The organism is Hylemonella sp. GW821-FHT10B10 (genome assembly GCF_059415585.1).
In genome coordinates, this window is sequence record NZ_JBWKNN010000002.1 from 556,664 (window position 1) to 669,471 (window position 112,808).

Annotated in this window: 114 protein-coding genes, 2 tRNA genes and 1 pseudogene (2 of these 117 running past the window's edge); 40 read left to right on the top strand and 77 right to left on the bottom strand. The window is 63.6% G+C overall.

The window, feature by feature from the left end; translation table 11 throughout:
- The 10 genes from AC07NT_RS12830 to AC07NT_RS12875 form a co-directional block, all read right to left on the bottom strand.
- On the bottom strand, nt 1-260 hold the 5' end (the start) of the coding sequence (locus tag AC07NT_RS12830; RefSeq protein WP_498598655.1) for a glycosyltransferase family 2 protein. 655 nt of this gene lie to the left of the window's left edge; 260 of the gene's 915 nt are visible here — the first part of the coding sequence; its start codon is at nt 258-260; the stop codon falls past the left edge of the window.
- Between the two features lie 71 nt (nt 261-331).
- Entirely contained in the window at nt 332-1,120 is a 789-nt protein-coding gene (epsE, locus tag AC07NT_RS12835) for a polysaccharide export protein EpsE (RefSeq protein WP_498599160.1), read from the bottom strand.
- 88 nt (nt 1,121-1,208) lie between these two features.
- The gene (locus AC07NT_RS12840) at nt 1,209-2,285 is read right to left on the bottom strand and encodes an outer membrane beta-barrel protein (RefSeq protein WP_498598654.1); all 1,077 of its coding nucleotides are present in this window, start codon (nt 2,283-2,285) and stop codon (nt 1,209-1,211) included.
- Between the two features lie 92 nt (nt 2,286-2,377).
- Nucleotides 2,378-3,817, bottom strand: coding sequence for an undecaprenyl-phosphate glucose phosphotransferase (locus AC07NT_RS12845; RefSeq protein WP_498598653.1), 1,440 nt, complete (start codon nt 3,815-3,817; stop codon nt 2,378-2,380).
- Nucleotides 3,795-4,676, bottom strand: a complete 882-nt coding sequence (epsA, locus tag AC07NT_RS12850; RefSeq protein ID WP_498598652.1) for an XrtB/PEP-CTERM-associated transcriptional regulator EpsA — start codon at nt 4,674-4,676, stop codon at nt 3,795-3,797. Before epsA ends, AC07NT_RS12845 begins: the two co-directional genes overlap by 23 nt.
- Before the next feature lie 165 nt (nt 4,677-4,841).
- Nucleotides 4,842-5,144 carry a hypothetical protein gene (locus tag AC07NT_RS12855; RefSeq protein WP_498598651.1) on the bottom strand — a complete coding sequence of 101 codons (303 nt, stop codon included), beginning with the start codon at nt 5,142-5,144 and terminating at the stop codon, nt 4,842-4,844.
- Between the two features lie 291 nt (nt 5,145-5,435).
- Nucleotides 5,436-6,776 (bottom strand): O-antigen ligase family protein, encoded by a 1,341-nt coding sequence (locus AC07NT_RS12860; RefSeq protein WP_498598650.1) that lies wholly within the window; start codon nt 6,774-6,776, stop codon nt 5,436-5,438.
- Complete coding sequence (locus AC07NT_RS12865; protein ID WP_498598649.1) at nt 6,773-8,047, bottom strand: lipopolysaccharide biosynthesis protein; 1,275 nt, start codon at nt 8,045-8,047, stop codon at nt 6,773-6,775. The genes AC07NT_RS12860 and AC07NT_RS12865 overlap by 4 nt, the downstream gene beginning before the upstream one ends.
- Nucleotides 8,048-8,060: 13 nt before the next feature.
- Nucleotides 8,061-9,242, bottom strand: a complete 1,182-nt coding sequence (locus tag AC07NT_RS12870; RefSeq protein ID WP_498598648.1) for a glycosyltransferase family 2 protein — start codon at nt 9,240-9,242, stop codon at nt 8,061-8,063.
- A gap of 94 nt (nt 9,243-9,336) precedes the next feature.
- Entirely contained in the window at nt 9,337-10,383 is a 1,047-nt protein-coding gene (locus AC07NT_RS12875; RefSeq protein ID WP_498598647.1) for a WecB/TagA/CpsF family glycosyltransferase, read from the bottom strand.
- Nucleotides 10,384-10,686: 303 nt separating this feature from the next.
- Between AC07NT_RS12875 and AC07NT_RS12880 the strand changes: the two genes are divergently transcribed.
- The 8 genes from AC07NT_RS12880 (at nt 10,687) to pgi (ending at nt 21,611) form a co-directional block, all read left to right on the top strand.
- Nucleotides 10,687-11,730: an endonuclease/exonuclease/phosphatase family protein gene (locus tag AC07NT_RS12880; protein ID WP_498598646.1), complete on the top strand. Its 1,044-nt coding sequence runs from the start codon at nt 10,687-10,689 to the stop codon at nt 11,728-11,730.
- Nucleotides 11,731-11,859: 129 nt separating this feature from the next.
- Nucleotides 11,860-13,326: a GumC family protein gene (locus AC07NT_RS12885; RefSeq protein ID WP_498598645.1), complete on the top strand. Its 1,467-nt coding sequence runs from the start codon at nt 11,860-11,862 to the stop codon at nt 13,324-13,326.
- A gap of 8 nt (nt 13,327-13,334) precedes the next feature.
- Entirely contained in the window at nt 13,335-14,144 is an 810-nt protein-coding gene (locus AC07NT_RS12890; RefSeq protein ID WP_498598644.1) for a CpsD/CapB family tyrosine-protein kinase, read from the top strand.
- Nucleotides 14,145-14,272: 128 nt separating this feature from the next.
- Entirely contained in the window at nt 14,273-16,198 is a 1,926-nt protein-coding gene (locus tag AC07NT_RS12895) for a glycoside hydrolase family 9 protein (RefSeq protein WP_498598643.1), read from the top strand.
- Nucleotides 16,195-17,346, top strand: coding sequence for an acyltransferase family protein (locus AC07NT_RS12900; RefSeq protein ID WP_498598642.1), 1,152 nt, complete (start codon nt 16,195-16,197; stop codon nt 17,344-17,346). Before AC07NT_RS12895 ends, AC07NT_RS12900 begins: the two co-directional genes overlap by 4 nt.
- Before the next feature lie 25 nt (nt 17,347-17,371).
- Nucleotides 17,372-19,033, top strand: coding sequence for an FAD-dependent oxidoreductase (locus AC07NT_RS12905; RefSeq protein WP_498598641.1), 1,662 nt, complete (start codon nt 17,372-17,374; stop codon nt 19,031-19,033).
- Nucleotides 19,030-19,998 carry an NAD-dependent epimerase/dehydratase family protein gene (locus AC07NT_RS12910; RefSeq protein WP_498598640.1) on the top strand — a complete coding sequence of 323 codons (969 nt, stop codon included), beginning with the start codon at nt 19,030-19,032 and terminating at the stop codon, nt 19,996-19,998. The genes AC07NT_RS12905 and AC07NT_RS12910 overlap by 4 nt, the downstream gene beginning before the upstream one ends.
- A complete protein-coding gene (pgi, locus tag AC07NT_RS12915; RefSeq protein ID WP_498598639.1) occupies nt 19,995-21,611 on the top strand; it encodes a glucose-6-phosphate isomerase in 1,617 nt (538 codons plus the stop codon). Before AC07NT_RS12910 ends, pgi begins: the two co-directional genes overlap by 4 nt.
- Nucleotides 21,612-21,650: 39 nt before the next feature.
- On the opposite strand, the gene AC07NT_RS12920 is transcribed toward pgi, so the two are convergent.
- From AC07NT_RS12920 to AC07NT_RS12960, 9 genes are all read right to left on the bottom strand, one after another.
- Nucleotides 21,651-22,211, bottom strand: coding sequence for a dihydrofolate reductase family protein (locus AC07NT_RS12920; RefSeq protein WP_498598638.1), 561 nt, complete (start codon nt 22,209-22,211; stop codon nt 21,651-21,653).
- Between the two features lie 12 nt (nt 22,212-22,223).
- Entirely contained in the window at nt 22,224-22,559 is a 336-nt protein-coding gene (locus AC07NT_RS12925) for a hypothetical protein (RefSeq protein WP_498598637.1), read from the bottom strand.
- A 14-nt stretch (nt 22,560-22,573) separates the two neighbouring features.
- The gene (locus tag AC07NT_RS12930; RefSeq protein ID WP_498599159.1) at nt 22,574-23,575 is read right to left on the bottom strand and encodes a response regulator; all 1,002 of its coding nucleotides are present in this window, start codon (nt 23,573-23,575) and stop codon (nt 22,574-22,576) included.
- Between the two features lie 5 nt (nt 23,576-23,580).
- Entirely contained in the window at nt 23,581-27,084 is a 3,504-nt protein-coding gene (locus AC07NT_RS12935) for a hybrid sensor histidine kinase/response regulator (RefSeq protein WP_498598636.1), read from the bottom strand.
- Nucleotides 27,085-27,156: 72 nt separating this feature from the next.
- A complete protein-coding gene (locus AC07NT_RS12940) occupies nt 27,157-27,564 on the bottom strand; it encodes a globin family protein (protein ID WP_498598635.1) in 408 nt (135 codons plus the stop codon).
- 168 nt (nt 27,565-27,732) lie between these two features.
- The gene (locus tag AC07NT_RS12945; protein ID WP_498598634.1) at nt 27,733-28,098 is read right to left on the bottom strand and encodes a DUF4406 domain-containing protein; all 366 of its coding nucleotides are present in this window, start codon (nt 28,096-28,098) and stop codon (nt 27,733-27,735) included.
- 28 nt (nt 28,099-28,126) lie between these two features.
- Nucleotides 28,127-28,735, bottom strand: coding sequence for a DUF2306 domain-containing protein (locus AC07NT_RS12950; protein WP_498598633.1), 609 nt, complete (start codon nt 28,733-28,735; stop codon nt 28,127-28,129).
- 126 nt (nt 28,736-28,861) lie between these two features.
- Nucleotides 28,862-29,776 carry a response regulator gene (locus tag AC07NT_RS12955; RefSeq protein ID WP_498598632.1) on the bottom strand — a complete coding sequence of 305 codons (915 nt, stop codon included), beginning with the start codon at nt 29,774-29,776 and terminating at the stop codon, nt 28,862-28,864.
- A complete protein-coding gene (locus tag AC07NT_RS12960) occupies nt 29,763-33,134 on the bottom strand; it encodes a hybrid sensor histidine kinase/response regulator (protein WP_498598631.1) in 3,372 nt (1,123 codons plus the stop codon). Before AC07NT_RS12960 ends, AC07NT_RS12955 begins: the two co-directional genes overlap by 14 nt.
- A gap of 193 nt (nt 33,135-33,327) precedes the next feature.
- Here AC07NT_RS12960 and urtA point away from each other — a divergent pair, with 193 nt between their 5' ends.
- The 7 genes from urtA to AC07NT_RS12995 all read left to right on the top strand — a co-directional run bounded on the left by urtA (nt 33,328) and on the right by AC07NT_RS12995 (nt 39,955).
- Nucleotides 33,328-34,596 carry an urea ABC transporter substrate-binding protein gene (urtA, locus tag AC07NT_RS12965; protein ID WP_498598630.1) on the top strand — a complete coding sequence of 423 codons (1,269 nt, stop codon included), beginning with the start codon at nt 33,328-33,330 and terminating at the stop codon, nt 34,594-34,596.
- Between the two features lie 100 nt (nt 34,597-34,696).
- A complete protein-coding gene (urtB, locus tag AC07NT_RS12970; RefSeq protein ID WP_498598629.1) occupies nt 34,697-35,611 on the top strand; it encodes an urea ABC transporter permease subunit UrtB in 915 nt (304 codons plus the stop codon).
- A 28-nt stretch (nt 35,612-35,639) separates the two neighbouring features.
- Nucleotides 35,640-36,842 (top strand): urea ABC transporter permease subunit UrtC, encoded by a 1,203-nt coding sequence (gene urtC / locus AC07NT_RS12975; protein WP_498598628.1) that lies wholly within the window; start codon nt 35,640-35,642, stop codon nt 36,840-36,842.
- A gap of 22 nt (nt 36,843-36,864) precedes the next feature.
- Nucleotides 36,865-37,608, top strand: coding sequence for an urea ABC transporter ATP-binding protein UrtD (gene urtD, locus AC07NT_RS12980; protein WP_498598627.1), 744 nt, complete (start codon nt 36,865-36,867; stop codon nt 37,606-37,608).
- Nucleotides 37,609-37,624: 16 nt separating this feature from the next.
- Nucleotides 37,625-38,314, top strand: a complete 690-nt coding sequence (gene urtE, locus AC07NT_RS12985; protein ID WP_498598626.1) for an urea ABC transporter ATP-binding subunit UrtE — start codon at nt 37,625-37,627, stop codon at nt 38,312-38,314.
- 44 nt (nt 38,315-38,358) lie between these two features.
- Nucleotides 38,359-39,591 (top strand): formamidase, encoded by a 1,233-nt coding sequence (gene fmdA, locus AC07NT_RS12990; RefSeq protein ID WP_498598625.1) that lies wholly within the window; start codon nt 38,359-38,361, stop codon nt 39,589-39,591.
- A gap of 13 nt (nt 39,592-39,604) precedes the next feature.
- Entirely contained in the window at nt 39,605-39,955 is a 351-nt protein-coding gene (locus tag AC07NT_RS12995) for an FmdB family zinc ribbon protein (RefSeq protein ID WP_498598624.1), read from the top strand.
- Nucleotides 39,956-39,961: 6 nt separating this feature from the next.
- Here the strand turns inward: AC07NT_RS12995 and AC07NT_RS13000 are convergent, their stop codons facing one another.
- Nucleotides 39,962-40,483, bottom strand: coding sequence for a hypothetical protein (locus AC07NT_RS13000; protein ID WP_498598623.1), 522 nt, complete (start codon nt 40,481-40,483; stop codon nt 39,962-39,964).
- Nucleotides 40,484-40,619: 136 nt separating this feature from the next.
- On the opposite strand from AC07NT_RS13000, the gene AC07NT_RS13005 reads away from it, so the two are divergent.
- From AC07NT_RS13005 to AC07NT_RS13060, 12 genes are all read left to right on the top strand, one after another.
- Complete coding sequence (locus tag AC07NT_RS13005; protein ID WP_498598622.1) at nt 40,620-41,657, top strand: aliphatic amidase; 1,038 nt, start codon at nt 40,620-40,622, stop codon at nt 41,655-41,657.
- Between the two features lie 27 nt (nt 41,658-41,684).
- Complete coding sequence (locus tag AC07NT_RS13010) at nt 41,685-42,509, top strand: CbbQ/NirQ/NorQ/GpvN family protein (protein WP_498598621.1); 825 nt, start codon at nt 41,685-41,687, stop codon at nt 42,507-42,509.
- Nucleotides 42,493-44,097 (top strand): nitric oxide reductase activation protein NorD, encoded by a 1,605-nt coding sequence (locus AC07NT_RS13015; RefSeq protein WP_498598620.1) that lies wholly within the window; start codon nt 42,493-42,495, stop codon nt 44,095-44,097. Before AC07NT_RS13010 ends, AC07NT_RS13015 begins: the two co-directional genes overlap by 17 nt.
- 153 nt (nt 44,098-44,250) lie before the next feature.
- Nucleotides 44,251-44,553, top strand: coding sequence for an urease subunit gamma (locus AC07NT_RS13020; RefSeq protein ID WP_498598619.1), 303 nt, complete (start codon nt 44,251-44,253; stop codon nt 44,551-44,553).
- A gap of 13 nt (nt 44,554-44,566) precedes the next feature.
- The gene (locus tag AC07NT_RS13025; RefSeq protein WP_498598618.1) at nt 44,567-44,725 is read left to right on the top strand and encodes a hypothetical protein; all 159 of its coding nucleotides are present in this window, start codon (nt 44,567-44,569) and stop codon (nt 44,723-44,725) included.
- Nucleotides 44,726-44,768: 43 nt separating this feature from the next.
- The gene (locus tag AC07NT_RS13030; protein WP_498598617.1) at nt 44,769-45,368 is read left to right on the top strand and encodes a HupE/UreJ family protein; all 600 of its coding nucleotides are present in this window, start codon (nt 44,769-44,771) and stop codon (nt 45,366-45,368) included.
- A 17-nt stretch (nt 45,369-45,385) separates the two neighbouring features.
- Nucleotides 45,386-45,697: an urease subunit beta gene (locus tag AC07NT_RS13035; RefSeq protein ID WP_498598616.1), complete on the top strand. Its 312-nt coding sequence runs from the start codon at nt 45,386-45,388 to the stop codon at nt 45,695-45,697.
- Complete coding sequence (gene ureC, locus AC07NT_RS13040; RefSeq protein WP_498598615.1) at nt 45,697-47,415, top strand: urease subunit alpha; 1,719 nt, start codon at nt 45,697-45,699, stop codon at nt 47,413-47,415. Before AC07NT_RS13035 ends, ureC begins: the two co-directional genes overlap by 1 nt.
- A gap of 21 nt (nt 47,416-47,436) precedes the next feature.
- On the top strand, nt 47,437-48,051 hold the full coding sequence (gene ureE, locus AC07NT_RS13045) for an urease accessory protein UreE (RefSeq protein ID WP_498598614.1): 615 nt from the start codon (nt 47,437-47,439) through the stop codon (nt 48,049-48,051).
- Nucleotides 48,023-48,733 carry an urease accessory protein UreF gene (locus AC07NT_RS13050; protein ID WP_498598613.1) on the top strand — a complete coding sequence of 237 codons (711 nt, stop codon included), beginning with the start codon at nt 48,023-48,025 and terminating at the stop codon, nt 48,731-48,733. Before ureE ends, AC07NT_RS13050 begins: the two co-directional genes overlap by 29 nt.
- 5 nt (nt 48,734-48,738) lie before the next feature.
- Nucleotides 48,739-49,401, top strand: a complete 663-nt coding sequence (gene ureG, locus AC07NT_RS13055; RefSeq protein ID WP_498598612.1) for an urease accessory protein UreG — start codon at nt 48,739-48,741, stop codon at nt 49,399-49,401.
- Between the two features lie 157 nt (nt 49,402-49,558).
- Nucleotides 49,559-49,936 (top strand): homoserine dehydrogenase, encoded by a 378-nt coding sequence (locus AC07NT_RS13060; RefSeq protein WP_498598611.1) that lies wholly within the window; start codon nt 49,559-49,561, stop codon nt 49,934-49,936.
- 21 nt (nt 49,937-49,957) lie between these two features.
- On the opposite strand, the gene AC07NT_RS13065 is transcribed toward AC07NT_RS13060, so the two are convergent.
- The gene (locus tag AC07NT_RS13065; protein WP_498598610.1) at nt 49,958-50,434 is read right to left on the bottom strand and encodes an FKBP-type peptidyl-prolyl cis-trans isomerase; all 477 of its coding nucleotides are present in this window, start codon (nt 50,432-50,434) and stop codon (nt 49,958-49,960) included.
- A gap of 73 nt (nt 50,435-50,507) precedes the next feature.
- Between AC07NT_RS13065 and grxD the strand changes: the two genes are divergently transcribed.
- Nucleotides 50,508-50,831 carry a Grx4 family monothiol glutaredoxin gene (gene grxD, locus AC07NT_RS13070; protein WP_498598609.1) on the top strand — a complete coding sequence of 108 codons (324 nt, stop codon included), beginning with the start codon at nt 50,508-50,510 and terminating at the stop codon, nt 50,829-50,831.
- Nucleotides 50,832-50,966: 135 nt separating this feature from the next.
- Nucleotides 50,967-52,289, top strand: coding sequence for a polyamine export protein PaeA (gene paeA, locus AC07NT_RS13075; protein WP_498598608.1), 1,323 nt, complete (start codon nt 50,967-50,969; stop codon nt 52,287-52,289).
- Here the strand turns inward: paeA and AC07NT_RS13080 are convergent.
- Together AC07NT_RS13080 and AC07NT_RS13085 are read right to left on the bottom strand one after the other, a co-directional pair.
- Nucleotides 52,267-52,920: a lytic transglycosylase domain-containing protein gene (locus tag AC07NT_RS13080; protein ID WP_498598607.1), complete on the bottom strand. Its 654-nt coding sequence runs from the start codon at nt 52,918-52,920 to the stop codon at nt 52,267-52,269. The genes paeA and AC07NT_RS13080 overlap by 23 nt on opposite strands.
- Before the next feature lie 2 nt (nt 52,921-52,922).
- Nucleotides 52,923-54,668 (bottom strand): proline--tRNA ligase, encoded by a 1,746-nt coding sequence (locus AC07NT_RS13085; protein WP_498598606.1) that lies wholly within the window; start codon nt 54,666-54,668, stop codon nt 52,923-52,925.
- Nucleotides 54,669-54,759: 91 nt separating this feature from the next.
- On the opposite strand from AC07NT_RS13085, the gene AC07NT_RS13090 reads away from it, so the two are divergent.
- The gene (locus tag AC07NT_RS13090) at nt 54,760-55,407 is read left to right on the top strand and encodes an RNA pyrophosphohydrolase (RefSeq protein WP_498598605.1); all 648 of its coding nucleotides are present in this window, start codon (nt 54,760-54,762) and stop codon (nt 55,405-55,407) included.
- Between the two features lie 23 nt (nt 55,408-55,430).
- Here the strand turns inward: AC07NT_RS13090 and proB are convergent, their stop codons facing one another.
- The 4 genes from proB to rplU form a co-directional block, all read right to left on the bottom strand.
- Nucleotides 55,431-56,567: a glutamate 5-kinase gene (gene proB / locus AC07NT_RS13095; protein WP_498598604.1), complete on the bottom strand. Its 1,137-nt coding sequence runs from the start codon at nt 56,565-56,567 to the stop codon at nt 55,431-55,433.
- Nucleotides 56,568-56,705: 138 nt separating this feature from the next.
- A complete protein-coding gene (gene cgtA / locus AC07NT_RS13100; protein WP_498598603.1) occupies nt 56,706-57,782 on the bottom strand; it encodes an Obg family GTPase CgtA in 1,077 nt (358 codons plus the stop codon).
- A gap of 74 nt (nt 57,783-57,856) precedes the next feature.
- Nucleotides 57,857-58,114, bottom strand: a complete 258-nt coding sequence (gene rpmA, locus AC07NT_RS13105; RefSeq protein ID WP_498598602.1) for a 50S ribosomal protein L27 — start codon at nt 58,112-58,114, stop codon at nt 57,857-57,859.
- A 12-nt stretch (nt 58,115-58,126) separates the two neighbouring features.
- A complete protein-coding gene (rplU, locus tag AC07NT_RS13110; protein ID WP_082605348.1) occupies nt 58,127-58,438 on the bottom strand; it encodes a 50S ribosomal protein L21 in 312 nt (103 codons plus the stop codon).
- A gap of 210 nt (nt 58,439-58,648) precedes the next feature.
- Here rplU and AC07NT_RS13115 point away from each other — a divergent pair, with 210 nt between their 5' ends.
- From AC07NT_RS13115 to AC07NT_RS13150, 8 genes are all read left to right on the top strand, one after another.
- The gene (locus tag AC07NT_RS13115; RefSeq protein WP_498599158.1) at nt 58,649-59,578 is read left to right on the top strand and encodes a polyprenyl synthetase family protein; all 930 of its coding nucleotides are present in this window, start codon (nt 58,649-58,651) and stop codon (nt 59,576-59,578) included.
- Nucleotides 59,579-59,602: 24 nt separating this feature from the next.
- Nucleotides 59,603-59,679, top strand: a tRNA-Pro gene (locus AC07NT_RS13120).
- A gap of 190 nt (nt 59,680-59,869) precedes the next feature.
- Complete coding sequence (pilB, locus tag AC07NT_RS13125; RefSeq protein WP_498598601.1) at nt 59,870-61,606, top strand: type IV-A pilus assembly ATPase PilB; 1,737 nt, start codon at nt 59,870-59,872, stop codon at nt 61,604-61,606.
- A 24-nt stretch (nt 61,607-61,630) separates the two neighbouring features.
- Nucleotides 61,631-62,848: a type II secretion system F family protein gene (locus AC07NT_RS13130; RefSeq protein WP_498598600.1), complete on the top strand. Its 1,218-nt coding sequence runs from the start codon at nt 61,631-61,633 to the stop codon at nt 62,846-62,848.
- Nucleotides 62,848-63,690 (top strand): prepilin peptidase, encoded by an 843-nt coding sequence (locus AC07NT_RS13135; protein WP_498598599.1) that lies wholly within the window; start codon nt 62,848-62,850, stop codon nt 63,688-63,690. Before AC07NT_RS13130 ends, AC07NT_RS13135 begins: the two co-directional genes overlap by 1 nt.
- A 3-nt stretch (nt 63,691-63,693) precedes the next feature.
- Nucleotides 63,694-64,302: a dephospho-CoA kinase gene (gene coaE / locus AC07NT_RS13140; protein ID WP_498598598.1), complete on the top strand. Its 609-nt coding sequence runs from the start codon at nt 63,694-63,696 to the stop codon at nt 64,300-64,302.
- A 22-nt stretch (nt 64,303-64,324) separates the two neighbouring features.
- Nucleotides 64,325-65,080, top strand: a complete 756-nt coding sequence (zapD, locus tag AC07NT_RS13145; protein ID WP_498598597.1) for a cell division protein ZapD — start codon at nt 64,325-64,327, stop codon at nt 65,078-65,080.
- A gap of 28 nt (nt 65,081-65,108) precedes the next feature.
- Complete coding sequence (locus AC07NT_RS13150) at nt 65,109-65,330, top strand: DNA gyrase inhibitor YacG (RefSeq protein WP_498598596.1); 222 nt, start codon at nt 65,109-65,111, stop codon at nt 65,328-65,330.
- Between the two features lie 21 nt (nt 65,331-65,351).
- Here the strand turns inward: AC07NT_RS13150 and AC07NT_RS13155 are convergent, their stop codons facing one another.
- The 5 genes and pseudogenes from AC07NT_RS13155 to AC07NT_RS13175 all read right to left on the bottom strand — a co-directional run.
- Nucleotides 65,352-65,834: an NUDIX domain-containing protein gene (locus AC07NT_RS13155; protein ID WP_498598595.1), complete on the bottom strand. Its 483-nt coding sequence runs from the start codon at nt 65,832-65,834 to the stop codon at nt 65,352-65,354.
- Nucleotides 65,831-66,706: an ATP-binding protein gene (locus AC07NT_RS13160; RefSeq protein ID WP_498598594.1), complete on the bottom strand. Its 876-nt coding sequence runs from the start codon at nt 66,704-66,706 to the stop codon at nt 65,831-65,833. Before AC07NT_RS13160 ends, AC07NT_RS13155 begins: the two co-directional genes overlap by 4 nt.
- 33 nt (nt 66,707-66,739) lie before the next feature.
- Nucleotides 66,740-67,969, bottom strand: a complete 1,230-nt coding sequence (gene argJ, locus AC07NT_RS13165; RefSeq protein WP_498598593.1) for a bifunctional glutamate N-acetyltransferase/amino-acid acetyltransferase ArgJ — start codon at nt 67,967-67,969, stop codon at nt 66,740-66,742.
- 34 nt (nt 67,970-68,003) lie between these two features.
- Entirely contained in the window at nt 68,004-70,748 is a 2,745-nt protein-coding gene (gene secA, locus AC07NT_RS13170; protein ID WP_498598592.1) for a preprotein translocase subunit SecA, read from the bottom strand.
- A gap of 382 nt (nt 70,749-71,130) precedes the next feature.
- Nucleotides 71,131-72,081, bottom strand: a pseudogene (locus AC07NT_RS13175) (peptidoglycan DD-metalloendopeptidase family protein); the annotation flags it as partial.
- Here AC07NT_RS13175 and AC07NT_RS13180 point away from each other — a divergent pair.
- A complete protein-coding gene (locus AC07NT_RS13180; RefSeq protein ID WP_498598591.1) occupies nt 72,076-72,426 on the top strand; it encodes a hypothetical protein in 351 nt (116 codons plus the stop codon). The pseudogene AC07NT_RS13175 and the gene AC07NT_RS13180 sit on opposite strands and share 6 nt — an antisense overlap.
- 34 nt (nt 72,427-72,460) lie before the next feature.
- Here the strand turns inward: AC07NT_RS13180 and AC07NT_RS13185 are convergent.
- The 9 genes from AC07NT_RS13185 to AC07NT_RS13225 form a co-directional block, all read right to left on the bottom strand.
- Nucleotides 72,461-72,536 (bottom strand) — tRNA-Thr (locus tag AC07NT_RS13185).
- Between the two features lie 73 nt (nt 72,537-72,609).
- A complete protein-coding gene (locus tag AC07NT_RS13190) occupies nt 72,610-73,125 on the bottom strand; it encodes a ClpXP protease specificity-enhancing factor (RefSeq protein ID WP_498598590.1) in 516 nt (171 codons plus the stop codon).
- A gap of 11 nt (nt 73,126-73,136) precedes the next feature.
- Nucleotides 73,137-73,748, bottom strand: a complete 612-nt coding sequence (locus AC07NT_RS13195; RefSeq protein ID WP_174253188.1) for a glutathione S-transferase N-terminal domain-containing protein — start codon at nt 73,746-73,748, stop codon at nt 73,137-73,139.
- Nucleotides 73,749-73,904: 156 nt separating this feature from the next.
- Nucleotides 73,905-74,660: a cytochrome c1 gene (locus AC07NT_RS13200; protein WP_498598589.1), complete on the bottom strand. Its 756-nt coding sequence runs from the start codon at nt 74,658-74,660 to the stop codon at nt 73,905-73,907.
- A gap of 16 nt (nt 74,661-74,676) precedes the next feature.
- Nucleotides 74,677-76,089: a cytochrome b gene (locus tag AC07NT_RS13205; protein ID WP_498598588.1), complete on the bottom strand. Its 1,413-nt coding sequence runs from the start codon at nt 76,087-76,089 to the stop codon at nt 74,677-74,679.
- 10 nt (nt 76,090-76,099) lie between these two features.
- Nucleotides 76,100-76,714, bottom strand: coding sequence for a ubiquinol-cytochrome c reductase iron-sulfur subunit (gene petA, locus AC07NT_RS13210; protein WP_498598587.1), 615 nt, complete (start codon nt 76,712-76,714; stop codon nt 76,100-76,102).
- A gap of 64 nt (nt 76,715-76,778) precedes the next feature.
- Nucleotides 76,779-77,855 (bottom strand): 4-hydroxythreonine-4-phosphate dehydrogenase PdxA, encoded by a 1,077-nt coding sequence (gene pdxA / locus AC07NT_RS13215; protein WP_498598586.1) that lies wholly within the window; start codon nt 77,853-77,855, stop codon nt 76,779-76,781.
- Nucleotides 77,852-78,610 carry a Nif3-like dinuclear metal center hexameric protein gene (locus AC07NT_RS13220; RefSeq protein ID WP_498598585.1) on the bottom strand — a complete coding sequence of 253 codons (759 nt, stop codon included), beginning with the start codon at nt 78,608-78,610 and terminating at the stop codon, nt 77,852-77,854. Before AC07NT_RS13220 ends, pdxA begins: the two co-directional genes overlap by 4 nt.
- Nucleotides 78,607-78,987 (bottom strand): hypothetical protein, encoded by a 381-nt coding sequence (locus tag AC07NT_RS13225; RefSeq protein WP_498598584.1) that lies wholly within the window; start codon nt 78,985-78,987, stop codon nt 78,607-78,609. The genes AC07NT_RS13220 and AC07NT_RS13225 overlap by 4 nt, the downstream gene beginning before the upstream one ends.
- A 27-nt stretch (nt 78,988-79,014) precedes the next feature.
- Here AC07NT_RS13225 and AC07NT_RS13230 point away from each other — a divergent pair, with 27 nt between their 5' ends.
- On the top strand, nt 79,015-80,157 hold the full coding sequence (locus AC07NT_RS13230; protein ID WP_498598583.1) for a S1C family serine protease: 1,143 nt from the start codon (nt 79,015-79,017) through the stop codon (nt 80,155-80,157).
- 5 nt (nt 80,158-80,162) lie between these two features.
- Here the strand turns inward: AC07NT_RS13230 and tatC are convergent, their stop codons facing one another.
- The 36 genes from tatC to AC07NT_RS13410 all read right to left on the bottom strand — a co-directional run.
- On the bottom strand, nt 80,163-80,948 hold the full coding sequence (gene tatC / locus AC07NT_RS13235) for a twin-arginine translocase subunit TatC (protein ID WP_498598582.1): 786 nt from the start codon (nt 80,946-80,948) through the stop codon (nt 80,163-80,165).
- 67 nt (nt 80,949-81,015) lie between these two features.
- Complete coding sequence (gene tatB, locus AC07NT_RS13240; RefSeq protein ID WP_498598581.1) at nt 81,016-81,483, bottom strand: Sec-independent protein translocase protein TatB; 468 nt, start codon at nt 81,481-81,483, stop codon at nt 81,016-81,018.
- 22 nt (nt 81,484-81,505) lie between these two features.
- Nucleotides 81,506-81,757 (bottom strand): Sec-independent protein translocase subunit TatA, encoded by a 252-nt coding sequence (tatA, locus tag AC07NT_RS13245; protein WP_498598580.1) that lies wholly within the window; start codon nt 81,755-81,757, stop codon nt 81,506-81,508.
- 65 nt (nt 81,758-81,822) lie between these two features.
- Nucleotides 81,823-82,194: a histidine triad nucleotide-binding protein gene (locus AC07NT_RS13250; protein WP_498598579.1), complete on the bottom strand. Its 372-nt coding sequence runs from the start codon at nt 82,192-82,194 to the stop codon at nt 81,823-81,825.
- A 65-nt stretch (nt 82,195-82,259) separates the two neighbouring features.
- The gene (locus AC07NT_RS13255; protein WP_498598578.1) at nt 82,260-82,640 is read right to left on the bottom strand and encodes a phosphoribosyl-ATP diphosphatase; all 381 of its coding nucleotides are present in this window, start codon (nt 82,638-82,640) and stop codon (nt 82,260-82,262) included.
- A 5-nt stretch (nt 82,641-82,645) separates the two neighbouring features.
- Nucleotides 82,646-83,071 carry a phosphoribosyl-AMP cyclohydrolase gene (gene hisI, locus AC07NT_RS13260; RefSeq protein ID WP_498598577.1) on the bottom strand — a complete coding sequence of 142 codons (426 nt, stop codon included), beginning with the start codon at nt 83,069-83,071 and terminating at the stop codon, nt 82,646-82,648.
- Nucleotides 83,055-83,846, bottom strand: a complete 792-nt coding sequence (gene hisF, locus AC07NT_RS13265) for an imidazole glycerol phosphate synthase subunit HisF (RefSeq protein WP_498598576.1) — start codon at nt 83,844-83,846, stop codon at nt 83,055-83,057. Before hisF ends, hisI begins: the two co-directional genes overlap by 17 nt.
- Nucleotides 83,847-83,862: 16 nt before the next feature.
- Nucleotides 83,863-84,702, bottom strand: a complete 840-nt coding sequence (locus tag AC07NT_RS13270; RefSeq protein WP_498598575.1) for a D-hexose-6-phosphate mutarotase — start codon at nt 84,700-84,702, stop codon at nt 83,863-83,865.
- Nucleotides 84,695-85,435 carry a 1-(5-phosphoribosyl)-5-[(5-phosphoribosylamino)methylideneamino]imidazole-4-carboxamide isomerase gene (gene hisA, locus AC07NT_RS13275; RefSeq protein WP_498598574.1) on the bottom strand — a complete coding sequence of 247 codons (741 nt, stop codon included), beginning with the start codon at nt 85,433-85,435 and terminating at the stop codon, nt 84,695-84,697. Before hisA ends, AC07NT_RS13270 begins: the two co-directional genes overlap by 8 nt.
- 55 nt (nt 85,436-85,490) lie before the next feature.
- Nucleotides 85,491-86,165: an imidazole glycerol phosphate synthase subunit HisH gene (gene hisH, locus AC07NT_RS13280; protein ID WP_498598573.1), complete on the bottom strand. Its 675-nt coding sequence runs from the start codon at nt 86,163-86,165 to the stop codon at nt 85,491-85,493.
- 7 nt (nt 86,166-86,172) lie between these two features.
- The gene (hisB, locus tag AC07NT_RS13285; RefSeq protein WP_498598572.1) at nt 86,173-86,769 is read right to left on the bottom strand and encodes an imidazoleglycerol-phosphate dehydratase HisB; all 597 of its coding nucleotides are present in this window, start codon (nt 86,767-86,769) and stop codon (nt 86,173-86,175) included.
- Nucleotides 86,766-87,863, bottom strand: a complete 1,098-nt coding sequence (gene hisC, locus AC07NT_RS13290) for a histidinol-phosphate transaminase (RefSeq protein WP_498598571.1) — start codon at nt 87,861-87,863, stop codon at nt 86,766-86,768. Before hisC ends, hisB begins: the two co-directional genes overlap by 4 nt.
- Entirely contained in the window at nt 87,860-89,188 is a 1,329-nt protein-coding gene (gene hisD / locus AC07NT_RS13295) for a histidinol dehydrogenase (RefSeq protein WP_498598570.1), read from the bottom strand. The genes hisC and hisD overlap by 4 nt, the downstream gene beginning before the upstream one ends.
- 58 nt (nt 89,189-89,246) lie before the next feature.
- The gene (hisG, locus tag AC07NT_RS13300; RefSeq protein WP_498598569.1) at nt 89,247-89,912 is read right to left on the bottom strand and encodes an ATP phosphoribosyltransferase; all 666 of its coding nucleotides are present in this window, start codon (nt 89,910-89,912) and stop codon (nt 89,247-89,249) included.
- Nucleotides 89,913-89,939: 27 nt separating this feature from the next.
- Complete coding sequence (murA, locus tag AC07NT_RS13305; protein ID WP_498598568.1) at nt 89,940-91,205, bottom strand: UDP-N-acetylglucosamine 1-carboxyvinyltransferase; 1,266 nt, start codon at nt 91,203-91,205, stop codon at nt 89,940-89,942.
- A 6-nt stretch (nt 91,206-91,211) separates the two neighbouring features.
- The gene (locus tag AC07NT_RS13310) at nt 91,212-91,454 is read right to left on the bottom strand and encodes a BolA family protein (protein ID WP_498598567.1); all 243 of its coding nucleotides are present in this window, start codon (nt 91,452-91,454) and stop codon (nt 91,212-91,214) included.
- Between the two features lie 13 nt (nt 91,455-91,467).
- The gene (locus tag AC07NT_RS13315; RefSeq protein WP_498598566.1) at nt 91,468-92,223 is read right to left on the bottom strand and encodes an ABC transporter permease; all 756 of its coding nucleotides are present in this window, start codon (nt 92,221-92,223) and stop codon (nt 91,468-91,470) included.
- Nucleotides 92,220-93,158, bottom strand: a complete 939-nt coding sequence (locus AC07NT_RS13320; RefSeq protein WP_498598565.1) for an ABC transporter ATP-binding protein — start codon at nt 93,156-93,158, stop codon at nt 92,220-92,222. Before AC07NT_RS13320 ends, AC07NT_RS13315 begins: the two co-directional genes overlap by 4 nt.
- Before the next feature lie 40 nt (nt 93,159-93,198).
- Entirely contained in the window at nt 93,199-93,471 is a 273-nt protein-coding gene (locus tag AC07NT_RS13325; protein ID WP_498598564.1) for an STAS domain-containing protein, read from the bottom strand.
- A 2-nt stretch (nt 93,472-93,473) separates the two neighbouring features.
- Nucleotides 93,474-94,130, bottom strand: a complete 657-nt coding sequence (locus tag AC07NT_RS13330; protein WP_498598563.1) for an MlaC/ttg2D family ABC transporter substrate-binding protein — start codon at nt 94,128-94,130, stop codon at nt 93,474-93,476.
- Between the two features lie 91 nt (nt 94,131-94,221).
- Entirely contained in the window at nt 94,222-94,995 is a 774-nt protein-coding gene (locus tag AC07NT_RS13335; protein WP_498598562.1) for an MlaA family lipoprotein, read from the bottom strand.
- Nucleotides 94,996-94,997: 2 nt separating this feature from the next.
- Nucleotides 94,998-95,480, bottom strand: a complete 483-nt coding sequence (gene mlaD, locus AC07NT_RS13340; protein WP_498598561.1) for an outer membrane lipid asymmetry maintenance protein MlaD — start codon at nt 95,478-95,480, stop codon at nt 94,998-95,000.
- Nucleotides 95,481-95,490: 10 nt separating this feature from the next.
- Nucleotides 95,491-96,273: a lipid asymmetry maintenance ABC transporter permease subunit MlaE gene (mlaE, locus tag AC07NT_RS13345; protein ID WP_498598560.1), complete on the bottom strand. Its 783-nt coding sequence runs from the start codon at nt 96,271-96,273 to the stop codon at nt 95,491-95,493.
- Nucleotides 96,270-97,085, bottom strand: coding sequence for an ABC transporter ATP-binding protein (locus AC07NT_RS13350; protein WP_498598559.1), 816 nt, complete (start codon nt 97,083-97,085; stop codon nt 96,270-96,272). The genes mlaE and AC07NT_RS13350 overlap by 4 nt, the downstream gene beginning before the upstream one ends.
- Nucleotides 97,086-97,158: 73 nt before the next feature.
- The gene (locus AC07NT_RS13355) at nt 97,159-98,625 is read right to left on the bottom strand and encodes a glutamate synthase subunit beta (RefSeq protein ID WP_498598558.1); all 1,467 of its coding nucleotides are present in this window, start codon (nt 98,623-98,625) and stop codon (nt 97,159-97,161) included.
- A 23-nt stretch (nt 98,626-98,648) separates the two neighbouring features.
- Complete coding sequence (locus tag AC07NT_RS13360; RefSeq protein WP_498598557.1) at nt 98,649-103,418, bottom strand: glutamate synthase-related protein; 4,770 nt, start codon at nt 103,416-103,418, stop codon at nt 98,649-98,651.
- Nucleotides 103,419-103,590: 172 nt separating this feature from the next.
- A complete protein-coding gene (locus AC07NT_RS13365) occupies nt 103,591-104,292 on the bottom strand; it encodes an REP-associated tyrosine transposase (protein ID WP_498598556.1) in 702 nt (233 codons plus the stop codon).
- Between the two features lie 50 nt (nt 104,293-104,342).
- Entirely contained in the window at nt 104,343-104,801 is a 459-nt protein-coding gene (locus AC07NT_RS13370; RefSeq protein ID WP_498598555.1) for an outer membrane lipoprotein, read from the bottom strand.
- 50 nt (nt 104,802-104,851) lie between these two features.
- On the bottom strand, nt 104,852-105,781 hold the full coding sequence (locus AC07NT_RS13375; protein ID WP_498598554.1) for a class I SAM-dependent methyltransferase: 930 nt from the start codon (nt 105,779-105,781) through the stop codon (nt 104,852-104,854).
- Nucleotides 105,778-106,398 (bottom strand): DUF1415 domain-containing protein, encoded by a 621-nt coding sequence (locus tag AC07NT_RS13380; RefSeq protein ID WP_498598553.1) that lies wholly within the window; start codon nt 106,396-106,398, stop codon nt 105,778-105,780. Before AC07NT_RS13380 ends, AC07NT_RS13375 begins: the two co-directional genes overlap by 4 nt.
- Nucleotides 106,395-107,609 (bottom strand): MFS transporter, encoded by a 1,215-nt coding sequence (locus AC07NT_RS13385; RefSeq protein ID WP_498598552.1) that lies wholly within the window; start codon nt 107,607-107,609, stop codon nt 106,395-106,397. Before AC07NT_RS13385 ends, AC07NT_RS13380 begins: the two co-directional genes overlap by 4 nt.
- On the bottom strand, nt 107,606-108,778 hold the full coding sequence (locus AC07NT_RS13390) for a deoxyguanosinetriphosphate triphosphohydrolase (protein WP_498598551.1): 1,173 nt from the start codon (nt 108,776-108,778) through the stop codon (nt 107,606-107,608). Before AC07NT_RS13390 ends, AC07NT_RS13385 begins: the two co-directional genes overlap by 4 nt.
- A complete protein-coding gene (gene aroB, locus AC07NT_RS13395) occupies nt 108,756-109,886 on the bottom strand; it encodes a 3-dehydroquinate synthase (protein WP_498598550.1) in 1,131 nt (376 codons plus the stop codon). Before aroB ends, AC07NT_RS13390 begins: the two co-directional genes overlap by 23 nt.
- A 54-nt stretch (nt 109,887-109,940) precedes the next feature.
- A complete protein-coding gene (locus AC07NT_RS13400) occupies nt 109,941-110,462 on the bottom strand; it encodes a shikimate kinase (protein WP_498598549.1) in 522 nt (173 codons plus the stop codon).
- 21 nt (nt 110,463-110,483) lie between these two features.
- On the bottom strand, nt 110,484-112,571 hold the full coding sequence (locus AC07NT_RS13405; RefSeq protein WP_498599157.1) for a type IV pilus secretin PilQ: 2,088 nt from the start codon (nt 112,569-112,571) through the stop codon (nt 110,484-110,486).
- Nucleotides 112,572-112,618: 47 nt separating this feature from the next.
- On the bottom strand, nt 112,619-112,808 hold the 3' end of the coding sequence (locus tag AC07NT_RS13410) for a pilus assembly protein PilP (RefSeq protein WP_498599156.1). The gene runs 326 nt beyond the window's last position; only the last 190 of its 516 coding nucleotides appear in the window; the start codon falls outside the window, past its right edge; it ends in the stop codon at nt 112,619-112,621.

The following is a 112,808-nucleotide window of genomic DNA, read 5'->3' on the forward strand; positions in this document are numbered from 1 at the left end:
CACTGACCGCTGGAGCGGTGCACGGTCACGTTGCGTGTGATCGAAATACCGCGCTCGGGCTGGATCGCATAGATCAGGCGGAAAGGCGCCACCCCAGCCTCAAAGGCCTCGACCACGGGTCTGGCACTGCCTGACGCATCGTTGTCGGCGATCACCACCTCATCCGGCATCAGCGTCTGCCGGGCCAGGTCTTCCAGCAAGGCACGCAGCTGGTCCGCACGGCGATACGTTGCAATGCAGACACTGAGATTTATTGACATGCAGTCCACTCCCTACCGGCTCTCTTCACAAGTCAGCTCCCCACCACCCAGCGAGGCCCCTACCCGTCTGGTCAGAACAGGCTTTCGCGCACGAAAACCACGTCGTCGGGCAGCAGCAGGTCGGTCAGTGCCGGCGCGACTTCCTCGTAAGTCCCATTGGCCTTGCGCCGCTGGACCCGGACCCGGTTTTCGGTCCCGCGTTTGGAAAGCCCACCGGCGGTGACCAGCGCCTGCTGCAACGTCATCTGGTTCTCCAGGCGGTAGGACCCCGGCTTTTGCACCTCGCCATAGGCGTAGAACACCTGGGCGCGCGGCACGTAGACCACGTCGCCCCCGGTGATGAGCACGTCATCGTCGTTCTCACCCTTGCCGTAGGCCTGGGAAATATTGATTTCCCGCCGGAAATTGGCGCCGTTGCGCTGGCCCGTCACGATGACGTTGTCGGAGCCCGTAGTCGTCACACCGCCGGCCAGTGCCAGCACATCCGACAGGCGGGTGTTGACGAATTCCAGCGACACCAAACCGGGCTTGGCAACGTTGCCGAGCACGACCGCCTGCTGGCGACGCGCCGAAACGAGGTTGATGGCCACCTGGGGGGCCTGCATGTAGCCTCCGGACACGAGGGCGGCACCGATCTGCTTCTCGGCCTCCGGCAGCGTCTTTCCGACCAGCCGCTGGGCGCCGATCAGGGGAAAGGAGATCTGACCGCTTTCCTGGATCCGGTATTCGGCGCTGAGGTCCGGGTTCTTGTAGACCACCACCTTGATCACATCGCCTGGCCCCAGCTTGTCGCTGACGATCTTTTCCTCCGCTTGGGCACCCGCCAGCACGGCGGCGAAAAGCACGACGGCCGCAAGCACGCGGCTCAAAATATTCTTAACAACCATCTGCGTCACCTGTTGCCTTTTCAAAAATCGGGATCACCCCAGAGGCAGCGCTGCCTCCGGCTCAAAACGTATAGGTTCCCTGGAGCGTCACATTGTTCGCGATGAAGTCCGCATTGGCGACGTTCGACGTACGCGCCGTACGCCCGACACTGAGCGATACCAATGCATTTTCCCGAAGCGCCCAGTACAGCCCGAGGGACTGTGTCTGGACATTGTCGACACGGCCCGAGGCGCCCGCGCCGGGATCGCCGTAGTCACGGGTCACGCCACTGCGGAGCAGCCCCCGCCATATCAGCTTGGGCGACATCTCCCACGCGGGCGTGAGTGCAATGAAATCCGTCACCGAATAGACCGAATTGAGGCCCGGGTTCGCGTAGAACTGTCGTTGCACCGACACCGCCAGGGAGGTCTTCGCGGTGATGGGCCAGTTGGCCTGCGCGCCACCTCCGACGACGGAGAAGTCGTATTCCGGGCGCAGCGCATAGGTCTGGTTCCAGTGCTGGATCTGCCACGAGAAGGTGACACCGTCCGGTTGCTCCGCCGTTGTAAATTTCAGCTCGCTGGAATGGATGACAAAGTCGTAGAGGTTGTTACCCTTCGCGTCCTGGACCGTCAGCGTCATGGAATTGCCGCTGCGGAAGGTGTAGGTGGCTCCAACGTACACGCCGTTGTACTGGAAGCTCGTCTGGCCCAACACAGCACCCTCGTTCTTGGAGCTGGAATACACCAGGCCGGAATTGAGATCCCAGCCGCCGTCCAGTTCGTAGCCCAGCGACAGCTGGCTGACATCGGTCGTATTCAGGTTGCGCTGCGTGGAACCGGCATTGGCAGCGGCGGGGTTCTGGGACACCACATGGCTGGCGCTGGCCCCGCCGTGGAAACCGGTCCCCGAGGCCCACTGCCAGCCCCCGGAAAGATTGGCCCCGATGTAGTTCCAGTCCGAGTGAGCCAGGTACTGGTTATCGCTGAACGCCGCGTCCAGAGCCAGGCGCTGCCGGCTGTGAGCCGCCTTCAAAGAAAACCCGATCGTGCTGGTGACGATGACGTCGGAAACCGCATCGGAAGAAGATGCAAAGAGGTTGTCCACCGCCTGCACGCCGGCGCCGACCATGAGCTTGGGGCCGACTTCGTCGACCACGGGAACGGGCTCCTCCTGAGCGAGCGCCAGCCCGGGAAGGGCCGTCAGAAGCAGGGCAGACTGGATGGGGATGTAACGTAAGCAGCGCATGTTCAGTAGGCCTTGTCGTCCTTGAGGACCAGCCGCACAGTCCTGTAGACGATGTAGAGATCCAGCGCGATGGACCAGTTCCGCAGGTAGTCAAGGTCATAGCGTATCCGGCCCTCCATCTTGTCCAGCGAATCGGTCTCGCCGCGGAAGCCGTTGACCTGCGCCCACCCGGTGATACCCGGCCGTACCTTGTGCCGCACCATATAACCCTTGATGAGCTTGCGATACTGTTCGTTGTGCGCCACCGCGTGGGGGCGCGGCCCGACGATGCTCATGCGCCCCTGCAGCACGTTGACAAACTGGGGCAGTTCGTCGATGGATGTCTTGCGCATGAACGCGCCCAGGGGCGTGATGCGGTTGTCGTTCTTGCGGGCCTGCTGCACCTGGGCGCCATCTTCCGTCACTGTCATCGAGCGGAACTTGTAGACCAGGATCTGCTTGCCATCGAGGCCGTAACGGCGCTGCTTGAAGATGATGGGGCCCGGCGAAGTCCATTTCACTGCGACCGCGAACATCAGCATGATCGGCGCGATCAGGATCAGGATGCAGATCGCCAGCACGATGTCCAGCAGGCGCTTGGCGACGGCGGCGATGCCGGCGAACGGCGTCTCGCACACCGAAATGACGGGCACACCACAGACCACGCCGGAGCGACCCTGAATGAGGTCCGTAACGAACATGTCCGGGACAAAGAAGATCGATGCCGTGGTGTCCTTCAGATCATCGAGGATCTGGAGGATGCGCGGCTGCGATGCCATCGGAATGGACAGGTAGATGAGATGGACCTGCTGGGTCCGGACGTATTCGGTCAGTTCGCTGATGGGCCCGATCAGCCGGTAGTCGCCCGATGCTTCCAGACGGTCGAGATCACGGTCATCAAAGAATCCGGCGAGCTCGATGCGCGAGTAGGGGGACTGCGTGATACGGCTCGCCAGGAACACGCCTTGCTCGTTCATGCCGACTATCACCGCGCGCAGCGGCGGTCCTTGCAGGCGAACCAGCGCCGGCGCGACCAGGCGCAGGGCCATGTGGACCAGCACCGAGATGGCAGGGATGACAACCAGCCAGGCCAGCACGACGGCAGACGGAAACACCGTCAGATAGGCCGCCGCATAACACCCGGCCCAAAGAATGAGAACCGTCCAGTACCAATTGACGAGGACTTCGCTGACCATGCTTCCCAGGCGCTTGGCGAGCCGGTGCTTACCCGGAAAAGTCAGGGCAAAGATCACGATGGAGATCGTCAGGTCCAGCAGCGTCAGGCGTCCGCGCAGATAGACCCCGGTCCACCAGACCGACAACACGAGGATGACCGGGTCTATCGCCGCCTCAAGCAGGCTGAGCAGGCTGTCTCGCCCTAGCGAGGGCGGGGCCTCGGCACCAAGCAACTGATAGGAAATGTCGGGCCCGGGCCCCTTGTTACCTTTGGGGATTTGAGCCATGACGGGACTTGAAGACCGAAACCGCCTGCGCCCGGTTGAACACATCCAGTTTCTTGAAAATGCGCTGCATGTGGTTCTTGATCGTGAACGAACTCAGGTTGAGGATGCTTCCGATCTCGACGTTGGTCTTGCCCATGGCAACCCACTTCATGATCTCGGCCTCACGCTCGCTCAACCGAGAGTCATCCTTGACGACCTTGACGGCGGCGCCTGCAACGCCAGCCGCACCTGCTTGACGCGACGGCGCCTGCACCTGCCTCAGGGCGACATCGATGTACGGCACGAGCAACTTGAGCGCGTCGGTGTCGTCACGGTCGGGAACCTGGATGGTGTTGAAGAAGGCATACAGGCAGTCGGCGTGCCCCCGCTGGTCCAGGATGCCGTGGAGGACGACCGAGCGCATACCCGCCATCGTCGGAACGGCGCCAGGAACGACCCCGCCCCGTCCCCAGGCATCGGAAAATTCCGAGACATCCATGCGCAGGGGCTGACGGCCATTGGCCACCCAGCCTGCGAACAGCTGGCTCAGTATCGGCGCAATGCCTCCCGCCGCGACGTTGTGACCTTCGATGCCCGGGTCTGTCGCGAGCAGATCGTAGTGAAGGGCACCGAGCCGGAAGTCCCCCCATGCCGCGATCAGGACGTCATGGCGTATGGCAAATTGCAGGTCCCCGCGTGCGACGGCCGCGAAGTCCTCCGCGCTGCGCACGGCGAGGATGCGATGAGCCACATCACTGAAGCTGGGCCAATTGACGGGAAGCCGGCGCCGCTCGACCCGCGGCATCGCAACCGGAACCCGTCCACGCTCATCGCGTGGAGCCTTTAGCTCGATGCCGACGACCGGCATGTTGGAACGCATAGAAACCGCCACGGCCACTCCCTGGTTACCACCCCATCAGGGGACTTGCTGGAAGCCCATCTTAGTTTCGGTAACAGGTGTTACAACAATTGCAACCGCGGCATTTTCGATACAAGTGCCAAAAATGACCGTTTTTGCCAACCGACCCCTAGGCTTCCCAGCCAGTCACTGCGCGGAACCGCTCCGGCGCAGTGCAATGGAACCCATGGCCAGCAGGGCTAGCAGCACGAGTCGCGGGGTGTTATCGTTTTCGGAGGTTTCGCCGGACTGCAGGGCGAGCGCCCCGGAACCGGGCTGCTGCGTGTTGGCGGCAGGTGCCGCAGATGCGGCGGATGCGCTATCGGTAACAGCTTGGCTGGAGACCCAGCCTGACGTGGCGACATCCGTGTCGGGCTGCGTGGGAGCCGCTTCGGCAAATGTCGTTGCCATACCGATCAAAAGACTTATTACCGTAGCCTGGATTTTCATGACAGCCCCTGAATTGAAAGTATTTGTAAAAAATGTTTCTTTTCAGGGAGTCTAGCGGTCTGTCGCCACTCCTCAATAGGCCATTCGGACTAACAGCAACGCAGGAGTCCGAAAACGTTGATCAAGGTCAACCCGTTCAGAGCTCCGGCCACGGGAACGGACCGAAAAGCGCAACACAAGCGCAAGCCGGGTGCGCAGAATCCATGTTCTGTTTCCCGTACAAGCCCTGGATTGGGGCCCTGTCACCGTCGCGTCACACAAGCAAGGGGCAGAGACGTTCGAGGCCTCTCCCTAAGTGGTGCGCCCAGCCTGTGCTGCCTTGGCCGCACGCTGTGCTTCATGCAAGCTTCGGGCCAGAGAGAACGTCGCCATGGCAAGGATGACGAACTGCACCTCCTTGACGTTGAACCAGCTGGACTCCGAAAGATTTCCGATGGCCTGTTGCATGAAGAAGGCAACGTACAGGGCCGACTGCGCCCGGTCGAACCGGTAGAGCAGCAGGGCATCCCGTCCATAACGCAGGATGAAACCGACCAGCAAGACGAAGCCAATGGCACCGAGGTCATTGATGATGTCCAGGTAGCCGTTGTGCGCCGACGATGGGTAGAAGCCATTGAGCGCGAACTTGATGAAGTAGGACTCCGTCCCCGGAATGGGGCCGTTCCAGAATGCCCCGTAACCGGACCCCATCAGAGGGCGGATCTGGATGTGCGTAACGACCGCGCTCCATATCTCGCTGCGGCCGGAGAAGGTCAGGTCCTTGCCCGTGATCGCAGGGATCGGCTTCAGCAGGATGTCCAGGCCCGGCACCACCTTGAGCATCGCCAGCGCGTACAGAGTGATGGTCAGGATGATGAGCAAGATCGCGTAAGGCATGCTTCGGCGCATGGAGCCAGGTGCCCTCAGCATCAGAGCCATGACGCTGCAGGCAAAGATCGTCGCAATGATCGATGTCGAACTGCGGGACAGGATCAGACAGGCCACAGAGATGGTCCCACCGGCCAGCACTGCAAGTATCGATGCAGTTCGGCTCATCCAGGCGTGCAACCAGAAGATCACACCGAAGGAAGCCAGCGCGCCAAAGACATTTTTCTGGGTAGCCAGTCCATGCCAGGCGTTGAAGAGTTCCGGCGAAGTTTCCTGATGGATCGCCAGGTCTGGGCGCACCAATCCGAAGATGATCGATCCGATGAGCAGCGCCGTGATGGCGGGGCGCACCACGTTCTGGAATCGCAGGCGCTCCCAGGCGGCGACGGCCAGAATCATGGCCGCGCTGCACTCGACGAGCATCCGATACAAACGGCGTGCAGTCATCCCGGGGTCGATCGACCAGACCACACTGAACGCAGCCATGCCGACGAGCAGCCAGAAGAAGGGATTGACTGACTGCACGAGGCGCCACGTTGCCATGGACTTTCCAAGTACCACGAGCAATCCAGCCATCAATATGGCTGTCAGCAGCGCCCGCGTCCAGGGGTTGCCGCCATCGTCCAGTCCAGCCCCGGCATAGTCGAAGTCCGATGGCACGACCATCAGATAGAACATGACCCAAACGGCCACAACAGCCAGCCAGGAGAAACGCCGATCCTTGCGTGGCGCTGGCGTGTACAGGGGCGAATCGGAATGGATCATGACGCCACACGGTCTTTCGGACTGCCCCGTCTGACCTCTTGGTACGACAGCGCCAGCATGCCCAGCAGATTCAGGGTCTCACCGGCCAGAATGCCGGCCACTGCGCCCTCGGCACCCCAGCGCGGAACCGCGAACCAGATGGCCAGCAAGGCGAACACCGAACAGACCACAGTGAACTGGCTCATGGAGCGCAGCCTCGACCGGACCACCAGGAAGCAGCAGATCTGGTCCCGCACCAGCATCACGATGAAGACCGCACTCCAGAGCAGCAGCAAGGCATCGCGGTCAAGAATGGCCTTCTTCAGGACGTCCTCAAAAAACCAGCCCTGCAGCAACCAGACCCCTACGGCATAAAGCAAACCCAGGCCCAGCAACACGACGGTGATCCAGAGCAGGCGACGCAGGACCACGCCCAGACCGACCTCCTCATGCCAACGTGAAACAAGCGGGTAGACAGACTGAGTGACACCAGAGGACAGCAGATTGATCGGTGTGAGCAGAAGCCGTGTCGCGGCGATTGCGGCCACCGCCCGGACATCGAGCAGTGCAGCCACCAGGTAGGTATACCCCTGACTGAAGGACCAGTGCACCGCGGCACCCAGCACTGCCCAGCCACCCTGGGTGGATATCTGTTGCTTGACGGCATCCACTGAGCCGGCGCGGTCCCAGGCCTCGAAGCGCCAGAGCGCACGGCCCAGCAGCTGCCCGCTGACCAACGCCGCCAGGCCCATGCCGGCCACAGCCCACACCGTGGGCCGCGGCAGGAGGGTCGCAACGACCGAGAGCCCGACAAGAAGCACCGCATAAACCAGGTCTCCACGCAGCACGTCACCCGCACGGTGATGGACCAGCAACACCCCCTTGCAGAACTCCCGATGCAGAACCGCCACCGTCGTTACCCCCGCCACCAGCACGAGCAGGGCACGCTCCTCGGCAATCAGGCCGCCAGCCCAGGCCAGAACATCGAGCCCTAGCACGACGGCGGCCAGCCCATAGACCAGGCGCGTGCGTGCTCTCATAACACCACCCACCAGCGATGGCCGCTGCGCCGGGCTGGCGCGAGCCATCATCAGCACAAGGGGCGTCTGAAAGAAAGCGCCCTGCAGACTGGCGAACAGGATGACCGTGACGCTGACCAGCACGTAATAGCCATAGGTCTCCGGCCCGAGTTGACGCAGCAGCAGAAAAGCCACCAGAAAACTCCCAGCCGAAAGAAAGGCCTGAGACAGAACCGTGCTGCCCATCAGACGGGCCGCCGCACCACGCCTCATGACATCTTCCCCGTCATGACACCTCGCGCTCGGTACGCACCCACTCCGAGGTCTTGCGCCCCATCATGATGACCACCTTCCAGACCAGATAGGCAGGTACGTAGAACAGCGCCGTGAGGCCGTGGATGCCCGTGCCGCTGAGCTGCCAGCCCCGCAGCACATGCACGAGCAGGGCAACCATGCAAGCCAGCCCGATCCAGGCGGTGCCGATAAACCCAGGCATCCACCAGGAGAGCGCCACCCCGCACGCGAGCAGGGCCAGCACGTTGATCACCACGTAAGACAGGGGGAGCACCATGAGGTCCAGCGCCAGGTCCAGTTGCACACGATCCCTCGCCCGGACCGCCCGCCCCAGGGTATCGAGCGCGAAGCGGCGGACCAGATCCATGCGCCCGGCCTCCCAGCGCTGTCGCTGCTTGCGCGCGATCACGGCGGAGGTGACCATGTCCGCGTTGGCGTGGGCCTCATCGGCGTAGGCCACGCGGAACCCGCTGCGGCCGAGGATGATGCCGTACTCGAGGTCCTCGGTCAGCGAGAACGATTGATATGGAACCTTGCGCAGGAGGTCGGCCGTGACGCACCATCCGTTGCCCCGGATGCCGCAGGACACACGCAAACGCTCGCGGGCACGCGAACGGACGATGTGGAAGGCGCCCTTGGCAACGGAGATGAGCCGGGTGCGCCAGGACTCCATGGGGTTCAGGATGCCGTAGTGGGCCTGCACCGCCCACTCGCCCTGCTCGATCCGCGCTGCGTAGGCCTCCAGCAGATTGCTCGACACCACAGCGTCCGCATCGATGACGACCAAGGCCTCGGCCCAACCTTCGGCCAGACAGGCATCGAAAGCATGCGCGAGTGCATAGCCCTTGCCACGCAGGTCGGCGTTATTCCGCACCAGAACCTGCGCGCCGGCAGCGGACGCGCGCTCGGCGGTCTGATCGGTGCAGTTGTCGGCCACGACATAGATGCGCATGCGGTCGGCGTCCCAGTCGAGCGTGCGCAGACTGCGTACCGTGCGTTCGATACCCGATTCTTCGTTATGCGCAGGGACGATGACGGCGAAACGCAAACGGCGCGAGGACCGCGCCGGCACCGGCAAGCGGGCTGAGAGCAGGGTCAGGACCAGCAGATAGGCGCAGGACAGCACCGCGGGAACGGCGAGCAGAGCCAATGCGACGATAAGGAGGGATTCCATTCGGTAAAACGGCCATGCGCCCTGTGGGTAACGGTCAAAGTGTACGGCCTAAAACTCGGGACAAGGCGGCAGCGAAACCGATTCCCGGTACAAATCAACGGAAGGCGGGAACGATGGCCAGCAGCCCTCGCACGGCAGCATCCAGATAGGCCGCGCCTCGCGCGTCCACCGTCACACGCTCGCCCCGGGCCGCACAGGCCTGCAGCTGAGCGCGCAGCTCCCCGATATTTTCCCGGGTCCACACACCGTGCAGCCCGATCCGACAGGCGCCCTGGACAGGTGCGCATTCCAGCTGCCCCGACGCAGGACCACGCCGACCAAGCAGACGGTGACCCCACTGTGACGCCATGACCGGCAGGATCCGTGTCACCAGCATCCCGAGCAGGGCGAGCCCATCGGACGCGTAACGCCGCCAGAGCTGCGGTTCTTCCTTGATACGCCAGATCCATTCCAGGCCGATGGAACGCATCCACCGGGGAGCCCTGGCGATTGAGCCAGCGGCCATGTTGACCACGGCACCGAGATGCGAAATCACCGGGGCTTCCAGCCGGCCGCGGTTGTGCTGGATCCACGCCTGCCCCTTGCGGGCGCCCAGCGCCACGACGACGAAATCGGCACCGCTTTCGTTGATCCGCCGGATCACATCGGGATGGCTCATGTCCTCGATCGAGCCGAACCCGGGTGACTCGTACCCGACGCAGACCACACCCGGCGTCTGCTGCCGCTGGCGGCGCTCGTCGGCCATGTGATTGACACGTTCCGCGGCCTGTCTTGCGGCGCCCTCAGGTCCGCCGAAGAAATAGACCTTCACCGTCTGCCGATTCTGGGCGCAAAGCGCCTCGAACAAGTCCGAGCCGGCGACACGGCCGGGGATGGGAACCCCGAGCAGGCGGGCCAGCCAGATGATGGGCATCCCGTCAGCAAGGCACATGTCACTCTGGTACACCGAATCCCTGAAGTCCCGGTCCTGCTGGGAAGCAACCAGGAAGTTGAGGTTGGGCGTGGAGATGAACAGGGGCGTGCGACTGTCCACGGTGCGGACGATGGCGCCCACAGCCGCGTCCATGTCTATCGCGTCAAACGGCAGCCCCGCAATGTCGTAGACAGGCCGCTGGAAATCTGGGCTCGGACGTTGGGCCATCGGACTAGGGTCTGTTCATACTGTGAATCTGCAAGTGTGAACGGGTACTGGCCGTGTGGCCAGACCCTGGCGGCTCAAAACCGGCAAAAACGCCAAATAGTTCCGCAACGCCAGTTCCGCGCCGGGACCAAGTCGTTTAAAGTATACCGACGGTACCGGGTTGCCTATACATATATAAGCACTCCAGACGAGGGAGGCGTCCGGCAGCGTGCCATGACCCGCGACGCAATGTGTCCGTGGACCTCCACGACACTGCCACGGTCGTGGACCCATGGCCACCACTCAACGCAGGACCTCTGTTCCATGAACCGAAAACTCCGCATGACTGCTGCACTGTTGCTGGTAGTCCCCGGATACATCGCTGCAATGCTGCAGGTCCTGCCCGGCGTGCCACTCGCAGTCGCCGAGCTGGCCCGTTTCATCCCCTACTTCTGGCTGCTGGCGCTCGCTGCGCTGGCGGTCCTGCTGCTCTGGCGCCTACCGCTGTGGCTGGTCGCCGTGGTCCTGCTCAACCCGATCCTGGTGCTCACCTTCCACATGGGTCTGCGCTGGAACCCGGCTTCACCGCCCCAGGCACCAGGCCAGGGCCTGCGCGTGATGACCTTCAACACCAAATCCTACAAGCTCAAGCGTGACAGCGCCGGCATGGCGGCACTGGCCGCCGAGATACGCTCGCACAACGCGGACGTGGTGGCGCTCCAGGATGCGGACGTGTTCGCTGAAGATGGCCCTGGTTCAACGCTACGCCGGATGCCACCCATGTTCGGCTACCCCGAGGTGATGGCGCTGGGGCAATATGTCATCGCCAGCCGTTTCCCCATCGAGCAATGCAGCGCGGGCGACCTGAGTCGCAGCGAACGGTCGCGCAATTTCCTGCGCTGCACCCTGTCGGTACGAGGCACACCGCTCACCGTCGTCACAGCACACTTTGTGTCCCCGCGTTATTCACTCATGGCGGTCCGCGGCGCCCCGAGGGCGGGAAGCCTGGGCTGGTCGGCCAACCTTGAAGAACGCATGTTCCAGGCCGACATCCTGGCGCAGGCGCTGGTCTCCATGCCCAGGCCGCTGGTGGTCATGGGGGACTTCAACGCGCCGGAAGACTCGCCCGTGCTGACCAAGCTGCTGGACCTGGAGCTGAATGACGCCTTTTCCGAGGCGGGCAATGGCTGGGGCTACACCTATGGGCACGCCGTGCACCGACAGATCGATTTCCTGCGCATCGACCACATCCTGGTCTCACCGGACCTGGACACCCTCAGCGCGCGGGTGGGCACCAGCCGAACCTCGGACCACCATGCCGTCATTGCCGACCTGCGACTGCGCCAGGCTGGCACGACGCCGCGCTAGGCGGCAGGAAACACCCATGAAATCCGGACTAAACGCACATGCTGGTCGCAGACAGACAGACTACCAGCGTACAGTTCAGGCAACGTCATCAACCGCAAGAGGTGGCCGAGTTCCTCGGTCCAATTGAAGATGGAAAACAGACAAGCAATCGCCAACTACGTTGCGCCGCAACCCGTACACGACAACCGTGAGGTCTGGTCCGCTCCAGCCCCGGCCGAAGAAGACCGCCCGCCGTTTTCGGTCCAGCAGCTCCTGATCATCATGAAGGCGCACTGGAAGGTCGCGGCCCTGGTCTTCGTCCTGGTCGTCATCGCGGCCGCGGCGGTGTCGGTGTTCACCACCAAGACCTACAAGGCGACCGCAACGCTGATGGTGCACTTCAACACCCTGGACCCGCTTGCGGCGAAAGAGTTTGCCGAATCTGCCCAGAACAGCTACCTGCCGACGCAGATAGAACTGATGCAGGGCGACTCTGTGCTCGATGCGGTCATCGAAAGGCTGTCCCTGACTTCGGTTGACGAGTTCACCTCCGGCAGTCCGGCGGATGATGCAACACGCCTGGGCTGGGTCGAGGCCAAGCTGCGCAAGAGCTTGGATATCGAGCAGGGCCGTGCCGGCAGCCAGCTCATCTATGTCCACGCCTCTGCATCGACCGCCGCCATGGCTGCGGACATCGCCAATGCCGTCATCGACGCCTACCTCGAAATCCATTCCTCGGACACGGCGGGCCCGTCGGCGGGACGTGTGATCCGTTACGGCGAGGGTCTCGCTGCGCTCAAGCGCAAGGTCGAGGTCGCGCAGAAGGTCCTCTCCGATCTGCGCGACCGTGCCGGTCCGATCGACTTCGACTCCAAGGGCGACGTCGAGCTCGCACTGCTCGATGCGCTCGAGCACCGTCTCCTGGACGCACGCAACGGGCTGCGCACCAACCAGGCCAAGAGCGCCGGCAAGCGCGAGCTCACGACGTCCATCCTCACCTCGACGGCCATGGCCAATCTGCGGGATGAAGGCAACAAGCTCGCAGCCAAGATGGCCCAGTTGCGTACGGAATACGGGCCCAACCACCCGGACGTACAGGCCCTGCAGTCGCAGATCGACGAGAACAAGGCCTCGCAGGCCGCGACACAGACCGCCTACGCATCCGCAACCACCTCGGACATCGTCGTCGCCAACAGCGAAGTCGAGTCGCTTGAAAAGGCCGTGACCGCGCAGCGCGCCAAGGTCCGGCAGGTCAAGCAGTACCGGGACCTGGCATCGAAGTACCAGCTCGAACTTGAATCCGCCCAGCAGGTGTATCGCAAGGCGCTCGACGGTTACGACCAGGAGAAGTTTGCCGCGCGCGGGAACACGCAGCACCTCAGCATGGCCTCGCGTGCGCGGCCTCCGGTGAAACCCGACAAGCCCAACCGCGTCAAGTACATGCTCGCGGGCATCCTGGCTGGCCTGGTGCTGGCCATGCTGGCGCCCTTCGTGGTCGAATTGCCGCGACGCAAGATCCGTTGCCGCGATGACATAGAGCGCGACATGCGCATCCCGATCCTCCTTGAACTACCGAACCTTCCTGGCGCTTCACTGCAGGCCGTTGGCAGAGCTTGAATATGAACATGAACGACAATTTTTCCGAGCCCGGAGCGCCCGGCCCCGACGATGAGAGGGTCGACCCGCAACACGATGCGGACGGCAACGGCCGCGACCCAGGGGCACGTCGTGAACCCGGGCATACCCAGGACGACGATGACGTCGAAGATGCCGCGTTCTCGATGTCCCTGGTCAAGAACGTCACCTACGATCCGGACCAGCCGCCCCTGCGCTCCCTGCCCAGTGTCCATGGCGAACTGATCCGCAAGCTGCGTACCGAGCTGCTGCTGCGCCACGGTTACGACAACTCCGCCGCACTCGCCTTCGCGGTCGTCAGCACTTCGGCAGGCGACGGACGTTCCCTGCTGGCGGCGGAGCTCGCCATCTCGTTCGCCCAGCTGGGACGCTCCACCCTGCTGATCGACGCCGATCTGCGTTCCTCGCGCGAGCACCGCCTCTTTGGCACGGAAGTCAAGGAAGGCCTCGCGCAGACACTCGCCACCGGCGAGCCCCCCCGACTCAGCAACGTTGAAGGCTTCCCGCCCCTCTCGGTCCTGGCTGCGGGCGAGGACACCGGTCACAACCCGACGGAGCTGTTCTCGAGCATGCGCTTCCAGCGGACCATCGACACGATGCGCAGCATCTTCGACTTCATCATCATCGATACGCCGCCTTTCAACGACTACTCCGACACGCAGATCATCTCGGCCGTCACCGGCCGCGCGCTGACCTTGCACCGCGCCAAGTCCAACAGTTTCCGGGACACCCGGACCATGCTGGACAGCCTCGCAAGGTCCAGGACTGAAATCTTCGGAGGCGTGCTGAACCAGTTCTGATCCCGCACAGCGGTGGACCGAAGGTCGGGATCGGCCTTCAGTCCACCGGCCTCGAAGTCGGATCCACGACAGGCCCCCATCGGTTCTGAACGCCGCCACCCCCACCATCCTCCCCAGGAAAACGCCCCATGGCCCGTCACATTCCCGCTGGCTTCACGAGGATGGCACTCGGTGCTGTAGCGCTGCTGGCGCTCGCGGCGGCGACGTTCCTGGTTTTGCGGGTTGTCCCCGCCGCGCGCGCGCAGGCTTCTCCCCCTGCCAGCATCCCACCGGGTCTGAGCCACATCCTTGTAGACCAGTTCGGCTACCGCCCGGAAGACCCCAAGGTCGCCGTCATACGCAGCCCCGTCGAGGGCTTTGACGCCGCCGACGTCTTCAACCCAGGGTCGCGTTATCTGGTTCGCAGGCTGGACACCGGGGAGGTGGTGCATACCGGCGCACCCGAGCCCTGGGAAAGGGGCAAGGTCCAGCCATCGTCGGGTGACAAGGGCTGGTGGTTCGACTTTTCCGGGGTCCGCGCACCCGGCCGCTATGAAGTGGTCGACACGGAGCGCGATGCCAGGTCTGCACCTTTCGAGATTGCGCCCGACGTCTACCGCAAGGCGCTGCGGGACGCCACCCGCATGTACTTCTACCAGCGCAGCGGTTTTGCGAAACGCGAGCCCTACGCCCAGGCCTGCTGGGCGGACGATGCGGCCTATCTGGGCCCTGGCCAGGAGTCACAGGCACACGACGTGACGGATCGCGACAACCCCGCCAAGGTCCGGGACATGCGCGGGGGTTGGTTCGACGCCGGCGACACGAACAAGTACGTGACCTTTGCCGCACCCGCGGTGCACCAGCTGCTCCTGGCCTTCGAAAATTCGCCCGCTGTGTTCACCGACGACTTCGGCCTGCCGGAGTCGGGCAACGGCATCCCCGACCTGCTGGACGAAGTCCGCTGGGAAACGGACTGGGTCAAGCGCATGCAGTTCGAGCACGGCGGCCTGGCGCTCAAGGTCGGCGCCATCAAGTACCCGGGTGTTGGCGCTCCGAGCAAGGACTCGGGCGCACGTTTCTACGTGCCGGAATGCACCTCGTCCACGATCGCCGGAGCCGGCATGATGGCGCACGCCGCCCATGTGTTCCGCAAACATCCCGGCCTGCAGGCCGAGGCCTCGGATCTCCAGGCGCGGGCCCGCTCTGCCTGGGCCCGCTTTATCTCCGCTCCCCGCCTTCAGACCGACTGCGACCTGCGCGTGGTGAAGTCGGGGGATGCCGACCGGACCGAGGCGGAACAGCGGGGCCTCGCTGCCCAGGCGGCCATCTATCTCTTTGCCATCACAGGCGAGGAGAGCTATCGGAACTACGTCCGCGACCACTACCGGGACCTGCAACCTTACCGTGACATAGGCTGGGGTCGTTACAACGAAGAACAGGGCGAGGCCCTGCTGTTCTTCACGCGCCTGGACGGCATCCCGTCCGAGTTTCGCCAGCGCATCCTCTCGGACCTCCGGCGTGCGATCGCAGGAGGCAATGGCGTCTTCCGGTTCGAGCCTCGCCACGATCTGTACCGTTCCTTCCTGCACGATCCCCAGTACCACTGGGGCAGTCTGCAGCCACGCGCGAACTACGGCAATGTGAATCTTCAGGCGGCCAGGCACAGCATGCCCGACGCGGAGGACGAACGGTCACTGCGTCAGCGGGCGCTGGAGACCTTGCACTACTTCCACGGCGTCAACCCCCAGGGCCTCGTGATGCTCAGCAATATGCGCCAGGCCGGGGCCACACGCTCGCTCGACCAGCTGCTTCATGTCTGGTTCGCCGCGGGCACGAAGTGGGATTCCGTCACCGGGTCCGCCTGCGGACCGGCCCCTGGGTATGTGACGGGGGGTGCGAACGCCAGGGTCGCTGAAGACGGCGTACCCGCATCGGCGCGCCCGCCGCGTGGCCAGCCGCCCCAGAAGGCGTTCCTGGTTTCCAACGACACCCGTATCGCGGCCTGGACCTTCAATGAGACAGGCATCTATTACCAGTCGGCCTACGTCAAGCTGCTGTCGGAGTTCGTCCGATGAGCCGCCAGGAGACCCTGCAACCCGAAGGCGTCAACGTCTCTGCCGAAAAAACATCCTCCTCCGCTGAAACCAGGCAGGGTCGGACGGGAGCACCCTCGCTGCACATCCCCTCCCTGGACGGTATCCGCGCGCTGAGCTTTCTGCTGGTCTTTGTCGCGCACAGCGGCCTGGAAAATCTGGTCCCGGGCGGGCTGGGCGTCACCGCCTTCTTCTTCCTCAGCGGCTACCTGATCACCACCCTGATGAGGATGGAGCACGAGCGCAACGGCCGCGTGAGCCTCAAGCACTTCTGGCTGCGGCGTTCACTGAGGATCCTGCCGCCCTTCTACCTGGTGCTCGCCTTCGCCTACGCCCTGCCGGCGCTGTCCGGCTCCTTCAGTTCAGCCAATATGCAGGCCCTGCTGGCCCAGACCCTGCATGTCACCAACTTCTACATCATCGACCGGGGCTACACAGGCTTCCCCGAGTACACAGGTACGGGCGTCTACTGGTCGCTGGCGATCGAAGAACATTTCTATCTGGTGTTCCCCTTCCTCTACATCTACCTGCAGAAGCGGGGCCTCTCTCCCGCGAGACAGGCAACGGTGCTCGCCCTGCTGTGCACCGCAGCCCTGGTCTGGCGACTGGTCCTGGTATTGGGAATGGGCGCGCCATCCGATCGGACTTACATGGGCAGCGACACCCGCATGGACTCGATCCTCTTCGGGGCGCTGCTGGCCATCGTCGCCAACCCCATGCTCGACGCACCGCGCGGCAGCCCGAAGGTCTGGGCCTGGCTGCTCGTCCCCCTCGGGCTCGCCACCCTGCTGGCCAGCCTGCTGATCCGCAACGAGGCTTTCCGCGAGACGGCGCGCTACACCCTTCAGGGTCTGGCTTTCCTGCTCCTGTTCACTGCGGCCATCCGCTTCCCGCAGTGGCCCCTCTTCAGATGGCTCAATTCGAAACCGCTGGTCTTCCTCGGCGCGCTCTCCTATTCGCTCTACCTCGTCCACCTTGGTGTCCTTTTCATGGTGCGCGACCTGCTGCACGTGGAGTCGATCCTCGCGCGCGGCCTGCTCTCCCTGGCCATCTCGGTCGCCATCTCCTGGTTGATCTACAAGCTCGTCGAAAAACCCTGTGCCGCCCTGCGGCGACGTCTCGTCGATTGACGCCCCCACACCCAAAGCTACGAAGATGATCCTCAGCGCCAACGACCCCAGCATCCCTGCCGATCTGCAGGCCGATCTGTGCATCGTCGGCGCTGGCGCGGCCGGCATCACGCTGGCCCTGGAGCTTGCCGACTCGGGGCTGGACGTCGTACTGCTGGAGTCCGGCGGTCTGGAGGAAGACCTCCGTACGCAGAACCTCTACCAGGGCTCGGTTGCCAACGAGGCGCTGCACAGCCCGCCGGCCCGTTATCGCCAGCGCCGCTTCGGCGGATCCACCACCATCTGGGGCGGTCGCTGCATGCCCTTCGACCCGATCGACTTCGAGTCGCGCGACTACCTCGCAAACAGCGGCTGGCCCTTCGGTCGCGAAGAGCTCGATCCCTACTATGCCCGCGCGAATGCGCTGTGCGAGGCCGGGCCTTTTGTCTACAGCGCGCAGCAGGCCTTCCGGCAACCCTTGCGCCCCGTCATCGACGGCTTCACCAGCGAACGTTTTTCAACCGACGGGCTGGAGCGCTTCAGCTGCCCGACAGACTTCGGCACCCGCTACCGGCACCGCCTCGAAAAGGCGCCCAAACTAAGGTTGCTGCTGGACGCCAATGTGACCGATATCCAGCTTGATGTCGGCGGAACACGTGTGACGCATCTCGACCTGCGCACATTGGCCGGCCGCAAGCTCCAGGTCCGGGCAGCACGCTTTGTGCTCGCCACCGGCGGCCTGGAAGTCACCCGGCTGCTGCTGGCCAGCCGCGGGCAGGACCCGCGCGGCATCGGCAACGCACACGACCAAGTCGGCCGGTACTATATGTGCCACCTGGCCGGGACCATAGGCACGCTGCGGATTCGCGGTACGCCGGACCGGGTGCACCATGGCTACGACGTTTCCGACGAAGGGGTCTACTGCCGACGCCGGCTCACACTCGAGCCCGCCGTCCAGCGCCAGCTGGGCCTGGGCAACTTCATCGCCCGCCTGCACCACCCGCGCATCACAGACCCGGACCACCGCAGCGCCGTGCTCTCGCTGCTGGCCCTGGCCAAGCCGCTGATCCCCTACGAGTACGCCAAGCGCCTGCACGGTGACGAACAGGCCACGTGGCTGACCTGGTTCAAGCACGTCCGCAACGTGGCCCTCCGCCCCTTCGACGCCTTCGCCTTCGCCTGGCACATGCTGCGCGACCGCAAGCTCGCGGCGCGCAAGTTCCCGTCCATCATCATCAAGTCGCGCGGCAATCTGTACAGCATCGATTTCCATGCCGAGCAGGTCCCCAACCCGGACAGCCGCGTCACACTGCACCCCGACGCGCGCGACGAACTGGGCATGCCCCAACTCCACATCGACTGGCGCTATACCCCCAAGGATGTTCAAACGGTGCGTCGTGCCCTGGCCCTGCTGGCCGAGGACATCGCAGCCAGCGGGGTCGGCACCCTCGACTACCAACCCGATGAGGTCGAACTGGAGATGACCCGCTACGGCGCGTACGGCGGCCACCATATCGGCACGACCCGCATGGGCACCGATCCACGCACCAGCGTGGTCAACCAGGACTGCCGCGTCCATGCGGTGGACAACCTCTACATTGCCAGCTCGGCCGTCTTCCCGACATCGAGCCAGGCCAACCCGACGCTGACCATCGTGGCCCTGGCGCTGCGCCTCGGTGCCCACCTGAAGACGGGGGGGCGCACATGAAAGTGCTGGTCACCGGTGCGGACGATTTCATCGCGAGCGCCATCCTTGCCCAGCTTGCAGATTGCGGCTGGGCCCGGCCCAGCGCCGACGACCGTCCGCTGCCCGTGAACTTGCGCGGCCAGGTCCCGTCACTGCGCGTCGATGCAAGCCGGGAGGATGACCTGGCCCGCGTGCTGCCGGACTTCGACGCCGTCGTCCATTGCAGCGGCCCCTCACCCCATGTCATCGAGGCTTCGGCAAGAGCACTCTATGGGGCGCTGGCCAGGCTGCCCCGCGCCCCCCGTGTTGTGCACCTGAGTTCCATGACCGTCTATGGCAACGTGGAAGGCAACATCACCGAAGCCGCCGCGCTGAGCCCCGAACTCGGCGCCTATGCCGCGGCCCGCGTGTTGGCCGAACAGTTGGCCAGCGGCTACAGCAACGCAGTCATCCTGCGCCCAGGTGTCGAATACGGCCCGGGTGGCCAGGTCTGGACCGGGCGGGTGGCCCGCTGGTTGCGCGCCCGCCGGCTGGGTGACCTCGGCGTGGCCGGCGACGGCACCTGCAACCTCGTTCATGTGGACGACGTGGCCGATGCGGCCCTGCTGGCCTTGCGTGCCCCGCAGGCTGCTGGGCAGGCCTTCAACCTGGTGATGGACAGCCCGCCCAGCTGGAACGAGTATTTCATCGCCTACGGCATTGCACTGGGCGCCGTCCCTGTGCCCCGGATCTCGTCGCGCTGGCTCAGGCTGGAGACCCGCCTGCTGGCGCCGCCGCTCAAGGTCCTGGAGCTGCTCTGCGCACGCGCAAGCGGTGGCAGGGTGCTGCCCCCGCCCGCCATCCCCCCTTCTCTGCTGCGCCTGATGCGCCAGGATATCCGGCTCAGCAATAGCCGGGCAAAATCTCTGCTGGCCTGGCAACCACGCGGCCTGGCCGAAGGACTGGCCAGCGTCACAGGCAAGGACCTGGTTAGGAAATCAAGATGACCAAGATGACACACCCTTTCATCCCGCCGCAAGACCGCCCCGCCTGGAAGACACTGCAAAGCCTGGCGGCCCGGCCCACCCTGCATCTGCGTCATCTGCTGCAGGATGCGTCGCGCTCGGACCGTTACCACGCAGACGGGGCAGGGCTGCGCATCGACTACAGCCGGCAACGGGTGGACGACGCCGTGCTCGCCGCCCTGCTGGAGCTGGCGGAGACCTCCGGGGTCCGGGCCCAGGCCCAGGCCCTGTTCCGTGGTGAACCTGTCAACGCCACCGAAGGACGCGCAGCACTGCATGTGGCCTTGCGTGGCAGCCATGTGCCGCGCCCGCCCTGGGGCAGCGCCATCTCCAAGCAGGTCGCCGAAGAGCTGCAGCGGGTCTGCGTGTTTGCCGAGCGCGTGCGCGAGGGCAAGCTGCTGGGCTGGCGCAACGAGTCGATCACCGATGTGGTCAACCTCGGCATCGGGGGCTCCGACCTGGGGCCGCGCATGACCACAGAGGCGCTGAGCCACCTCACGCGTGAGAGCTTTGCCGACAAGGTGCGTGTGCATTACGTCTCCAACGTGGACGCCTGGAGCCTGTACACCGTGCTGGCCACGCTGGACCCCGCACGAACGGCCTTTGTCGTGCAGAGCAAGACCTTCACGACCCAGGAGACGCTGACGCTGGCGCACTCGGCACGCCGCTGGCTGCTCGACGGTGGTTGCCCCGAAGACCAGTTGGCACGGCACCTGATCGCCGTGACGGCACACCCCGAACTGGCCATGCAGCAGGGCTACGCGCCCGAACACATCTTCCGGCTCTGGGACTGGGTGGGCGGACGTTACTCCGTCTGGTCGGCCATCGGCCTGCCCCTGGCCATGGCCATCGGCGCCTTCGCTTTCCAGGACATGCTGCTCGGCGCGCGCGCAATGGACGAGCATTTCCTCAACGCACCGCCGGCAGAGAACCTGCCCCTGCTGATGGCGCTGTTCGGCATCTGGAACGGCAACTTCCTCGGCGCGCATTCGCTCAATATCGCGCCCTATGCCTCGCCGCTGGGCAAGCTCGCCCCCTTCCTGCAGCAGCTGGAGATGGAGTCCAACGGCAAGAGCACCCATGTCGACGGTTCACCCGTGCAGGTGCAGACCGCTCCCGTGCTCTGGGGCGGCCTGGGCATTGACGGCCAGCACGCCTACTTCCAGCTGATCCACCAGGGCCGGCACCTCGTGCCCATCGACTTCATCGGCCTGCGCACCGAGCGCAGCCCGCTGCCGCTGGCGGCCGAGCACCACCGCGTGGTGCTGCTCAATATGCAGGCTCAGGCCGAAGCGCTCGCGCTGGGACGTACCCTGGAGGAAACCGAAGTTGCGCTGCGCGCCCAGGGACTGGCCGAAGCCGAGGTGCACCGCCTGGCCCCGCACCGCAGCTACCCTGGCAATGTGCCGAGCACAACGCTGTGGATCGACGCGCTCACGCCGCGCAGCATGGGCGCACTGATCGCCCTGTACGAGCACAAGGTGTTCTGTCAGGCGGCCATCTGGGGCGTGCACCCCTATGACCAGTGGGGCGTCGAACTCGGCAAGACCCTGGCGCAGGAGATCGAAGCGGCCCAGCACGCAACCGGCGGCTGAAGCGACGCGCAGGCATTGAAGGCCGAGGACCGGCGGACATCAAACCGCGGGCTTGGGCACCTTGTAACGCAACTCGGCAAAGCCCGTACCGACCTGGCGCACAGATTCCAGCCGCAGCGGCGGGCTCGTGAGCCGGCGCGGGAACAGGGGCTTGCCTTGACCCAACGTCACCGAACCGATCTGCACGATCATTTCGTCCAGCAGGCCCGCGTCGTAAAACTGCCCCGCCAGGTCACCCCCGCCCACCACCCAGAGGTTCGTCTCACCCGCCGCCTTCAGCATGGCCGCGTGTACGGGCCGCACGTCGCCCTGCACGAAATGCAGATTGGCACCGGGAATGGCCGGCAACTTGCGGCTGGAGAAGATCCAGGTGGGCTGCGCATAGGGCCAGGGTGAGCCGGTCTCGGCCGTGACGGTCTGCGCGTGGCGCAGCATCCACTCGTAAGTGGACGAGCCCATGGCCAGGGCGCCGACTTCGTTGATGAAAGTCGGGTAACTCGTGTCGTTCACATTGCCCAGGGGGAACAGCCACTCCAGGGAGTTGTCTTCGGTGGCGATGAAACCGTCGAGGCTAGTGGCGGTGTAGTACTGGGTGGCCATAGATGAGACGGTTTACCTGCCCATGGCTCGACGCAAGGCATAGAGGATGGGAATACCGGTAATGACCAGCATCAGCGAAACCACCAGTGCCTCAATCGTCAACTGCCTCATGATCAGTTCGATCGCAGCAGGTGACTTCTCGTACTCTAGAAAATAACCGCTCAACTGCAGCGACTTCCAAAGCTCCACCAGCGCCTGGATGACACGATGCAGGCCCAGCAACATCAGAAAGGAAAACACCCCAAACTTAACCGGCGACGCAAGCACACGACGCCACATCCATGGGGTGATGATAGAGATTAGGAATGCAACGAGAAACGGCAGTGCCATCGAAATAAGAAATGACATGACCGCATCTTATTTCAACCCTCAAACTGCGGATGCAACTGCCGTATGCGCCCCAGCGCCAGCGCCGCCGCCGCCGTGCGCGTCTCCACACCCAGCTTGGCATAGACCCGCTCCAGGTGCTTCTTCACCGTCATGGGGCTGCTGCCCAGGATGTCGCCGATGTCGCGGTTGATCTTGCCCTTGATCACCCAGTAAAGCACTTCGGCCTCCTTGGCCGTGAGTCGGAAGCTCAGGGAGATGGCTTCGATGACGCTTTCGTCTGAGGCCTCCTGCATGATGAGCAGCCAGTCGCCGCCTGTGTCGGGGGCGCCGGCATCGTCGTTGCGCTGGTGCAGGCGGAAGGTCAGGCGCTTGGGGCCATGCTCCAGCGACAGGCGCGGCGGCTCGGCCAGGGTCTCGCCACGGGCCTGCACCTCGTTCAGGTGGGCCACGCTGCGGCGCAGCCAGGACAGCACGGGTTCGGGCACGTTCGGGCCGCTGACGCCGTAATACCGCTGCATCAGCTCACGCGCCAGCGGGGTCTGCCACATGAGGCGGCCGTCGCCCAGGCGCACGGTGATGCTGGCGTAACCGAAGGCGTCGAGCGCATTGCGCGCCTGGCGCCGTTCGCGCGCGCCCTGCAGGTGCACCTGCATGCGCGCAAGCACTTCCTTCGGCCGGATGGGTTTGGTCACGTAGTCGGTGCCACCGGCCTCCAGCGCGGCCACCAGGTGCTCGGTCTCGGTCAGGCCCGTCATGAAGATGATGGGGATGTGGGCGGTGGCGGGGTCGGCCTTGAGGCGGCGCGCGACTTCGAAGCCGTCCATGCCGGGCATCATGGCGTCGAGCAGCACGATGTCGGGCCGCGCCTGCACCGCGCGCTGCAGGGCTGAGGCACCGTCCAGCGCCACCAGCACGGTGCAACCCGACTCGTCCAGCGCGTCGTGCAGCAGCGAAAGGTTGTCGGGCACGTCGTCCACGATCAGCACCACGTCGCTGTGCGCGCGGTTGAGGGCCTGGTCCAGCGTCTCGTTCATGGCGTTCATGGGGTCTCCGCCGCAGACTCTAGCAGGGGAAGGATTGCGTCGAAGCGGTACTCGCGTGTGAGCACCCGCACCTGCTCCACCCAGCTGTGGTGCGCCGGGTTCTGCGCCTCGATATCGTCCAGCAGGCGCACGATGCCGCGGTAATAGCCCAGCACCACCAGCTCGCGCAACTCGGCCAGGCGTTCGTTGCCCGGCGGTAGCAAGGGTGCGGACGGTGGCGCTGGCACCGCCACGGGCTCGGGTCGCACGGTCCACTGCAGGTGCAGGCGGCGCTCCAGCCAGTCGAGCAGCTCGCTGTGGCGTATGGGTTTGGTGATGAAGTCGGTGGGGGTGATGCCGGCGTCGTTCTCCAGACCCTGGTCGAAGGCGTTGGCCGAGACCACGGCCACGGGCAGTTTGGCCAGGCCGTTCAAGCGGCGCAGGCGGCGTATGGTTTCCCAGCCGTCGATGCCGGGCATGGCCAGGTCCATGAAGACCACATCGGGGCGGTAACCCGCGGCCAGCAGGTCCAGTGCGTCGTGCCCGCTGGCTGCGGTACGCAGCACGAAGCCCAGAGGCACGAGCAGCTGGGTGAGCATCTCGCGGTCAGGCTCCTCGTTGTCCACCACCAGCACATGGCGGCGCGCGCCCGCGTAACCGCGGCGTGGCGGTTTGGTCACCACGGGTTTGGCCGAAGGCAGCGCGGCATGCACTTCGGGCAGGAAGAGCTTGACGTGGAAGACCGAGCCCAGGCCCTGGGTGCTCTGCACGGTGAGTTCGCCGCCCATCAGGTCGGTCAGCATCTTGGCAATGGTCAGGCCCAGGCCGGCGCCTGGGGTGCCCTGCGAGGAAGCGGCGCGCGTGAAAGGTTCGAACAGGCGCTCGGTTTCCTGCAGCGTCATGCCGGGGCCGGTGTCGCGGATGTCGATGTAGGCCATCTCGCGTGCGTAGCGCACGCTGAAGGTCACCTCGCCCTGCGCCGTGAACTTGATGGCATTGCCCAGCAGGTTGATGAGGATCTGGCGCACGCGCTTCTCGTCGGCGCGCACCCGCTCGGGCAGCACGGACAGCGGCGTGAAGTTGAAGGCCAGGCCCTTGGCCGCAGCCTGCAGCTCGAACATGGCGGCCAGTTCGTGGACGCAGGCGGCGAAGTCCATGGGCTTGAGGTCCAGCGTGAGCTTGCCCGATTCGATGCGCGCCAGGTCCAGCGTGCCTTCGATCAGCGTGAGCAAATGCTCGCCCCCGCGGCGGATCACCTGCACCGCGTGCTTGCGGTGCGCGGGCACCTGCGGGTCTTCGCCCATCAGCTGCGCGTAACCCAGGATGCTGTTGAGCGGCGTGCGCAGCTCGTGGCTGATGGCGCTGATGTAGCGGCTCTTGGCCTGGTTGGCCTGCTCGGCCTGGTGCTGGGCGCGCTCGGCGGCGCGGCGTGCGTCCTGCAGGGCCGCGTCGGTCTGCTGGTGCAGTTCGATTTCGCGCATGAGCAGGGCCGTCTGGCGGTTGGATTCTTCCTGCGCCACCTGCCGGCTCTTGTGCGCCAGCACCACCCACCAGGCCGCCATGCCCGCGATGAGCAGCAGCGCCATGTAGGTCTTGAGAAAACCGCTGCGCAAGGCGGTCTGCATGAAAGCGGGCAACTCGCTGTCGGCATAGACCTGCCCCAGGGCCTGCAGCTCCTGCTGGTAGAACAGACCGAACACGCCCGCCAGCAGCGGCACGGTGACCAGCATGAGCAGCAGGAAGTGCGCAAGCCCCGAGTCCAGATAGGGCCAGAGGCTGCGCGGCAGCAGGCGCTGCAACATGCCTATCCACTGGGCCGAGAGACTGGCCTGGGGTTTGCACATGTCGCCGCAACGCGCATCCAGCGTGCAGCAAAGCGAGCAGATGGGTCCCTGGTAGGCTGGGCAATGCGCCATGTCCGGGCCTTCGTATTCACCTTCGCAGATCACACAGCGGCGCACGCCGTAGCGGGCATAGGGGCCTTCGTTGGTTGCGGCTTCAACCAGCGGTTCGCTCTGCCGTGCAATGTAGTAGCGCCCGCGCGTGGCCCAGGCGATCAGCGGCGCGGCCACAAAGGCCGTGCCCAGCGCGATCAGCGCCGAGAAGGCCTGGGCCAGCGGACCGAACAGGCCCAGGTAGGCTGTGACCGAGAGGATGGACGCCAGCGTCATGGCACCGACACCCACGGGGTTGATGTCGTAGAGGTGCGCGCGCTTGAACTCGATGCCCTTGGGCGACAGGCCCAGGGGCTTGTTGATCACCAGGTCGGCCACCACGGCCATCATCCAGGCGATGGCGATGTTGCTGTACAGGCCCAGGACATCGCCCAGGGCCTGGAAGACGTTCATCTCCATCAGCATGAAGGCGATCAGCGTGTTGAACACCACCCAGACCACCCGCCCCGGATGGCTGTGCGTGAGGCGCGAGAAGAAGTTGCTCCAGGCGAGAGACCCCGCGTAGGCGTTAGTGACGTTGATCTTGAGCTGCGAGATCACCACGAACAGGGCCGTGGCTGCCACGGCCCAGCCGTAGTTGGGAAAGACGTACTCATAGGCGGCCAGGTACATCTGGTTGGGGTCCACGGCGCGGTCCGTCGGCACCGAGTGCGTGATGGCCAGGTAGGCCAGCAGCGCCCCGCCCAGCATCTTGACCACGCCCAGGATCACCCAGCCCGGCCCACCCGCCATGACACCAAACCACCAGCGCTTGCGATTGGCCTGCGTGCGGGCCGGCATGAAGCGCAGGTAGTCAGCCTGCTCGCCCATCTGGGTGATGAGGGCGATGCCCACCGTCAAAGCGGCACCAAAGAGGGGCAATATGAAGTCAGAACTCTGACCTTTCTCACCTTTGTAGTGCACGACGCCCGAAAACGCGTTCGGGTCCAGGGCCAGCACATAGGCAAAAGGCACGACCAGCATGAGCAGCCACAGCGGCTGGGTCCAGACCTGCAGGCGGCTGATGGCCGAGACCCCGTGTGTGACCAGGGGGATGACCACCAGGGCGCAGATCAGGTAACCCCAGCTGGGCGGGATGCCCAGGGCCAGCTCCAGCGCATAGGCCATGACGGCCGCCTCCAGCGCGAAAAAGATGAAAGTGAAGCTCGCGTAGATCAGCGAGGTGATGGTGGAGCCGATGTAGCCAAAACCCGCACCACGCGTGAGCAGGTCCATGTCCACGCCATAACGCGCGGCATAGACGCTGATGGGCCAGCCGGCGAGGAAGATGATGAGCCCCGTGGCCAGGATGGCCCAGAAGGCATTGGCCCAGCCGTACTGCACCAGCAGCGTGGCACCCACCGCCTCCAGGATCAGAAAAGACGCCGCGCCAAAAGCCGTGTTGGCCACCCGCCATTCGCTCCACTTGCGGAAGCGCTGCGGCGTGTAACGCAGCGCATAGTCCTCCATGGTCTCGCGGCCCACCCAGCTGTTGTAGTCACGCCGGATCTTGACGATGGACTGCACGGCCGCCGGCGCATGCGGCAGCGCAGCAGAGTCAATGGGCGTATGTACCGGGGTGTCCATGCCCCTGGACAGTGCAGAAAACGTGCCACACCGCCCCAGCTCAGGGCGGGGGGCGGTCTGGCTTGGTGGTCTTCAGCCCTTGGCGGGCGCCGTCATCACGCTGGTCATCACCCCGTAGACCTGGGCCCAGGCCTGCTTGACGTCCGGCGTGAAGGCCGCGCCCAGCCCCTGCTCCAGGGTCTTGAGCAGGGCGGCGCCGACGGTGTCGTAGTGGGCCGTCTGCACCCCGTAACCCGTGTGGCGCTGGCCCAGCTGCTGGAGGATGGGCACCAGCGTGTCCAGATCGTGGAGCTTGCCCACGGCGGCGGTGATCATCTGCATCAGCTTGGCCGCCTGCTGCTCCACATCTCCCTTGAACAACTTCTTCAGGCTGGGATCGGCCTCGAAAAGGTTTTTGTAGAAGAGGTTGCCTGCCACGCCCGCGATGGGCACAACCTTGCTCCAGGATTCCTGAACCAGTGTGATGGTTTTCTTTTCCATAGCGCTTCCTTTCTGGGAGAAGACGCAGGGGAAGAAGCAGAAAGTGTGCCGCGAGCTGAGACCGGCGAACCGCCAACGCAGGGCCAGATGGAGAGATGACAGGCGTTACGGCACTTTCTGCCATCAGCCCTCTTTGCGCTCGCCTCGGCCACGCCTGAATGTCACCAACTAAACAGCAGGCGGGATTTCTTCCAGAGAAAAGTAAACGGCCTTGCCACACTGCCGGGCCAGCGCCACCATTTCGTCCGCCCCGACCGATGCCCCACCGATCCGCAGGCAACCATCGCACCTGGCGACCAGGCGCCGCGAGATGGGATGGAAGATTTCATTGAACACGGGGTCGCCTATGCCGGTGGAGCCAGCGTGTTCGATGAGCGGCAAGGCGAACCACTCGCCCATGACGGGAAGATGGCCCGCGCGGAACAACTGCAGGGACGCTTGCGTCATGGCGGCAACGTTCTCAGCGACGCGCACTGGATCATCGTTGGTGCCAGAGCGATACGGACCGGCCACCAGAATCATCTGTGGATGCACGATGGTCTCCTTGTGCGAATGCTCGGCTTCAGGCCTGCGCGGCCACTGCCGGCCTGGTCAGCCACTCCGCGACAAGCAGGTTGGGCAACCAACAAGCCCAGGCGATGACGGCATAAGCCGACTCGAAGGGAAGCTGGAAGATGAAAACAGGCGGCAGGTACAGGCGCAGGGTGACGGCCGCAAAGCTGAGGGCAAAGTTGCGGATCATCCAGCGACGGTGGGCGGTGAAGTCGCGTGCCCTGGCTGCGGCGTAGGCCCTCGCCCCGGTATAGAGCCAGGCCAGGGCCAGGGCGGCAAAACCAAGTTTGCCTGGCAGGCCACCGAAGGCGTAGTAGCTCATGTACAGGCCCGCTGTTCCGCCAACGGCCACGGCGATGCCCAGGTAGATGCGCCCCATCCAACGGTGCAGCCTGGGCCGCCGGGCACGCAGGCCCTGGGAGAACTGGAAGGGCCCCAGCAGCAGGGCCAAAGCCGACGCGAAGATATGGGTGCCGATGCCGATGGGATGGATCTGGAACACGGCCTTCATGTCCGGGTGCAGGTTCTCCGCCCCCGGGCCGAAGCCGTACATGCCTACAGCGTAGGCGGCCACGCCGAAGCAGAGGAAAAACACGAAGGCGAGGCTAAAGCGGCGCATAGGGGGCCTCGGACCGCAAGGGTGCGGTATCCCATGGGCGTATGTTCATGCGCGTGCCTCCCAGTGCATTGAAGTGCCTGTTTTATAGCAGGCTTCGCCAGGTTCGCCCAAAGCTTGTGGTCCGGCCTATCCCTCCTGCAACAAGCTGCTCGCAATCGCCGCCGCCGCCGTGCGCGTCTCCACACCCAGCTTCTCGAAGATGTGTTCCAGGTGCTTGTTCACCGTGCGCGGGCTCATGCCCAGGATGTCGCCGATATCGCGGTTGGTCTTGCCCTTGGCCAGCCAGGACAGCACCTCGGTCTCGCGCGGGGTGAGCGCGGCCACGGAGAGGCGGCGTTGCGTGGGGTCGGCCGCAGGGGCCACACGGCGCAACAGCACCATGATTTCACCCGGGCCGCCCTGGCCCAGGTGGCGGGCCTGCAGCTGGCCGCCGTCGGGCAGCGGGGCCAGGGTCTCGCCCTGATGCACGACCTGCTGCAGCCACTGGCGCTGGGCCGCGTCGTCCTGCTCGGGGCCCAGGGCCTGGCCGAGCCAGCGCATGGCCTGCGGTGAGCGCCAGGCGATGCGCCCCTGCGTGTCCAGCAGCATGACGCCCAGGCCTGCCACGTCCACCGCCTCGCGCGCGAGGCGGCTCACGTGCGCATTGCGTAGGTGGGTGGCCAGGCGGGCCAGCACCTCGGGGATCTTCAGCGGCTTGACGACGTAGTCCACCCCGCCGCTGGCAAAACCTTCGACGATCTGCTCGGTCTCGGCCAGGCCGGTCATGAAGATCACGGGCACGTGGGCCCAGGAGGGCACGCCCTTGAGGCGGCGACAGAGTGTGAAGCCGTCGTCGCCAGGCATGATGGCGTCGAGCAGCACGGCGTCGGGCACAGCCATCTCGAAACGCTGCAGCGCCTCGATGGCATCACGCGCCACCAGCACGGTATAGCCCTCGATGGCCAGCGCGTCGCAGAGCATGCGCAGGGTGTCGGGCGCGTCGTCCACCACCAGCACCACGCTGGAGACAGTGGACGGAGGAACAAGCTCAGGCGGATTCATCTTCGGTCTCTTTCAGGCGGGCAATCAGGGCGGTGAAGTCAAAACGGTCCACATGCACCACCAGGGCCTGCAGCACGTCGGCAATGGCCGGCGCCTCCTGCGCGCTGTTGCGCAGCAGGCTGCGCAGGCCGCTGGCATTGCCCAGGCGTGCGAGCGCGATCAAACTCTGTCGCAGCTCAGCCGGCAGGGGCAGGGACGTGGCGCCATCGGGTGTGGCCGCGGCCAGGCGCTGGGTTTCGTGTACCCATTCCAGCTGCAGCACACGGGCCAGCAGGTCCAGCAGCTCGGACTCGATCACGGGCTTGCTCACGAAGCCCTGCGCGCCCACGGCGGCCAGCAGTTCGGGGCGGTTCTCGAAGGGGTCGGCCGAGACGAAGATGATGGGCAGCTGCGCCGGGCTGCTTGTGCGTATGAGCTGCGCGGTCTGCCAGCCGTTGAGGTCGTCCATGTTGATGTCGAGCAGCGCGGCGTCGGGGTGGTGCTGCTGCAGGATCTCCAGCGCCTCGCGGCCACTGGCAGCCTCGCGCACGATGAAACCCAGGGGCAGCAGCAAGCTGGCCAGCAGCTGGCGCTGGATAGGCTGGTCGTCCACCACCAGCAGGGTGCGGCGTGGCGCGAGGTAACCCACGATGGGCCGCAGGTGGCGCACCGTGGACACGGCCGGGGGCTCGATCTCGCGCAGGTAGAGGCGCACGCTGAAGGTGCTGCCCTGGCCCACGACGCTGCGCAGGCTGAGTTCGCCACCCATGAGCTCGGTGAGCAGGTGCGTGATGGTCAGGCCCAGGCCGGTGCCCGATTCGCTGGTGCGCCGGCCCGCGCTGCCGCGTTCGAAAGGCTGAAAGATGCGCTCCTGGTCCTGCGGGGCGATGCCGATGCCTGTGTCTTCCACCTCGAAGCGCACCACCTCGTGCCGGCAGTTCACGCGAAAGACGATGCTGCCGCGGTCCGTGAAGCGCACGGCGTTGGCCAGCAGGTTGATGAGGATCTGGCGCAGGCGCTTGGCGTCGGCCTGCACCCAGGCGGGCACGCGACCCTGGGTCTCCAGGCGGAAGGCCAGGCCCTTGCCCTCGGCCTGGGGCTGCACCATGCGCGCGAGCTCGGAGAGGAATTCGGGGAAAGGCAGGGGCGCCGGGTCCAGGCGCAGGCGGCCGGCCTCGATGCGGGCCAAGTCCAGCAGGCCGTCGATCAGTGCGTGCATATGCTGGCCGCTTTGCTGCATGGTGGTGACCATCTCGCGCGGGCTGCCCTGCAACTCGTTGCCGCGCAGCAGGATCTGCGCGTAACCCAGGATGCTGTTGAGCGGGGTGCGCAGCTCGTGCGTCATGCCGGCCACGTAACGCGTCTTGGCCTGGCTGGCGGATTCGGCCACTTCCTTGGCACTCTGCAGGGCTTCATCGGTGCGCATGTGTGCGTCGATTTCCTTTTGCAGCAACTGGGTCTGGCGCTCGGACTCGTCGTGCGCCATGCGCCGGCTTTCGGTGGCCAGCACCACCCACCAGGCACACACGGCGGCCAGCAGGGCCATCAGGGAGAACGCCTTGATGAAAGGCTCGCGCAGGGCCTCGGCCGGGGCCTGCAGGCTCTCCTGCACGTAGACCACGCCCAGCAGGAAGGCCATGATCGCGGACAGGCCCAGGAAGACGGCGAAGTACTGCGCCACACGAAAGTTGTAGCTCTTGTTCAGGCTGGCCGGCAGGAAGGCGGCCAGCGCATCACGCAGCTGGTCGGCCGCGCGGGACTGAGTCTTGCAGCGGTCGTGGCAGCGTGATTCAAGAGAACAACACAACGAGCAGATCGGCGCGCCGTAGGCGGGACAACTGGCCATGTCGGCGCTCTCGAACTGGTTCTCGCAGACGCTGCAGCGCACCACCTCGCCGGGTTTCCAGGGCGAGGCGTCGTGCCGCGCGAGGTAATAGCGCCCTTTGGTGGCCCAGGCCAGCAGCGGCGCGGTGAGCATGGCGGTGAAGAGCGCGATGAAGGGCGCGAAGGCTTCGGCCCACACACCCAGCAGGCCGGCATAGGCCACACAGGCCAGCACCGCGGCCAGGCCCATGGCGCCCAGGCCCACGGGATTGAGGTCGTAGAGGTAGGCGCGGCGGAATTCCACGCCCTTGGGACTCAGGCCCAAGGGCTTGCTGATGACCAGGTCGGCCACCAGGGCGCCGACCCAGGCGATGGCCACGTTGGCATACAGGCCCAGCACCTTCTCCAGCGCGCCAAAGACGCCCAGGGTCATGAGCAGCATGGCGATGATGACGTTGAAGACCAGCCAGACCACCCGCCCCGGGTGGCTGCGCGTGAGTCGCGCGAAGAAGTTGCTCCATGCCAGCGAGCCCGCGTAGGCGTTGGTGACGTTGATCTTGACCTGCGAGATCACCACGAAGACCACGGTGAGCGCCAGCGCCAGAGTAGAGTTGTCCAGCGAGCGCATGTAACCCACGAGGTACATCTGCGTGGGTTCGGCCGCGTGGCCCGGCATCGCGCCGAACTGCAGGGCCACGAAGGCCAGGAAGGCGCCGCCCATCATCTTGAGCATGCCCGGCACGATCCAGCCCGGGCCGGCGGCCAGCACGCAGCCCCACCAGCGCCAGCGGTTGGCCGCGGTGCGCTGGGGCATGAAACGCAGGTAATCCACCTGCTCGCCAATCTGCACGACCAGCGAGAAGGCCACGGTGGCCGCGGCGCCGAACATCAGGGGCTCGAACTCGCTGCTGCCCGAACTCAGGCCCGAGAGGCCCGTGAATTCACGGTAGAGCTGCGGCTGCTCCACGAGGAACCAGAAGAAGGGCCAGAGCAGCAGCACCACCCACAGCGGTTGTGTCCAGGTCTGCAGGCGGGAGATGAAGGTGATGCCGTGCAGCACCAGCGGGATGATGACCAGCGAGGACAGCACGTAGCACCAGACCAGGGGCCAGTCCAGCACCATCTGCAGGGCCAGGGCCATGATGGCCGCCTCCAGCGCGAAGAAGATGAAGGTGAAGCTGGCGTAGATCAGCGAGGTGACGGTGGAACCCAGGTAACCGAAACCCGCGCCGCGCGTGAGCAGGTCCATGTCTAGGCCATAACGCGCGGCGTAGACGGCGATGGGCAGGCCGGTGAGAAAGGTGATCAGGCCCATGACCAGGATGGCCCACAGCGCGTTGTCAAAACCATAGTTCAGCGCGATGGCCCCGCCGATGGCTTCCAGCGCCAGGAAGGACATGCCGCCGAAAGCCGTGTTGGCCACGCGCCATTCGCTCCACTTGCGCGCGCTGTGCGGCGTGTAGCGCAGGGCGTAGTCCTCCAGCGACTCGTTGGCCACCCAGGAGTTGTAGTCGCGGCGGATGCGGAAGATCTTTTGCGGTGCGTTCACGCGCATCTTTCTGGTGAGCTCGGTTCCATCCCGGTGCACCTGCAAGAAGTGTTCCCAACCCTTCCCTGTCGTGCGATACGTTGATTGACGTATGGGCCGAACAGGCCCCTCTCCCTAATCTCAAGGCCGTGGTGACAAGGTGTTGCCCGCACCTCCCGCAGGTGTTTCCTGGTTCCCTCTTCCCTAACTGGAGTGCCTCATGAAAAAACCGTCTGCCTCTTCCAATCCGCTAAGCACCGGTCTGCAGCGCCGCCAGGTCCTGCAGGCCATGGGCGCCCTGTCCGTGGCCGGCCTGCCCGCCATGGGCCACGCCGCCGCGCCCGCGACCTCCGCCGTCAACACGACCAAACTGGCCGTGACCGACACCGAAGTCATCGTGGGCCAGCTGCACTCTTCTTCCGGCACCATGGCCATCTCCGAGACCGGCTCGATCCAGGCCGAGCAGCTGGCCATCGACCAGATCAATGCCATGGGCGGCATCCTGGGCCGCAAGATCAAGGTGATCAAGGAAGACGGTGCCTCCGACTGGCCGACCTTCGCCGAGAAATCCAAGAAGCTGCTGGTCAACGACCACGTGGCCGCCGTCTTCGGCTGCTGGACCAGCGCCTCGCGCAAGGCCGTGTTGCCGGTGTTCGAAAAGGAAAACGGCCTGCTCTACTACCCGACCTTCTACGAAGGCCTGGAACAGTCCAAGAACGTGATCTACACGGGCCAGGAAGCCACGCAGCAGATCATCTACGGCCTGGACTGGGGTTCGAAGGAAAAGAAAGCCAAGACCTTCTTCCTGGTCGGCTCGGACTACATCTGGCCGCGCACCTCGATGAAGATCGCGCGCAAGCACATCGAGTCCGTGGGCAAGCTGGGCAAGGTGGTCGGCGAGGAGTACTACCCGCTGGGCAACACCAACTTCAACTCCCTGATCAACAAGATCAAGGTCGCCAAGCCGGACTGCATCTTCGCAGCCGTGGTGGGCGGCTCCAACGTGGCCTTCTACAAGCAGCTCAAGGCCGCCGGTATCACCGGTGACAAGCAGTTCCTGCTGACGCTGTCGGTGACGGAAGACGAGATGACAGGCGTGGGCGGCGAAAACTTCGCGGGTTTCTACAGCTCGATGAAGTACTTCCAGTCGCTGGACAACGCCAACAACAAGGCTTTCGTGGCGGCCTTCAAGGCCAAGTACGGCAAGGACGCGGTGATCGGCGACGTGACGCAGGCCGGTTACCTGGGCCCCTGGCTGTGGAAGGCTGCGGTCGAGAAGGCCGGCAGCTTCGACGTGGACAAGGTCGTGGCCGCCTCGCCCGGCATTGAACTGAAGACCGCGCCCGAAGGCTACGTGAAGCTGCACGACAACCACCACCTGTGGAGCAAGTCGCGCATTGCCCAGGGCCAGAAGGATGCAACGTTCAAGGTCGTGTCCGAGTCGCCCAACCTGATCGAACCCGATCCCTTCCCGAAGGGCTACCAGTAATCCCTCAGATCGCTCGGGGAAGGAAGGTGGCGGCTGCCCGGGTGTCCGGGGGCCGCCACCCGCGATACGGACACAGACAGATAGACAGGTAGGTGACACCATGGAATTTTCTGAAATACGCGACATCGCCCTCATGCAGGGTTTCGCCGGACTGAGCCTGTTCTCGGTCCTTTTGCTCATGGGCCTGGGCCTGGCCATCATCTTCGGCCAGATGGGCGTGATCAATATGGCGCATGGCGAGTTCATGACCATCGGCGCCTACACGGTCTTCCTCTTCTCCACGCTGACCGAGAAGTACGCACCCAACCTCATGCCCTACTACTTCCTGGTGGCCATCGCGGCGGCCTTCTGCCTGGCCTTCATTGCGGGTTGGCTGGTGGAGTGGGGACTGATCCGTTTCCTCTACAAGCGTCCTCTGGACACGCTGCTGGCCACCTGGGGCCTGAGCCTGGCCATCCAGCAGGTCTTCCGCTCGGCGATCGGCCCCAAGGAGGTGAGCCCCACGCTGCCGGAATGGCTCATGGGTTCCTGGGCACCGCATGAGGGCCTGGACATTCCGATCAACGGCCTCTTTGTGCTGGGCCTGACCACTTTCGTGACCTGCGGTGTGCTGCTGGCCCTCTACAAGAGCCGCTGGGGTCTGCGGGTACGCGCCACGGTGAGCAACCGCGTGATGGCCAACGCCATCGGCATCAACACCAGCAAGACCGACCGCCTGACCTTCGCCATCGGCTGCGGCATCGCCGGTGTGGCCGGCGCGGCCTTCACCACCATCGGCTCCACCGGCCCGACCAGCGGCTCGCTCTACATCGTCGACTCCTTCCTGGTCGTGACCTTCGGCGGCGCGGCCAGTCTGCTGGGCACGGTGGCCTCGGCCTTCGGCATCGCGCAGACGCAATCGATCAGCGAGTTCTTCATGAGCGGCTCGAACGCCAAGGTGCTGACGCTGTCCATCATCGTCGTGATCCTGATGATCCGCCCGCAAGGCCTGTTCGCCAGCAAGGTGCGCCGCTGATCCCGCTTTTCATTCCAGGAGTCCAAGCATGAACCAATTCACCACATGGATCGCCCGGCGGGGCCTGGGCAGCGTGCTCACGCTCGCCCTGCTGCTGCTCGTTGCCTTTCCCCTGATCTTCGACATCTTCCGTCTCAACCTGGTGGGCAAATACCTGAGCTACGGCTTCGTGGCCCTGGGCCTGGTCATGGTCTGGGGTTATGGCGGCGTGCTCAGCCTGGGCCAGGGCGTGTTCTTCGGCCTGGGCGGCTACGCCATGGCCATGTTCCTCAAGCTCGAGGCCAGCGACCCCATCACCACCAAGATCCAGTCCACCCCCGGCATCCCGGACTTCATGGACTGGAACCAGCTCACGGCCCTGCCCCTGTGGTGGCAGCCCTTTGAGCACCTGCCCTTCGCGCTGTTCGCGGTGATCGCCTTGCCCACGCTGCTGGCTTTCATCATCAGCTACGCGATGTTCAAGCGGCGCGTGGGCGGCGTGTACTTCGCCATCATCACGCAGGCGGTGGCGCTGATCCTCACGGTGCTCATCATCGGCCAGCAGGGTTACACAGGCGGCGTCAACGGCATGACCGACCTGAAGACCGTGCTGGGCTGGGACACGCGCACCGACAGCGCCAAGTACATCCTCTATTACCTCTGCACCTTCCTGCTGCTGGGCGGCATCGCCCTGTGCCTGTGGATCCAGAAGAGCAAGCTGGGCACCCTGCTGCTGGCCATGCGCGACAAGGAAGACCGGGTGCGCTTCTCGGGTTACGACGTGGCCATGTTCAAGGTCTTCGTGTTCTGCCTGGCCGCGGCGCTCTCTGGCATCGGTGGCGCGCTGTTCACCTTGCAGGTGGGTTTCATGTCGCCCTCCTTCGTGGGCATCGTGCCCTCGATCGAGATGGTGATCTACGCAGCCGTCGGCGGGCGCATGAGCCTGGTGGGTGCGGTCTACGGCACCCTGCTGGTGAACTTCGGCAAGACCTACTTCTCCGAGAGTTTCCCCGACCTCTGGCTCTTCCTGATGGCTTCGCTGTTCATTGGCGTGACCATGGCCTTCCCCGACGGCCTGGCCGGTGTGTGGGAAACCAAGGTCAAGCCCTGGTGGAAGCGCAAGCAGGCCGAGCGCCTGGCGATTCGCCAGGCCGTGGCAGCCGACGCGGCCGACGAGGCCCCCGTCACGCAGACCAGCAGCCTGAGCCGGACGCCCCCTCTGACCGGTACCGTGAGCGGCCAGAGCGCCTGACCCATCCACACAGGAGCACCCCATGAGCAATACCGACTTCGCCCTGGCCGTGGAAGACCTCACGGTCTCCTTCGACGGCTTCAAGGCCATCGACAGCCTGACGCTGTACATCGACAAGAACGAGCTGCGCGTGATCATCGGCCCCAACGGCGCGGGCAAGACCACGCTGCTGGACCTGATCTGCGGCAAGACCAAGGCCAGCGGGGGCAGCATCAAGTTCAAGAACGAGGAACTGACCAGACTGGACGAGCACATCCGCGTGCGCCGCGGCATCGGCCGCAAGTTCCAGACGCCCTCCATCTACGAGAACCTCAGCGTCTTCCAGAACCTGGAAGTGTCCTACCCCACGGGCCGTTCGGTCTTCGGCGCCCTCGCTTTCAAGTGCACCGACGAGGTGAAGGCCCGTGTGCAGGTAGTGGCCGAGGAGATCGGCCTGGCCGACACGCTGGAGAAGGAAGCCGGCCTGCTCTCGCACGGCCAGAAGCAGTGGCTGGAAATCGGCATGCTGCTCATGCAGGACCCGGAGCTGCTGATGCTGGACGAACCCATCGCCGGCATGAGCGCACGCGAGCGCGAGCTCACCGCCGACCTGCTCAAACGCATCTGCAAGAACCGCTCGGTGATCGTGATCGAACACGACATGGAATTCGTCAAGCAGATCGCACACAAGGTCACCGTGATGCACCAGGGAAAGATTCTGGCCGAAGGCTCGATGGCCACGGTGCAGGCCGACCCCAAGGTGATCGACGTCTATCTCGGCCACTGAAACACAGGAGTACGACATGCTCAAAGTTACCGACATGTACACGGCCTACGGCCAGAGCGAGGCCCTGCACGGCATCTCTTTCGACAGCAACAAGAACGAGACGGTCGCCATCATGGGCCGCAACGGCATGGGCAAGACCACGCTGTTCAAGAGCCTCATGGGTGTGCTGCCACTCAAGTCCGGGCAGATCCTGGTCGACGGACAGGACGTCTCCAAGGACGAAAGCTACCGCCGCGTCGCCAAGGGCATTGCCTACGTGCCCCAGGGCCGCATGATTTTCCCGACGCTGACCGTGGAGGAAAACATCCAGACCGGTCTGGAGAACGCCAGGCACAAGCAGATCCCGGAAGAGATCTATGCCCTCTTCCCCGTGCTCTGGGACATGCGCCGGCGCAAGGGCGGCAACCTCTCGGGCGGGCAGCAACAGCAGCTGGCGATTGCCCGCGCTCTGGTGACCAACCCCAAGGTGCTGCTGCTGGACGAGCCCACCGAAGGCATCCAGCCTTCCATCATCAAGGACATCGCCAAGGCGCTCAACGAGATCCGCAAGCTGCGCGAGATCACCATCATCGTCTCCGAACAGGTGCTGTCGTTTGCCATGGACGTGGCCGACCGCCTCTTCGTGATCGAAGGCGGCCGTCTGGTGCACGAAACCGCGCGCGACCAGACCGATGTGAAGCGCATCAAGTCCTACCTTTCCGTCTGACCCCTCCCCTCATTCCACCACCCCTGACCACAAGGAGAAGCACCATGGCAGAAGCCCTCATCAAAGTCGACCTCAAACAATCCGCCTACAGCAACCCGCAGGTGCACAACCGCTGGCACCCGGACATTCCCATGGCGGCCTGGGTCAACCCTGGCGAAGACTTCATCCTCGAGACCTACGACTGGACCGGGGGTTTCATCAAGAACAACGACAGTGCCGACGATGTGCGTGACATCGACCTGTCCATCGTCCACTTCCTGACCGGTCCCGTGGGCGTGAAGGGCGCGCAGCCCGGCGACCTGCTCGTGGTGGACCTGCTGGACATTGGCGCCAAGGACGAGAGCCCCTGGGGCTTCAACGGCTTCTTCAGCAAGAAGAACGGCGGCGGCTTCCTGACCGACCATTTCCCGCTGGCGCAGAAGTCCATCTGGGACTTCAATGGCATGTTCACCAAGAGCCGCCATGTGCCTGGCGTCGAATACGCCGGCCTGATCCACCCAGGCCTCATCGGCTGCCTGCCCGACAAGAAGATGCTCGACGCCTGGAATGCACGCGAGCAGGAACTGATCGACACCGACCCCACACGCGTGCCCGGCCTGGCCAACCCACCGTTTGCCGCCACCGCCCATCTGGGCAAGCTCTCGGGCGACGCGGCCAAGAAAGTCGCGGCCGAAGGCGCGCGCACCGTGCCGCCGCGCGAGCACGGCGGCAACTGCGACATCAAGGACCTGTCACGCGGCTCCAAGGTGTTTTTCCCGGTTTATGTGGACGGCGCCGGCCTGAGCGTGGGCGACCTGCACTTCAGCCAGGGCGACGGCGAGATCACCTTCTGCGGCGCCATCGAGATGGCCGGCTGGGTCCACATGCGCGTGAATCTGATCAAGGGTGGCATGGCCAAGTACGGCATCAAGAACCCGATCTTCAAGCCCAGCCCCATCACGCCCAACTACAAGGACTACCTGATCTTCGAAGGCATCTCGGTGGACGAGGCCGGCAAGCAGCACTACCTGGACGTCAACGTGGCCTACCGCCAGGCCTGCCTGAACGCCATCGAGTACCTCAAGAAGTTCGGCTACAGCGGCGCACAGGCCTATTCCATCCTGGGCACGGCCCCGGTGCAGGGCCACATCAGCGGCGTGGTGGACGTGCCCAACGCCTGTGCCACCCTGTGGCTGCCGACCGAGATCTTCGACTTCGACATCAACCCCACGGCCGCCGGCCCGGTGAAGATGATCGACGGCAGCATCCAGATGCCGATCTCGCAAGACGTCAAGTAAGCAGGAGCCCCGCATGCCCACCTATGACTACGACTGCCCGGGCTGCGGGGGCTTCGAGGCCCTGCGCAGCCTGGCACAGCGCAACGAACCCTGCAGCTGCCCGGACTGCGGCACCGTCAGCACGCGTGTGTTCGTGGCTGCACCGCGCCTCGCCTGCCTGAGTGGCGAGACGCGCAAGGCCTACGAAACCAACGAGCGTGCGGCCCACGCCCCGAGATCGTCGCGCGACGGGAGCTACGGACGGCTCAAGCATCCCTCGGGTTGCGGGTGTTGTTCCACCAGTGGCAAGCGGGGCTCCACGGTGACGGCGGCTGATGGCAGCAAATCGTTTGCGGGGAAGCGGCCCTGGATGATCAGTCACTGAGCCTGTTCAGGGCATCGGCGCCGCATGCGGCTGTACGAAGGGCTTGCTTTTGCGGCTTGGCCGGTTCTCTGCCCGTCCCACCGGCAAGCTGACCAGGACCGTGCTGTGCTCACCGGGTTTGCGTAGGTCGCCGTGCGCTTCGATGCGCAGGCCCAGCTCGCCCTGCGGGCCTTCCAGCTCGGCGAGCGGGAGGGCCACCGGCACCACGCAATCCCAGGAGCCGGGCTCGCGCGGGCCACAACTCACCTGGCTGCGCAGGAGCGTGGGACTGTCCGGCTTGTCGCGAACGAAAGTGTAGACCTGGACCTGTGAGAGGCGATCGGTGGCGATGAAGCTGAGCTGGACCTGGGCAGCCCGGCGATCGACTTGCGTGGGCGTGACGCCGAAAACCACGAAGGGCGCGTCGTTGGACAGGTAGACCGTGCGCGACGGCCAGCCATCCAGCGTCGACACCGCGGCGCTCGGGCCGGCGGCCAGGCTGGCCGCGAGCACAACCGTGCCCGCCAGGACCCATGTCTGCTTGCGCATGCTTGTCTCCTGCCTCTGTCGTACGGCCTATTGTGGCCACGGCACTCCCTACGTCAATCAACGTATTCCCGAAGGCGGGGGCCGCTCCCCACAATGAATACAAGTTCGTTCAACCGCTTACACGAGGACAGCAGCCATGATCCACGGCGACATTTCCAGCAGCAACGACACCGTCGGCGTAGCCGTCGTCAACTACAAGATGCCCCGCCTGCACAGCAAGGCCGAAGTGCTGGCCAATGCCCGCAAGATCGCCGACATGCTGGTGGGCATGAAACAGGGTCTGCCGGGCATGGACCTGGTGATCTTCCCCGAATACAGCACCCACGGCATCATGTACGACGCCAAGGAGATGTACGAGACCGCCTCCGCCGTGCCCGGTGAAGAGACCGCGATCTTTGCCGAGGCCTGCCGCAGGGCGAAAGTGTGGGGCGTGTTCTCGCTGACCGGCGAGCGCCACGAGGAGCACCCGAACAAGGCGCCCTACAACACGCTCATCCTGATGAACGACCAGGGCGAGATCGTGCAGAAGTACCGCAAGATCATGCCCTGGGTGCCCATCGAGGGCTGGTACCCGGGCAACTGCACCTACGTCTCCGACGGGCCCAAGGGACTCAAGGTCAGCCTCATCATCTGCGACGACGGCAACTACCCCGAGATCTGGCGTGACTGCGCGATGAAGGGCGCCGAGCTCATCGTGCGCTGCCAGGGTTATATGTACCCGGCCAAGGACCAGCAGGTGCTCATGGCCAAGGCCATGGCCTGGGCCAACAACAGCTATGTGGCCGTGGCCAACGCAGCCGGCTGGGACGGTGTCTACAGCTACTTCGGCCACAGCGCGCTCATCGGCTTTGACGGCCGCACCCTGGGCGAATGCGGCGAAGAAGAGTACGGCGTCCAGTACGCCGCCCTGTCCAAGAGCCTGATCCGTGACTTCCGCAAGAACGGGCAAAGCGAGAACCACCTGTTCAAGCTGCTGCACCGCGGCTACACCGGCAAGATCAACTCGGGTGAGGGCGACACCGGCGTGGCCGCCTGCCCCTACGAGTTCTACGGCCAGTGGATCAGTGACCCCGAGGGCACGCGCAAGAAGGTGGAGTCCTTCACGCGCTCCACCGTGGGCACACCGGAATGCCCGATCGAGGGCATCCCCAACACACCCGCCACGCATCGCTAAGGAGGTGCCCTGCCTGGAGGGCGCACCGTGGACCTGTCCGAGCACCCGAGCGACCCGCTGGCTGCCTATCGCCTGCGCGCGCAGCCGTACTACCGGCCGGCGGCGCGCGAGGTGGCGCTGTACGAGCACGCCTATGCCCACCGCCTGCCTCTGATGCTCAAGGGCCCGACCGGTTGCGGCAAGACGCGTTTTGTCGAGTACATGGCCTGGAAGCTGGGGCGACCGCTGGTCACTCTGGCCTGCAACGAAGACATGAGCGCCTCCGATCTGGTGGGGCGCTACCTGCTCGACGCCCAGGGCACGGCCTGGCACGACGGGCCGCTGACGCTGGCTGTGCGCCACGGCGGCATCTGCTACCTGGACGAGGTGGTGGAGGCGCGCCAGGACACCACGGTGGTGATCCACCCGCTGACCGACGCGCGGCGCATATTGCCACTGGACCGCAAGGGCGAGATCGTGCGCGCCCACCCGGACTTCCAGCTCGTGGTCTCCTACAACCCCGGTTACCAGAGCCGTGCCAAGGACATGAAACCCTCCACGCGCCAGCGCTTCGCTGCACTGGAGTTCGACTACCCGCCCGAAGACGCCGAGACCGAGATCGTCGCGCACGAGGCCGGCATCGCCACCGAGCTGGCCGCGCGCCTGGTGGGCATCGCCCGGCGCTCGCGTGCCCTGCGTGAACGGGGCCTGGACGAGGGTGTGTCCACGCGCATGCTGGTCTACGCCGGTACCCTGATCCGCGACGGCGTGGACCCGCGCGACAGCTGCGACATGACCATGACACGCGCGCTCACCGACGACCCCGACATGAGCGCCGCCCTGCGCGCCCTGGTCGATGCCAGTTTTCCCTGAAGCGCCACCGCCGGCGCTCGCTTACCTGCTGCAGGCCTTCAGCGGCCGCCAGCTGCAGCTGCAGACCCTGCCCGCCAGCCCTCCCGACGCGCCGCCGGCACGCCCCGTCCTCACGCCCACGCATCTTTTGCTGCCGGCAGGGGACGGTGCGCAGCAGCGCGCCGCCGTGGCCCATGCCGCAGCCCATCTGCTGTACTCGCCCCTGGCCCAGCCCTCGGCCACGCTCAAGCCGCTCGCACAGGCCGTGGTAGCGGCCGTGGAAGACGCGCGCGTTGAAGATCTGATGTCGGAGCAGCTGCCGGGCCTGCGCACCTGGTTCCTGGCCGGCCTGCGCGCGAGCCTGCAGGCGCAGGGCCTGAGCTTCACAGCCCTGATCTCGCGCCTGAGCCTGGCCCTGCTCGACGAGCACTACCCCGACGGCAACGCCTGGGTGGACAAGGCGCGTACGCTCTACGCAGCCGCCCGTGCACAGCAGGGCTTGCAGGACTACACCGCCTTTCGCCGCCTGGCCGCCCTGCTGGCCAACGACCTGGGGCAGATGCGCGTGCGCTTCGACCCGCAGCAATATGCCGTGCCCGCCGCCTACCGCGACGACAACAGCTGCCTCTGGGACCACGGCGTGGCCCGCGATGAAGCGGCCCAGGCCTTGCAGGCCCCGCTGCAGGAGCAGCCGCAAGCAAGCGGCGCAGCGGCACAGGCCATCGAATCCGTGCTCTCCGTCCACCACTACCCCGAGTGGGACGCGCGCAGCGCCGTGCTGCGTCCCAACTGGTGCACCCTGTACGAACTGCAGCCTCTGCTCAAGGCACAAGCAAGTGCCTCTTCCGCGCGCAGACCGCTGCCGCCCTTGCAACGGCAACGTACCCAGCCCGGCCGCCGCCTGCGCCGCCAGTGGGAGGGCGAGACCCTGGACCTGGACGCCGCCATCGAGGCCGCCGTCGAACGCCGCCTGCAAGGCGCCCCATCGGGCCGCATCTTCCAGCGCCCGGGCCCGCAGACCGAGGCCTTGAGCCTGCTGGTGCTTCTGGATCTTTCCCAGTCCACCGGCGCACGCGCCAGCCCAGAGGCCCCCAGCCTGCTCGAAGTGGAGCGGCAGGCCGCCCTGCTGCTGGCACGGACCGCGCAGGCCGCCGGCGAGCGCATCGCCCTGCACGGTTTTTGTTCCGATACCCGGGCCCACGTGCGTTACCACCGCCTGCTGGATTTCGGCCAGCCGCTGGACGACCGGGCCGAGGCCCGGCTGCGCGCCGTGCAACCTGCCTGGTCCACCCGCCTGGGCGCGGCCCTGCGCCACGCCACTGCCCTGCTGGCGGCCGAGCCGGCCGCGCGGCGCGCACTGCTGGTACTCACCGACGGCGAACCCTCCGACGTGGATGTGTACGACAGGCGCTACCTGATCGCCGATGCCCGGGCCGCCGTATTGGCTGCAACGCGACAGGGCCTGCCGGTCTGCGGCCTGGCCGTGGACGCCGGCGCGGCCGCTTACGCGCGCCAGATTTTCGGGGCACAGAACCACCGCATCGCAGCAAAGCCGGAGCAGCTGCCACGCCAGCTGGCCGCCTTGCATGCACGGTTTTCAGGCGTTTGAGCGGCGAATGTGCCGCATTCGGGTGCACAAAAGGATGACGGCGCACCTGAAACAGGCGAAACTCCGGGCCCGGGCACAAATCTGGACAAGCGGCCGCGCAGGTACTACGGCACGGCTATTGCATAAGCAGGACACAACACACCACGCACGACCATGGAACTCACGCCGCGCGAGAAAGACAAGCTGCTCATCTTCACCGCCGCCCTCTTGGCCGAACGGCGTATGGCGCGTGGGCTCAAGCTCAATTACCCTGAGGCCATGGCCTACATCAGTGCCGCCGTGATGGAGGGCGCGCGCGACGGCAAGAGCGTGGCCCAGCTCATGAGCGAGGGCCGCACCCTGCTCAAGCGCGGCGACGTGATGGAAGGCGTACCCGAAATGATTCCCGACATCCAGGTCGAAGCCACCTTCCCCGACGGCACCAAACTCGTCACCGTGCACCAACCCATTGTTTGAAAACGGCCCTGCCATGCGCAAGTTCATCCTCTGCCTGTCTGCCCTGCTCATGACCAGCGCCACACTGGCCGGCGAAGGCCTCGCACTGCCGGCACTGCATCTGCGCGACATCTTCGGCCTGCTCGCCTTCGGTGTGCTGGCCGGTATGGTGATCTGGCACCTGCGCCGCTGAGACGCTCATGGCACAACAACAACACATCAAGGAGAGACACCCCATGACCCCCTTCCTGCTCCGTCTGGCCACTTGCGCCACCTTGCTCCTGCCCGGCCTGGCCCTGGCCCACACCGGTGCCGGCGACGCCCATGCCCACAGCGCGCTGGCCAGCGGCCTGCTGCACCCCTTCACAGGGCTCGACCACCTGGCCGCCATGCTGGCGCTGGGCGTGTGGAGTGCCCTGGCCGTGCGTCCGCTGTGGCTGGCGCCCGCTGTTTTCGTGCTGATGCTGGCCGTGGGTGCGGGGGCCGGTTTTGCTGGCCTGGCCGTGCCTGCGGTGGAACCGATGATTGCCAGCTCCCTGCTGGTGCTGGGCCTGCTGGTGGCCACGCACCGCGGTCTGCCGGTGGCGCTGGCCGCAGCTCTGGCCGGCCTGTTCGCTTTCTTCCACGGCGCTGCGCACGGCAGCGAACTCGCCATCGACTTCGCTGGCGCAGGCCAGTGGCTGGCGTTGACCGGCATGGTGATGGCCACGGCCGCGCTGCATGGCCTGGGCATCGGGCTGGGTAACACGTTCTTCTCACGCCTGCGCTGGCTCGGCGCGGCGGCTGGTGGTGGTGTGGCCCTGCTGGGCTCGGCCCTGCTGCTGCGCCTGGCCTGAGCCGAGAGGACCGCATCATGTCCCTCATCCCTGGCGAACTGCTGATCGACGACGGCGCGCACACCCTCAACCCGGACCGGCGTACGCTGACCCTGGTGGTGAAGAACACCGCCGAGCGGCCCATCCAGGTCGGCTCGCATTACCACTTTGCCGAGACCAATGGCGCGCTGGATTTCGACCGCACGGCCGCGCGCGGCATGCGCCTGAACATCGCCAGCGGCACCGCAGTGCGCTTCGAGCCCGGCCAGCAGCGCACGGTGGAGCTGGTGGACTTTGCAGGCGAACGCAAGGTCTACGGCTTCCGCGCCCTCGTGCAAGGAAAACTGTAATGAACATGATCCCCAAACGCGCCTACGCCGAAATGTTCGGCCCCACCGCGGGCGACCGCGTGCGCCTGGCCGATACCGAGCTGGTCATCGAGGTCGAGCAGGACTACACCCTGCGTGCCGGCGGTTACGGCGAGGAAGTGAAGTTCGGCGGCGGCAAGACCATACGCGACGGCATGGCCCAGAGCCAGCGCACCCGCGCCGAAGGCGCCATGGACACGGTGCTGACCAACGCGCTCATCATCGACCACTGGGGCATCGTCAAGGCCGACATCGGCCTGAAAGACGGGCGCATTGCCGTGATCGGCAAGGCCGGCAACCCCGACACGCAACCGGGCGTGGACGTCATCATCGGCCCCGGCACCGAAATCATCAGCTGCGAAGGCAACATCGTCACCGCTGGCGGCATCGACAGCCACATCCACTTCATCGCCCCGCAGCAGATCGAAGAGGCGCTGTGCTCGGGCGTGACCACCATGCTCGGCGGCGGCACAGGTCCGGCCACGGGCACCCTGGCCACCACCTGCACGCCCGGCCCCTGGAACATCGAGCGCATGCTGCAGGCGGCCGACGCCTTCCCCATGAACCTGGGTTTTCTGGGCAAAGGCAATGCCAGCCTGCCGGCCGCGTTGCACGAACAGATCGACGCCGGCGTGATCGGCCTGAAGCTGCACGAGGACTGGGGCACCACGCCCTCGGCCATCGACAACTGCCTCAACGTGGCCGAGGCCACCGACACGCAGGTGGCCATCCACTCCGACACGCTCAATGAATCGGGTTTCGTCGAGAACACCATCGCGGCCGTGAACGGCCGCGGCATCTGTGCCTTCCACACTGAAGGCGCGGGCGGCGGCCACGCACCCGACATCCTCAAGGTGGTGGGCCAGGCCAACTTCCTGCCCAGCTCGACCAACCCCACGATGCCCTACACCGTGAACACGCTGGACGAGCATGTGGACATGCTCATGGTCTGCCACCACCTGGACCCGGCCATCGCCGAAGACCTGGCCTTTGCCGAAAGCCGCATCCGCAAGGAAACCATCGCGGCCGAGGACATCCTGCACGACCTGGGCGCCATCAGCATGATGAGCAGCGACAGCCAGGCCATGGGCCGCGTGGGCGAGGTCATCATCCGAACCTGGCAGACCGCGCACAAGATGAAGGCCCAGCGCGGCCGGCTGGAGGAGGACGGCGTACGCAACGACAACTTCCGCGTCAAGCGCTACATCGCCAAATACACAATCAACCCGGCCATCGCCCACGGCATCAGCCATGAGGTGGGCAGCATCGCCCCAGGCAAGTGGGCCGACCTGGTGATCTGGAAGCCGGCCTTCTTCGGCGTCAAGCCCGCGCTCATCCTCAAGGGGGGGTTCATCGCCTTCGCCGCCATGGGCGACCCCAACGCCAGCATCCCCACGCCCCAGCCCGTGCATTACCGGCCCATGTTCGGTGCCTACGGTGGCGCGCTGCGCCAGACCTCGCTGACCTTCGTCTCGCAGGCCGCCCTGGCCGCCGACGTGGGCAAGCGCTACGGCCTGGGCAAGCAACTGGCGGCGGTGAAGAACATCCGCGGCGTGAGCAAGCGCCACATGATCCACAACCACTATGTGCCAGCCATGGAGGTCGATCCTCAGACCTACCAGGTGCGCGCCGACGGCCAGCTGCTGACCTGCGAGCCGGCCACCAGCCTTCCCATGGCCCAGCGCTACTTCCTGTTCTGAATACGGCGTAAGCTCAGGCCCATGATCACCGTTTCCAAACTGCTATCCCAGGGCCAGGGCCTGGCCCCCGTGCTGCTCAAGCGCGCCTCCTCCGTCGAACTGGACTGGGACGTGCGCCAGAAAAGCCGTTTTGCCGCCACCGACTCCCTGGGTCGTGAACTGGGCATCTTCCTGCCGCGCGGCACCCTGGTGCGCGGCGGCGACGTACTGGTGGCCGAGGACGGCTCGCTGGTCCGCGTGATCGCTGCGCCGCAGGCGGTGCTGCGCATCACGGCCTGTACCGAGCACGGCTCGCCCTTCGACCTCACGCGTGCGGCCTACCACCTGGGCAACCGCCACGTGCCCATCGAACTCAAGCCCGACCACCTGAAGATCGAACCCGATCACGTGCTGGCCGACATGTTGCGCGCCATGCACCTGACCGTCGTCGAAGCGCAGGAAGCCTTCGAACCCGAGGGTGGTGCCTACAGCGCGAGCGGACACGGCCATGCGCATGGGCACGAACACGATCACAGCCATGACCATGCACACGGGCAAGCACACGGTCATGACCACCTGCACGACCATGAACACGGTCCCGATTGCGGCCACGACCATGGAGATTCCCATGGACATGCGCACAAACACGCTCACTGAGCCGCTCGCACCTTCCAGCCTGCTGCAGCTGATCTGGCTGGCTTCGCCGGCCCTGCCCGTGGGGGGCTTCTCCTATTCCGAAGGCATGGAGGCCGCGGTCGATGCCGGCCTGGTCACCAACGAAACCACGGCCGCCGATTGGTTGGTGCAGCAACTGCACCTGACCCTGGCACGCGCCGACCTGCCCGTGATCGCCCAGGCCCTGATCGCCTGGCGCAAGGGCGACCACAACCGTGTGCGCGCACTCAACGCCTGGTTGCTGCAAACGCGCGAGACCGCCGAACTGCGCCTGCAAACCGAGCAGATGGGTCGTTCCCTGCGCGAGTGGCTGCGCAACCTGCCCCTGGCCAGCCCCGCCACCCTGGACTTCGCCGCCGCAATCGAACCGAGTTACCCCGTGCTGTTCGCGCTGACGGCCGCCGGCAGCGGCGCCGGTGAACGCGATGTGCTGCTCAGTTATGCCTTCGGCTGGGCCGAGAACATGATGCAGGCCGCGCTCAAGGCCGTGCCCCTGGGCCAGACCTCGGGCCAGCGCATCCTGGCACGCCTGTCCACCGAAATCCCCGTCGCTGTCGAACAGGCCCTGGCCCTGCACGACGAAGACCGCCAGGCCTTCAGCCCCATGCTGGCCATCCTCTCCAGCCGGCACGAAACCCAATATTCGCGCCTCTTCCGCTCTTGAACACCATGAACGCTCCTTCCCTGCACAACATCCCGAATCGCAGCAAACCCCTACCGCCCCTGCGCGTGGGCATCGGCGGCCCGGTCGGCTCGGGCAAGACCACGCTGCTGGAGATGCTCTGCAAGGCCATGCACGAGAAATACGACCTCGTGGCCATCACCAACGACATCTACACCAAGGAAGACCAGCGCCTGCTGACGGTCAGCGGCGCGCTGCCGGCCGAACGCATCATGGGCGTGGAAACGGGCGGCTGTCCCCACACCGCCATCCGCGAGGACTGCTCGATCAACCTGGAAGCCATCGACCGCATGCTGGTGGACTTCCCCAATGCCGACGTGGTGTTTGTCGAATCCGGCGGCGACAACCTGGCCGCCACCTTCAGCCCCGAACTCAGCGACCTGACGATCTACGTGATCGACGTGGCCGCCGGCGAGAAGATTCCGCGCAAGGGCGGCCCCGGCATCACCAAGAGCGACCTCTTTGTGATCAACAAGACCGACCTGGCCCCCTATGTGGGCGCGAACCTGGACGTGATGAAGGCCGACACCGAGCGTATGCGCACCAACGCACAGGGACTCAAGCCTTTCGTGATGACCAACCTCAAGACGCTCACGGGCGTGGACGAGGTGGTGAAGTTCATCGAGACACGCGGTTTGCTCAAGGCCTGAGGACCAGCGCGGCCTGGCTGTGGACTGTCTGCCCCATACAGCCGGGGGTTAGGTCTCCGCTGCCCTTGGTGATAACCATGAGGAAGCAGGGTGCTCCGCTGGGCTAGCATGGCTGGCACTCACCCCACGGGCCGTCGCCCATCAGAAAGGATCCCTCTTGGAACAGCAACGTATTGCCATCATTGGTCTGGGCCGAATCGGCTCGGCCTTCCTGAGCCAGATGCTGCAAAAGCGCAGCCAGGGCATTGAGCTGGTCTGCGCCGCCGAAGCGGCCGACACCCCCGGCCGTCAGCTCGCGGTCAAATCCGGCATTGCAATCAAGTCGCTGGATGACGTCGTGGCGCTGGGCAACCGCATCGACGTGATTTTCGATCTGACCGGACTGCCCGATGTACGACGCGAACTGCGCGACAAGCTGGTGGCGTCCAAGAACGCGCATACGGTGATCGCCTCGGAAACCATCGTGCGCGTGATTTGGGCCCTCATCAGCCAGGACGCCCTGCCCGTGATCCAGGGCCGCAAGACCGGTTACTGAAGTGGCCCGGCCGCCTGCGGCTTAGTGATGGTGGCCGTGGGCCCCATGCACATGGCCGTGGGCAATTTCCTCGGCGCTGGCGGCACGCACATCCACCACGGTGACGCTCAGGCGCAAGGCCTTGCCGGCCAGGGGGTGGTTGCCATCCAGATGCACCTCGGGGCCCTTGATCTTCACCACGGTGAAGACATGGGTGCGTCCGTCCTCGCCGCGGCCTTCGAGCTGGCCGCCCACCTTGACCCCGGGCGGAAACTGGGTCTTGGGAATGACCTGCACCAGGGCTTCGTTGCGCTCGCCAAAGGCGTCTGCCGGCTGCAGCTCCAGGCTGGCCTGGTAGCCGGCTTCACGGCCTTCCAGCGCCTCTTCCACCTTGGGAAAGGTGTTGCCGTACCCGCCGTGCAGATAGGCATTGGGCTCCTTGCCATCTTCGAGCAGCTTACCCGTGGCGTCGCTGATGCGGTAGCGGATGGTGACGGCGGTGTCTTTGGTGATCTTCATGATAAATAGGGGTTCTGCGGCCTAGGGCCAAAAATGAAATAATTACGGTATTCGACTTCAAGGATACCGAAATATGAGCGACGCCCAGCAACGCATCGACGACCTCGTCAAACAGAGCGACGTGCTCCTTTTCATGAAAGGCAGCGCCAGCTTTCCCATGTGCGGTTTTTCCGGCCGTGCCATCCAGATCCTCAAGGCCTGCGGCGTCGACCCCAAGGCAGTGAAGACCGTCAATGTGCTGGAGGACGACGGCATCCGCCAGGGCATCAAGGAATACAGCAACTGGCCGACCATCCCGCAGCTCTATGTGAAGGGGGAATTCATCGGCGGCTCGGACATCATGATGGAGATGTACGAAAGCGGTGAGCTGCAGAAGGTGCTGGGCACCCAGGCCTGAGCCTCGGCGGCGCCTGCCCCGACCACCGCCAGCCCTGCGCTGCCGGTGGTTTTTTCTTGCCCGGGCAAAGCACAGAAATTCGTCTGACCGCTACACTCATTCTCAACCACCACGCGGGACACGCTCCCCATCACCATGAGCCTCACGCAAAGCCTCTTCGTCATCGCCCTGCTGATCGGCGCCAGCGCCTTCTTCTCGATGGCCGAGATGTCGCTGGCTGCCTCGCGCCGCCTGCGTCTGCGCCAGCTGGCCGACGAGGGTGATGCGCGGGCCGAGCGGGTGCTGCGCATCCAGGAACAGCCGGGGCACTACTTCACTGTGGTGCAGATCGGCCAAAACGCAGTGGCCATCCTGGGCGGCATTGTGGGCGAAGGGGCTTTCAGCCCGCTGCTCGGCCGCCTGTTGCAAGCCTGGTTGTCGGCCCCGGCAGCCGAGACCACGGGTTTTGTGCTGTCCTTTGCCCTGGTGACATCCTTGTTCATTGTCTTCTCCGATCTCTTCCCCAAGCGCCTGGCCATGGCCGAACCCGAGCGTTTGGCCTTGCTGCTCCATGGCCCCATGCGCCTGTGCATGCAGGTTTTCAAGCCCGTGGTCTGGGCTTACAGCCGCACCACCGATGGGCTGTTTCGACTGCTGGGGCTGTCGTCCCAGCGCGATGACCGGGTAACGCCCGACGACATCCTGGCCTTGGCCGAGGCCGGCGCCCAATCCGGCGTACTGGCCCGCGACGAGCAACAGGTGATTGCCAACGTCTTCGAACTCGACACGCGCACGGTCAGCAGCACCATGACGGCACGTGACCGCATCGCCTGGTTCGATCGGAAGGACAGCGACGCCATCGTGCGCGCGCGCATCACGGCCGAGCCTTTTTCCACCTACCCAGTGTGCGATGGCAACATCGACCATGTGATCGGCTACGTGGATGCCAAAGACCTGTTCCAGCGCATCCTGAAGAACCAGCCCATCAAGCTGGATGACCCCAGCCTGCTGCACAAGGCCGTGGTGGTGCCCGACCGGCTCACGCTGACCGAGGTGCTCGCGCAGTTCCGCCAGGCGCACGAAGACTTTGCTGTCATCGTCAACGAATACAGCCTGGTGGTTGGGGTGGTCACGCTCAACGACGTCATGAGCACGGTCATGGGCGACCTGGTGGCACCGGCCGATGAAGACCTGATCGTGCAGCGCGAGGAAGGCTCCTGGCTGATCGACGGCATCACACCCATGGCCGATGTCCAACGCGTGCTGGGGCTGGAAACGCTGCCACATGCTGCGGACTACGAGACCCTGGCCGGTTTCCTGATGGTGATGCTGCGCCGCGTGCCGCGCCGCACCGACCGCGTGCTGTGGGAGGGCTACAGCTTCGAGGTGCTGGATGTGGACAGCTACCGCATCGACCAGGTCATGGTCACGCGCAACGGGGCAACGGCCGCGCCGCTCAGCGCTCCACCGGCGCCGTAGGCTCGTCGCGAAACTGCCAGGCCCGCTGGGCGGCGAGCACTGCATTCGGGTAGGGGGACTTGCCACGCGAACCGTTGTAGCGCCCCAGCGCCATGAAAAGATCGCCGCGCTCGCGCTCCAGGTAATGGCGCAGGATGACGCAGCCGAAGCGCAGGTTGGTCTGCATGTGGAACAGCTTGCCCACGTCGCCATCGCCGATCAGGCGCGACCAAAAGGGCATGACCTGCATGTAGCCGCGCGCGCCCACGCCCGAGACAGCGAATTTTCGGAAATTGCTTTCCACCTGAATCAGGCCCAGCACCAGGGCCGTGTCCAGACCGGCGCGTTTGCTTTCGTACCAGACGGTCTGCAGGAAATCACGGCGCTCGGGCCACTCCGCCTTCTTCTTGCGCAGACGTTCGCTCATGGCGCCCAGCCAGCGCAGATAGGCTAGGCGAGCCTCGGTGTCGCTGAACTCCGGCACTGGCGGTGCTCTGTTGGCGATGGCCGCACCCAGGGCCGTACGCACGGCGTCGGCCAGGGGCTCCTCGATCTGCCCGCCGGCGCGCACCAGCGGTGGCAAGCCCAGGCCAACGGCCAGCGCCAGCATGCCCCGCAGCCCCGCACGCCGCTGCATGGCCGGTCCGGTCATCGTCAGGCGCCGAGTTTGGACTTCAGCACGGCAGCCATGTCCGCCAGCGGCAGGGGGGTGGCAGCCGCATCGCGGCGGTGCTGGTACTCGACCTTGCCTTCCTTGAGCGTGCGGTCACCGATGGTGACGCGATGCGGCACGCCGATCAGTTCCCAGTCGGCGAACATGGCGCCGGGGCGTTCACCGCGGTCGTCCAGGATCGCGTCGATGCCGGCCGCCATGCACTCAGCATAGAGTTTTTCAGAGGCTGCTTTCACCTCGGGGCTGCGGTCCGGGTTGATGGGGCAGATCACGACGGTGAAGGGGGCGATGCTGTCGGGCCAGATGATGCCTTTGTCGTCGTGGTTCTGCTCGATAGCGGCCGCCGGCAGGCGTGTGATGCCTATGCCGTAACAACCCATCTCCATGAACTGCGGCTTGCCGTTCTCATCGAGAAAAGTGGCATTCATGGCCCGGCTGTACTTGGTGCCCAGGTAGAACACATGGCCCACCTCGATGCCACGCTCGATGGCCAGCGCGCCCTTGCCGTCAGGCGAAGCATCGCCAGCCACCGCGTTGCGGATGTCGGCCACCAGATCGGGCTCGGGCAGGTCGCGGCCCCAGTTGACACCGGTGCTGTGGAAGCCAGCCTCGTTGGCGCCGCAGACCCAGTCGGCCATGACGGCCACCTCGCGGTCGGCCACGACCCTCACCGGCTTCTTCAGGCCCACGGGGCCCAGGTAACCCGGCTTGCTGCCGAAATGCTCGACGATCTCGGTCTCGGTGGCAAAGCGGAAACCGCCTTCCATGCCTGGCAGCTTGCCAACCTTGACTTCGTTCATGTCGTGGTCGCCGCGCAGCAGCAGCAGCCAGACAGTGTTCTTGCCTATCTCTTCCTTGTCGGTGATCTCGTCGGTGGCCAGCACGATGGACTTGACGGTGCGATTCAGCGGCAGGCCCAGCAGCTCGGCCACCTCAGGGCAGGTGCTCTTGCCGGGTGTGGCCACCTTCTGCAGGGCCTGAGCGGCGGCCGGACGCGGCTGTTGCGGTGCCAGGGCCTCGGCTTTCTCGATGTTGGCCGCGTACTCGCTACCCGGGCAGTAGACAATGGCGTCCTCACCCGTGGCGGCGATCACCTGGAACTCTTCGCTCAGGTCACCGCCGATGGCGCCGCTGTCGGCCGCCACGGCGCGGTAGCTCAGGCCGAAGCGGTCGAAAATCTTGCGGTAGGCCTGGGCCATCACCTGGTAGCTCGCCTTGGCTGATACCTGGTCGCGATCGAAGCTGTAGGCGTCCTTCATGATGAACTCACGGCCGCGCATCAGGCCGAAGCGCGGACGGCGTTCGTCACGGAACTTGGTCTGGATCTGGTACAGGTTCTTGGGCAGCTGCTTGTAGCTCTTGATCTCCTGGCGCGCGATGTCGGTCACCACCTCTTCGCTGGTGGGCTGGATGACGAAGTCGCGATCATGCCGGTCCTTGATGCGCAGCAGCTCGGGGCCCATCTTGGCAAAGCGTCCGGTCTCCTCCCACAGCTCGGCGGGCTGCACCACGGGCATGGTGAGCTCGACGGCACCGGCGCGGTTCATCTCCTCGCGCACGATGGCCTCCACCTTGCGGATCACACGCAGGCCCATGGGCATGTAGTTGTAGATGCCGGCACCCAGCTTCTTGATCATGCCGGCGCGCGTCATTAGCTTGTGGCTCACCACCTCGGCGTCAGCCGGTGCTTCCTTGAGGGTGGAGACGAAGAATTGAGAGGCTTTCATGGGGGCTTTTTGTGGCGGATGCAGGCTGATCCCCTTGCCCGGCGACACCCGCCGTGCATAATGGAATCAGTTCAAAATTTGGGGTTTGATTATGCTTGACCGGGACGGCTTTCGGCCCAATGTCGGCATCATCCTGCTCAACCAGAAAAACCAGGTTTTCTGGGGCAAACGCATACGCACCCACTCGTGGCAGTTTCCGCAGGGTGGCATAGACCGGGGCGAAACCCCGGAACAGGCCATGTTCCGCGAGTTGCATGAGGAGGTCGGGCTACAGCCCGAGCATGTGCGCATCGTGGCCCGGACCCGCGACTGGTTGCGCTACGAGGTGCCGGATCGTTACATCCGACGCGAAGCACGTGGCCATTACAAGGGCCAGAAGCAGATCTGGTTCTTGCTGCAGTTGCTGGGCCAGGACTGGCACCTGAACCTGCGCGCCACCGATCACCCCGAATTCGACGCCTGGCGCTGGAACGAGTATTGGGTGCCGTTGGACATGGTGGTGGAGTTCAAGCGTGGGGTCTATGAGATGGCGCTGACCGAACTGGCGCGCTATCTGCCGCGCAATGACCAGCGCAACCGCTTCCTGCGTCAGGGCCACCGCCCGCGCGAGAACGATCATCTGAACCACGTCCACGAAACTGGAGGCCACGGTATGGAGTTGCCCCCGGGCGCCAGCTTTGATCCCGACCCGCAATCGGACCAGGCTGGCAAGGACCGCACGGAACCTCACGGGCAGTAAAGCCCCCCTGGCCAGCTGCGGCCTTAGCGCGTGAGCACGAGGTTGTCCCGGTGCACCATCTCGGGCTCGGCGGTGTAGCCCAGCAGTTTCTCAAACTCGCCCGAAGGCTTGCGACACAGCAGGCGCGCCTCCGCGCTGGCGTAATTGGCCAGGCCGCGCGCAATCTCGGCGCCCTGCTCGTCGCGCACGGCAATCACCTCGCCGCGAGAGAACTCGCCTTCCACGGCTGTCATGCCGATGGGCAGCAGGCTCTTGCCCTCCTCCTGCAGCTTGCGCACGGCGCCAGCATCCACCACCACAGCACCACGCATTTGCAGATGGTCGGCCATCCACTGCTTGCGAGCCTGGTTCTTGGCGGTCTGTGCCACCAGCAAGGTGCCGATGGACTCGCCTTGCGTGAGACGAACCAGGGCATCGGGCTCTCGCCCCCACGCAATCACGGTAGAGGCGCCGGAACCTGCGGCACGCTTGGCCGCCAGGATCTTGGTGATCATGCCGCCCTTGCCCAGGCTGGAGCCGGCGCCGCCGGCCATGGCCTCAAGGGCCGGGTCACCGGCATTCGCTTCGTACACGAAGGTTGCAGCCGGATCTTTGCGCGGATCGGCCGTGTACAGGCCCTTCTGATCGGTCAGGATGATGAGCACGTCCGCCTCGACCAGGTTGGCCACCAGAGCACCCAGGGTGTCGTTGTCGCCGAACTTGATTTCGTCGTTGACAACTGTGTCGTTCTCGTTGATGACCGGCACCACGCCCAACTTGAGCAGAGTCAGCAGGGTGGAACGCGCATTCAGGTAACGCTCGCGGTCGGCCAGATCGGCGTGCGTGAGCAGCACCTGGGCACTGCCCAGGCCGTGCGCACGCAAACGTGTCTCGTACATCTGCGCCAACCCCATTTGACCGACGGCGGCGGCGGCCTGCAGTTCGTGGATTTCCTTGGGGCGGGTGGTCCAGCCCAGGCGTTTCATGCCTTCGGCGATGGCGCCGCTGGAGACCATGATGACCTCGCGTCCGTCACCGATCAGGACCGAAATCTGGCGGCTCCATTCCTCGATGGCGGCCTCGTCCAGCCCGCGTCCCTCGTTGGTGACGAGGCTGGAGCCGACCTTGACCACGATGCGCCGGGCGGCGCGCATGACAGCTGTCGCGGAATTCTGATTCATGTTGAAGGCAGCAACTGCCCGACAAGTACCGGCAGTGTTGGATGGGAATCCGGGGATTCTAGTTCGCCGGCGGGCCGCCCCGACGCGGACGCGCCCCTCAGGGGGCGACGCAGCACACGCAGTGGCCAGCGCGGAGGATCACAAGCTTTCCGGGGGAACGTCCTTGAAGCGCGGATCGACCTCAACATGGGGCTGCTCGGCCACCTGCTGGATCTTGACCTGTTCGTAGACGGCCTTGACCAGCTGGTCACAGCCCTGGTGCGTGAGTGCGGAGATCTGGAATACCGGGCCCTTGTACTTCAAACGCTTGACGAAATCCTTGACGCGAGCCTCCCGCTCATCTGCCGGAACCATGTCCAGCTTGTTGAGCACCAACCAGCGCGGCTTCTCATAGAGCGCCGCATCGTATTTCTTGAGCTCGGCCACGATGCCCTTGGCCTGGGCCACCGGGTCGACATTGTCATCAAAGGGCGCCAAATCCACCACGTGCAGCAGCAGACGGGTACGCTGCAGGTGACGTAGGAAGAGATGGCCCAGACCGGCGCCTTCGGAAGCGCCCTCGATCAGGCCAGGCAGGTCGGCCACCACGAAGCTCTGCTCGGGCCCCACGCGCACCACGCCAAGGTTCGGGTGCAGGGTGGTGAAGGGGTAATCGGCAATGCGCGGGCGTGCATTGGAGATGGCCGTGATCAACGTGGACTTGCCAGCATTGGGCAGGCCCAGCAGACCGACGTCGGCCAGGACCTTGAGCTCCAGCTTGAGGTTCTTCTTTTCACCCGGCCAGCCCGGAGTCTTCTGGCGCGGGGCGCGATTGATGGCGCTCTTGAAGCGCATATTGCCGAAGCCACCGTCACCGCCCTTGGCAATGGTGATGACCTCGCCCGGTGTCAGCATCTCGTACAGTACCTCGCCGGTCTCGGCGTCGGTGATGATGGTGCCCACCGGCATCTTGAGCGTGATGTCATCGCCGGCGGCGCCAAACATGTCCGAGCCCATGCCATGCTGGCCACGCTTGGCGTCGAAACGACGCGTGAAACGGAAGTCGACCAGCGTGTTGAGATTGGGATCGGCCACGGCGAAGATATGGCCGCCACGACCACCATCCCCGCCATTGGGACCGCCAAATTCCTTGTATTTCTCATGCCGGAACGAGACGCAGCCGTTCCCCCCATCGCCAGCGGCGATGTCGATAAAGGCTTCGTCAACGAACTTCATGGGCTTGCTTTTCAGGATTTATAAACGAAAAACCCTGCGCGGGGCGCAGGGTTTCGCGTGGAGCCAAGGCTGCCTCAAGCGGCGGTGACGTTCACCGTGTGCTTGTTGAGTTCACCCTTGATGGCAAACGACACCTGACCGTCCACCAGCGCAAACAGGGTATGGTCCTTGCCAACGCCGACATTGGTACCAGGGTGGAACTTGGTGCCACGCTGGCGCACGATGATGGAACCGGCGCTAACCTGCTGGCCACCGAAGGCCTTCACACCGAGCATCTTGGGCTGCGAATCGCGCCCGTTTCGCGTAGAGCCGCCGCCTTTTTTCTGTGCCATGTCTCTTGCTCCTTATGCGGAGATGGCGCCGATTTGCAGTTCGGTGAACTGCTGGCGGTGCCCTTGACGTTTCTGATAGTGCTTGCGACGGCGCATCTTGAAGATGCGAACCTTGTCGTGCTTGCCGTGAGCCACGACCGTGGCTTTGACAGTTGCACCGGACACCAGGGGCGTACCGACCTTCAGTTCAGCGCCGTTGCCGACAGCCAGAACCTGGTCGATGACGATCTCCTGGCCTACGTCCGCAGCAATCTGTTCTACTTTAATTTTTTCGCCAGCAGCAACACGATACTGTTTGCCACCGGTTTTTATGACCGCGTACATGAATGACCTCTTCGTTTGGACCTCTCCGGACTGATTTCCGCAGAGCCGAATATTGTAGCACGGTTTGCGCTTACTGACATAGGGCCCGGGCAGCCCCCCAGGGACGGGGGGGCGCCTTCCTATAATCGACCCATCCCGCACCGGTTTACCCTCATCCCACCCGTGAACACCCCCCACCTCGCCTCCCCGCTTGCCCTGATTGCCGACGACATGCGGGAGGTGGACCGCGTCATTGCCGAAAAGCTGGATTCCGGGGTCCCCTTGGTAGGCCAGGTGGCCCGCTACATCATCGGCGCCGGCGGCAAGCGGCTGCGGCCGGCCCTGCTGTTGATGGCCTGCGGTGCCCTGGGTTACCGCGGCGGGCAGCGTCACAACCTGGCGGCCGTGGTCGAGTTCATCCACACCGCCACCCTGCTGCACGACGACGTGGTGGACGACTCCACGCTGCGCCGCGGCAACGCTACGGCCAATGAGACTTTCGGCAACCCCGCCAGCGTGCTGGTGGGCGACTTCCTCTACTCACGCGCCTTCCAGATGATGGTGGACGCCCAAAGCATGCGCATCATGCAGGTGCTGGCCGATGCGACCAATGTCATTGCCGAGGGCGAAGTGCAGCAACTCATGAACATGCACAACGCCGACCTGGACGAGGCCGGCTATCTGCAGGTGATCCGCTCCAAGACGGCCAAACTGTTCGAGGCCAGCGCCCGTTGCGGCGCCATTCTGGCGGGCGCCGAGTCCAGCCTGGAAGCTGCCTGCGCCGAATACGGTCAGGCCCTGGGCACAGCTTTCCAGGTCATCGACGACGTGCTGGACTACGCGGGGGACGCCGCCGTGATGGGCAAGAGCCTGGGCGACGATCTGCGCGAGGGCAAGGCCACGCTGCCGCTGATCGCAGCCATGCAGCGCGGCACCGCTCTCGAACGCAAGCTGATCCGAGACGCCATCGAGCACGGCTCGGTGGAGGAACTGGACCAGGTGATCGCCATCGTGCGGCGCACTGGGGCCCTGGACGTATCACGCCAGGCCGCGGCCCGCGAAGCTGAACGCGCTGTAGCAGCCGCACGGCGCCTGCCCACCGGACCCCATTCCGCCAGTTTGATACAATTGGCGTCTCAGTTGCTCGAACGTCAAGCGTGACGCTAATCGGGTGACACGAGATTTCGGAATGTAGCGCAGCCTGGTAGCGCACTTCGTTCGGGACGAAGGGGTCGGAGGTTCGAATCCTCTCATTCCGACCAATCACCTGTCTTGCACTTAAGCAGGCCCGGGAGCCCCCCAGGGTACCCAAGCCCGACGCTTTTCCCCTGTACTTTTCATGTTGCGCCGCAACGTCTGCTTGCAAAATGGCGCCGAGCTTTCGTTTACATCAGCCGGGCAATCGGCGATGATCCGTGGGTTTTCCTCTCGGAATATCGAAAAATACAGTCCATGGCCGCCGTTGATACTGCTATCCACCGCGATAACGCTCCCATTGCCCTGCCCGGACTGGGGCGCGCGCTCATACTGGCCGGCAAGCTGGAGCAGAAGTCGGCTGAAGAGATCTTCCGCAAGGCGGGCAGCAACCGCACCAGCTTCATCGCCGAACTGACAGGTTCGGGCGCCGTTTCTGCGGCCGACTTGGCCCACACCATGTCGGCTGCCTTCGCAGCACCATTGATCGACCTGGACGCGGTTGACACAAATCGGCTGCCCAAAGAGCTGCTGGACAGCAAGATCTGCCATGACTACCGCGTGGTGGTTCTGGGCAAACGCAGCAACCGGCTGGTGGTCGCCACGGCCGACCCCTCGGATCAGGCCGCCGCCGAAAAGATCAAGTTCGCCAGCCAATTGGGGGTAGACTGGGTCATTGCCGAGTACGACAAGCTGCTCAAACTGGTGGAAGTGCATGCCACCTCGGCCTCGGAAGCCATCGACAATATCGTCGGCGGCGACATAGAGTTTGACGAGTTCACGACCGAGGCCGTCAACGAAAGCGCCGACTCCGCCACCTCCGAGGTGGAAGACGCACCCGTCGTCAAGTTTCTGCACAAAATGCTGATCGATGCTATCGGCATGCGGGCCTCGGATCTGCATTTCGAGCCCTATGAGCACAACTACCGCGTGCGCTTCCGCATCGACGGGGAATTGCGCGAGATCGCCTCACCGCCCGTGGCGATCAAGGACAAGCTGGCCTCACGCATCAAGGTCATCTCGAAGATGGATATTTCCGAGAAGCGTGTGCCGCAGGACGGCAAGATGAAGCTCAAGGTCGGCCCCGAACGCGTCATCGATTTCCGGGTCAGCACCCTGCCCACGCTATTTGGCGAAAAGATCGTGATCCGTATCCTGGACCCAAACAGCGCCAAGCTGGGCATTGACGCGCTGGGCTACGAGCCGGAGGAAAAAGAGCGCCTGCTCAAGGCAATTGCGCGCCCCTACGGCATGATCCTGGTGACCGGCCCCACCGGCTCGGGCAAGACGGTGTCCCTCTATACCTGTCTGAACCTGCTTAACAAGCCAGGGGTCAATATCGCCACGGCCGAGGATCCGTCAGAAATCAACCTGCCAGGAGTGAACCAGGTCAATGTCAACGACAAGGCCGGCTTGACCTTTGCTGCCGCACTCAAGTCCTTCCTGCGCCAAGATCCCGACATCATCATGGTGGGCGAAATCCGTGACCTGGAAACTGCCGACATCGCGATCAAGGCAGCCCAGACTGGCCACCTCGTGATGTCCACTCTGCACACGAATGACGCCCCTACCACGCTGACACGCATGCGCAATATGGGCATCGCGCCCTTCAACATTGCCTCCAGCGTGATTCTCATCACAGCGCAGCGCCTTGCGCGCCGCCTCTGCCCCAATTGCAAGGCACCGGCTGAAGTCCCCAAGAAGACCATGCTCGATGCCGGCTTCCAGCCTACCGAACTGGATGGTTCCTGGATCAACTACCGGCCTGTCGGCTGTTCTGCCTGCAACAATGGCTACAAGGGACGCGTGGGCATCTACCAGGTCATGCCGATCACCGAGGAGTTGCAACGCATCATCTTGCGCGACGGCTCGGCATTGGAAATCGCAAAACAGGCGCAGGCGGAGGGTGTACGCTCACTGCGGCAATCCGGCCTGCACAAGGTCAAGCAGGGCCTGACTTCACTTGAAGAAGTCCTGGCCGTCACCAACGAATAATAAGCGGGAACTTCAGGGGACAGCATGGCAACGGCACAATCCAAAGGCACCAAAGAACAGGTCTTCGAGTGGGAAGGCAAGGACCGCAACGGCAAGCTGGTGCGCGGCGAGATGCGCGCCGCTGGCGAGAACCAGGTGCTGGCCTCGTTGCGCCGCCAGGGTGTCCTGCCTGGCAAGGTCAAGAAGCGGCGGATGCGCTCAGGTAAGAAGATCACCGGTAAAGACTTGACCCTGTTCACGCGCCAGCTGGCCACCATGATGAAGGCCGGCGTGCCCCTGCTGCAGGCCTTCGATATCGTGGGCCGCGGCAATGCCAACCCGAGTGTGACGCGCCTGCTCAATGACATCCGCAACGACGTCGAAACCGGTACATCCCTGAGCACGGCCTTCCGCAAATACCCAATCTACTTCGACAACCTCTATTGCAATCTGGTCGAAGCCGGCGAGGCCGCTGGTATCCTGGACCAGCTCCTGGATCGCCTGGCCGTCTACATGGAAAAGACGCAGGCTATCAAGTCCAAGATCAAGTCGGCCCTGATGTATCCCATCTCGGTGGTGGTTGTAGCCTTCATAGTGGTTGCGGTGATCATGATTTTCGTGGTCCCAGCCTTCAAGCAGGTTTTCTCTTCGTTCGGTGCCGACCTGCCAGCCCCAACGTTGTTCGTGATTGGGATGAGCGAATTCTTCGTTGCATACTGGTGGCTGATCTTCGGGGGCATCGGTGGTGGCCTCTACTTCTTCTTTCAGGCTTGGCAACGCAATCGCGAAATGCAGAAGTTCATGGATCGCTTGCTGCTGAAAGTACCAGTTTTCGGTGCATTGATCGATAAATCGTGTATCGCGCGCTGGACCCGTACGCTCTCCACTATGTTCGCAGCTGGTGTGCCCCTAGTTGAGGCCCTGGACTCGGTCGGCGGCGCAGCTGGCAATTCCGTCTACGAGGATGCCACGCTCAAAATCCAGCATGAAGTCTCCACGGGCACCAGCCTGACGGCGGCCATGACCAATGTGCAACTGTTCCCGAGCATGGTGCTGCAAATGTGTGCCATCGGCGAGGAGTCGGGATCAATCGACCACATGCTGGGCAAGGCGGCTGACTTCTACGAAGCCGAAGTCGACGACATGGTCGCCGGCCTCTCCAGCCTGATGGAGCCCATCATCATCGTATTCCTCGGCACCATTGTTGGCGGCATCGTGGTCTCGATGTACTTGCCCATCTTCAAGCTGGGCCAGGTGGTCTGATGCTGGTCTTCCAGGAGTTTGACGCTGGCCTGGCCGGCGTCCTGGGACTGCTGATCGGCAGCTTCCTCAACGTCGTGATCTATCGCCTGCCCAAGATCATGGAAAGGCAATGGGCAGCCGAGTGCGCAGAACTTACCGGCAAGGAACTGCCGCCGGCTGAGACCTTCAATCTCCTGGTGCCGCGTTCACGCTGCCAAAAATGCGGGCACCAGATCCGCTGGTACGAGAATATACCCGTACTGAGCTACCTGTTTCTGCGGGGCAAGTGCTCGGCCTGCGGCACAAGCATCAGCCCGCGCTACCCCCTGGTCGAACTCAGCACAGGCGCGCTGTTCTCCTATTGCGTCTGGCACTGGGGAGGCACGGCAACCGGGCTGGCCTGGTGCGGTTTTTCAGCGGCGATCCTCGCCCTCGCTTTGATCGACTGGGATACCACCTTGCTGCCCGACAGCATCACCCAGCCGTTACTCTGGGCCGGTCTCATCGTGGCTGGGCTGAAATGGAGCAATGTCACCCTTCCCGACGCCCTTTGGGGCGCGGTGGCGGGCTATCTGTCGCTTTGGCTGGTCTACTGGAGCTTCAAGCTGGTCACCGGCAAGGAGGGCATGGGCTTCGGTGATTTCAAGCTCTATGCCGCTTTGGGCGCGTGGTTTGGCTGGATGGCACTGGTGCCCATCATCCTCATGGCCTCGGTGATAGGCGCCATCGTCGGCATTGCCTTGAAATTCAGCACCGGCCTGCGTGAGGGTGGGTATGTGCCTTTCGGCCCCTTCCTGGCAGCCGCCGGGCTCACTGCCATGATCTTTGGTCCGCAAAGCATCCTGCGTTTTGTCGGGTTGTGAACCATGCGGGGCGTGACGCGTCTCGGCCTCACAGGCGGCATAGGCAGCGGCAAGAGCACGGTGGCCGGCATGCTGGCCGAGCGTGGCGCTGTCCTCATCGACGCGGACGCCATCTCCCGCCAGACCACTGCAACAGGGGGCGCGGCCATCGATGCCATCCGGCTGGCTTTTGGTCCTGAGTTCATCACGGCTGAAGGTGCCCTGGACCGTGAGCGGATGCGCACGCTGGCCTTCAGCGATCCCACGGCACGTCAACGGCTGGAACAGATCGTGCACCCACTGGTAGGCCAGGAAACCCGGCGCCAGGCGCAAATTGCCATCGACAGCAGGCAGTCTTGCATCGTCTTTGACATTCCCCTGCTGGTCGAATCGGCTCGCTGGCGAGCCCAGCTCGATCAGGTACTGGTGATCGACTGCAGCCCCGAAATCCAGATCGAGCGGGTCATGCAACGCAGCGGGCTGAGCCGTGGCGAGGTCGAGAACATCATCGCGCAACAGGCCGGTCGCCGCCCGCGCCTGCATGCGGCTGATCACGTGATCTGCAACGATGGTCTGAGCCTGCCCGAACTGGCCCGTTTGGTCGGCCTGATGGCCAGCCGCTTCGGGCTATGATTCGCCGTCGGGAAATACCAGCGTGATCACCTACGAATACCCTTTCAACGAGCGCATCAGGACCTACCTGCGGCTGGAAAACCTCTTCCGCCGTCTGTTGGACTTGGTGGCACGCGATGAGGCACTTGATCACCACTACGCCCTGGCCAGTCTCTTTGAAGTAATGGATGTGGGCGCCCGCGCTGATCTCAAGGCCGATGTGCTGCGCGACCTGGATCGCCAGAAACAGGTACTGAACGGCTATCGCGGCAATCCGAGCATCGCTCAGACGGTGCTCGACGAGGTGCTGCAGCAAATAGAGCAATGCTACAACCAGCTCACCAGCCTGACCGGCAAGGCCGGCCACCACCTGACCGAGAACGACTGGCTCATGAGCATACGCAGCCGCATCGGTATACCGGGTGGAACCTGTGCCTTCGATCTGCCGGCCTATTACGCCTGGCAGCACGAGACCGGGGAGAAGCGTCGCGCTGACCTGCAGCGCTGGATCGCCACGCTGACCCCTCTGGCCGACGCCATCAGCCTGTTACTGACCCTTCTGCGCGACTCGGGTGTCGCACAGAAAGTCATGGCGCCGGGTGGTCAGTACCAGCAGCCACTGCCTCAGGGACGCACCTTCCAGTTGCTGCGCTTGAGCATCGATCCCGCCCTTGGCCTGATCCCGGAGATCAGCGGAAACCGCCTGATCGTCTCGATCCGCCTGATGCAGTTGCATGAAGATGACCGACTGCATGCCAGCAACCAGGACGCAGCCTTCGACCTGACGCTCTGCTCCTGAGCGTCCCATCCTTTCAGCGAATTCGAGCATGACACGCTCAGACGACAGTCACCCCCCTGCAAAACCACGCCTGGTCACCTGCCCCAACTGCGGCGGGGACAGTGTCTATGCCCCCAGCAATCCGTATCGCCCCTTTTGCAGCGAGCGATGCAAGAAGATCGATATGGGGGCCTGGGCCAGCGAGAGCTTCCGCATGCCTGCCGAAGCGCCGCCGGATGACCAGGAATTCGGCGACCCCAAGCTGCAGTAGCCCTCCCCCTTCGCCAGACTGTCAGGCCTTGGTGACCTCGGTATGCGTAGCCCCCGTGAAGCCACGCTCCTGCGCCAGCCATTGCAGGACCGGCACAGTGCCAGGCAGAACCGGCGCAGATTGCACCGGCAGTTGCTCCCAGGCAGAAGACTGCCCTTCCCGCATTTGCAGCTCGCCGCGCCAGGCCGTGACCTTGCAGAAATTCAACCGCACGAGCGCATGCGGATAGTCCACCAGCTCGGTTTTCCAGGGCTCAATTTCCAGCGCATCAATCCCCAGTTCCTCATGCAATTCGCGGCGCAGGGCCTGGGCCACAGTTTCGCCGGCCTCCAGCTTGCCACCCGGGAACTCCCAGTAACCCGCGTAGACCTTGCCGGCGGGGCGGGAAGTCAGCAGAAAACTGCCATCCGCCTGCAGCAGCACGCCCACTGCGACCTCCGTGATACCGCGATCAGCCCCACCCTCGCGCGGCCGGTCCGCATCGGCGATCAGGGGCTGCTTCATGCGGACGTGTGCTTGCCGGCGTAGTCCTTGGCGAACTGGTAGGCCACGCGCCCGCTGCGCGAACCACGCTCCAGCGCCCAGACCAGGGCCTCAGGTTGCGCTGCCGCTATGGCCGCAGCATGCACGCCAAAGGATGACAACCACTGCGCCACAATGCTCAAGTATTCATCCTGGCTGAAAGGATAGAAGCTGACCCACAAGCCAAAGCGTTCGGACAGTGAAATCTTTTCCTCTACTACCTCACCCGGATGGATCTCGCCATCTTCGGTATGGCTGTAACTGAGGTTGTCCTTCATGTACTCAGGCAACAGGTGACGGCGGTTGCTCGTCACGTAGATCAGCACATTCGCCGTGGTGGCCGATACCGAACCGTCGAGTATGGACTTCAGGGCCTTGTAGCCGGGCTCGCCGTCCTCGAAGCTCAGGTCATCACAGAACACAATGAATTTTTCAGGACGCTGCGACACGATCTCCACGATATCGGGAAGGTCGACCATATCGCCCTTGTCCACCTCGATCAGGCGCAAGCCCTGTCCGGCATAGGTGTGGAGGCAGGCCCGGATCAGCGAAGACTTGCCGGTACCTCGGGCGCCCGTCAGCAGCACGTTATTGGCCGGCAGGCCGCGCACGAACTGCTCGGTGTTGCGCTGGATCTTCTCCTTCTGCTGATCGATTTCCTTGAGCTGGTCCAGCTTCATCGCGCCAACATGGCGGATAGGCTCGATGACCCCGTGGCCCGAGCTGCGCTTGCGGTAGCGATAGGCAATGGATGCCGTCCAGTCAGGCTGGCTCAGGGGTTGAGGCAGGATGGACTCGATGCGCGCCATCAACTGCTCGGCGCGTTCGATCAGGTGTTCAAATTTCTCGTTCATGGATCACCGGGACATCCACCCCGTTTGCAAAGGTCAGGACCTGTAATCGGCGTTGATCGACACGTAGTCGTGACTGAAGTCGCAGGTCCAAACCGTATCCTCGGCCTGACCACGCCCCAGCACCACGCGCACGGTGATCTCACTCTGCTTCATCACGCGCTGGCCATCCTCCTCACGGTAGGACGGGTTGCGCCCGCCCTGTACAGCCACGTGCACATCGTCCAGGAACAGGTCAATGCGGTTCTGGTCCAGATCGGCGATGCCGGCATACCCCACCGCCGCCAGGATACGGCCCAGGTTCGGATCGCTGGCATAGAACGCGGTCTTGACCAGGGGCGAATGCGCGATGGCATAGGCCACCAGGCGACACTCCTCCGTGGTCTTGCCACCCTCAACGCGAACGGTGATGAATTTGGTCGCACCCTCGCCATCACGCACGATGGCTTGCGCCAACTTGCGCGCCACCTCAAGCATTGCGGCCCTCAACTGCCGGCCCTCGGTGCTGTCCAGCGACTCGATCACCGGATGGGCGGCCTTGTTGCTAGCGATGATGACAAAAGAATCATTGGTCGAGGTGTCACCATCGACCGTCACACGGTTGAACGAGCCTTCGGCCAGCTCATGTGCCAACTGCTGCATCACGGCCGGACTGACACGGGCATCGGTCGCCATATAACCCAGCATGGTCGCCATGTTGGGGCGTATCATTCCGGCCCCCTTGCTGATCCCGGTGATGCTGACCTTGACGCCAGCGATCGTGACCTGCGTACCAAAAGCCTTGGGCACGGTGTCCGTGGTCATGATGCCCTCAGCCGCACGCACCCAGTTGGCCTCACGTGCGTCGGCCAGCGCTGCCGGGAGACCGGCTTCGATGCGCTCGAAGGGCAGTTGCTCCATGATCACACCGGTCGAGAAAGGCAGCACCTGTTCAGGCAGCAGCTTCAGGTGCTTGGCCAGCGCGACACAAGTGCTGCGCGCGCGCGCAAGGCCTTCCTGCCCAGTCCCTGCATTGGCGTTGCCGGTATTGATCACCATGGCACGGATGCCACGACCCGCAGCCAGATGCTCACGACAAACCTGGACCGGCGCAGCACAAAAGCGGTTTTGGGTGAAAACACCTGCAACCGAAGCACCCTCGTCGAGCAATACGACCGTCAGATCTTTGCGATTGGCCTTGCGCACACCGGCCTCGGCAATACCGATACGCACGCCGGAGATGGAGAAGAGCTCTGCGGGATTGGGTGCAGACAGGTTGACGGGCATCTTGCAACTCTTATCGGGGTATCGGGTGGTCGGATCAGCTCAGCTTGCCGTGGCAATGCTTGTATTTTTTGCCGCTGCCGCAAGGGCAAGGCTCATTGCGACCGACGCGCGGTACAGCGGCCACCTGGGTCGCCGTATCGACCGTGGTCTCCACCTCACCGGTTTCGGTCGGCGCGGTGTAGGTGACGTTGGAGATTTGCTCGGCCTTGCTCTCCATGGCCTCTGCCGCCTGCTCGATCTGCTCGCTAGACTGCACGCGCACCGTCATGAGCACGCGTGTCACCTCGTTCTTGACTGAATCCAGCAACTGGCCGAAAAGCTCAAAGGCCTCTCGCTTGTATTCCTGCTTGGGCTGCTTCTGGGCATAACCGCGCAGATGGATGCCCTGGCGCAAGTAATCCAGCGCGCTCAGGTGTTCGCGCCAATGGGTGTCTATGCTTTGCAGCAGCACCATGCGTTCGAACTGGGTGAAATTGCCCGCCCCCACCTGCTCTACCTTGGCGGCATAGGCCGCATGCGCGGCGGTAGTCACGCCTTCGAGGATGTCATCGTCACTGATCGCGCTGGCATCCTGCACCTGCTTCTGCAGGTTGACATCGAGTTGCCACTCGTCATGCAACACCTTTTGGAGCGCAACAATATCCCATTGCTCTTCGACAGACTCTTCAGGCACGAACTGGTGCACGAGATCCGTGAAGCAGCCTTCTCGCAACGAGGCTATCTGGGCGGCCAGATCCGTTGCATCCAGAATGGCATTGCGCTGCTGATAGATCACCTTGCGCTGGTCGTTGGCGACGTCATCGTATTCGAGCAACTGCTTGCGTACATCGAAGTTGCGGGCCTCGACCTTGCGCTGGGCGCTCTCGATGCTGCGCGTGACAATGCCAGCCTCGATGGCTTCGCCGTCAGGCATCTTGAGCCGGTCCATGATGGCGCGAACGCGATCACCGGCAAAGATGCGCATGAGCGCATCGTCCAGGCTCAGGTAGAAACGCGAGGAGCCCGGATCACCCTGGCGACCGGAACGACCACGCAGCTGGTTATCGATACGGCGCGACTCATGGCGCTCGGTAGCGATGATACGCAACCCCCCTAGGGCCACGACCTTCTCGTGGTCCTGGTTCCATTGGACACGCAGGGCGTCGATTTTCTGCCGCTTGGCGCTGGCATCCAGAGTCTCGTCCGCCTCGATGAGCTCGATGCTCTTCTCGACGTTGCCCCCCAGCACGATGTCGGTACCACGACCCGCCATATTGGTAGCAATGGTGATCATCTTGGGCCGGCCAGCCTGCGCAATGATGTCCGCTTCGCGGGCGTGCTGCTTGGCGTTGAGCACCTGGTGCGGCAACTTGGCCTTCTCCAGCAGCTGCGCAATGATCTCGGAGTTCTCGATCGAAGTCGTCCCCACCAGCACGGGTTGGCCGCGCTCGTAGCATTCGCGAATGTCCTTGATCGCTGCTTCGTACTTCTCCCGCGTGCTCTTGTAGACGCGGTCCAACTGATCGTCACGACGACTTAACCGGTTCGGTGGAATGACCACCGTCTCCAGACCGTAGATCTCCTGGAACTCATAGGCCTCGGTATCGGCCGTGCCGGTCATGCCAGCCAGCTTGCCGTAGAGGCGGAAATAGTTCTGGAAAGTGATGGAAGCCAGGGTCTGGTTCTCGGCCTGTATGGCCACGCCTTCCTTGGCTTCCACGGCCTGATGCAAACCGTCACTCCAACGGCGACCTGTCATCAGGCGACCGGTGAACTCATCGACGATGACCACCTCCCCGTTTTGCACCACGTAGTGCTGGTCACGAAGGTAGAGATGCCGCGCTCGCAGGCCCGCATACAGATGGTGCACCAAGGTGATATTGGCCGGGTCATAGAGGCTGGCGCCCTCAGGCAGCAGGCCGGCCTGGGTCAACAGCGTCTCGGCCTTCTCGTGCCCCATCTCGGTCAGGAAAACCTGGTGGCTCTTTTCGTCGACCGTGAAATCACCGGGTTTGGTCACACCCTCGCCAGTGCGAGGATCGGCCTCACCCTCTTGGCGCACCAGGCTCGGCACCAGCTTGTTGATGGCCACGTACATGGCCGTATGGTCTTCTGCCTGGCCGCTGATGATCAGCGGTGTACGCGCCTCGTCGATCAGGATGGAATCAACCTCGTCGACGATGGCGTAGTTCAGACCCCGCTGCACGCGATCCACCACCTCGTAAACCATGTTGTCACGCAGGTAGTCGAAGCCGTATTCGTTATTGGTACCGTAGGTAATGTCAGCCTGGTAGGCCGCCTGCTTCTCCTGACGCGACATCTGCGGCAGGTTCACGCCCACCGTCAAACCCAGGAAGTTGTACAGGCGCCCCATCCACCGGGCATCCCGGTTGGCAAGATAGTCGTTCACCGTCACGACATGCACCCCCTTACCGGTCAGTGCATTGAGATAGACAGGAAGCGTGGCCGTCAATGTCTTGCCTTCGCCCGTGCGCATTTCTGAGATCTTGCCCTGATGCAAGGACATGCCCCCCATGAGCTGCACATCGAAGTGCCGCATCTTCATGACGCGCTTGGAGCCTTCTCTGACAACGGCAAAGGCCTCCGGCAGCAAGGCCTCCAGGCTCTCCCCACGGGTGATGCGCTCGCGGAATTCGCTGGTCTTGGCCTGCAAGGCCGCATCACTCAGCTTTTCGAACTCCGGTTCCAGCGCATTGATGCGGGCGACTGCGCCGCGGTACTGCTTGAGCAACCGGTCGTTGCGGCTGCCAAATATTTTGGTGAGGATGTTGATGCCCATGAACGCCGTACCGCCCTGCCGGTGAAGAAAACCGACGGAGCCGTGCAATCCTTATCAGTCTAGAGATGATGTCGCCCAGCTAAGGCGACAGCTGTCCCCGTCGCCAGGCGGCAACGGGAGCGCGAAGCGCTTGATTCTACCTTTGAGCCGCTGGGGGGGCGGGGGTAGGGGATACGGTCGGGGCCACAGCCAGCGGCGGTGCGGCAGGGACAGCTGCCACCGTGGCATTGGGCACGATGGTAACGGCGGGAGACTGTGCAGCGCCAGAGGCGGGAAGGGGAGCCGCTACCATCACTTTGGCCGGCGAAATGACTGGCGCAGGCTGGACGGGGGGCTTGGGGGCAGCCAATCCGGGAACCGCCGCGAGCGCCGGTACGGCAGCCCTGACAGGAGCAGCCGGAGCAAGGGCCAGTTGCTGCGCAGGCAGGCTGCGGCTGGCATTCATGAACTTGTGCGGATCCTGGGGCACACCTCGCACCAGGACCTCAAAATGCAGATGCGGACCCGTCGAACGGCCGGTGGTGCCCACCTCGCCGATTTTCTGCCCCCGCTTGATCAAATCGCCTTTTTTCACCAGCACCTTGGAGGCATGGGCATAACGGGTGATCAGGTCCTTGCCATGATCGACCTCGATCATATTGCCGTAGTCGGGACGGAATTCCTGCGTCACCACCACACCGCCGGCAGCAGCCAGGATGGCCGTGCCGACCGACGACTGGTAATCGATACCGGTATGCAGTGCCGAGCGCCCCGTGAAGGGATCGATCCGCCAGCCAAAGCCTGAGCCAGCCCCCCCGAAAGCGACGGGGTGCTGGGTCGGGATCATCATATTCTTGACCTTCTGCTCGAACAGGCGGGACTCCACCACCGACATCAGATCGGTGCGTTGGCCGGTCAACCGATCCAGATCAGCCAGGGTGTTCTGAAGCTCTTCCATGGTCAAGGGACGACCCGACACCAGGGCACCCCCCTGGCCCGGCTTGGCCTTGATATCGGCAGGGTTGATACCGGCCAGACCAGAAACGCGCTCTCCCAGAGATTCCAGCTGGAGCAGCTTGGCCTGCATCTCGCCGAGGCGGCGCGCCATAACATCTAGGTTTTCGCGCATGAAACGGTCGCGCAGGGCAAATTCGTCCTTGACCACCAGCTTGACGAGCGCACCGATCACCGGCCAGCCCTCGCGCGCACCTTTCAGGAACACCCAGTGGTAAAGGCCTGCGGCCACCAGCATCAACGCAAAAGACAGGCTCAGGCCGGCCAGCAGCAGCTTGGTACCACTCAGATGTATCGCACGGCTTTTGGCCAGCCATGCATCCGTGATAATCAAATGCATCTTTATTCCTTCTCAACCCACCCTCGAATGACGACCCGCCGCCATCAGGCAGTCACGCTGCTGCAGGCAACACAGGATTCGCCCATGCTGGCCCGGCTGAGTGAACTCAGCAAGGACTCCGTCGCTCGGCTCAAGGCTGTTGAGGCGATGATACCGGCCGCGCTACGCACTGCGATCACGGCCGGGCCGATCGATGGTTCGATTTGGTGTCTGATTGTTAACAGCAATGCTGCTGCTGCCAAAGTTCGCCAACTCCTGCCGGCGATGGAGGCCCACTTGCGCACCAAAGGGTGGCAGGTTAGCGCAATTCGGCTCAAAGTACAAATCCCCAGCGCACAGAGATAGCAGGAACCGCACCTGAGCGAGGCTATGAATAGGGTGGTGCCGATTGTCGGAATCGAACTGACGACCTACCGCTTACAAGGCGGTTGCTCTACCAACTGAGCTAAATCGGCACGCTGATAATTTTACTGTAAGCACTCACAGCCGGTCTGGGCACAACACCGGGTCTGCCCCGGCGAGCCCAGCCTATTTGACGCGCTTGAGAGCCGGACGACCCGCTCCGGGCTTGGGCGGCTCAGGCTCATCACCCTCATCCACCTCCGTCGACGCCACAGGGGTCAGCAAGCCGATGGGAGCCCCTCCCGGACCCTGTTCCTCAGGAAGCCCGATAGCGCCAGCTTCATCGCCGACAGAGGCAGGCAACTGCCCCTCCTCATCCTGGGTGAAGGCCATGCCCTGTCCGCTTTCGCGCGCATAGATGGCCATGACCCGGTTCAGCGGGACCATGATGTCGCGCGCGACGCCGGCAAAACGGGCCTTGAACTCGATGTAGTCATTGCCCAGCTTCAAGGCACTGGTGGCGTCCATGCTGATATTGAGCACGATCTCCCCGTCCTTGACGTACTCACGCGGGACACGCACCGTGTCATCGACGCGCACCGCCACATAGGGCGTCAAGCCGTTATCAGTACACCACTCGTAAAGCGCACGGATCAGATAGGGGCGGGTCGAAGTGGGCCCGCTAGCACTTGTCGTGGACACGGAAACCGGCCTTACTTGCGCATCACCTTCTCGGACGGCGTCAGCGCCTCGATGTAGGCCGGACGCGAGAAGATGCGCTCTGCGTACTTGAGCAGGGGTGCAGCATTCTTGCTCAGCTCGATGCCGTAGTAATCCAGGCGCCAGAGCAGGGGCGCGATGGCCACGTCCAGCATGGAGAAGTTGTCGCCCAGCATGTACTTGTTCTTCAGGAACACCGGAGCCAGCTGGGTCAGGCGATCGCGGATGTGCGAGCGGGCTTTCTCCAGGGCTTTCTCGTTGCTCTTGGCGGCACGGGATTCCAGAGTGGACACATGGACAAACAGTTCCTTCTCGAAATTGAGAAGGAAGAGGCGCACGCGGGCGCGGTCCACCGGATCACCAGGCATGAGTTGCGGATGCGGGAAACGCTCGTCAATGTACTCGTTGATGATGTTCGACTCGTACAGGATCAGATCACGCTCCACCAGGATCGGCACCTGGCCGTAGGGGTTCATGACGCTGATGTCTTCAGGCTTGTTGTAGAGGTCGACGTCACGGATCTCGAAATCCATGCCCTTCTCGAACAGGACAAAACGGCAGCGGTGGGAGAAGGGGCAGGTCGTGCCCGAGTACAGCACCATCATGGTGGGAAGCTCCTAAAAATCAAAACTTAGCTTCAGGGCAGACTAACCTGTGTCAGGTTAGGTCGAAACTAAAAGAGTGGGCTGCATTGTCGCAAACCCACTCTACAAATAGCAAGTTTTGCACCATATTGGTGCAAAACTTGTCAAATCAGCCGCTTACTTGACGTCTTTCCAGAAGGAAGCATTGAGACGCCAGGCGATCAGCGTGAAGACCAGCAGGAACAGCATGACCCAGACACCCACACGCACCCGGGTGTTCTGCGAAGGCTCACCCATCCATTGCAGGAAGTTCACCAGATCACCCACGGCCTGGTCGTACTGCAGGGGCGTCATCGCGCCAGGGGCCACCTGCTGCCAGCCCTTGAAGACTTCAACCTCGTGGCCGTGCTCCTTCTGAACTTCGAACTCCGGACGGCGCTGGCCCTGCAGCTCCCACAGCACGTGCGGCATGCCGACGCTCGGGAAGGCCAGATTGTTCCAACCCGTGGCCTTGGTCTCGTCGGGATAGAACGTGCGCAGGAAGGTGTAGAGGTAGTCGGCACCGGTGCCGCCGTGGCCGGCGCGCGAACGGGCAATCACGGTCAGGTCAGGCGGGTTGGCACCAAACCACTCCTTGGCCTGCTTGGGGTCGATGGCCGACTTCATGGTTTCACCAACCTTGTCGGTGGTGAACAGCAGGTTGTCCTTGATCTGCTCCGTGGTGAAGCCGATGTCCTGCAGGCGGTTGTAGCGCATGTAGGCCGCCGAATGGCAGTTCAGGCAGTAGTTGACGAACAGGCGGGCACCATTCTGCAGCGAAGCATGGTCGCTGGTGTTGACGGGCGCCTTGTCCCAGGCGATGCCACCGCCGGAGGCCAGGGCAGCGCCACTGAGAACGAACGAAGTGGTCAGGGCAAGAATGAATTTTTTCATTTTTGTAGTCTCCGGCTCAGTGGGCCTCGAAGGTCACACGGCTGGGCACCGGCTTGGGTTCACCCAGGCGGCTCCACCAGGGCATCAGCAGGAAAAAGCCGAAGTAGAACAGGGTGCCGACCTGCGACACACGCTCGCCGATCGGCGAGGGCGGCTGCACGCCCAGGTAGGCCAGGATGACGAAATCGATCACGAAGATGCCGTACAGGTACTTGTGCCAGTCCGGACGGTAGCGGATCGACTTGACCGGGCTGTTATCCAGCCAGGGCAGGAAGAACAGGATGACCACTGCGCCACCCATGACGACCACACCCCAGAACTTGGCGTCGATGGCCAGCATGAGGGCGATCAGCACCACGGCACCACCGGCCACGGCTCCCTTGAACAGGGTGGGCAGCTTGCCCTTGAGCACGGCCAGGCCAGCGGCCAGCAGCACGCAGGCGATCAGCGCATACATCATCTCGCTGGTGATCGCACGCAGCATGGAGTAGTAAGGCGTGAAGTACCAGACCGGGGCGATGTGCGCCGGGGTCTTGAGCGGGTCGGCCGGGATGAAGTTGTTGTATTCGAGGAAGTAGCCGCCGAACTCGGGCGCGAAGAACACGATGGCAGAGAACACCATCAGGAACACGCCCACACCCAGCAGATCGTGCACGGTGTAATAGGGATGGAAGGGAATGCCGTCCAGCGGCTTGCCTTTGGCGTCCTTGGGCGCTTTCGGACCCTTGATCTCGACGCCATCCGGGTTGTTGGAACCGACATCATGCAGCGCCAGCAGGTGGGCCACCACCAGGCCCAGCAGGACCAGGGGTACGGCAATCACGTGGAAGCTGAAGAAGCGGTTCAGCGTGGCATCACCCACCACGTAGTCACCACGGATCAGCAGGGCCAGATCCGGACCGATGAAGGGGATGGCGGAGAACAGGTTCACGATCACCTGGGCGCCCCAGTAGGACATCTGGCCCCAGGGCAGCAGATAGCCCATGAAGGCCTCGGCCATCAGCACCAGGAAGATGGCGCAACCGAAGACCCAGACCAGCTCCCGCGGCTTGCGGTAGCTGCCATAGATCAGGCCGCGGAACATGTGCAGATAGACCACCACGAAAAAGGCGGACGCGCCGGTCGAGTGCAGGTAACGCACCAGCCAGCCCCAGGGCACGTCACGCATGATGTACTCGACCGAGCCGAAGGCCAGGGCCGCATCCGGCTTGTAGTGCATGACCAGGAAAATGCCGGTCACGATCTGGATCACCAGCACCAGCATGGCCAGTGAGCCGAAGAAATACCAGAAGTTGAAGTTCTTCGGAGCGTAGTACTCCGACATGTGGACGCGGTAGGCGTCGAACGCGGTCGGGAAACGGTTCTCGAACCAGTTCAGCACCTGGGCGCTGACGGGCGCACCGGCGGGGAGTTCCTTGAATTCAGCCATGTCTTGTTCCTCAAGCCTTCTTGTCTTCGCCGATCAGCAGCTTGCTGTCGGACAGGTACATGTGCGGCGGCACTTCCAGGTTGTCAGGCGCCGGTTTGTTCTTGAACACACGGCCGGCCATGTCGAAGGTCGAGCCGTGGCAGGGGCAGAGGAAACCGCCCTGCCAGTCGTCCGGCAGCGAAGGCTGGGCACCGGTCTGGAATTTGTCGCTGGGCGAGCAGCCCAGATGGGAGCAGATACCGACGGCCACGAGCACGTCGGGCTTGATGGAGCGGTACTGGTTGCGCGCGTATTCTGGGGTCAGCTCGGAAGGCTTGCGCTCGGACTTTGGATCTGCGAGCAGGTTTTCGGTCTTGTTCAGGCTTTCGAGCTGTTCGGGCGTGCGCTTGACGATCCAGACCGGTTTGCCACGCCATTCGGCGGTGATTTTCTCGCCCGGTTTGAGGGCGGAAATGTCCACCTCGACTGCAGCACCGGCGGCCTTGGCGCGCTCGGAGGGCTGGAAGGAGCTGACAAAGGGAATGGCGGCGGCCACGCCACCCACGGTACCTGCACAACCCGTGGCAATCAGCCACGTCCGTTTGCTCGGGTCCATCTGACTCTTATCGGCAAGCGTGTCGCTCATGGAAATCCTCAATCAAGTCTACGGGTACGAAAATTGGAAAACTGCCGGGGCTATAACCGGAGAATTAACCCGGGATTCTAGCCGACTCATGCCCGGCCTCCGGTCTTTGCACGAGCCGGCGTGCCATGCGCACCGCCTCGATCAGGCTTGAAGCATCGGCCCGACCGCTGCCTGCGATGTCAAAGGCGGTGCCATGGTCCGGGCTGGTTCGCACCAGTGGCAGGCCCAGCGTGACATTGACGCCCTGCTCCACCCCCAGGTACTTCACGGGGATCAGGCCCTGGTCGTGGTACATGGCCACCACCACGTCGAACTCGCCAGGCTGCCCCGCCTTGGCCCGGGCCCGCATGAAAACCGTGTCCGGAGCCCAGGGGCCATGCACATCCAGGCCCTCGGCGCGGGCACTATTCAAGGCGGGGATGATGGTGTCGATCTCCTCGCGTCCGAACAGCCCTCCTTCGCCGGCATGCGGGTTGAGGCCGGCCACGGCGATGCGCGGCGCCCGCCCCAGCAGAGAATGCAAGGCCGCGTGGGTGATACGCAGGGTCTGCAGCACATTGCCAAAAGTCACCGCCTCGATGGCCTCGCGCAAGGCCAAGTGGATGCTGACCAGCACCGTGCGCAGTTCCTGATTGGCCAGCATCATGCGCACCGGCAAGTCGCTGACCGGCTTGCCCAGGAAGGCAGCCGCCTCGGCCTGAAGCAACTCCGTATGGCCGGGGAAATTGTCGAAAGGCGCCCCAGCGGCGGACAGCGCCTCCTTGTGCAGTGGCGCGGTCACCAGGCCTGAGATCTCGCCGCGCAAGGCCGCCCGAGCCGCCCATACCACGCAGCGCCCGGCCAGACGGCCAGACTCGGCGCTGATTTGACCCCAAGGCACGGGCTCCGCCGGAGCCTCGACCTGCAGCACAGGCAGGCTGTGCGATGGCACCGTCAGCGCCTCCTCGGCACGTTTGATCAGTACCAGCGGCTGGGCCGCCTCACCCTCACGGCGGATCAGCGCCATCGCGCGCCGCAGCGTGGCCGCATCTCCCACCACGAAACAGCCCCGCGTGAGTTCAGGCGCATCGCGAAAGGCCTTGGCGATGATTTCCGGCCCGATGCCCGCGGCATCGCCCAGGGTGATGGCCAGGGGTTTCATGCTGGGTTGTCGATCTCGATGAACTCGTGGGCCAAACCGAGCTGGGCTGCGACATGCCCGGCCACGGCCGGCGCACCATAACGTTCGCTGGCATGGTGGCCGCAGGCGATGAAGGTGACGCCACACTCGCGTGCGTAATGCGCCTGCGGCTCGGAAATTTCACCAGTGATGAAGGCGTCGGCACCAGCGGCGATAGCCGACTCGAAATAACCTTGAGCCCCACCCGTGCACCACGCTACGTTTTGAATAGCACGACCAGAGCCGCCAACCACAGTGACAGAACGACCAAGCACCTGCTCCACGTGGCTAGCCAGCACCACCGCATCAGCAAACCTTCCTCCGTCCAAACGCTGCCCCATGAAACCCAGGTCCTGCTCGCCAAAACGGATCTGGGCCTGCAGGCCCAGCCTCGCTGCAAGCTGGGCGTTGTTACCCAGTTCCGGATGGGCGTCCAATGGCAGGTGGTAGGCGTAGAGATTGATGTCGTGCGCCAGCAGCAAAGCCAGGCGTTGTTTCATCCAACCCGTCACGCGCCCATCCTGGCCGCGCCAGAACAGGCCGTGGTGCACGAAGATGGCGTCGGCCTGCATCGCAATGGCCGCCTCGATCAGGGCACGGCTGGCCGTGACGCCGGAAACGATCTTGTGCACTGGCAGGCGCCCTTCCACCTGCAGACCATTGGGCCCGTAGTCGCGAAAACGCTCGGGTTGCAGCAGGGCATCAAAAGCCTGCAGAAGCTGGGTGCGATCCGTCATGGCGCCGATTGTCGGTCAGTTTGCGGGTCCGCCTGGGCCGGTGACACCTCCAGGCTGCAGTCGCAGCCCTGCCCGGCCGCAATCCAGCGGCCAGCCAGCCGCCGCAGTGCCGGCAGCAGCAGGGGCGCCAGCCAACCCAGACCGGCCGGCAGGGCGGCGCGCAGCACCTCCTGCGGCTGTACCATGGCACCGCAACGGTATCGGGCCAGGGTCTCCTCCCAACGCAGCGCGGTACAGGCACCACGACGGTGCCCCGACAGCAGCATGCCCAGCGGGCAGGGCTCGTGCAAACAGCACACGCCGCAGCCGTTGCAGGGCTGCCCCAGCACCGGCTTGGACGGGGCGAGCGGCTGAATATGAATGATTCGGGGCAGCATGGCAGGAGGCACTCTACAATTTCCCACATGAAACGATACTGGCTGCTGTTCTCGCAAGCTGTCACCGTCCTGCTGGCGGCCTACTTTGTCGTGGCCACGCTCAAGCCCGCCTGGGTGATGCAGCCCGGTGAAACACCCACGGTAGCGCTCTTCCAGGCGCCGTCCGACCGCAACGCGGCGCCACCGCCTGGCAGTTTCCGCCTAGCCGCCCAGAAGGCCTCGGCCGCTGTGGTCAGCATCAACACCAGCAAGGCGGCCCGGCGCAACCCGAACAGCAACGACCCCTGGTTCCGCTTCTTCTTTGGCGACCAGGATAACGAGCCTCAGGTCGGCCTGGGCAGTGGCGTCATTGTCAGCCCCGGCGGCTACATCCTGACCAACAACCACGTGATCGAGGGGGCCGACGAGATCGAGGTCATCCTCAACGACAGCCGGCGCAGCCGCGCCCGAGTGATCGGCAGCGATCCGGACAGTGATCTGGCGGTGCTCAAGATCGAACTCGACAAGCTGCCTGTCATCGTGCTGGGTAATTCCGATGCGCTGCAGGTGGGTGACCCCGTGCTGGCCATCGGCAATCCCTTCGGCGTAGGCCAGACCGTCACCAGCGGCATCGTCAGCGCCCTGGGGCGCAACCAGCTGGGCATCAACACCTTCGAGAACTTCATTCAGACCGATGCCGCCATCAACCCCGGCAACTCTGGCGGCGCGCTGGTGGACGCCAGCGGCAACCTGCTGGGCATCAACACAGCCATCTATTCCCGCTCGGGCGGCAATATGGGCATAGGGTTCGCCATCCCCGTGGCCACGGCCCAGCAGGTACTGGAAAGCATCGTCAAGGACGGGCAGGTCACACGCGGCTGGATCGGCGTGGAGCCCAGCGACCTGTCGCCGGAACTGGCCGAGACCTTTGGCGTCAAGACCGACGAGGGGGTGATCATCACCGGTGTGCTGCAGAACGGCCCGGCCGCCCTGGCCGGCATCCGCCCCGGCGACGTCATCACCAAGGTCGCCGGCAAGCCGGTGCAAAACGTTTCGGAACTGCTGACCCGCGTGGCGGCGCTCAAACCCGGGAATCCGGCCAGCTTCAGCGTGCGCCGTCAGGACCGGACGCTGGACATCAGCATCACGCCGGGCGTGCGACCAAAACCACGCCGCATCCCCCAGCAGTGAGCTGATCAGGAATCGACCGGCTCGGCGTCAGGCGCGCGTGTGTGCTTGATGAAGATTTGCGCAGCCCAGATGCCCACTTCGTAGAGCAGGCACATCGGGATGGCCAATGCCAGCTGCGACACTACATCGGGCGGTGTCACGATGGCCGCGATGATGAAGGCCAGCACGATGAAGTAGCCGCGAAAATCCTTGAGTTTCTGGATGCTCACCAGGCCCATGCGCGCCAGCACGATGACCACAATGGGCACCTCGAAGGCCAGGCCGAAAGCGATGAACATGGTCATCACAAAGCTCAGATAAGCCTCGATGTCGGGCGCTGCCGTGATGCTCTTGGGCGCAAATCCCTGGATGAAGGCGAAGACCTGCCCGAAGACGAAGAAATAACAGAAGGCCACGCCAATGAAAAACAGCACCGTGCTGGAGATCACCAGGGGCAACACCAGCTTCTTCTCATGGCTGTACAGGCCGGGCGCAACGAAGGCCCAGAGCTGGTAGAGCACCACAGGCAGGGCCAGCAGGAAGGCCGCCATCAGCAGGATCTTGAGCGGAACCATGAAGGGCGAGATGACCGAGGTGGCGATCAGCGTGGCCCCCTTGGGCAGGTGTGCCACCAGCGGCGCCGCCAGCAGGTCATACAGCGCAGCCGGGCCCGGGTAGATGGCCAGGACCGCTGCGGCGATGGCCATGGCGATCACGGTCTTGATGAGCCGGTCACGCAACTCGATCAGGTGCTGCACGAAGGGCTGCTCGGTACCGGCCAGCTCGTCGTCTTTGCTTTGTGGGTCTGCCATGCGTTCTTACAGGTTGCGGGGCCGCGCCGCCCACACCCAGCTTGCATGCTGGGCGAGCCGGCGTGGCTCAGTTCAGTTTCTGGGGCCGGTAACGGGCCACCCGGGCTGCACCGGACAGTGCCTTGGTGCGCACACCCTGGCGTGCCTTGTACCAACTGGGCGTGGCCCCGCGTTTGAGGCGCCAGTTCTTGCCAGGGTGCTTGTACTCCGGCACTGTTTGCAGACTGCTGGAGAGATCCGTCGCGTTGTCCAGCCCAGAAGTGGCCGAGTTCCAGTCCCGCTCGAAATCCGAGGTGGTGGTCTGGATCGAGTTCTCAACCTCCTGGGCCGCACCTTCGACGGTGCTTTTCATCTTCTTGAGCTCTTCGAGCTCCATCGAACGGTTGACCTCGGCCTTCACATCGGACACATAACGCTGGGCCTTGCCCAACAAGGTACCGATGGTGCGCGCTACGCGTGGCAGCTTTTCCGGCCCGATGACGATCAACGCCACCGCGCCGATGAGCGCCATCTTGGAAAGACCGAGATCGATCATGCCTGGGAGCTACGCGGGACGGTCAAGACTTGGGCTTGGCTTCGACGTCGATGGTGTTCTTGTCAGCCGAGGCCGCTGCCGTGCTGGCCACCTGCTGGGGGGCGGGGGCGGCAGCGGGCTTGTCTTCGGTCGAGGAACCATCCTTCATACCGTCCTTGAAACCCTTGACGGCGCTACCCAGGTCGCTACCCAGGTTCTTGAGCTTCTTGGTGCCGAACACCATGACCACGATCAGCAGCACGATCAGCCAGTGCCAGATGGAAAAGGAACCCATATATCTCTCCTAAGGAATGATCAATTTTAATCGCCGCAAGGGCGGCTCGGACGAAACGGGAAAAATCAACCCTTCAACCAGGGGCGGGGGCCGCCAATCACGTGGAAGTGCAGGTGGTGCACCTCCTGGCCTCCGTCTGCACCGGTGTTGCAAACGATGCGGAAGCCCCCCTCGGGGTAGGGGCGGCAACCTTCCTGCGCGGCCAGCTTGGGGGCCAACGCCATCATGCGCCCCAGCAGGTCGGCATGCTCAGGCCCGACCTGGGCCATGGACGGAATGTGCAGCTTGGGGATCAGCAGGAAATGCACAGGGGCCCACGGGTTGATATCGTGAAAAGCGAAGATGTCCTGGTCCTCGTAGACCTTCTTGGCAGGGATCTTGCCGGACACCAGCTTGCAGAAAATGCAGTCTGGATCACTGTGCTTGACGTCGCTCATGCGGAAAACTCCATGGATATGGCAAGGGATCTAGCAATTTGGGGGCCAGCCGCAGACGTTCTCGTCTACTGCGCCCCGCCCTCCCGGGCCAGCGCCTTGCGCAGGGCCTTTTCCTCGATACCGCTGGTGCCTTCGCGGCGCTCCAGTTCGGCGATCACGTCGGCCGGCGTCAGGCCGTAATGGGCCAGGGCGATCATGGTATGGAACCAGAGGTCGGCCACTTCGTTGACGATTTTGCCGCGCTCGCCACCGTGGTCGGCGTCCTTGGCGGCCATCACAACCTCGGTCGCCTCCTCACCCACTTTCTTGAGAAAGGCGTCCGGTCCCTTGTGCAGCAACCGGGCCACATAGCTTTTCTCGGGGTCGCCGCCGCGCGCGGGCAGGCGGCTCTCGATCACGGTCGCCAGACGGGCCAGGGCGTCAACAGAATTCTTGGGCTCGACCATGGTCTTCACTTGTAGATGGTTTCGGGGTCCTTGAGGACCGGATCGACGGCGCGCCAGGCGCCGTCTTTGTAAACGCTGAAGAAGCAGCTGTGGCGGCCGGTGTGGCAGGCAATACCCGGCTCGTGCCCAAGCTGGGTCACCTTGAGCAGGATGACGTCATTGTCGCAATCCAGACGGATCTCGTGCACGGTCTGCACATGGCCGGATTCCTCGCCCTTGAACCAGAGCTTGCCGCGCGAGCGACTGTAGTAGACGGCACGGCCGAGTTCGGCCGTTTTCTGCAGGGCCTCGCGGTTCATCCAGGCGAACATCAGCACATCGTTGCTGCCCTGTTCCTGGGCGATCGCCGGCACCAAGCCTTGCTCATCCCATTTCACTTCGTCGAGCCAGTTCATGGTGTGATTGTCTCGCGATTCAGGCTGCGGCTTCAATGCGCACTGGGATACCAGCCCGAGCCATGCGGTCCTTGGCCTGGGCAATGGTGTATTCGCCGTAGTGGAAGATGCTGGCGGCCAGCACGGCGTCGGCCCCGCCCTGCCGGACGCCTTCGACCAGATGATCCAGATTGCCAACGCCGCCGGAAGCAATGACCGGCACACTCACCGCTTCGCTGACCGCACGTGTGAGCGCCAGGTCGAAACCGGACTTGGTGCCATCACGGTCCATGCTGGTCAGCAGGATCTCGCCAGCGCCGTGTTCGGCCATCCGGCGCGCCCAGGCCACGGCGTCCAGCCCCGTGTTCTTGCGCCCACCATGGCTGTAGACGTCCCAACCCTCACCACGCGCCAGCAGATCCTCGCCGTAGCGGCGCTTCGCGTCGATCGCCACCACGATGCACTGGGCGCCGTATTTGTGCGAGGCGTCGCGGATGACCTGCGGATTGGCGATGGCCGCCGAATTGAAACTGGTCTTGTCGGCCCCGGCGTTGAGCAGGCGGCGCACGTCTTCCACCGTGCGCACGCCGCCGCCCACCGTCAGCGGGATGAAGACCTGAGAGGCCACGGCCTCGATGATGTGCAGGATCAGGTCGCGCCCATCGCTGGTCGCGGTGATGTCCAGAAAAGTAAGTTCGTCGGCACCCTGCTCGTTGTAGCGTGCAGCGATTTCCACCGGGTCACCGGCATCGCGCAATTCGACGAAATTGACGCCCTTGACGACGCGTCCGCCCGTCACGTCCAGGCAGGGAATGATACGTTTGGCCAGCATGCCCGGATTGTAGGTCTCAGCGCAGGCTGAGACGCTGCCAGCCCTGCCACTGCTCACCAGGTGCCACGACCACGGGCGCCATGACCTGGGCCGCTTCCACGCAAAGCATGCGGGCATAGCCCCCGGCCGGCAGATCGGGCAGAACCTTGTCGCGACCGGGATTCCAAACGACAGTCTGGGCCCAATTCGGGCTTTGCGCGATGGCCATGGTATGCGCCGCCTCCCGCAAAAGCAGGGGTTCCGCTGCCGCCTCGTAGACGCGGTCAAACTCGGCGTCGAAACGCAAGGGACTGGTCCCCGTAGCATGGCTATCGGTCACGGAATCCCACTCGGGCTGCCCCTGCAAGCCTTCGAGCCGGGCCTGGGTGATGTGGTCCACAGCGAAATAGGTGTGCAAGGCCCCGGTGAAGGCCAGCGGTTGAACGTCGGTGTTGCGCACAGCCAGGGTCAACTGCAATGCACCTGGGCTCAGCTCCAGCCGCAGGCGGGCCTCGAAGGCCTGCGGCCAGAAAGCGCGTGTCGCAGGGCCATCAGCCAGGCGCAGGACCAGGTGCCCCCGCTGCGCTTCGAGTACCTGCTCCTCCATTTCCCAGGCCAGGTTGCGCACAAAACCGTGCTTGGGCAGGGGGCCACGCATATTGAACTGGGGAAAGCAGACTGGCACGCCACCGCGGATGGCGCTGTGACCGTCAAAGGCGCTGGCCGGGCTCAGGTAGAGCCGCTCGCGGCCTCCGGCCACCCAGGAAACCACATGCGCGCCATGCAGCAACACGCGCAGGCTATCGCCATTGGACAGGGTCAGGGAAACGGAGCGCAGGCCGCGGAACAGCGTCGCGCTGCCGGCTGGATCAGCCATTGAGTTCGTCGGCGCGAATCTGGGCGGCTTCAAAATCCAGGTCGCCCGTGTAGATGGCGCGCCCGCAGATCACGCCCTCCACGCCCTCATCCTCCACCGCGCACAGGGCCTCGATGTCGGCCATATTGCTCAGGCCGCCGGAGGCGATGACCGGGATGGTCAGGGCCTGGGCCAGCTTGACCGTCGCATCGATGTTGATGCCCGAGAGCATGCCGTCGCGGCCGATGTCGGTGTAGATGATGCCTTCCACACCATAGTCCTCGAACTTCTTGCCCAGGTCGATGACTTCGTGGCGGGTCAGCTTGCTCCAGCCATCAGTGGCCACCTTGCCGTCCTTGGCGTCCAGGCCCACGATGATGTGGCCGCCGAAGGCCGTGCAGGCGTCCTGCAGAAAACCGGGGTTCTTGACGGCGGCGGTGCCGATGATGACGTAGCGCAGGCCGGCGTCCAGATAACGCTCAATGGTGTCCAGGTCGCGGATACCACCGCCGAGCTGCACGTCGATTTCGTTGCCGACTTCCTTGAGGATGCTGCGGATGGCCTGCTCGTTCTTGGGATGTCCGGCAAAAGCGCCATTGAGGTCGACCAGGTGCAGACGGCGCGCGCCCTTGCTGACCCATTTGCGCGCCATCACCGCGGGGTCTTCGCCAAAGGTGGTGGACTGGTCCATATCGCCCTGCTTGAGGCGCACGCAGTGGCCGTCTTTCAGATCAATGGCAGGAATGAGAAGCATGGTGCTGGGACAAAGACGAGGACAGAGGCGCGTTCAGGATGAAGCGTGCGAAGAATCAGGGATTCCAGTGGAGGAAGTTGCGATAAAGGGCCAAGCCGTGGGCTGCACTTTTCTCTGGGTGGAATTGTGTCGCAAAAATATTATCGCGTGCAATGGCCGCCGTGAAGTACCCGCCGTAGTCGGCTTCGCCCGCGCTGTGGCGCGCATCCGACGGTCGCGCATAGAAACTGTGCACAAAATAGAAGTAGCTGTCATCCGGCACGCCAGCCCAGACCGGGTGACGGCCCTGCCCAGGATCCATCTGACGGACCCGGTTCCAGCCCATCTGGGGCACCTTGTAACGGCTGCCATCGGGCTGGGTGCGGCCCGCCAGATCGAACTTGATCACGGCTCCGTGGATCAGACCGAGGCCCGGCGTATCGCCCTCGGCGCTGTGGTCCAGCATCATCTGCATGCCCACGCAGACGCCGAACAGGGGTTTGCGGGCGGCAGCGTCCAGCACGGCCTCCTGCATGCCCGAGTCGCGCAGCTCACGCATGCAGTCGGGCATGGCCCCCTGGCCCGGCAGCACCACACGGGCCGCCGCACGCACTTCTTCGGGGCGCGATGTGATCAGCACATGCCAGTCGCTGCCCTGGGCCGCAGCCTGCACAGCCTGCGACACGGAGCGCAGATTGCCCATGCCGTAGTCAACGACGGCAACGGTCTTGGCAGGAAGCGCCGAACTCATAAGAAGACTAGAGCGAGCCCTTGGTCGAGGGGATGACACCCACCGAGCGCAGATCGATCTCCAGCGCGGCGCGCAGGGCGCGGCCGAAGGCCTTGAACACGGTTTCAGCCTGGTGGTGCGCGTTCTCGCCCTTGAGGTTGTCTATGTGCAGGGTGACAAAAGCGTGGTTCACGAAGCCCTGAAAGAACTCATAGGTCAGCTGGGTATCGAAGGCGCCGATCATGCCGCTCTTGAAGGGCACATGCATGTCCAGGCCCGGACGGCCCGAAAAGTCCACAACCACGCGTGACAGGGCCTCGTCCAGCGGCACATAGGCATGGCCATAGCGGCGGATGCCCTTTTTGTCGCCCACGGCCTTGGCCACAGCCTGGCCCAGGGTGATGCCCACGTCTTCCACCGTGTGATGGCCATCGATGTGCAGGTCGCCCTTGGCCTGAATGTCCAGGTCGATCAGGCCGTGCCGCGCAATCTGGTCCAGCATGTGGTCGAAGAAACCGATGCCGGTGGACAGGCGCGAGACACCCGTGCCGTCCAGGTTGACCTTGACGGTGATATGGGTTTCCGCGGTGTTGCGGGACACTTCTGCAGTACGTGGTGTGCTCATAAGGATTCTTTCAGCGCTGCCAGCATCAGCTGGTTTTCCTGCGGGGTGCCCACGGTCAGTCGCAGGCAGTTGGCCAGCAGAGGGTGCAGCTTGGACACATTCTTCACCAGGACCTTGCGCGCCTTCATGCCCTCGAAGGTCTTGGCCGCATCGGGCACACGCAGCAGGATCATGTTGGCGTCGCTGCTCCAGGCTCGCGCCCCGGGCAAAGCCTTCAACGCTTCGAAAATCATAGCACGCTGCGCCTTGATCTCCTGTGCCTGGGCCGCGAACACCTCGGCGTGCTCCAGCGCGAACAGGGCACACTCGTAGTTCAGCACACTGACGTTGTAGGGCGGACGCACCTTGTCGACCTCGGCGATCAGCGCCGCCGGACCCATCATGTAACCCAGCCGCACGCCGGCCAGGCCGAACTTGGAGAGCGTGCGCATCAGCAACACATGGCTGTTGGCCTCCGGCCTGGCACGGATGCGCTCCAGCCAGCTGCGCGCAGCAAAGGGCTGGTACGCCTCGTCCATGACCACCAGGCCACCCTGCTCGCCGACAGCGGCGATGATCTTCTCGATCGCCGAATCGCTCCAGAGGTTGGCCGTGGGGTTGTTCGGGTAGGCAATGTAGGTAATCGTGGGCTTGTGTTTGGCAATGGCGCCCAGCATGGCCGTGACGTCCAACTCAAACTCTGGCGTGAGCGGCACACCGTGAAAGGCCAAGCCTTGCAGCTGGGCGCTCATGGCGTACATCACAAAACCGGGTACCGGCGCCAGGATGGAAGCCCCAGGCACATCGCAGGCCATGGCCAGCAGGGAAATCAACTCATCGGAGCCATTGCCCAGCATCAGGGCGTAGCCCTCAGGCATGCCAGCGTAGCGGGCCAGCGCGGCTCGCAGATCGTCCACGCGGCCATCCGGGTAGCGGTTCAAGGCCAGCTGCCCCAGACGCTGGCCCAGCTCGGCCTGCAAGGCGGACGGCAGGCTGTAGGGGTTCTCCATGGCATCGAGCTTGACCATGCCGGCAGACTCCTGCACGGCATAGGCATGCATGCCCTGGATGTCCTGACGGATCAGGCGCTGCAGCTTGGGATCGAGTGACGTCATTTCTTGCTGTCTTTCAGGCGCATCTCAGCCGCACGCGCATGGGCCTGCAGGCCTTCGCCGTGCGCCAGCACCGAAGCGATCTGCCCCAGGGTCTGGGCACCGGCTTCGCTGACCTCGATCAGGCTCGAGCGCTTCTGGAAGTCGTAAACACCCAAAGGCGAGCTGAAGCGCGCCGTACCGCTGGTGGGCAGCACGTGGTTGGGGCCGGCGCAGTAATCGCCCAGCGACTCGCTGGTATACGCCCCAAGGAAAATCGCACCCGCGTGCTTGAGCAGCGGCTCCCAGCGATGGGGATCGTTGCTGGAAACCTCCAGGTGCTCGGGCGCGATGCGGTTGCTGATGGCACAGGCCTCTTCCATGCTGCGCGTGTGGATCAGGGCACCGCGGCCGTTGAGGGACTTGGCGATGATCTCGGCGCGCGGCATCTGAGGCAGCAGGCGGTCGATCTCGCGCTGCACCGCTTCGATATAAGACGCATCCGGGCAGAGCAAGATGCTCTGCGCCAATTCATCGTGCTCGGCCTGGGAAAACAGGTCCATCGCCACCCAGTCGGCAGGTGTACTGCCATCGGCCAGCACCAGGATCTCGCTGGGGCCAGCGATCATGTCAATGCCAACCTGGCCGAAGACACGGCGCTTGGCGCTGGCCACGTAGGCATTGCCCGGGCCGGTGATCTTGTCCACACCGGGCACGGTGGCCGTGCCATAGGCCAGGGCGGCCACGGCCTGGGCGCCGCCGATGGTGAAGGCACGCGTGACGCCGGCCACATAGGCAGCCGCAAGCACCAGCGGGTTTTTCTCGCCACGCGGGGTGGGCACGACCATGATGATCTCGCCCACGCCGGCCACGTGGGCGGGAATGGCGTTCATCAGCACGGAGGAGGGATAGGCCGCCTTGCCGCCCGGCACATAGATGCCCACGCGGTCCAGCGGTGTGACCTTCTGACCCAGCAGGGTGCCGTCAGCGTCACGGTAGCTCCAGCTCTCGCCGCTGGCACGCTTCTGCGCCTCGTGGTAGCTGCGCACGCGCTGTGCGGCCGACTGCAGGGCTTCACGCTGCGCAGCCGGAAGAGCATCGAAGGCGGCCTTCAGCTCGGCTTGCGTCAGTTCCAGATCCTTCAGGGTCTGGAACTGCACACCATCAAAGCGGGCGGTGTATTCGAGCACGGCGGCGTCACCGCGCTTTTGCACGTCGGCCAGGATCTCGGCCACGCGCTGCTCGATAGCCGCGTCGGTCTCGCCCGACCAGTGCTGGCGCTCCTTGAAACGCTGCTCGAAATCAGTTTGTGCAGTGGACAGGCGCAGGGGCCGGGCGACCAGGCTCACAGATCAACCTCCATGCTACGCATTGCGGTGCGAGCACCTTCGGACGGCCGTGCGGTGCTCATGGCTGCCCCAGCGCCTTGCCGAAGGCGTCGATGATCTTGCGGATGGGCTCGCGCTTGAGCTTGAGCGCGGCCTGGTTGACCACCAGGCGCGAACTGATGTCCATGATGCGCTCGACCTCGACCAGATGATTGGCCTTGAGGGTATTGCCGGTGGACACCAGGTCCACGATGGCGTCGGCCAGGCCGGTCAGCGGCGCGAGCTCCATGCTGCCGTAGAGCTTGATCAGGTCCACGTGCACGCCCTTGGCGGCAAAGAATTCACGGGCAATGGCCACGTACTTGGTGGCCACGCGCAGGCGCGCGCCCTGGCGCACGGCGGCGGCGTAGTCGTAGCCTTCACGCACAGCCACGCTGACGCGGCACTTGGCAATCTGCAGGTCCAGTGGCTGGTACAGGCCCGTGCTGCCGGCCGCACCACCCCACTCCATGCCGTGTTCGATCAGCGTGTCCAGGCCGGTAATACCCAGGTCGGCACCGCCGTACTGCACATAGGTCGGCACATCGGTAGCACGCACCAAGACCACCCGGACCTCGGGCTGGTTGGTGGCCAAAATGAGCTTGCGGGTCTTTTCCGGATCGTCCAGCACCTCGATACCGGCTACCTTGAGCAGCGGCAGGGTCTCGTCGAAGATGCGGCCTTTGGAGAGGGCGAGCGTGATCATGGTGAAGCTTTCAGAGCGTCGATTCTCTCATTTGACGCGCTCGATATCGGCACCGATGGCCGCCAGCTTGGCTTCCATGCGGTCATAACCCCGATCGAGGTGATAAATGCGGTCCACCACGGTCTCGCCTTCGGCCACCAGGCCCGCGATCACCAGACTGGCCGAAGCGCGCAGATCGGTGGCCATGATGGTGGCGCCGGAAAGCTGTTCCACACCTTCGATCACCGCCACCTTGCCATCGATCTGGATCTTCGCGCCCAGGCGCACCAGCTCGTTGACATGCATGTAGCGGTTCTCAAAGATGGTCTCGGTCACCGTGGCCGTGCCCTGAGCGATGCAATTCAGCGCCATGAACTGGGCCTGCATGTCGGTGGGAAAACCCGGGTATTCCGTGGTGCGGAAGCTTTGGGCCTGCAAGCGTCCCTGGGACTGGATGCGGATGCCGTCCGGCAGCGCCGTCACCTTGGCACCGGCGGCCACCAGCTTCTCGATCACTGCGTCCAGATGGTCGGCACGGCCGTGCTTGAGCAGCACATCACCACCCGTGGCCGCCACGGCGCAGAGGAAGGTGCCGGCCTCGATGCGGTCGGCCACCACACGATGTTCGCCGCCATGCAAGGCATCCACACCCTGGATGCGGATGCGGCTGCTGCCATGGCCTTCGATCTTCGCCCCCATCTTGATGAGCATCTCGGCCAGGTCCGGAATCTCGGGCTCCTGCGCGGCATTCTCGAGGATGGTCTCGCCTTCGGCAAGGGTGGCGGCCATCAGCAGGTTTTCGGTGCCGGTCACGGTAACCATGTCCGTCGTGATGCGCGCACCTTGCAGGCGTGTACGGCCCTTGGGCAGCTTGGCCAGGATATAGCCATGCTCGACCTTGATCTCGGCGCCCATGGCCGTCAGGCCCTTGATATGCTGGTCCACCGGACGCGAACCGATGGCGCAGCCGCCAGGCAGAGAGACCGTGGCCTCGCCAAAGCGGGCGAGCAACGGGCCCAGGGCCAGCACCGACGCACGCATGGTCTTGACCAGTTCGTAGGGCGCCTCCGGGCTGCTCAGGGTGGATGCGTCGATGCGCACTGTGCCGTCTTGCCCCTGCTCGACTTTCACGCCCATGTTGCGGATCAGCTTGAGCATGGTGGCCACATCCTGCAGGCGCGGCACGTTGAGCAGGCTCACCGGCTGAGCGGTCAGCAAAGCGGCGCACAGTTCGGGCAATGCCGCGTTCTTGGCGCCGGAAATCGGCACCTCGCCACGCAGTTCGCGCCCGCCGCGTATCAGCAATTTATCCATGGGACTTCACTTGGGTTGCGCCGCCCACTCGGCCGGCGTGTAGGTTTTCATGGACAGGGCATGCACCTCGTCCGTGTGCATCTTCTGACCCAGCGTGGCGTAGACACGCTGGTGGCGCTGGATGGCACGCTTGCCTTCGAACTCTACGGAAACGATGGTGGCATACCAGTGGCGACCATCGCCACTGAGTTCGATGTGCTCGCATTGCAGACCGGCGGCGATCAGGGCTTGGAGTTGTTCTGCTGTCATGGCGTTGTACCGATCAGCTGCGGATCTTGTAGCCGATGCGCAGCAGGTGCACGGCCAGCCCCCCCACCACCAGCAGGGCTGTGCCCACGATGCCCAGGCTCAACCAGGGCGAGACATCGCTCACGCCGAAGAAGCCGTGACGGAAGCCGTCGATCATGTAGAAGAAGGGATTGAGGTGGCTTACTCCCTGCCAGAAAGCCGGCAGGGAATGGATGGAATAGAACACGCCACTGAGGAAAGTCATGGGCATGATGACAAAGTTCTGGAAGGCCGCAAGCTGGTCGAACTTCTCGGCCCACAAACCGGCGATCAGGCCCAGGGTGCCCAGCAGGGCCGCGCCCAGCACGGCAAACACCAGGATCCACAACGGTGCCTGAACACTCAGATCCGTGAACCAGACCGTCACCAGCAGCACACCGGAACCCACCACCAGGCCACGCAATACCGAAGACCCCACGTAGGCCAGGAACCAGGCCCAGTGCGATAGCGGCGTGAGCAGCAGGAAGACCAGGTTGCCCATGATCTTGCTCTGGATCAGCGAGGACGAGCTGTTGGCAAAGGCGTTCTGCAACACGCTCATCATGACCAGGCCGGGAATCAGAAAGGCGGTGTAGGGCACGCTGTCATAGACCTTGACGTGATCCCCCAGCGTATGGCCGAAGATCAGCAGGTAGAGCACGGCCGTGAGCACAGGCGCAGCGATGGTCTGGAAGCTGACCTTCCAGAAGCGCAGCACCTCTTTGTAGAGCAATGTCCGCCAGCCGCTCATGCCGTGGCTCCTGTCTTGCCGGTCTTGCCGCTCATCACCTGAAGAAACACGTCCTCCAGGTCGGCCTTGGTGATCTCGACGTCGTCCACCACCACACCGGACTCGCGCACCGCAGCCAGATAGGTTTCGATCTCCCGCGCATCGTGCGCCGGGAACTGCACGATGCGACCAGTCACGCGCGCCTGAGCGGCCAGAACGGCCGGCAGCTGGCCCTCGATCTTCATGCGCAGCACATGGCTGGAAGCCGATTTCAGCAGCTCGCTGGTGCGCTCCAGCGCCACCACCTTGCCCGCCTTGAGCATGGCGATACGACCACACAGGGCCTCGGCTTCTTCCAGATAGTGGGTGGTCAGCAGCACCGTGTGCCCTTCACGGTTGAGCTTGGCGACAAACTGCCACAGAGTCTGGCGCAGCTCCACGTCCACACCAGCCGTAGGTTCGTCCAGCACGATGACCGGCGGCTTGTGCACCAGGGCCTGGGCCACCAGCACGCGCCGTTTCATGCCGCCGGAAAGTTGGCGCATATTGGCACTGGCCTTGTCGGCCAGGCCCAGGCTTTCCAGCAATTCGTCGATCCAGGCCTCGTTGTTTTTCACACCGAAATAGCCGGACTGGATGCGCAGGGTTTCGCGGACATTGAAAAAGGGGTCGAACACCAGCTCCTGCGGCACCACGCCCAGCAGCTTGCGCGCCTGGGCATAGTCGGCCTGCACGTCGTGGCCCAGCACGGAAACCTTGCCGCCGCTGGCACGGACCAGGCCCGCCAGGATGCTGATGAGGGTGGTCTTGCCTGCGCCATTGGGCCCGAGCAGGCCGAAAAATTCGCCTTCTTCGATGTCCAGGCTGACATCGTCCAGAGCGGCGAAGGTGGCGCCCTTGGGGCCGCGGGCAAGCGGATAGTGCCGGGAGACGGACTGGAAGGAGATAGCGGGCATGGGAACCCGCTATTTTAGGCGGTCGCGAGAGACCTTGGGCTCAGGCGGTTGGCAACAGCAGTTCGGCGACCCCGTAAAGCCGCGCCAGATCGACCAGCCGGGACGAAAGGCTGCGGATTTCGAAGCCCTTGCCAAGCGCCGCGCTGGCACGGCGGAACTCCAGCAACACCGCGAGGGCCGAGGAATCGAAACGTTTGAGGGAGGCGGCGTCCACAACCACGTCAGGGCCGGTCTGCGAGGGCAGGCCCTGCACCAGCATGCGCAGGCAGGCCGAGGCCTGCTTGTGGGTCAGTTCAGAGGGCAGGACCAGCATGTTCAGGCCTTCTTGGCGTTGGCCTTGTTCCGCTCGACCAGCGAGGCGATCAGACCGTCAATGCCCTTGGTGTTGACTTCCTGGGCAAACTGGCTGCGGTAAGTCTCCACCAGCCAGACGCCCATCACATTCAGGTTGTAGATCTTCCAGCCCTTACCCTCGCCCGGTGTTTTCTCCAGGCGGTAGTCAAGCTGCACCGGCTCCGGGTTGCCCTTGCCCCTGACTTCCGTGCGCACCACGACTTCCTTGTCCTCTGGCGCGGCACGCATGGGCTTGAGTGACACGCTCATGTCGTTGACCTGCGACAACGCGCCGGCATAGGTGCGCACCAGCAGGATCTTGTACTCGTCCTGCAGGCGCTTCCTCTGCTCGGGTGTGGCCTGACGCCAGCCTGGGCCGACCGAGGCGGCCGTCATGCGCTGGAAGTTCACATTGGGCATGATCTTGGTGTCGACCAGGGCAATCAGGCGCGAGATGTCGCCGCTCTTGATCGCCGCATCGGCCTTGATGCTGTCGAGCACCTCGGTCGACAGCTTCTGGATCATGACATCGGCGTCCTCGTCGGCGGCCCAGGCGGGCGCCAGCGCCAGCGCCTGCGCCAGCAACAGCAGCGTGCCAGCACAGGCGGCCAGCAGGCGATGGGAAATTCGTCTTTGCATGGTGTAACTCTCCAGAACTCAGATGATGCGCCGGCTGCATGCCGACCCACCTTTAACGTCCGCCAGCCCGAGCAAGCCGACAGGCAAGTACTCACTTGGCCGCTTCATCCTTGTCAGGCTCGATATCTTCCACCATCGGCTCTTCCGGCGGGTTCCCGTCATACACGAGATTGCGCCGATGCTGCAGGTAGACATCGCGCAGCAAAGTATATTTGTCCAGCGCCGCCCCTTCAAGCAGGCCTTCCTGCTTGAGCAGGCGTGCCCGCTGATGCACCGCCCGCAACCCGACCAGCGTGTTTCGCACGGGGATATCGTCGACCTGAAGCACGAGGTCGCCGCGCCAGTCTGCGGGCAGGGCGGCTGTGTCGCGCAAGGTGGAAGGCCCGAGCACCGGCAACATCACATAAGGTCCGGCTCCCACACCCCAGTATCCCAGGGTCTGTCCAAAATCCTCGTTGTAGCGCGGGATCTGCATTTCGCTGGCCACATCCAGCACACCCGCCAACCCGAAAAAAGTATTGACCCAGAAACGCGTGAAGCTTTCACCCGCCGCCTGCCCCTTGAGCTGCAACATGCTGTTGACCGTGGTCCAGGCATCTTCGAGGTTGGCGAAGAAATTGCCTATGCCCTTGCGCAGTAGTTCCGGCGTGGACTCCTGGTACACCGTGGCCACCGGCTTAAGCAGGTTGCGGTCCAACGCATCGTTGAATTTGTAGACCCCCCGGTTCCAGGGTTCGAGCGGATCAGCGGGGTTGGCCTGCGGACCCGTGGCGCAGCCGGTCAGCAACAAGCCCAACGCCAGGGCCAGCAGGCGCAGGAGCCAGGACTGCAGAACCGGTCGGTCCAGGCGCAAACGATCCGCCAAGGTCATTTCTTGGCCGCGTTCGACCCAGCACCTTCAGCCGACTTGTTATAGATGAACTGGCCGATCAGGTTTTCCAGTACCACAGCGGACTGGGTTGAGGTGATGACATCCCCGTTGCCCAGATTCTTGTCCTGCGCACCGGCCTCGATGCCGACATACTGCTCGCCCAGGAGACCGCTGGTCAGGATCTTGAGAGAGCTGTCCTGGGGAAACTTGTAGCGGGTCTCCAGTGCAAGCATCACGCGGGCCTGGAAGGTCTTGTCATCGAAGGTGATGGACTCGACGCGGCCGATCACGACGCCGCTGCTACGCACCGCCGACTTAGGCTTGAGACCACCGATGTTGTCGAAGCGGGCTTCAACGCGGTAGGTTGACTGGAAGCTCAGATTGAGCAGATTGGCCGCCTGCAGCGCCATGAACAGAATGGCCACGCCACCTATCAGCACGAACAGGCCGACCCACACATCATTTTTTGAGCGTTGCACCACACTCTCCTCAAATGCTAAACATCATGGCGGTCAGGATGAAATCCAGACCCAGAACCGACAGCGAAGCCATCACGACCGTGCGCGTGGTGGCAGACGACACCCCTTCCGGGGTGGGTTGAGCTTCATAACCTTGCAAAAGGGCGATGAAGCTCACCGTGAAACCGAACACGATGCTCTTGACGATGCCGTTGCCAACGTCTTTCCAGACATCCACACCGCCCTGCATCTGGCTCCAGAACGCGCCGCCATCGATGCCTATCATCACAACACCCACCAGCCAGCCACCCATGATGCCGACGGCGCTGAACACCGCTGCCAACAGGGGCATGGTGATCACGCCACCCCAGAAACGCGGCGCCAGGATGCGACGCACCGGATCCACCGCCATCATCTCCATGGCACTGAGCTGCTCGCCGGCCTTCATCAGGCCGATCTCGGCGGTGAGTGAGGTGCCGGCACGCCCGGCAAACAGCAGGGCCGCCACCACAGGGCCGAGCTCGCGTACCAGACTGAGGGCCACCAGCAGGCCCAGGGCCTCGGAGGAACCGTAACGCTGCAGCGTGTAATAACCCTGCAGGCCCAGCACGAAACCCACGAACAAGCCCGAGACCACGATGATGGCCAGGGAAAAGTTGCCCAGAAAATGGATCTGGTCACGCACCAGGCCAAAGCGCTTGAAAGTCGCTCCGGCCAGCCGTACCAGACGCCAGAACAGCTGTGTGGCGTAACCGATGTCTGCCAGCTTGCGGCGCACGGCATAACCTACGTCGGAAGGGCGCCACCAGCTCATGGCAACTCCCCTGAAAAGTCCTGCTCCACGCTGGGGCCGGGGTAATGGAAGTGCACGGGTCCTTCGGCCTGAGCCTGTACGAACTGCTGCACCAGGGGATCGGTGGACTTTTTGACTTCCTCCGGCGTGCCCTGGGCGGCGATACGGCCATTGGCCAGGATCACCACCTGGTCGGCGATCTGGAAAGTCTCTTCCAGATCATGCGAAACGACGATGCTGGTGATGCCCAGGCTGTCATTGAGGCGGCGGATCAGCTGGGCGGCCGTTCCCAGCGAGATCGGGTCCAGGCCGGCAAAGGGCTCGTCGTACATCACCAACTCGGGATCGAGCACGATGGCGCGGGCCAAGGCCACGCGCCGCGCCATGCCGCCGGACACTTCGCTGGGTTTCAGGTCACGGGCACCACGCAGACCCACGGCATTGAGCTTCATAAGCACGACGTCGCGGATCAGGTCTTCGGTCAGGTCGGTATGCTCGCGCAGGGGAAAGGCCACGTTCTCGAACACATTGAGATCAGCAAACAGGGCGCCGAACTGGAACAGCATCCCCATGCGACGCCGCGCCAGGTAAAGTTGCTGCTGGTCCATGCGGGTGACGTCCTCGCCGTCGAACAGCACTTCGCCCTGCTGGGCCCGGTTCTGCCCGCCGATCAGGCGCAAGACCGTGGTCTTGCCCCCGCCGGACGCGCCCATCAAGGCGATGACCTTGCCGCGCGGCACGCTCAGGCTGACGTTGTCGAGAATGACACGGTCGCTGTAGCCAAAAGTGACGTTACGCAACTCGACCAGGGGGGTGTCTGATGATGCAGCCATAAAAATGCAAAAGCCGGCGGGTTCCGGCTTTTGCATCATACGACATAGCGCCCCGATAGCGGAGCAACCCTCCTCAGCGCGGCAAAGTGCTCGCGCCCATCAGGAATTCATCCACCGCGCGCGCCGCCTGGCGGCCCTCACGGATCGCCCACACCACCAAGCTCTGGCCGCGGCGGATATCACCTGCGGCGAAGACCTTGGGAGCGCTGGTGACGTAACCGCCCTGGAAGTCCGTGCTGGCCTTGGCATTGCCACGGCCATCCTTGCTCACGCCAAAAGCGTCCAGAACGGTCGCCACCGGGCTGACGAAGCCCATGGCCAGCAACACCAGATCCGCCTTGTATTCCTTCTCGGTTCCGGGGATCTCGACGAACTTGCCGTCCTTGAACTCAACGTGCACAGTCTTCAGGCCCGTGACCTTGCCGTTCTTGCCCATGAACTCCTTGGTAGAGACGGCAAACTCGCGCGCGCAGCCTTCCTCGTGGCTGGAGCTGGTGCGCAGCTTGAGCGGCCAATAGGGCCAGACCAGGGGCTTGTTCTCTTCTTCGGGTGGCTGAGGCATCACCTCAAACTGGGTCACGCTGGCAGCACCGTGGCGGTTGCTGGTGCCTACGCAGTCCGAGCCCGTATCGCCACCGCCGATCACGATCACGTGCTTGCCCGTGGCCATGATCTGGTCCTTGATCTTGCCGCCTGCGTTGACGCGGTTCTGCATGGGCAGGAACTCCATGGCGAAATGGATGCCATCGAGCTCACGGCCCGGCACGGGCAGGTCACGGGACTGCTCGGCGCCGCCAGCCAGCAGCACTGCGTCGAAATCCTTCTGAAGCTGCGCGGGACTGACCGTTTCCTTGGCCCAGTTGGTGACCTTGGAGTCCTTGGGCAATTCACCCACCATGGTGTTGGTCTTGAACACCACACCCTCGGCTTCCATCTGCTTCACACGGCGGTCGATGTGCGACTTGTCGAACTTGAAGTCAGGAATGCCGAAGCGCAGCAGGCCACCGATGGTGTCGTTCTTCTCGTACACCGTCACCGCATGGCCGGCGCGCGCCAGCTGCTGGGCGGCGGCCATTCCGGCCGGGCCAGAGCCGACGACGGCAATCTTCTTGCCGGTCTTGACGGTGGCCGGCTGCGGCTGGACCCAGCCCTGCGCCCAGGCCTTGTCGATGATGGCGTGCTCGATGGACTTGATACCCACGGCATCGTCGTTGATGTTGAGCGTGCAGGCCGCCTCGCAAGGCGCCGGGCAGACACGACCCGTGAAATCCGGGAAGTTGTTCGTGGAATGCAGCACATCGATCGCGTTCTTCCAGTCGCCTTGGTAGACCAGGTCGTTGAAGTCCGGAATGATGTTGTTGACCGGGCAACCGCTGTTGCAGAAGGGCGTGCCGCAATCCATGCAGCGCGCACCCTGCACTTTGGCCTGCTCGTCGCTCAGGCCGATCACGAATTCCTTGTAGTTCTTGACGCGCTGCGTGACGGGTGCATAACCCTCCTCGACACGCTCGTACTCCATGAAGCCGGTGACTTTACCCATGATGTATTCCTTCGTCCTTCTTCTTACTTCGCCGGAGCGGTTTCTTTCTTGGCTGCAGTCTTGGCCGGAGCGGGCACAGCCTTCTTGGCATTGATCTCGCCCAGAGCGCGCTTGTACTCGTTCGGGAACACCTTCACGAACTTGGCGCGTGCCTCGTTCCAGTGGTCCAGCAGCTCGCGCGCACGCTTGCTGCCCGTCCAGCGGTGGTGGTCTTCCAGCAGCTTCTTGAGCTGGGCCTCGTCGGTCTGATCACGGTGCCAGATCGCGCGCGGGACGCTCTTTTCCTGCTCAGCAGCCGGCAGTACCTTGTCCAGCGACACCATGGCGGTGTTGCAGCGTGCAGCGAACTGGCCGTCTTCGTCGTAGACATAGGCCAGACCACCGCTCATGCCGGCAGCAAAGTTACGGCCGGTTTTGCCCAGCACAGCCACTGTGCCACCCGTCATGTATTCGCAGCCATGGTCACCGGTGCCTTCGACCACAGCATTGGCGCCCGAAAGTCGCACGGCAAAACGCTCGCCGGCCACGCCGCTGAAGAAGGCTTCACCGCTGGTGGCACCGTACATCACGGTGTTGCCGACGATGATGTTGCGCGTGGCTTCGCCACGGAAGTCGATGCTCGGGCGCACCACGATGCGACCACCCGACAGGCCCTTGCCCGTGTAGTCATTGGCGTCACCGATCAGGTAGAGAGTGATGCCGCGCGCGAGGAAGGCGCCGAAGGACTGACCACCCGTACCTTCGAGCTGGATGCGCAGGGTGTCGTCCGCCAGGCCTTCCGGATGCACCTTGGTCAGGGCGCCCGAGAGCATGGCTCCCACGGAACGGTTGACGTTGCGCACCACTTCCATGAACTGGACTTTTTCGCCCTTGTCGATGGCGGCCCTGGATTTTTCGATCAGCACGCGGTCCAGGCTCTTCTCCAGACCATGTTCCTGCTCGGCCACGTGGAAACGGGGCACGCCAGCGGGCACGATAGGCATGGCAAACAGGCGGCTGAAGTCCAGGCCGCGAGCCTTCCAGTGTTCCAGGCCCTTGCGCACGTCCAGCAGGTCGGCGCGGCCGATCATGTCATCGAACTTGCGAATGCCCAGTTGCGCCATGATCTGGCGCACTTCCTCGGCGATGAAGAAGAAGAAGTTCACCACATGCTCGGGCTTGCCCGAGAACTTCTTGCGCAGCACCGGGTCCTGCGTGGCCACGCCCACCGGGCAGGTGTTCAGGTGGCACTTGCGCATCATGATGCAGCCCTCGACCACCAAGGGCGCGGTGGCAAAGCCGAACTCGTCAGCGCCCAGCAGGGCGCCGATAGCCACGTCACGGCCGGTCTTCATCTGGCCGTCGGCCTGCACGCGGATGCGGCCGCGCAGGCGGTTGAGCACCAGGGTCTGCTGGGTCTCGGCCAAGCCAATTTCCCAGGGGCTGCCGGCATGCTTGATAGAGGACCAGGGCGAGGCACCGGTGCCGCCGTCATGGCCGGCAATCACCACGTGATCACTCTTGCACTTGGCCACACCCGCGGCGATGGTTCCCACACCAATCTCAGAGACCAGCTTGACGCTGACGCTGGCGTGCGGCGCCACGTTCTTCAGATCGTGGATCAGCTGGGCCAGGTCTTCGATGGAATAGATGTCGTGGTGCGGCGGCGGGGAGATCAGGCCCACACCCGGCACCGAGTAGCGCAGCTTACCGATGTAGTCCGACACCTTGCCGCCTGGCAGCTGGCCACCCTCGCCCGGCTTGGCACCCTGGGCCATCTTGATCTGGATCTGGTCCGAGCTGGACAGGTATTCGGCCGTGACACCGAAACGGCCCGAGGCCACCTGCTTGATCTTGGAGCGCAGCGAGTCGCCGTCCTGCAGCGGCAGGTCGACTTCAACTTGCGACTCGCCGATCACGCTCTTGAGTGTCTCGCCCTTCTTGATCGGGATGCCTTTGAGTTCCTGGCGGTAACGCGCCGGGTCTTCACCACCCTCGCCCGTGTTGCTCTTGCCGCCAATGCGGTTCATGGCCACGGCCAGTGTGGCATGCGCCTCAGTGGAGATGGACCCCAGCGACATGGCGCCGGTGGCAAAACGCTTCACGATCTCGGCAGCGGGCTCGACTTCCTCGACCGGAATCGCCTTGGCCGGATCGATCTTGAACTCGAACAGGCCGCGCAAGGTCATATGACGCTTGCTCTGGTCATTGATGATCTGCGCGTATTCCTTGTAAGTGCTGAAGTTGTTGGCGCGCGTGCTGTGCTGCAATTTGGCGATCGCATCGGGCGTCCACATGTGCTCTTCACCACGGCTGCGCCAGGCATACTCGCCGCCAGCATCCAGCATCGTGGCCAGCACTGGGTCGTTGCCATAGGCGGCCTTGTGCATGCGCAGTGCTTCTTCGGCCATCTCGAATACGCCGATACCCCCTACGCGGCTGGGCGTGCCAGTGAAGTATTTTTCGATGGTTTCGTTGTTGACGCCGATGGCTTCGAAGAGCTGGGCGCCGCAATAGCTCATATAGGTCGACACGCCCATCTTGGACATGATCTTGGATAGGCCTTTGCCGATGGCCTTGACGTAGTTGTAGATGGCCTTGTCAGCGCTCAGATCACCCGGCAGGTCCTTGTGCATGGCAACCAGGGTCTCCATGGCCAGGTAGGGATGCACAGCCTCGGCGCCGTAGCCGGCCAGCACGGCAAAGTGATGTACCTCACGTGCGGTACCGGTTTCGACGACCAGGCCGGCAGACGTGCGCAGACCCTCGCGCACCAGATGCTGGTGGATGGCGGACAGGGCCAGCAGGGCGGGGATGGCCACTTGAGTAGCGCTGATGGCGCTGTCGCTGATGATCAGGATGTTCCGGCCGCCCTTGATGGCGTCCACGGCCTCGGCGCAGAGCGAGGCCAGCTTGGCCTCCACGCCCTCACGGCCCCAGACCAGCGGGTAGGTGATGTCCAGCGTGTAGCTACGGAATTTTCCCTGCGTGGTGGTTTCGATGTTGCGCAGCTTGGCCATGTCGGTGAAGTCCAGGATGGGCTGGCTCACCTCGAGGCGCATTGGCGGGTTGATCTGGTTGATATCCAGCAGATTCGGCTTGGGGCCGATGAAGGACACCAGGGACATCACGATGGCCTCGCGGATCGGGTCGATCGGCGGGTTGGTCACCTGGGCGAACAGCTGCTTGAAGTAGTTGTACAGCGGCTTGTTCTTGTCCGACAGCACGGCCAGCGGACTGTCGTTGCCCATGGAGCCAATGCCCTCTTCACCGTTCACGGCCATGGGCGCCATCAGGAACTTGATGTCTTCCTGCGTCATGCCGAAAGCCTGCTGGCGGTCCAGCAGGGACGGTGCCACATGCTCCAGGCCCAGGCCGGCCGACTCTGCAACCGCCCCCTTCACCGTGCTCTCGCCCTCACCGGCCACCGGTTGGACCACATCGTCCAGACGGATGCGGAGGTTCTCGATCCACTGCTTGTAGGGCTTGCTGTTGGCGAGGTTGGACTTCAACTCCTCGTCGTCGATCATGCGACCCTGTTCCAGGTCGATCAAGAACATCTTGCCTGGCTGCAAGCGCCATTTACGCACGATCTTGTTCTCCGGCACCGGCAGCACACCGGACTCGGAACCCATGATGACGAGGTCGTCATCGGTGATGCAATAGCGGGAAGGACGCAGGCCGTTGCGGTCGAGCGTGGCGCCGATCTGGCGGCCGTCGGTGAACACGATGGAGGCAGGACCATCCCAGGGTTCCAGCATGGCGGCGTGGTACTCATAGAAAGCCTTGCGGCGCTCGTCCATGGTGGTGTGCTGTTCCCAGGGCTCGGGGATCATCATCATCACGGCCTGGCTGATGGGATAACCCGCCATGGTCAGCAGCTCAAGGCAGTTGTCGAAGGTGGCGGTATCGGACTGGCCGGCGAAGCTGATCGGGTAAAGCTTCTGCAGGTCTTCGCCCAGCACTGGCGAGGACATCACGCCTTCGCGCGCCTTCATCCAGTTGTAGTTGCCCTTGACGGTGTTGATCTCACCGTTGTGCGCGACATAACGATAGGGGTGGGCCAGCGGCCATTCCGGGAAGGTGTTGGTAGAAAAGCGCTGGTGTACCAGGCCCAGGGCCGAGACGCAGCGCTTGTCCTGCAGGTCCAGGTAGTAGGTGCCCACCTGATCGGCCAGCAGCAGGCCCTTGTAGACCACGGTGCGGCTAGACATGCTCGGCACGTAGTATTCTTTACTGTGCTTGAGCTGCAGGTTCTGGATGGCAGCGCTGGCCGTCTTGCGGATCACGAAGAGCTTGCGCTCCAGCGCGTCCTGCACGATCACGTTGCTGCCGCGACCGATGAAGACCTGACGTAGGATGGGTTCCTTCTCGCGCACGGTGGGCGACATGGGCATCTCGCGATTGACCGGCACATCGCGCCAGCCCAGCAACACCTGGCCTTCGGCCTTGATGGCACGCTCCATCTCCTGCTCACAGGCCAGGCGAGAGGCATGCTCCTTGGGCAGAAAGATCATGCCCACGCCGTACTCACCCGGCGGCGGCAGGGCCACCCCCAGTTTGGCCATCTCCTCGCGGTACAGCGTGTCAGGCAGCTGGATCAGTATCCCCGCACCGTCGCCCATCAGCTTGTCGGCGCCCACTGCACCCCGGTGGTCCAGGTTTTCGAGGATCTTGAGTGCGCCCTGCACAATGTCATGGCTCTTGTGGCCCTTGATATGCGCCACGAAACCCACGCCACAGGCGTCATGTTCGTTGGTGCTTGAATACAAACCGTTTTCTTGGAGATGCTTAATCTCGGCAGCCGTGGTCATGGCGCACTCCTAAATATTTCGCAGGGGTCATGAGCATAGTGCAGCGCAACAATATTTCCAAGAAGAATAATAAGGGTCAGATTCCAATTATTTGTTGATTTTTTTGTTCAACAAATAATTGGGGACATATTAACCACGACAGATATCCGCTCCGCCCCACCCTGGTTAGCGCTTAATCGGCGCCGGTCTTGGGAGTAACAGGACGCCCCGGACTCGCCTTGCTGAGCCGGCGCTCGGTCTTTTTTTGCAACATGGCCAGGAAATCCGGGTTACCCAGCACCCAGCCCCGCAAGGCCGACTCCGTCAAAGCCTGCTGCTGTGGCAAGGAGGGCCCTTCTTGCACCAGCCTTGCATAGGCCGCCTCGCGGGCGAAAGGCGTGTTGCCGAGTTCCCAGTACAGGGGGTGGGGGCTGACCAGACGATCTACCCGCAAACCTGCGTAGTGCGCATGGCTGGACCAGGGAAAGTCGCGCGCCTGCGTAACCAGGCCGGCACGTACGGGGTTCAGATCGATATAGGCCATGCAGGCCAGCAGATAGCTGTCAGCCTCGATCAGAGTAGACCGGTAGCGCCCCTCCCACAGGGTACCGCTGCGTCCATGCACGTCATTGAAGTAGCGCACGTAACGACGCCCGACGGACTGCATCAGACGGGACAAGCCTTCACTGGTCTGTGGCGTCAGCAGCAGATGGAAATGGTTGTCCATCAACACGTAGGCATGGACCGCCACCTCATACTGGCGCGCGTGATCCTCCAGCAGCTCCAGCATGCCCAGGCGATCGGCATCCTTCAGAAAAATCGCCTGGCGGTTATTGCCACGCTGGATGACGTGGTGCGGATAGCCGGGGATGCTGAGTCGGGGAAGACGGGCCATGATGGTGCGGAACAGTGGTCCGCACCATCATAAGTTGAATCTGACCCTGATTAAAGCTTGGGCGCCTTGGCGATGCGCACCTTGCCGCTGCTGGTGATCAGGATCACGGCGTCACCCGGTTGGAACATCTCTTCCCCCTTGCCCTGCACCAGCGCCCGACGCTCCCCGTTCTTGAGCTGAACGAGGATTTCATAAGCTTCTTCGCGCGTGCCCGCCCGCTCAATGACGTTACCCGCCACGGCGCCGGCAGCCGCGCCAAGAATACCGATGACCTGCGCCTGAGGCTGGCTGTTGCCGGAACCATATCCGGCAATGCCACCAACAACCCCACCGGCCGCAGCACCCACGCCCGACTGACTACCCTCCACGGTTACCGGGCGCACCGACAGTACCACCGCGTCCACCACGGTGGACAGACGCTGGGCGTCGCCCCGCTGGATCACATCCGGGCTGCTGCTGGCACAGCCAGTGAGCACCAGCGCCAGACCCCAAAACCAAATTTTCTTCATGATTCCATCCTCAATAAAAATGTCATGCCAACACGGGCACGGCCGTACCTTCAAGCAACGTCGGCCGGCACCGGCGGTTGACCCTCAGGCAAACGAAAGCGGCTTTGCACCAGGGCTGTCAAACCAAATTCCTCCAGGATCGCCTGCAGGCGCTGTGCCGCAGCACGCTTGCGCTGCCCAGTATGGCGCGCAATGATGAGTTCATTCTTGAGACTGTGTTCCCAACCCACGAGTTCCGTCACCGTCACCTGATAGCCCATGGCTTCCAAGTAAAGACAGCGCAAGACGTTGGTAATCTGGCTGCCCAATTCACGGGTATGGAGAGGATGGCGCCACAGCTCGGCCAGCGGGGTGCGCGACAAGGACAAGGCCTTGCCTGAGTTCAAAGCCCGCGCCACCTCGGCCTGGCAGCAGGGCACCAGCACCATGTAGCGCGCCTGCTTCTGCAGGCCGAAGGCAATGGCGTCGTCGGTGGCCGTGTCGCAGGCGTGCAAAGCCGTCACGATGTCTATGCGTGCGGGCAACTCCTGGGCCTGCATGGACTCGGTCACGCTGAGATTGAGAAAGGACATGCGCGCAAAGTCCAGCCGCTGCGCCAGCTCGCGCGACTTCTGCACCAGATCCGGACGGGTTTCGATGCCGAAGACATGCCCGCTCGACAGCTGTTTGAAAAACAGGTCGTAGATGATGAAACCCAGATAGGACTTGCCGGCACCGTGGTCGGCCAAAGTGATACCAGTTGGGGACGATGCCGCGTCCGTGCGCTGCACCTGCAACTCCTGCAGCAACTCCTCGATGAATCGGAAAAGGTGGTAGACCTGCTTGAGTTTGCGACGCGAGTCCTGGTTGAGCTTGCCTTCCCGCGTGAGGATGTGCAATTCCTTGAGCAGCTCGATCGACTGCCCGGGACGAATCTCAGGCGCCAAGGGCACCGCAGGCACATTGCCCGGCTTGCGCTCTGCGCGCTCGGCGTGTTTCATGTTTCATCTCCGCTTGCGTCGTCATGCTGGCCACTATCAACATGACGGCGTATCTCCATTGCATCCCAACCCGTCTGTCCCATCTGCTGCAGCACTTGCATGTTTCTCTCATAAATGGCCTCGGCCTGGGGAAAGGCCTCGACGGCGCGATCAATGCTGGCTTCACGCAAAAGATGCAGGGTCGGATAAGGCGCGCGGTTGGTGTAGTTGGTGATGTCGTCGCGGTCGGTACCGGCAAACTGGTACTGGGGATGGAAGCTGGCAATCTGCAGTTCGCCCAACAGCCCAAGCTCAGCCAGTATCCCATCCGCTTGCGCGAGGAAGACATTGAAATCAAGGAAATCATCAAAATGCAGCGGCAGCACCAGCAGGGTGGTGTCGCGCTGCATAGGGTCACTCTCTTGCAGAGATTGCAGCTCGCGCGCGAGTTCGCTGAGCACAGCTTCGTCGCCGCGTGCGCCGCTCACATGCCAGTGGATCTGGCCCTTGATGTGCACACTTTTGGCAAAGGGACAGAGATTGAGTCCGATCACGGCCCGCTCCAGCCAGTGCCGCATGTCGCGCAGGACCACTTCGCCCAGCTCTTGCGGCACTTCTCCCACGTGAGGCCCACTCATACGTGACTCCTGCGTCCAAGTTGCCTGGCCAACACCAGCCCGATGAGAGCGAAGGTCCCGGTCACAGCCCATGTCAGGTGCCAGCCCCCGACGCCGCTGGCCACCCAGGCCACCAGGGGCGGTCCGGCAAACTGGCCCAAGGAAGACCATTGCTGCATCCAGCCAACCGTGGTGGATACCGTGCCCTCCCCGGGCGCCAGGCGCACAGCCAGCGAAAACAGGGTGCCGGGAATCATGCCGCCCACCATCGAAAACAACAAGACGGCCACAAAACGGAGCACAGGCGGCAGGGCTAGCCCACCCGGCGACAAAGGATAGGTCCCGAAAGCCAGCAGCGTGCCCAGCCCCATCACACCAAAGCCCACATACAACAAGACCTGCGGCCGCACACCGCGCCCCAGCAAACGACCCGAGGCAATATTGCCCACCATATTGACGGCTGCCACCAAGGCGGTCAGAACGGCGCTGATGCCGCCAGCCACGCCGGCCTGCGCATAGATGGTGGGCAGGAAACCGATCACCGCCAGCCATTGGCCCGAGTACACGGCAAAACTCAACGCCACAAGCCAGGGTCCAGGAGCCCCTAGCGTAAGCCGCAGGCGATGAGTCCAACCCTGCTTGGGCGGCCCCTCCTTCGTCTCGACTGCGCGCGGAGTGTCCGGGGGTACGGCCCGCCAAACCCAGACAGCAATAGCCAGTGTCAGTACAGCGAGTACCCACCACCAGCACTCCCAGCCATACAGGGTGATGAGCAACGGGCCGCACAAAAGGGCACTGGCGGTTCCCAGAGGCATATAGGCCCCCCAGAGTCCCAGCATGGCGCTCACGCGCTCGGGCCGCACCAGATGGCGGATAAGGCTGGGAGCGGGCATGGAAACGAGCAAGAACCCCAGGCCCTCCACCGCGCGCAAGACCAGCAGGGTCTGAACATCACGCGCCCAACCGCCCAGCAGCGACGCTACCGAGAGCAAGAACAGACCACCGAGCATGCTGCGCCTGAGCCCCATGCCGTCGGCCGTGAGCCCCACCGCCAACCCCAAGGTCATCCCCGCCAGTTGCACAAGGGACAGCAGAAAACCCGCCTGCACCAGTGTCACGCCCAAGGCCTCCCCCAGAGCGGGCAACGCCGGCGAAAGCTTACCGACATGCAGGGCCGCGGCCACGCCAGCGGCAATCACAACCAGAACCGGAGATACCAGCTCGCGCTTCATAGCCACAGCTTCTTGCCGGTCAACCGCTCATGTTCCTTGCCGGCAAAGCGGTCGGTCATGCCGGCGATGTAGTCTGCGACGACCCGCCGCATGGCGCCCTTGGCATCCGGTTTTTCCTGTGCTGCTTGGGCGCGAGCAGCATGGCCAGCTTGCATCTCTTGCGGCGCATGGCCGTAGCACTCGAACAACTCCTGGATGACCTGCCGTGCCAGGCCTGTGGTCTGCATCACCTGAGGGTGGCGATACAAGTTCTGGAAAAGAAATTTCTTCAGCAGCACCGAACGCTCACGCATGGCTGAACTGAAGCTCATCAGCGAGGGCAGTTGCCGGACCGCATCCGCGCTCCCGGGACGGGCGCACTCCAACGCTGAGCGCGTCGCCTCGATCACGTCATAGACCTGCGCACTCAGCATGCGGCGGATGGTCTCGTAAAGCAAGCGCCGGCCCGCACTGGCCTGCTCCAGACCGGGATATTCACGCACAGCCTGCTGGCGATAGTCTTCAAACAGGGGTACCTCCCTGAGCTGGTCCAGGGTGATCAGGCCTGAGCGCACGCCGTCGTCAATATCGTGGGCGTTGTAGGCGATTTCGTCGGCCAGATTGCACAACTGAGCTTCCAGGCTGGGCTGGGTTCGCATCAGAAAGCGCGAACCCACGCCGCCGGGTTCCATTGTCTCGATCTGTTCGGCATTCGCACGCGAACAGTGTTTGAGGATGCCTTCGCGAGTTTCAAAGGTTAGGTTCAGCCCATCGAACGCCGGGTAGCGTTCTTCCAGTTGATCGACCACTCGCAGGCTTTGCAGGTTGTGCTCGAAGCCGCCATGTCCAGCCATGCATTCATTCAACGCATCCTGCCCGACATGGCCGTAGGGTGTATGCCCGAGGTCGTGGGCCAGGGCAATCGCTTCGACCAAGTCTTCGTTCAGCCCCAAGGAACGCGCAATGGACCGCCCCAGTTGCGCCACCTCCAGGGAATGCGTCATCCGGGTACGGAAGAGATCGCCTTCATGGTTCAGGAAAACCTGTGTCTTGTAGACCAGGCGGCGAAAGGCTGTCGAATGGACGATGCGATCACGGTCCCGCTGGTACTCGGTACGCGTGGGTGCAGCCTGCTCTGGGTACTTACGCCCGCGCGTGCGGACAGGATCACTGGCGTAGACAGCAAGCATCGATGACCTCGCGCACCAACGCGTCGGGCGCCCCGCGCACGCCGGCACGACCTGCAGCTTCGATCACGACAAAACGGATTTCACCCGACTCGGCCTTCTTGTCTACACGCATCAGCTCCAAGTAACGTCCGGCATTGTCGTGGGCATCCAGCACCGGGCCTTGCGCGGGCAAGCCAGCCCGTGCGATCAGCTCTCGGAGACGAAGAACGAAAGCGCGGTCGACCAGACCGAGTCGCTCCGACAAGGTGGCCGCCATCACCATGCCGCAACCGACAGCCTCACCATGCAACCAGGCGCCATAGCCCAAGCCCGCCTCGATGGCATGTCCAAAGGTATGGCCGAAGTTCAGGATGGCACGCAGGCCGGCTTCGCGCTCGTCCTGCCCCACCACCCAGGCCTTGATTTCACAACTGCGTCGAACCGCATGTGCCAGGGCTGACGGGCTCCGCGCTCGCAAGGCTTCCATGTTCTGCTCCAGCCAGGCGAGCAACTCCATATCGGCGATAGGCCCGTACTTGATGACCTCGGCCAGACCGGCACTGAGCTCCCTCTCTGGCAGGGTCCTGAGAGTGTCAAGATCGCAGATCACCCGTTGCGGCTGATAGAAGGCACCGATCATGTTCTTGCCCTGGGGGTGATTGATCGCCGTCTTCCCCCCGACCGAGGAATCTACCTGCGCCAGCAAGGTGGTTGGCACTTGGACAAAAGGCACACCTCGCATATAGCTGGCGGCAGCAAAGCCCGTCATATCCCCCACCACACCGCCGCCCAGCGCATACAGGACGGTCTTGCGGTCACAGGCCTGCGCCAGCAGGGCATCAAAAATGAGGTTCAGGGTCAACCAATCCTTGTGCGACTCGCCATCTGGCAGCTCAACCACGTGGATCTGCCCGTAATGGGCCTGCAGGGCATGCTTCAACGTCTCCACATAGAGCGGTGCCACTGTGGTGTTGCTGACGATCAAAGCCTGCGCTGCGCGTGGCAGGCCGGCATAGCTGCCGGCCTGTGCCAGCAGCCCGCTGCCTATGAGAATGGGATAACTGCGCTCGGCAAGGTCGATGCGCACCTGCGTCGGTGCCGGGTTGGCGAAATCGGTACTGGTTGACATGCCCCGAGTTTAGAACACCGCCTGAAAACCAGTCTTATCCCCAGGCGAGGACCGTCAACGTTGCGTTACAACACCCGCCAGTTCCAGTTGCATGACGATCATGTTGACCAGAGTGGCAACTGAGGGTCGCCCGGTATCGATCACAAAATGCGCGGTCTCCCTGTAGAGCGGATCGCGCACGGCATACAGATCGCGCAGTCGCTGCATGGGATCACCAACCTGAAGGAGCGGTCGCTGCGTATCGTGGCGCAGGCGCCGATACAGCTCTTCGGGCGTGGATTTAAGGTACACCACCTTGCCACGAGCATGCAGATGCTCTCGATTGCTTTTGCGTAGTACGGCCCCGCCACCCGTAGACAGAACGCCGGATTGCAGGGTGAGATCGCTCAGGACCTGCTCTTCGATGTCACGAAAACGCTCTTCCCCTTCACGCTCGAAGAACTCGCGGATCGGGCAGCCGATGCGCTGCTCGATCACATGGTCGGCATCCGTGAAGGGCAATTGCAAACGTCGGGCCAATTGCCGCCCGACGGTGGACTTGCCCGAGCCGGGCAAGCCGATGAGACTGATAGACAAGAGACCGCCTCGACCCCGTTGTCAGCGCAGGGAGGTGCGATCTGTCAGAGTCTTGGGCGTGATAAAGACCAGCATTTCCTGCTTATTCGACGTCGTGGCTTTGTTGCGGAACAACATGCCGATGCCTGGCAGATCACCCAGGAAAGGTACCTTGGTCGTATCGTCACGCTCGACCTGTGTGAAGATACCGCCGATTACCACCGTCCCTCCATTCTCAACCAAGACCTGAGTCTTCACATGCTTGGTGTCGATGGCATAACCGGCCGGTGTGGACTGCCCAACGGTATCCTTGTTGATGTCGAGCTCCAGAATCACGTTGCCCTCGGGCGTGATCTGCGGCGTCACTTCCAGCATCAGATTGGCCTTGCGGAACGCAATCGAAGTAGCGCCACTGGCAGATGCCACCTGGTATGGCAATTCCGTACCCTGTTCGATCACCGCCTTGACCTTATCTGCTGTCACGACACGCGGGCTGGAAACCACCTTGCCCTTACCATCGGCTTCCAATGCGGAGATTTCCAGATTGAGGAAGCGCGCAGCATTCTCGCCGAAAATGGATACAGCGAAAGTGGCAGCGTTGAAACCACCGGCTCCGGTAGACGGTAGATTGACAAAAGTACCGGAAGTTGTGCCCGCCGAAGCGGCGTTGTAACTCGGTCCGAACTGGACACCTGCGCCGCTGGAGTCCGTTGCACGGTTCATGCCGCCACCCAGCCTGACACCCAGCGACTTGCCAAAGGTATCGGATGCTTCAACGATCCGTGCCTCTATCAACACCTGACGCACCGGAATATCAAGCTTGGCAATAAGGTCCTGTACCTGTTCCAACTTGCTGCCGATATCAGTCACGAACAACTGATTAGTCCGTGGCTCGGCTATGGCGCTCCCTCTGGTGCTCAAGATGCGGCCACTGGCCGCTGACCCGGCTGCAACAGGAGCGGCACCCGCAACTACCCCTCCCATGAGTTGCCGAGCCACGTCCACAGCCTTGGCGTAGTTGAGCTGGAACGATTGTGTGCGCACAGGTTCTAATGTCTCAAGTGCGGCATTGGCTTCACGCTCAAGCCTTTCCTTGGCGACAATTTCATCTTTCGGCGCAATCCACAGCACATTGCCGTTCTTGCGCAATCCCAGCCCCTTGGACTGCAAGATGATGTCCAGTGCCTGATCCCATGGCACATCCTGCAAGCGCAAAGTCACAGTACCGCTCACCGAATCGGATGTCACGACGTTGAAATTGGTGAAATCTGCAATGACCTGCAGCAGCGCGCGGATCTCAATGTTCTGGAAATTCAGCGACAATTTCTGTCCGTTATAACCTTGACCTTGGGTCAACTTAGCGGGATCGACTCGTTGCGGCTTGACCTCCACCACAAACTGATCGTCACTCTGGTAAGCGCTGTGCTCCCAAGCGCCCTTGGGTTCGATCACCATACGCACGCGATCACCTACCTGGAAGGCAGTCACTGTTTGCACTGGCGTGCCGAAATCGGTCACATCAAGCTTGCGACGCAAGCCTTCAGGAAGACTGGATTTCATAAACTCCACTACAAGCGTCTGCCCGCTTTGCCGAATATCTACGCCCACTTGGCTATTCGGCAAGGCCACGACCACACGGCCCGAGCCGCTCACACCGCGGCGAAAATCAAGATCCTTGATGGGCAGAGTTTCTCGGCTCTTGGCTTCAGCAAACGTGGGGGCGGGAGTCACAGGTGCCGAGCTTGCTGCCACCGGATCCAGAGTGATCAGCAGAGACTTACCTTGCAACTCGGCCTTGTAATTGGTCGCCTGCTTCAGATTCAGCACGACACGGGTGCGGTCCCCAGCAGGAATGAGGTTGACCGAACGCAAATTGCCCTGGTTGACATCAACCGTTGAACGTCCCATGGCGTTGCCCACACCCGGGAAATCCAGTGCAATCTTGGCAGGGGACTTGATGGAAAATCCATTGGGCACGGCAGTCAAGGGCTGGGACAGGTCTATCTTGACCACCTCCGCCCCACTCTGCAAGGAGCCAGTTACGGCTTCAATGATCGGTTGGGCAGAAGCCGTCGACGCCGCCGGCACGTCCGTGCCGGCCGTCTGCGCCAGCGCCGAAATACCCAACATCGCCACAATCGTCGCACCAACCCAGCGCGCCCACATACTTTGATTTTTCATTTAACTTTCTCCTGCAACTGCAGTGTGGCGGGACGCTCGATCCACTCGCCCACGGCGTCTTGCACAATTTCGCGCAAGATGACTTCGGTCTCCGTGATTTTGGTCACGCGCCCATAGTTCATGCCCAGATAGCTGCCCAGACGAACCTGGTAAAGCAAACGATCGACACGGATCAGGGCGGCCGGC

Excerpts from the sequence above, each read along its gene's own strand:
- AC07NT_RS12845 (WP_498598653.1), bottom strand. The coding sequence starts at position 3,817 with ATGGCTCAAATCCCCAAAGGTAACAAGGGGCCCGGGCCCGACATTTCC.
- epsA (WP_498598652.1), bottom strand. The coding sequence starts at position 4,676 with ATGCGTTCCAACATGCCGGTCGTCGGCATCGAGCTAAAGGCTCCACGC.
- AC07NT_RS12855 (WP_498598651.1), bottom strand. The coding sequence starts at position 5,144 with ATGAAAATCCAGGCTACGGTAATAAGTCTTTTGATCGGTATGGCAACG.
- AC07NT_RS12860 (WP_498598650.1), bottom strand. The coding sequence starts at position 6,776 with ATGATCCATTCCGATTCGCCCCTGTACACGCCAGCGCCACGCAAGGAT.
- AC07NT_RS12865 (WP_498598649.1), bottom strand. The coding sequence starts at position 8,047 with ATGAGGCGTGGTGCGGCGGCCCGTCTGATGGGCAGCACGGTTCTGTCT.
- AC07NT_RS12870 (WP_498598648.1), bottom strand. The coding sequence starts at position 9,242 with ATGGAATCCCTCCTTATCGTCGCATTGGCTCTGCTCGCCGTTCCCGCG.
- AC07NT_RS12875 (WP_498598647.1), bottom strand. The coding sequence starts at position 10,383 with ATGGCCCAACGTCCGAGCCCAGATTTCCAGCGGCCTGTCTACGACATT.
- AC07NT_RS12880 (WP_498598646.1), top strand. The coding sequence starts at position 10,687 with ATGAACCGAAAACTCCGCATGACTGCTGCACTGTTGCTGGTAGTCCCC.
- AC07NT_RS12885 (WP_498598645.1), top strand. The coding sequence starts at position 11,860 with ATGGAAAACAGACAAGCAATCGCCAACTACGTTGCGCCGCAACCCGTA.
- AC07NT_RS12890 (WP_498598644.1), top strand. The coding sequence starts at position 13,335 with ATGAACGACAATTTTTCCGAGCCCGGAGCGCCCGGCCCCGACGATGAG.
- AC07NT_RS12895 (WP_498598643.1), top strand. The coding sequence starts at position 14,273 with ATGGCCCGTCACATTCCCGCTGGCTTCACGAGGATGGCACTCGGTGCT.
- AC07NT_RS12900 (WP_498598642.1), top strand. The coding sequence starts at position 16,195 with ATGAGCCGCCAGGAGACCCTGCAACCCGAAGGCGTCAACGTCTCTGCC.
- AC07NT_RS12905 (WP_498598641.1), top strand. The coding sequence starts at position 17,372 with ATGATCCTCAGCGCCAACGACCCCAGCATCCCTGCCGATCTGCAGGCC.
- AC07NT_RS12910 (WP_498598640.1), top strand. The coding sequence starts at position 19,030 with ATGAAAGTGCTGGTCACCGGTGCGGACGATTTCATCGCGAGCGCCATC.
- pgi (WP_498598639.1), top strand. The coding sequence starts at position 19,995 with ATGACCAAGATGACACACCCTTTCATCCCGCCGCAAGACCGCCCCGCC.
- AC07NT_RS12920 (WP_498598638.1), bottom strand. The coding sequence starts at position 22,211 with ATGGCCACCCAGTACTACACCGCCACTAGCCTCGACGGTTTCATCGCC.
- AC07NT_RS12925 (WP_498598637.1), bottom strand. The coding sequence starts at position 22,559 with ATGTCATTTCTTATTTCGATGGCACTGCCGTTTCTCGTTGCATTCCTA.
- AC07NT_RS12930 (WP_498599159.1), bottom strand. The coding sequence starts at position 23,575 with ATGAACGAGACGCTGGACCAGGCCCTCAACCGCGCGCACAGCGACGTG.
- AC07NT_RS12935 (WP_498598636.1), bottom strand. The coding sequence starts at position 27,084 with ATGGACACCCCGGTACATACGCCCATTGACTCTGCTGCGCTGCCGCAT.
- AC07NT_RS12940 (WP_498598635.1), bottom strand. The coding sequence starts at position 27,564 with ATGGAAAAGAAAACCATCACACTGGTTCAGGAATCCTGGAGCAAGGTT.
- AC07NT_RS12950 (WP_498598633.1), bottom strand. The coding sequence starts at position 28,735 with ATGCGCCGCTTTAGCCTCGCCTTCGTGTTTTTCCTCTGCTTCGGCGTG.
- AC07NT_RS12955 (WP_498598632.1), bottom strand. The coding sequence starts at position 29,776 with ATGAATCCGCCTGAGCTTGTTCCTCCGTCCACTGTCTCCAGCGTGGTG.
- AC07NT_RS12960 (WP_498598631.1), bottom strand. The coding sequence starts at position 33,134 with ATGCGCGTGAACGCACCGCAAAAGATCTTCCGCATCCGCCGCGACTAC.
- urtA (WP_498598630.1), top strand. The coding sequence starts at position 33,328 with ATGAAAAAACCGTCTGCCTCTTCCAATCCGCTAAGCACCGGTCTGCAG.
- urtB (WP_498598629.1), top strand. The coding sequence starts at position 34,697 with ATGGAATTTTCTGAAATACGCGACATCGCCCTCATGCAGGGTTTCGCC.
- urtC (WP_498598628.1), top strand. The coding sequence starts at position 35,640 with ATGAACCAATTCACCACATGGATCGCCCGGCGGGGCCTGGGCAGCGTG.
- urtD (WP_498598627.1), top strand. The coding sequence starts at position 36,865 with ATGAGCAATACCGACTTCGCCCTGGCCGTGGAAGACCTCACGGTCTCC.
- urtE (WP_498598626.1), top strand. The coding sequence starts at position 37,625 with ATGCTCAAAGTTACCGACATGTACACGGCCTACGGCCAGAGCGAGGCC.
- fmdA (WP_498598625.1), top strand. The coding sequence starts at position 38,359 with ATGGCAGAAGCCCTCATCAAAGTCGACCTCAAACAATCCGCCTACAGC.
- AC07NT_RS12995 (WP_498598624.1), top strand. The coding sequence starts at position 39,605 with ATGCCCACCTATGACTACGACTGCCCGGGCTGCGGGGGCTTCGAGGCC.
- AC07NT_RS13000 (WP_498598623.1), bottom strand. The coding sequence starts at position 40,483 with ATGCGCAAGCAGACATGGGTCCTGGCGGGCACGGTTGTGCTCGCGGCC.
- AC07NT_RS13005 (WP_498598622.1), top strand. The coding sequence starts at position 40,620 with ATGATCCACGGCGACATTTCCAGCAGCAACGACACCGTCGGCGTAGCC.
- AC07NT_RS13015 (WP_498598620.1), top strand. The coding sequence starts at position 42,493 with ATGCCAGTTTTCCCTGAAGCGCCACCGCCGGCGCTCGCTTACCTGCTG.
- AC07NT_RS13020 (WP_498598619.1), top strand. The coding sequence starts at position 44,251 with ATGGAACTCACGCCGCGCGAGAAAGACAAGCTGCTCATCTTCACCGCC.
- AC07NT_RS13025 (WP_498598618.1), top strand. The coding sequence starts at position 44,567 with ATGCGCAAGTTCATCCTCTGCCTGTCTGCCCTGCTCATGACCAGCGCC.
- AC07NT_RS13030 (WP_498598617.1), top strand. The coding sequence starts at position 44,769 with ATGACCCCCTTCCTGCTCCGTCTGGCCACTTGCGCCACCTTGCTCCTG.
- AC07NT_RS13035 (WP_498598616.1), top strand. The coding sequence starts at position 45,386 with ATGTCCCTCATCCCTGGCGAACTGCTGATCGACGACGGCGCGCACACC.
- ureC (WP_498598615.1), top strand. The coding sequence starts at position 45,697 with ATGAACATGATCCCCAAACGCGCCTACGCCGAAATGTTCGGCCCCACC.
- ureE (WP_498598614.1), top strand. The coding sequence starts at position 47,437 with ATGATCACCGTTTCCAAACTGCTATCCCAGGGCCAGGGCCTGGCCCCC.
- AC07NT_RS13050 (WP_498598613.1), top strand. The coding sequence starts at position 48,023 with ATGGACATGCGCACAAACACGCTCACTGAGCCGCTCGCACCTTCCAGC.
- ureG (WP_498598612.1), top strand. The coding sequence starts at position 48,739 with ATGAACGCTCCTTCCCTGCACAACATCCCGAATCGCAGCAAACCCCTA.
- AC07NT_RS13065 (WP_498598610.1), bottom strand. The coding sequence starts at position 50,434 with ATGAAGATCACCAAAGACACCGCCGTCACCATCCGCTACCGCATCAGC.
- grxD (WP_498598609.1), top strand. The coding sequence starts at position 50,508 with ATGAGCGACGCCCAGCAACGCATCGACGACCTCGTCAAACAGAGCGAC.
- paeA (WP_498598608.1), top strand. The coding sequence starts at position 50,967 with ATGAGCCTCACGCAAAGCCTCTTCGTCATCGCCCTGCTGATCGGCGCC.
- AC07NT_RS13080 (WP_498598607.1), bottom strand. The coding sequence starts at position 52,920 with ATGACCGGACCGGCCATGCAGCGGCGTGCGGGGCTGCGGGGCATGCTG.
- AC07NT_RS13085 (WP_498598606.1), bottom strand. The coding sequence starts at position 54,668 with ATGAAAGCCTCTCAATTCTTCGTCTCCACCCTCAAGGAAGCACCGGCT.
- AC07NT_RS13090 (WP_498598605.1), top strand. The coding sequence starts at position 54,760 with ATGCTTGACCGGGACGGCTTTCGGCCCAATGTCGGCATCATCCTGCTC.
- proB (WP_498598604.1), bottom strand. The coding sequence starts at position 56,567 with ATGAATCAGAATTCCGCGACAGCTGTCATGCGCGCCGCCCGGCGCATC.
- cgtA (WP_498598603.1), bottom strand. The coding sequence starts at position 57,782 with ATGAAGTTCGTTGACGAAGCCTTTATCGACATCGCCGCTGGCGATGGG.
- rpmA (WP_498598602.1), bottom strand. The coding sequence starts at position 58,114 with ATGGCACAGAAAAAAGGCGGCGGCTCTACGCGAAACGGGCGCGATTCG.
- rplU (WP_082605348.1), bottom strand. The coding sequence starts at position 58,438 with ATGTACGCGGTCATAAAAACCGGTGGCAAACAGTATCGTGTTGCTGCT.
- AC07NT_RS13115 (WP_498599158.1), top strand. The coding sequence starts at position 58,649 with ATGCGGGAGGTGGACCGCGTCATTGCCGAAAAGCTGGATTCCGGGGTC.
- pilB (WP_498598601.1), top strand. The coding sequence starts at position 59,870 with ATGGCCGCCGTTGATACTGCTATCCACCGCGATAACGCTCCCATTGCC.
- AC07NT_RS13130 (WP_498598600.1), top strand. The coding sequence starts at position 61,631 with ATGGCAACGGCACAATCCAAAGGCACCAAAGAACAGGTCTTCGAGTGG.
- AC07NT_RS13135 (WP_498598599.1), top strand. The coding sequence starts at position 62,848 with ATGCTGGTCTTCCAGGAGTTTGACGCTGGCCTGGCCGGCGTCCTGGGA.
- coaE (WP_498598598.1), top strand. The coding sequence starts at position 63,694 with ATGCGGGGCGTGACGCGTCTCGGCCTCACAGGCGGCATAGGCAGCGGC.
- AC07NT_RS13150 (WP_498598596.1), top strand. The coding sequence starts at position 65,109 with ATGACACGCTCAGACGACAGTCACCCCCCTGCAAAACCACGCCTGGTC.
- AC07NT_RS13155 (WP_498598595.1), bottom strand. The coding sequence starts at position 65,834 with ATGAAGCAGCCCCTGATCGCCGATGCGGACCGGCCGCGCGAGGGTGGG.
- AC07NT_RS13160 (WP_498598594.1), bottom strand. The coding sequence starts at position 66,706 with ATGAACGAGAAATTTGAACACCTGATCGAACGCGCCGAGCAGTTGATG.
- argJ (WP_498598593.1), bottom strand. The coding sequence starts at position 67,969 with ATGCCCGTCAACCTGTCTGCACCCAATCCCGCAGAGCTCTTCTCCATC.
- secA (WP_498598592.1), bottom strand. The coding sequence starts at position 70,748 with ATGGGCATCAACATCCTCACCAAAATATTTGGCAGCCGCAACGACCGG.
- AC07NT_RS13180 (WP_498598591.1), top strand. The coding sequence starts at position 72,076 with ATGCATCTTTATTCCTTCTCAACCCACCCTCGAATGACGACCCGCCGC.
- AC07NT_RS13195 (WP_174253188.1), bottom strand. The coding sequence starts at position 73,748 with ATGATGGTGCTGTACTCGGGCACGACCTGCCCCTTCTCCCACCGCTGC.
- AC07NT_RS13200 (WP_498598589.1), bottom strand. The coding sequence starts at position 74,660 with ATGAAAAAATTCATTCTTGCCCTGACCACTTCGTTCGTTCTCAGTGGC.
- AC07NT_RS13205 (WP_498598588.1), bottom strand. The coding sequence starts at position 76,089 with ATGGCTGAATTCAAGGAACTCCCCGCCGGTGCGCCCGTCAGCGCCCAG.
- petA (WP_498598587.1), bottom strand. The coding sequence starts at position 76,714 with ATGAGCGACACGCTTGCCGATAAGAGTCAGATGGACCCGAGCAAACGG.
- pdxA (WP_498598586.1), bottom strand. The coding sequence starts at position 77,855 with ATGAAACCCCTGGCCATCACCCTGGGCGATGCCGCGGGCATCGGGCCG.
- AC07NT_RS13220 (WP_498598585.1), bottom strand. The coding sequence starts at position 78,610 with ATGACGGATCGCACCCAGCTTCTGCAGGCTTTTGATGCCCTGCTGCAA.
- AC07NT_RS13225 (WP_498598584.1), bottom strand. The coding sequence starts at position 78,987 with ATGCTGCCCCGAATCATTCATATTCAGCCGCTCGCCCCGTCCAAGCCG.
- AC07NT_RS13230 (WP_498598583.1), top strand. The coding sequence starts at position 79,015 with ATGAAACGATACTGGCTGCTGTTCTCGCAAGCTGTCACCGTCCTGCTG.
- tatC (WP_498598582.1), bottom strand. The coding sequence starts at position 80,948 with ATGGCAGACCCACAAAGCAAAGACGACGAGCTGGCCGGTACCGAGCAG.
- tatB (WP_498598581.1), bottom strand. The coding sequence starts at position 81,483 with ATGATCGATCTCGGTCTTTCCAAGATGGCGCTCATCGGCGCGGTGGCG.
- tatA (WP_498598580.1), bottom strand. The coding sequence starts at position 81,757 with ATGGGTTCCTTTTCCATCTGGCACTGGCTGATCGTGCTGCTGATCGTG.
- AC07NT_RS13250 (WP_498598579.1), bottom strand. The coding sequence starts at position 82,194 with ATGAGCGACGTCAAGCACAGTGATCCAGACTGCATTTTCTGCAAGCTG.
- AC07NT_RS13255 (WP_498598578.1), bottom strand. The coding sequence starts at position 82,640 with ATGGTCGAGCCCAAGAATTCTGTTGACGCCCTGGCCCGTCTGGCGACC.
- hisF (WP_498598576.1), bottom strand. The coding sequence starts at position 83,846 with ATGCTGGCCAAACGTATCATTCCCTGCCTGGACGTGACGGGCGGACGC.
- AC07NT_RS13270 (WP_498598575.1), bottom strand. The coding sequence starts at position 84,702 with ATGGCTGATCCAGCCGGCAGCGCGACGCTGTTCCGCGGCCTGCGCTCC.
- hisA (WP_498598574.1), bottom strand. The coding sequence starts at position 85,435 with ATGCTTCTCATTCCTGCCATTGATCTGAAAGACGGCCACTGCGTGCGC.
- hisH (WP_498598573.1), bottom strand. The coding sequence starts at position 86,165 with ATGAGTTCGGCGCTTCCTGCCAAGACCGTTGCCGTCGTTGACTACGGC.
- hisB (WP_498598572.1), bottom strand. The coding sequence starts at position 86,769 with ATGAGCACACCACGTACTGCAGAAGTGTCCCGCAACACCGCGGAAACC.
- hisC (WP_498598571.1), bottom strand. The coding sequence starts at position 87,863 with ATGACGTCACTCGATCCCAAGCTGCAGCGCCTGATCCGTCAGGACATC.
- hisG (WP_498598569.1), bottom strand. The coding sequence starts at position 89,912 with ATGATCACGCTCGCCCTCTCCAAAGGCCGCATCTTCGACGAGACCCTG.
- murA (WP_498598568.1), bottom strand. The coding sequence starts at position 91,205 with ATGGATAAATTGCTGATACGCGGCGGGCGCGAACTGCGTGGCGAGGTG.
- AC07NT_RS13310 (WP_498598567.1), bottom strand. The coding sequence starts at position 91,454 with ATGACAGCAGAACAACTCCAAGCCCTGATCGCCGCCGGTCTGCAATGC.
- AC07NT_RS13315 (WP_498598566.1), bottom strand. The coding sequence starts at position 92,223 with ATGAGCGGCTGGCGGACATTGCTCTACAAAGAGGTGCTGCGCTTCTGG.
- AC07NT_RS13320 (WP_498598565.1), bottom strand. The coding sequence starts at position 93,158 with ATGCCCGCTATCTCCTTCCAGTCCGTCTCCCGGCACTATCCGCTTGCC.
- AC07NT_RS13325 (WP_498598564.1), bottom strand. The coding sequence starts at position 93,471 with ATGCTGGTCCTGCCCTCTGAACTGACCCACAAGCAGGCCTCGGCCTGC.
- AC07NT_RS13330 (WP_498598563.1), bottom strand. The coding sequence starts at position 94,130 with ATGCAAAGACGAATTTCCCATCGCCTGCTGGCCGCCTGTGCTGGCACG.
- mlaE (WP_498598560.1), bottom strand. The coding sequence starts at position 96,273 with ATGAGCTGGTGGCGCCCTTCCGACGTAGGTTATGCCGTGCGCCGCAAG.
- AC07NT_RS13350 (WP_498598559.1), bottom strand. The coding sequence starts at position 97,085 with ATGGCTGCATCATCAGACACCCCCCTGGTCGAGTTGCGTAACGTCACT.
- AC07NT_RS13355 (WP_498598558.1), bottom strand. The coding sequence starts at position 98,625 with ATGGGTAAAGTCACCGGCTTCATGGAGTACGAGCGTGTCGAGGAGGGT.
- AC07NT_RS13360 (WP_498598557.1), bottom strand. The coding sequence starts at position 103,418 with ATGACCACGGCTGCCGAGATTAAGCATCTCCAAGAAAACGGTTTGTAT.
- AC07NT_RS13365 (WP_498598556.1), bottom strand. The coding sequence starts at position 104,292 with ATGGCCCGTCTTCCCCGACTCAGCATCCCCGGCTATCCGCACCACGTC.
- AC07NT_RS13370 (WP_498598555.1), bottom strand. The coding sequence starts at position 104,801 with ATGAAGAAAATTTGGTTTTGGGGTCTGGCGCTGGTGCTCACTGGCTGT.
- AC07NT_RS13375 (WP_498598554.1), bottom strand. The coding sequence starts at position 105,781 with ATGAAACACGCCGAGCGCGCAGAGCGCAAGCCGGGCAATGTGCCTGCG.
- AC07NT_RS13380 (WP_498598553.1), bottom strand. The coding sequence starts at position 106,398 with ATGAGTGGGCCTCACGTGGGAGAAGTGCCGCAAGAGCTGGGCGAAGTG.
- AC07NT_RS13385 (WP_498598552.1), bottom strand. The coding sequence starts at position 107,609 with ATGAAGCGCGAGCTGGTATCTCCGGTTCTGGTTGTGATTGCCGCTGGC.
- AC07NT_RS13390 (WP_498598551.1), bottom strand. The coding sequence starts at position 108,778 with ATGCTTGCTGTCTACGCCAGTGATCCTGTCCGCACGCGCGGGCGTAAG.
- aroB (WP_498598550.1), bottom strand. The coding sequence starts at position 109,886 with ATGTCAACCAGTACCGATTTCGCCAACCCGGCACCGACGCAGGTGCGC.
- AC07NT_RS13405 (WP_498599157.1), bottom strand. The coding sequence starts at position 112,571 with ATGTTGGGTATTTCGGCGCTGGCGCAGACGGCCGGCACGGACGTGCCG.